This is a genomic window from Flagellimonas chongwuensis (genome assembly GCF_013376415.1).
Lineage (GTDB): Bacteria > Bacteroidota > Bacteroidia > Flavobacteriales > Flavobacteriaceae > Flagellimonas > Flagellimonas chongwuensis.
In genome coordinates this window covers 1,038,088-1,148,760 of the sequence record NZ_WYET01000004.1, presented here as the reverse complement: position 1 = coordinate 1,148,760, position 110,673 = coordinate 1,038,088, and the positions used below count along the sequence as shown (strand labels likewise).

General features: G+C 41.6%; 74 protein-coding genes and 1 other RNA gene (1 of these 75 only partly in view). 42 read left to right on the top strand and 33 right to left on the bottom strand.

Annotation, left to right across the window (positions count from 1 at the left end):
- Positions 1-430 precede the first annotated feature (430 nt).
- The 11 genes from GUA46_RS12185 to GUA46_RS12135 all read left to right on the top strand — a co-directional run bounded on the left by GUA46_RS12185 (position 431) and on the right by GUA46_RS12135 (position 19,633).
- Entirely contained in the window at positions 431-2,617 is a 2,187-nt protein-coding gene (locus tag GUA46_RS12185; protein ID WP_176620713.1) for a GH92 family glycosyl hydrolase, read from the top strand.
- Between the two features lie 125 nt (positions 2,618-2,742).
- Positions 2,743-5,145, top strand: a complete 2,403-nt coding sequence (locus GUA46_RS12180; RefSeq protein WP_176620712.1) for a PA14 domain-containing protein — start codon at positions 2,743-2,745, stop codon at positions 5,143-5,145.
- Between the two features lie 117 nt (positions 5,146-5,262).
- Entirely contained in the window at positions 5,263-5,991 is a 729-nt protein-coding gene (locus GUA46_RS12175) for a GntR family transcriptional regulator (RefSeq protein WP_108244894.1), read from the top strand.
- 276 nt (positions 5,992-6,267) lie between these two features.
- Positions 6,268-7,938 carry a class I mannose-6-phosphate isomerase gene (locus tag GUA46_RS12170; RefSeq protein ID WP_229418495.1) on the top strand — a complete coding sequence of 557 codons (1,671 nt, stop codon included), beginning with the start codon at positions 6,268-6,270 and terminating at the stop codon, positions 7,936-7,938.
- Between the two features lie 83 nt (positions 7,939-8,021).
- Positions 8,022-11,129, top strand: coding sequence for a SusC/RagA family TonB-linked outer membrane protein (locus GUA46_RS12165; RefSeq protein ID WP_176620711.1), 3,108 nt, complete (start codon positions 8,022-8,024; stop codon positions 11,127-11,129).
- Between the two features lie 11 nt (positions 11,130-11,140).
- Positions 11,141-12,712 carry a RagB/SusD family nutrient uptake outer membrane protein gene (locus GUA46_RS12160; protein WP_176620710.1) on the top strand — a complete coding sequence of 524 codons (1,572 nt, stop codon included), beginning with the start codon at positions 11,141-11,143 and terminating at the stop codon, positions 12,710-12,712.
- A complete protein-coding gene (locus GUA46_RS12155) occupies positions 12,712-13,947 on the top strand; it encodes a SusE domain-containing protein (protein WP_176620709.1) in 1,236 nt (411 codons plus the stop codon). The genes GUA46_RS12160 and GUA46_RS12155 overlap by 1 nt, the downstream gene beginning before the upstream one ends.
- Positions 13,948-13,956: 9 nt before the next feature.
- The gene (locus tag GUA46_RS12150; protein ID WP_176620708.1) at positions 13,957-15,168 is read left to right on the top strand and encodes a glycoside hydrolase family 76 protein; all 1,212 of its coding nucleotides are present in this window, start codon (positions 13,957-13,959) and stop codon (positions 15,166-15,168) included.
- 50 nt (positions 15,169-15,218) lie between these two features.
- On the top strand, positions 15,219-16,130 hold the full coding sequence (locus GUA46_RS12145) for an ROK family protein (RefSeq protein WP_108244900.1): 912 nt from the start codon (positions 15,219-15,221) through the stop codon (positions 16,128-16,130).
- Positions 16,130-17,281 (top strand): MFS transporter, encoded by a 1,152-nt coding sequence (locus GUA46_RS12140; protein WP_108244901.1) that lies wholly within the window; start codon positions 16,130-16,132, stop codon positions 17,279-17,281. The genes GUA46_RS12145 and GUA46_RS12140 overlap by 1 nt, the downstream gene beginning before the upstream one ends.
- Complete coding sequence (locus GUA46_RS12135) at positions 17,282-19,633, top strand: GH92 family glycosyl hydrolase (protein ID WP_176620707.1); 2,352 nt, start codon at positions 17,282-17,284, stop codon at positions 19,631-19,633.
- Positions 19,634-20,548: 915 nt separating this feature from the next.
- On the opposite strand, the gene GUA46_RS12130 is transcribed toward GUA46_RS12135, so the two are convergent.
- From GUA46_RS12130 to GUA46_RS12050, 17 genes are all read right to left on the bottom strand, one after another.
- Positions 20,549-21,712 carry an alpha-hydroxy acid oxidase gene (locus tag GUA46_RS12130; protein ID WP_176620706.1) on the bottom strand — a complete coding sequence of 388 codons (1,164 nt, stop codon included), beginning with the start codon at positions 21,710-21,712 and terminating at the stop codon, positions 20,549-20,551.
- Positions 21,713-21,717: 5 nt separating this feature from the next.
- Positions 21,718-22,056, bottom strand: coding sequence for an L-rhamnose mutarotase (locus GUA46_RS12125; RefSeq protein WP_176620705.1), 339 nt, complete (start codon positions 22,054-22,056; stop codon positions 21,718-21,720).
- Positions 22,044-23,360 (bottom strand): L-fucose:H+ symporter permease, encoded by a 1,317-nt coding sequence (gene fucP, locus GUA46_RS12120; protein WP_176620704.1) that lies wholly within the window; start codon positions 23,358-23,360, stop codon positions 22,044-22,046. The genes GUA46_RS12125 and fucP overlap by 13 nt, the downstream gene beginning before the upstream one ends.
- Positions 23,361-23,370: 10 nt before the next feature.
- Positions 23,371-24,150: an SDR family oxidoreductase gene (locus GUA46_RS12115; protein ID WP_176620703.1), complete on the bottom strand. Its 780-nt coding sequence runs from the start codon at positions 24,148-24,150 to the stop codon at positions 23,371-23,373.
- Positions 24,151-24,203: 53 nt separating this feature from the next.
- Positions 24,204-25,046: an amidohydrolase family protein gene (locus tag GUA46_RS12110; RefSeq protein WP_176620702.1), complete on the bottom strand. Its 843-nt coding sequence runs from the start codon at positions 25,044-25,046 to the stop codon at positions 24,204-24,206.
- Between the two features lie 62 nt (positions 25,047-25,108).
- Positions 25,109-27,772 (bottom strand): glycoside hydrolase family 3 N-terminal domain-containing protein, encoded by a 2,664-nt coding sequence (locus GUA46_RS12105; protein ID WP_176620701.1) that lies wholly within the window; start codon positions 27,770-27,772, stop codon positions 25,109-25,111.
- Between the two features lie 95 nt (positions 27,773-27,867).
- Entirely contained in the window at positions 27,868-28,725 is an 858-nt protein-coding gene (locus GUA46_RS12100; protein WP_176620700.1) for a fumarylacetoacetate hydrolase family protein, read from the bottom strand.
- Between the two features lie 9 nt (positions 28,726-28,734).
- Entirely contained in the window at positions 28,735-29,511 is a 777-nt protein-coding gene (locus tag GUA46_RS12095; protein ID WP_176620699.1) for an SDR family NAD(P)-dependent oxidoreductase, read from the bottom strand.
- A gap of 1 nt (position 29,512) precedes the next feature.
- Positions 29,513-30,841, bottom strand: a complete 1,329-nt coding sequence (locus GUA46_RS12090; RefSeq protein WP_176620698.1) for an L-fuconate dehydratase — start codon at positions 30,839-30,841, stop codon at positions 29,513-29,515.
- 17 nt (positions 30,842-30,858) lie between these two features.
- Positions 30,859-32,343, bottom strand: coding sequence for an alpha-L-fucosidase (locus GUA46_RS12085; protein ID WP_176620697.1), 1,485 nt, complete (start codon positions 32,341-32,343; stop codon positions 30,859-30,861).
- A gap of 12 nt (positions 32,344-32,355) precedes the next feature.
- Positions 32,356-34,677 (bottom strand): glycoside hydrolase family 20 protein, encoded by a 2,322-nt coding sequence (locus GUA46_RS12080; RefSeq protein ID WP_176620696.1) that lies wholly within the window; start codon positions 34,675-34,677, stop codon positions 32,356-32,358.
- A 19-nt stretch (positions 34,678-34,696) separates the two neighbouring features.
- Positions 34,697-37,936, bottom strand: coding sequence for a glycoside hydrolase family 2 TIM barrel-domain containing protein (locus tag GUA46_RS12075; protein WP_176620695.1), 3,240 nt, complete (start codon positions 37,934-37,936; stop codon positions 34,697-34,699).
- A 99-nt stretch (positions 37,937-38,035) separates the two neighbouring features.
- The gene (locus GUA46_RS12070) at positions 38,036-38,584 is read right to left on the bottom strand and encodes a discoidin domain-containing protein (RefSeq protein WP_176620694.1); all 549 of its coding nucleotides are present in this window, start codon (positions 38,582-38,584) and stop codon (positions 38,036-38,038) included.
- A complete protein-coding gene (locus GUA46_RS12065; protein WP_176620693.1) occupies positions 38,571-40,157 on the bottom strand; it encodes an alpha-L-fucosidase in 1,587 nt (528 codons plus the stop codon). The genes GUA46_RS12070 and GUA46_RS12065 overlap by 14 nt, the downstream gene beginning before the upstream one ends.
- Positions 40,158-40,195: 38 nt before the next feature.
- Complete coding sequence (locus GUA46_RS12060) at positions 40,196-43,480, bottom strand: VCBS repeat-containing protein (RefSeq protein ID WP_229418494.1); 3,285 nt, start codon at positions 43,478-43,480, stop codon at positions 40,196-40,198.
- Between the two features lie 135 nt (positions 43,481-43,615).
- Complete coding sequence (locus GUA46_RS12055) at positions 43,616-45,286, bottom strand: RagB/SusD family nutrient uptake outer membrane protein (RefSeq protein WP_176620691.1); 1,671 nt, start codon at positions 45,284-45,286, stop codon at positions 43,616-43,618.
- A gap of 9 nt (positions 45,287-45,295) precedes the next feature.
- Positions 45,296-48,349 carry a SusC/RagA family TonB-linked outer membrane protein gene (locus GUA46_RS12050; RefSeq protein WP_176620690.1) on the bottom strand — a complete coding sequence of 1,018 codons (3,054 nt, stop codon included), beginning with the start codon at positions 48,347-48,349 and terminating at the stop codon, positions 45,296-45,298.
- A gap of 481 nt (positions 48,350-48,830) precedes the next feature.
- Between GUA46_RS12050 and GUA46_RS12045 the strand changes: the two genes are divergently transcribed.
- Positions 48,831-49,673, top strand: coding sequence for an AraC family transcriptional regulator (locus GUA46_RS12045; RefSeq protein WP_176620689.1), 843 nt, complete (start codon positions 48,831-48,833; stop codon positions 49,671-49,673).
- Positions 49,674-49,958: 285 nt separating this feature from the next.
- Complete coding sequence (locus tag GUA46_RS16915) at positions 49,959-50,081, top strand: hypothetical protein (protein ID WP_262889435.1); 123 nt, start codon at positions 49,959-49,961, stop codon at positions 50,079-50,081.
- A 296-nt stretch (positions 50,082-50,377) separates the two neighbouring features.
- Here the strand turns inward: GUA46_RS16915 and GUA46_RS12040 are convergent, their stop codons facing one another.
- Positions 50,378-52,066, bottom strand: a complete 1,689-nt coding sequence (locus GUA46_RS12040; RefSeq protein ID WP_176620688.1) for a DUF6377 domain-containing protein — start codon at positions 52,064-52,066, stop codon at positions 50,378-50,380.
- A 315-nt stretch (positions 52,067-52,381) separates the two neighbouring features.
- On the opposite strand from GUA46_RS12040, the gene GUA46_RS12035 reads away from it, so the two are divergent.
- The 5 genes from GUA46_RS12035 to GUA46_RS12015 all read left to right on the top strand — a co-directional run bounded on the left by GUA46_RS12035 (position 52,382) and on the right by GUA46_RS12015 (position 61,691).
- Complete coding sequence (locus GUA46_RS12035; protein WP_176620687.1) at positions 52,382-55,393, top strand: SusC/RagA family TonB-linked outer membrane protein; 3,012 nt, start codon at positions 52,382-52,384, stop codon at positions 55,391-55,393.
- A gap of 6 nt (positions 55,394-55,399) precedes the next feature.
- A complete protein-coding gene (locus GUA46_RS12030) occupies positions 55,400-56,896 on the top strand; it encodes a RagB/SusD family nutrient uptake outer membrane protein (RefSeq protein ID WP_176620686.1) in 1,497 nt (498 codons plus the stop codon).
- 11 nt (positions 56,897-56,907) lie between these two features.
- Positions 56,908-57,999, top strand: a complete 1,092-nt coding sequence (locus GUA46_RS12025) for a SusE domain-containing protein (RefSeq protein WP_176620685.1) — start codon at positions 56,908-56,910, stop codon at positions 57,997-57,999.
- A gap of 134 nt (positions 58,000-58,133) precedes the next feature.
- Positions 58,134-59,513 carry an alpha-amylase family glycosyl hydrolase gene (locus GUA46_RS12020; RefSeq protein WP_176620684.1) on the top strand — a complete coding sequence of 460 codons (1,380 nt, stop codon included), beginning with the start codon at positions 58,134-58,136 and terminating at the stop codon, positions 59,511-59,513.
- Between the two features lie 60 nt (positions 59,514-59,573).
- Entirely contained in the window at positions 59,574-61,691 is a 2,118-nt protein-coding gene (locus GUA46_RS12015; protein ID WP_176620683.1) for a glycoside hydrolase family 97 protein, read from the top strand.
- A 487-nt stretch (positions 61,692-62,178) separates the two neighbouring features.
- Here GUA46_RS12015 and GUA46_RS12010 read toward each other — a convergent pair whose 3' ends face one another.
- The 4 genes from GUA46_RS12010 to GUA46_RS11995 form a co-directional block, all read right to left on the bottom strand.
- Positions 62,179-62,883 (bottom strand): LytR/AlgR family response regulator transcription factor, encoded by a 705-nt coding sequence (locus tag GUA46_RS12010; protein ID WP_176620682.1) that lies wholly within the window; start codon positions 62,881-62,883, stop codon positions 62,179-62,181.
- Positions 62,880-63,920 (bottom strand): sensor histidine kinase, encoded by a 1,041-nt coding sequence (locus tag GUA46_RS12005; protein ID WP_176620681.1) that lies wholly within the window; start codon positions 63,918-63,920, stop codon positions 62,880-62,882. Before GUA46_RS12005 ends, GUA46_RS12010 begins: the two co-directional genes overlap by 4 nt.
- 284 nt (positions 63,921-64,204) lie before the next feature.
- Entirely contained in the window at positions 64,205-64,792 is a 588-nt protein-coding gene (locus GUA46_RS12000; protein WP_176620680.1) for a hypothetical protein, read from the bottom strand.
- Positions 64,793-65,446: 654 nt separating this feature from the next.
- Entirely contained in the window at positions 65,447-66,031 is a 585-nt protein-coding gene (locus GUA46_RS11995) for an RNA polymerase sigma factor (protein WP_176620679.1), read from the bottom strand.
- Between the two features lie 130 nt (positions 66,032-66,161).
- On the opposite strand from GUA46_RS11995, the gene GUA46_RS11990 reads away from it, so the two are divergent.
- From GUA46_RS11990 to GUA46_RS11945, 10 genes are all read left to right on the top strand, one after another.
- Complete coding sequence (locus GUA46_RS11990; RefSeq protein ID WP_176620678.1) at positions 66,162-67,313, top strand: FecR family protein; 1,152 nt, start codon at positions 66,162-66,164, stop codon at positions 67,311-67,313.
- A gap of 201 nt (positions 67,314-67,514) precedes the next feature.
- On the top strand, positions 67,515-70,832 hold the full coding sequence (locus GUA46_RS11985) for a TonB-dependent receptor (RefSeq protein ID WP_176620677.1): 3,318 nt from the start codon (positions 67,515-67,517) through the stop codon (positions 70,830-70,832).
- A gap of 24 nt (positions 70,833-70,856) precedes the next feature.
- Complete coding sequence (locus GUA46_RS11980) at positions 70,857-72,392, top strand: RagB/SusD family nutrient uptake outer membrane protein (RefSeq protein ID WP_176620676.1); 1,536 nt, start codon at positions 70,857-70,859, stop codon at positions 72,390-72,392.
- A gap of 54 nt (positions 72,393-72,446) precedes the next feature.
- Positions 72,447-74,132: a GMC oxidoreductase gene (locus tag GUA46_RS11975; RefSeq protein WP_176620675.1), complete on the top strand. Its 1,686-nt coding sequence runs from the start codon at positions 72,447-72,449 to the stop codon at positions 74,130-74,132.
- Positions 74,133-74,168: 36 nt separating this feature from the next.
- The gene (locus GUA46_RS11970; protein ID WP_176620674.1) at positions 74,169-74,711 is read left to right on the top strand and encodes a gluconate 2-dehydrogenase subunit 3 family protein; all 543 of its coding nucleotides are present in this window, start codon (positions 74,169-74,171) and stop codon (positions 74,709-74,711) included.
- A gap of 16 nt (positions 74,712-74,727) precedes the next feature.
- Entirely contained in the window at positions 74,728-75,462 is a 735-nt protein-coding gene (locus GUA46_RS11965) for a ThuA domain-containing protein (RefSeq protein WP_176620673.1), read from the top strand.
- Positions 75,463-75,510: 48 nt separating this feature from the next.
- Positions 75,511-76,257, top strand: coding sequence for a ThuA domain-containing protein (locus GUA46_RS11960; RefSeq protein WP_176620672.1), 747 nt, complete (start codon positions 75,511-75,513; stop codon positions 76,255-76,257).
- Positions 76,258-76,310: 53 nt separating this feature from the next.
- Positions 76,311-77,459: a leucine-rich repeat domain-containing protein gene (locus tag GUA46_RS11955; RefSeq protein ID WP_176620671.1), complete on the top strand. Its 1,149-nt coding sequence runs from the start codon at positions 76,311-76,313 to the stop codon at positions 77,457-77,459.
- Positions 77,460-77,559: 100 nt separating this feature from the next.
- Positions 77,560-79,779, top strand: coding sequence for a carbohydrate binding family 9 domain-containing protein (locus GUA46_RS11950; RefSeq protein WP_176620670.1), 2,220 nt, complete (start codon positions 77,560-77,562; stop codon positions 79,777-79,779).
- Positions 79,780-79,948: 169 nt separating this feature from the next.
- On the top strand, positions 79,949-81,685 hold the full coding sequence (locus tag GUA46_RS11945) for a cellulase family glycosylhydrolase (RefSeq protein ID WP_176620669.1): 1,737 nt from the start codon (positions 79,949-79,951) through the stop codon (positions 81,683-81,685).
- A gap of 67 nt (positions 81,686-81,752) precedes the next feature.
- On the opposite strand, the gene GUA46_RS11940 is transcribed toward GUA46_RS11945, so the two are convergent.
- Positions 81,753-82,337 (bottom strand): Crp/Fnr family transcriptional regulator, encoded by a 585-nt coding sequence (locus GUA46_RS11940; protein ID WP_176620668.1) that lies wholly within the window; start codon positions 82,335-82,337, stop codon positions 81,753-81,755.
- 196 nt (positions 82,338-82,533) lie between these two features.
- Here GUA46_RS11940 and mgrA point away from each other — a divergent pair, with 196 nt between their 5' ends.
- The 6 genes from mgrA (at position 82,534) to GUA46_RS11910 (ending at position 94,558) form a co-directional block, all read left to right on the top strand.
- Entirely contained in the window at positions 82,534-83,541 is a 1,008-nt protein-coding gene (gene mgrA / locus GUA46_RS11935; RefSeq protein ID WP_176620667.1) for an L-glyceraldehyde 3-phosphate reductase, read from the top strand.
- Between the two features lie 263 nt (positions 83,542-83,804).
- The gene (locus GUA46_RS11930; protein ID WP_176620666.1) at positions 83,805-86,573 is read left to right on the top strand and encodes a hybrid sensor histidine kinase/response regulator transcription factor; all 2,769 of its coding nucleotides are present in this window, start codon (positions 83,805-83,807) and stop codon (positions 86,571-86,573) included.
- Between the two features lie 662 nt (positions 86,574-87,235).
- Entirely contained in the window at positions 87,236-90,400 is a 3,165-nt protein-coding gene (locus GUA46_RS11925) for a SusC/RagA family TonB-linked outer membrane protein (RefSeq protein WP_176620665.1), read from the top strand.
- Positions 90,401-90,410: 10 nt separating this feature from the next.
- On the top strand, positions 90,411-92,126 hold the full coding sequence (locus GUA46_RS11920; protein WP_176620664.1) for a RagB/SusD family nutrient uptake outer membrane protein: 1,716 nt from the start codon (positions 90,411-90,413) through the stop codon (positions 92,124-92,126).
- Positions 92,127-92,161: 35 nt separating this feature from the next.
- Positions 92,162-93,685, top strand: a complete 1,524-nt coding sequence (locus tag GUA46_RS11915; protein ID WP_176620663.1) for a TolB family protein — start codon at positions 92,162-92,164, stop codon at positions 93,683-93,685.
- A 78-nt stretch (positions 93,686-93,763) separates the two neighbouring features.
- A complete protein-coding gene (locus tag GUA46_RS11910) occupies positions 93,764-94,558 on the top strand; it encodes a ThuA domain-containing protein (RefSeq protein WP_176620662.1) in 795 nt (264 codons plus the stop codon).
- A gap of 377 nt (positions 94,559-94,935) precedes the next feature.
- Here GUA46_RS11910 and ssrA read toward each other — a convergent pair.
- Positions 94,936-95,335, bottom strand: a transfer-messenger RNA (tmRNA) gene (gene ssrA / locus GUA46_RS11905).
- A gap of 298 nt (positions 95,336-95,633) precedes the next feature.
- Between ssrA and GUA46_RS11900 the strand changes: the two genes are divergently transcribed.
- The 5 genes from GUA46_RS11900 to GUA46_RS11880 all read left to right on the top strand — a co-directional run bounded on the left by GUA46_RS11900 (position 95,634) and on the right by GUA46_RS11880 (position 99,100).
- Entirely contained in the window at positions 95,634-96,839 is a 1,206-nt protein-coding gene (locus tag GUA46_RS11900; protein ID WP_176620661.1) for an NAD(P)-dependent oxidoreductase, read from the top strand.
- A gap of 80 nt (positions 96,840-96,919) precedes the next feature.
- On the top strand, positions 96,920-97,189 hold the full coding sequence (locus GUA46_RS11895) for a hypothetical protein (RefSeq protein ID WP_108244928.1): 270 nt from the start codon (positions 96,920-96,922) through the stop codon (positions 97,187-97,189).
- A 110-nt stretch (positions 97,190-97,299) separates the two neighbouring features.
- Positions 97,300-97,755, top strand: a complete 456-nt coding sequence (locus GUA46_RS11890; protein WP_108244929.1) for a COG2426 family protein — start codon at positions 97,300-97,302, stop codon at positions 97,753-97,755.
- A 90-nt stretch (positions 97,756-97,845) separates the two neighbouring features.
- Positions 97,846-98,718 carry a DUF808 domain-containing protein gene (locus GUA46_RS11885; RefSeq protein WP_176620660.1) on the top strand — a complete coding sequence of 291 codons (873 nt, stop codon included), beginning with the start codon at positions 97,846-97,848 and terminating at the stop codon, positions 98,716-98,718.
- A 13-nt stretch (positions 98,719-98,731) separates the two neighbouring features.
- The gene (locus GUA46_RS11880; protein WP_176620659.1) at positions 98,732-99,100 is read left to right on the top strand and encodes a DUF1801 domain-containing protein; all 369 of its coding nucleotides are present in this window, start codon (positions 98,732-98,734) and stop codon (positions 99,098-99,100) included.
- A 2-nt stretch (positions 99,101-99,102) separates the two neighbouring features.
- On the opposite strand, the gene GUA46_RS11875 is transcribed toward GUA46_RS11880, so the two are convergent.
- The 6 genes from GUA46_RS11875 to kdsA all read right to left on the bottom strand — a co-directional run bounded on the left by GUA46_RS11875 (position 99,103) and on the right by kdsA (position 105,404).
- Complete coding sequence (locus GUA46_RS11875) at positions 99,103-100,665, bottom strand: PepSY-associated TM helix domain-containing protein (protein ID WP_176620658.1); 1,563 nt, start codon at positions 100,663-100,665, stop codon at positions 99,103-99,105.
- Between the two features lie 4 nt (positions 100,666-100,669).
- Positions 100,670-100,969 carry a hypothetical protein gene (locus tag GUA46_RS11870; RefSeq protein WP_176620657.1) on the bottom strand — a complete coding sequence of 100 codons (300 nt, stop codon included), beginning with the start codon at positions 100,967-100,969 and terminating at the stop codon, positions 100,670-100,672.
- Positions 100,970-100,972: 3 nt separating this feature from the next.
- The gene (locus tag GUA46_RS11865; protein ID WP_176620656.1) at positions 100,973-101,305 is read right to left on the bottom strand and encodes a hypothetical protein; all 333 of its coding nucleotides are present in this window, start codon (positions 101,303-101,305) and stop codon (positions 100,973-100,975) included.
- Between the two features lie 2 nt (positions 101,306-101,307).
- Positions 101,308-102,024 (bottom strand): DUF4198 domain-containing protein, encoded by a 717-nt coding sequence (locus GUA46_RS11860; RefSeq protein WP_176620655.1) that lies wholly within the window; start codon positions 102,022-102,024, stop codon positions 101,308-101,310.
- Positions 102,025-102,084: 60 nt separating this feature from the next.
- Positions 102,085-104,421 carry a TonB-dependent receptor gene (locus GUA46_RS11855; protein WP_176620654.1) on the bottom strand — a complete coding sequence of 779 codons (2,337 nt, stop codon included), beginning with the start codon at positions 104,419-104,421 and terminating at the stop codon, positions 102,085-102,087.
- A gap of 164 nt (positions 104,422-104,585) precedes the next feature.
- Positions 104,586-105,404, bottom strand: coding sequence for a 3-deoxy-8-phosphooctulonate synthase (gene kdsA, locus GUA46_RS11850; RefSeq protein WP_108244935.1), 819 nt, complete (start codon positions 105,402-105,404; stop codon positions 104,586-104,588).
- 73 nt (positions 105,405-105,477) lie between these two features.
- Here kdsA and GUA46_RS11845 point away from each other — a divergent pair, with 73 nt between their 5' ends.
- From GUA46_RS11845 to typA, 3 genes are all read left to right on the top strand, one after another.
- The gene (locus GUA46_RS11845) at positions 105,478-106,059 is read left to right on the top strand and encodes a hypothetical protein (RefSeq protein WP_176620653.1); all 582 of its coding nucleotides are present in this window, start codon (positions 105,478-105,480) and stop codon (positions 106,057-106,059) included.
- Between the two features lie 65 nt (positions 106,060-106,124).
- Entirely contained in the window at positions 106,125-106,682 is a 558-nt protein-coding gene (locus tag GUA46_RS11840) for a DUF3575 domain-containing protein (RefSeq protein ID WP_176620652.1), read from the top strand.
- Positions 106,683-106,779: 97 nt separating this feature from the next.
- Positions 106,780-108,579 (top strand): translational GTPase TypA, encoded by a 1,800-nt coding sequence (gene typA / locus GUA46_RS11835; RefSeq protein WP_176620651.1) that lies wholly within the window; start codon positions 106,780-106,782, stop codon positions 108,577-108,579.
- 115 nt (positions 108,580-108,694) lie between these two features.
- On the opposite strand, the gene ppgK is transcribed toward typA, so the two are convergent.
- The 3 genes from ppgK to GUA46_RS11820 form a co-directional block, all read right to left on the bottom strand.
- A complete protein-coding gene (gene ppgK, locus GUA46_RS11830; protein ID WP_108244939.1) occupies positions 108,695-109,453 on the bottom strand; it encodes a polyphosphate--glucose phosphotransferase in 759 nt (252 codons plus the stop codon).
- Between the two features lie 96 nt (positions 109,454-109,549).
- Positions 109,550-110,233: a cell division ATP-binding protein FtsE gene (locus tag GUA46_RS11825; RefSeq protein WP_108244940.1), complete on the bottom strand. Its 684-nt coding sequence runs from the start codon at positions 110,231-110,233 to the stop codon at positions 109,550-109,552.
- A 77-nt stretch (positions 110,234-110,310) separates the two neighbouring features.
- Positions 110,311-110,673, bottom strand: the end of a protein-coding gene (locus GUA46_RS11820) for a DUF3137 domain-containing protein (RefSeq protein ID WP_176620650.1). 765 nt of this gene lie beyond the right edge of the window; 363 of the gene's 1,128 nt are visible here — the last part of the coding sequence; its start codon lies beyond the right edge, outside the window — the gene reads right to left on this strand; it ends in the stop codon at positions 110,311-110,313.

Genomic DNA, 110,673 nt, shown 5'->3' with positions numbered 1-110,673 from the left:
GGGTGCCACAGGACGTCCTTGACCAGCACGGGGTGGCCTACGACGAGGAATGGCTGGCCAAGTGCGTGGACCAGAGCAAGCGGGGCGTCATCGCAGAATGGGACGAAGACGGTAATTTGATCACATGATTTATATAGAATAGCCGAACCTTCTTTATGGAAAATAGTACATAAAGTGGATTTGAGTTAGTTTAGTTAATTTGATGCAGGCTCCTTAAAGGGGCCTGTTTTTTAAGTATAGTCGAAGAAATTGGAACAAGCCTTTTGAGAGTTGTTGTTTTAGGCCAATTGTTTTTCCCGGGTTTGATAATTAGAATATCAAAATTTATTATTATGTTCGTACATAATAATAAAACATTCCCATATTTATTTAGAAGAAATAATTGCTGAACAGCCAACAAGCGGGTATTTCATCTCTTTTAACCAATACCATGAAAATTAAACAACCTTTACTGTTTCTATGTATATCCGTGATATTAAGTTCTTGTAAAACGGATAAAACCAAATCAGATAGTGAATCTGCACATCTTGATAGAACACCTTACGAATATGTTAATACATTTATAGGGACAGCGCCTCTGTTGGATGAGGAGATTATCGGATATACTCCTCCAAAGGATTGGAGGGTTTGGGCAGGTTTGACTTATCCAGGATCATCATTGCCAAACGCTATGGTACAGCTAAGCCCAATCACGGAATATGGTACAGGAGCAGGTTACGAGTATGAGGATACTGAAATTTTAGGATTTGCCCATACCAACAAGGGACACTGGAATTTATGTAATCTACCAGTTCTGCCTATTTCTTCCCGAGCAAAAGCTCCCTACAAAGGCACTTTTTCACATGATAATGAATCGGCTTCCCCCGATTTCTATCAGGTTTATTTACAGAATTATGATATCAATGTAAGATTGACTTCAACACTTAGGGCCGCCATTCATGAGTATCATTACGGGGAGGCTGATGGAAAAAGAATATTGTTTGATTTGGGAAAGGCCAATAACCATGTTTCCGATTGGGAGATTTCCAAAGTATCATCCAACGAAATCAGTGGTTTTCAGAAGGTGGGAAAGGATAAAATTCATTTTTTCGCCCGAATTGATTGTGATATTGATAGCATTGCATTGACCAACCTTGGAGAATCCAAAGGATATGCTATTGTGGATTTAAAGGAGAACAGTAAGGAAAAGGTGACCATGAAAATTGGATTGTCCTATGTTAATGTTGAGAATGCAAAGCTGAATTTGGATGCAGAAGTTGGCCCTAAATCTTTTGATGATGTGTTTGGAGCGGGTAAAAAAATATGGTCGGATTTTCTAAATCAAATTGAGGTTACAGGCGGATCCGAAAAGGAAAAGGAAATATTCTACACCTCACTTTATAAATCTTTTTTATGGCCAGCATTAAGAAGTGACAGCAATGGAGACTTTGTGGATGCTTCGGGTAATATTAAGAATAAGGATTTTCAGTATTACACCATACCTTCATTATGGGATACCTATAGAAATAAAGTAGTGTTGATGGAAATTTTGAGGCCGGAAGTAACATCGGATGTCATTGAATCGCTTATCGACAGGGGAAAGGTTACTGGATTTATCCCCACATTTTTCCACGGAGATCATGCAGCATCTTTCATAACGGGGTCTTATTTGCGTGGCATAAAAGATTTTGATGTGCAAAAAGCATATGAGCTTCTACTTAACAATGCATATAAAGAAGGGGGGACTCGTCCGTATATAACCGAGTATATGGAACTAGGATATATTTCAGACCCAAAAATAGAGGAACCGAACACGGAATCAAAAGGAAAAGCAGGGGTGTCCAAAACCTTGGAGTTTGCCTACGATGATTACTCACTTTCGCTATTGGCAGAAGAAATGGGGGATTCGGAACGGCAGGTAGATTTATTTGATAGATCTAACAACTATAAGAACGTATTCGACCAGAAAACCAATTTTATGCGGGGTAGATTGGCAAATGGAGATTGGATCACTCCCTTCAATCCAGAATACCCGTATTACGAGTATATGTACAGAGAGGCAAATGCCTGGCAGGTTTCCTTTTTTGTGCCCCACGATATGCATGGCCTTATTGACCAATACGGAAGCAGTAAAAAGTTTGAGGAGAAATTGGACTCCCTCTTTACCTATAAATGGAACCCCAACTATATTGCACGAAATGTTTCGGGGTTTATGGGGCAATATAGCCAAGGAAACCAACCAGGGCACGAGGCTCCGTTCTCTTATTATTTTATTGAAAAGCCAGAGAAATCCCAAGCGGTCATCGATAAATTATTGTCCGACTATTATGGAATTGGTAAAGAAGGTCTGGCACTTTCCGGTATGGATGATGCCGGGGAAATGTCTTCTTGGTATGTATTTAATGCATTGGGTCTATATCCGTTTTCTCCTACGGACCCCGAATATCTGGTTACTGTTCCCATTTTTGACACGGTAACCTGGCACTTGAAGGGCAATAAGATTTTGAAGCTCACAAGGGAAGGGGGGACGAGAGAACTCGAAGAGATACATGTCGATGGAACAAAAATAGATGGCTACTTTATTGATCATTCCATATTTGAAAGGGGAGGAGAGGTTTTAATTCGAACAAAGAATTAATAGCAAAGTTAATTGCCATGAAACAAATACCTTAGATAGAACAACCGAAACTCATTTAATAGATTATGAAATCATATCTTTTACAAACAGGACTGTTATTCCTTCTTTTGTTGACTAGCTGTAAAATGGAGGAAAGAAAAGTCGGGTCGGACAAGGGTTCCGAAGCCATTTTAAAAACTAGATGGACAGACCAAGTAGACCCAAATCATGTTTTGCCCGAGTATCCCCGACCTATTCAACAACGTAAGGAATGGATGAATCTGAATGGATTTTGGCAAGTTGATACTTCTCCAAAGCAAGACATTCCTTTTGGTACGGCACTTTCGGATACTATTTTAGTTCCATTCGCAGTGGAATCCTATCTCTCCGGAGTGCAAGAAAAAACGGATGACCTCCTCTATCGCAAAACATTTAAGGTACCGGAGGATTGGGATGATCAAGTCATATTGAATTTTGAGGGGGTCGATTATCACGCAACCATTTATGTCAACACACAAAAAATTGGAGAGCATAAGGGTGCCTTCGACCACTTTTCATTTAACATCACCAAGTATTTAACTAAAGGTGAGCAAGAATTGATGGTCAGGGTTCATGATGCTTCCAATGATGGATTACAACCCGTAGGAAAGCAGGTAAAGAAGCCTGAAGGGATTTTTTATACTTCCACGACCGGTATTTGGCAAACGGTATGGGTCGAACCAGTTTCGTCCAACCACATTCAATCCTTCAAAGTGGAATCGGATATCGATAAAGGTCAAATTGATTTTTTTGCTGAAGCCACAAAAGGAAATGGAACCATCAAGTTGGTCCTAAAAGATGGAGAACAATTGGTTGCCGAAACAGAAGGTTCTCCAGGAGAGCATATTATACTTCAGGTCCCAGAGCCGAAATTATGGAGCCCAGAGCAGCCTTTTCTGTATGATTTGGAAGTACAATTGGTCAATGATGATTCCATTACCGATGAGTTTTCCAGCTATGTGGCCATGCGTAAAATCAGTTTGGGAAAGGATAAAAACAATGATACCAAGATTCTATTGAACAACGAACCCTATTTTCAGGTCGGTGTGCTGGATCAAGGATACTGGCCGGATGGCTTGATGACCCCCCCTACAGAAGAAGCTTATATATGGGATATTGAAACCTTTAAAAAGATGGGCTTTAACTTGTTGCGCAAGCATGCGAAAACCGAAAGTCAACGATGGTATTACCTATGCGATAAATTGGGAATGCTGGTTTGGCAAGATATGCCGCAAGTTTACCCACACGAAGATTTTGAAGAAAGGCTTACCCCGAAAGACAAGCAGCAGTTTGAAAGTGAACTCAAAGCCATGGTGGATGACCTTTATAACTACCCGAGCATCGTGATGTGGGTCGTTTTCAATGAAGGGTGGGGACAGTACGACACAGAAAGGCTTACCCATTGGGTAGAAGATATGGATGAAACAAGATTGGTGAGCAATGCCAGCGGCTGGACAGATCATAACGTGGGGGATATTATTGACATGCACAGCTATCCCGGCCCTGATATTTACCCGGTGGAAGAAGAACGGGCGACCGTATTGGGAGAATTTGGTGGCCTTGGATTGGCGGTTCCAGAACATCTGTGGCAGTCGAACAATTGGGGCTACCGTGAAATGACAGATACCTTGGAATTTAAAAACTCTTACGCAGAGCTGTGGGACAATGTATGGCAAATGAAGCAGGACAAGGCCGCAAGCGCAGTGGTGTACACGCAGCTATCCGATGTGGAAGGAGAAGTAAATGGTCTGGTCACCTATGATCGCGAAGTCATAAAATTGCCAATGGATTTCCTTTATAATATTCATAACGATAATATGGTTTCCCCGGTAGTCATTTCTTCCGATCACTCTATGTTTTTGGATCATGAGAAAATCTCATTGGCAAATCGAAAAGGAGAGACCATATACTATACGCTAGACGGTTCAGATCCAACAGAAAGTTCAAATATATATACCAAACCAATACAGATTAATGCAACATCTTTGCTGAAGGCGAGGTCTATCAATGGTGATAAGAAGAGTAAAGTTACCCAGAAGCGGTTTGAAAAGGCTGACTCCTTGAATCCACCACAGTTTCAACTGGGTGAAGATTTTCAGAAGGGCTTGAAATATTCCTATTATCAAGGGCAATGGGATTATCTCCCAGATTTTAGTCAACTTGAATCATTGAAAACGGGTATTGCAGACGGCATTGATTTGAACAAAGCAACTCGGGAGAGCGATTTTGGCTTGACTTTCGATGGGTACGTTCGCCTTATGGAGGATGGTATTTATACCTTTCATTTGACGTCGGACGATGGTTCCATGCTATGGATCAATGATAAGAAGGTCATTGAACATGATGGGCACCACGCCATGGATACCAAAACGATAGATCTACCGCTTCAAAAAGGATATCATAAACTAAAGCTCCATTATTTCCAAGCTAAGGGTGGATTAGGATTAGATGTAAAAATCATAGGACCGGATGGCAAGGATTTGTCAAACGACAACTATGTACATAACTAATAGAGTATTCCCAAGTTTTTTTTAAATGTTATGCATATAAATGAAAAACGTTGATATAGTGTTATTTTTGATTGTATGTGCAAACATTAAAAAGCCGTATTATAATATAGATGCCAAATGAAATTTGAAATAGACCACAAAAGTCCAGTTCCCTTGCACGCCCAAGTTGAGCAATTGCTCCGTGAATTAATAGCGCAGGAGGAATACCAAAAAGGAAAGACACTTCCCAGTGAAGTTGAATTGAGCAAACGATTGGCAATCTCTAGGTCTACGGTGAGGCAAGCGGTCAAAAAGCTTGTATTTGAGGGACTGTTGGTCAGAAAGAAAAAGGCAGGTACTCGAGTTGCACCACAGCCTGTAAGTTCGCGTTCCAATAATTGGTTGAGCTTTTCGCAGGAAATGAAAGTAAGGGGGATTCCGATAAGGAATTTTGAGCTGCATTTAACTTGGGTAAAGCCCCCTTCCAATGTTGTTGATTTTTTTAATATTCCCGAAGATAGAAAAGTTCTTAAGATGGAACGGGTAAGAGGAAAGCCAGATGAGCCTTTTGTTTATTTTGTATCCTACTTTCATCCCCGAATCGGGCTAACAGGGGAGGAGGATTTTAAAATGCCCCTGTATGAAATGCTTGAACAAGAGCATTCAACAATAGCATCACTATCTAAAGAAGAAATCAGCGCAACAGCATCCAATGAGTTGGTATCCCAAAAACTTGAGATTGAAATAGGAACTCCTGTGTTGTTCAGAAAACGATTTGTTTTTGATCAAGGAGAACGACCCATTGAGTTCAATTTTGGCTACTATAAATCCGATAGTTTTATTTATTCGGTTGAAAGTAGTCGATAGGGAATTGTTAAATTCCTAATATTGTCCTCGATAATCAAACACTTTCCAAATTACAAAAGCAACTTTTTATCAAAACATCATGATTTAAATAAAATAAATTATTATGTTTGTACATAAGTACATTATAATTTATTTATTGATTTAATGATTCAGAACCAAGAAAAAAGCAAAAGCACATTGGGAATAAAGCGTAAGACCGACCAATATATATTACCCCCTACTCAAGTTTCAAGCCTGCATCAAGAGGGCCACTATGATATTTACCCGCGGCATCAGATGGAAAGCGGAAAAATTTTCGAAGGTTATGAAGGGCTTGCAGATTTTATCATCAAACACAAAACAGTTTGCCTTGATGGATTTTCAGGAGTGGCATGGGAGATTGTGGTACATAAAATATGTGATGCCGTTAAAAGCAAGGGTTTTACAGTCAATGCCATCGCAATTAAGGCATGTTTAAAGGATGAAAATAAAATTGCATCCATGGTCGATCCCTTTTTAGGGGAAGAGGAATCGGTATGGGGGAGAAAATGTGATTTTTACCTTTTGGATTATTTTGATAGGGAAAAGCTCAAGACTGTCAAGCCCAATAATCAAAGTGTAATCAATATAGTTTACGGGAGCGGTGCCAGTTTAGTAGATTGGGATTGCCCGTTGGTTTATTTTGATTTGCCCAAAAATGAATTGCAGTACCGAATGAGGGCTGGTTCAGTAACCAATTTGGGTATATCCACTTCCAATGTGGATTTTAAAATGTACAAACATTACTACTTTATTGATTGGGTAGTTTTGAACCAAGAAAAAGAGAGATTGGCCTCCAAAATAGATGTCATTGTAGATGCACAGTTCCAAGATACAATTACATGGTCGCACATGAACGATATCAAGGAAGCCCTTAAAGTGATGGCCGCTTCTGTATTCAGGGTAAGGCCTTGGTTTGAACCAGGAGCATGGGGAGGTGAATGGATAAAGGGGCACATACCTGGTTTGAACAAAGATGTCGTCAATTATGCTTGGGCATTCTCTTTGATCGTTCCCGAAAATGGACTGCTTTTTGAAAGTGATGGCAACCTTCTCGAGATTTCTTTTGATTTTCTGATGAACCAAGAATCCAAAAATGTGTTGGGCAAGCATCAAGCAACCTTTGGAACCGAGTTTCCCATTCGCTTCAATTTTTTGGATACCTATGAAGGAGGGAATCTATCCATCCAATGTCACCCCAGCCTTACTTACATTCAGGAAGAATTTGGGGAGAATATAACACAGGATGAATGCTATTATATTTTGGATTGCAAGGAAGACGCCTGTGTTTACCTCGGTTTTCAAGAAAATATTGATCCTCAAAAATTCAAAGAGGACCTTGAGCGCAGTCAAGAGGAAAATATTGAATTGGACATTGTGGACTACGTGCAAAAGCATCCTTCCAAAAAGCATGAGCTTTACCTTATTCCTAATGGTACCGTACACAGTGCGGGATCGGGGAATATGGTATTGGAAATCAGCGCCACCCCATATATTTTCACCTTCAAAATGTACGATTGGTTACGATTGGATCTCAATGGAAAACCACGTCCAATCAATATCGAGCACGCCTTTAAGAACTTGAATTTTGATAGAAAAGGAGAAAATGTCACCAATGAACTTTTCTCTAAAACCTATGTGGCCGAAGAGACCTCGGATCATGCCATTACCAATTACCCAACCCATCCCGATCATTTCTATGACGTCAGAAGACTTGAATTCGATGTGTTTATTGAAAGAAGTACCGAAAACTCATGTCAGGTAATGATGTTGGTCGAAGGTGACCGGATTCAATTGGAAACTGAAAATGGTCATGTGGAAACACTTGCTTATGCCGAAACTTTTGTTGTTCCAGCTGCTGCTAAAAGCTTCAAGTTGAAAAATTTGGGTCAAGGTAGGGCCAAAGTCATAAACGCATTTCTAAAATAAATACCATGAAAAACAAACGAAAACGCACTGAGTAGTACAACTAAACGCACACAGAAAACTAAAAATTAGCTTAAAACAAACGTATGAAATCAATAACTAACTTTTTAAGGAATGGATGCCATTTTTGGAGGTTCTTTTCGGGAATTCCTTCAAATGAGCTGACAGTTGCACCAGCAACGGTGGACAGCAAGAGAGGCTTTGTTGTAAAAAGATCTTATGCTACCGTAATTTTGCTGGCGCTTTTCACCTATGGTGGATTCGCACAGGAAATTAACGTTAGTGGTAAGGTAACAGATGAACTGGGACCCATATTTGGGGCCAATGTCCTTGTTATGGGAACCACCAACGGAACCAGTACCGGTATGGAAGGGCAATTTTCCCTTACTGCAAACAAAGGGGATGTCCTACTTGTATCATATATTGGATATAAACCGCAAGAAATCATGGTTGAAGGCGATACGCCGCTGACCATAATGCTTGAATCGGATACCTCGAATTTGGACGAGGTTGTAGTGGTTGGGTATGGTACGGAAAAAAGGGCAGATCTTACTGGGGCCATTAGTACCATTGACGAGCAGGCCATTCAGGGAAAGCCTGTGAGCAATTCCTATCAGGCGTTACAAGGAGAGTCGCCAGGATTGATTATTCAAAATACAACATCTAGACCGGGCTCTGTGCCGCAGATAAACATTAGGGGTGTAAGTACCATTAATGGAAACACTCCCTTAATTGTAGTTGATGGTGTAATTGGTTCTCTAAATAATGTGAACCCCAACAATATTGAGAGTATAAGTGTTCTTAAAGACGCTGCCTCATCCGCAATTTATGGTTCCCGTGCGGCCAACGGTGTGATATTGGTGACTACTAAAAAAGGGAAGTCGGGAAAGCCTGTATTTCAATACCAAGGATCTTATGGAGTGCAAACACCTACCAATTTTCCTGAATTTGCCTCTTCCTGGGAATACGCCACATTACGTAACGAGGCTTTGGTAAACTCTGGTTTTCAACCTGCGTTTACACCGGAACAGATTTTGGATTACAAAGAAAATGGTCCCAATGTATACTGGAACCGTGAAATTTACAAGGATATGGCACTGCAAAGTAGCCACAACCTGTCCATGAGCGGTGCAGAAAATGGTCTTAACTATTTGGTGTCGCTCGGCTATGTGGATCAAGAAAGCATGTTCAAAGGTCCTGATTACGGCTATCAACGATATAACGCCAGAATAAATTTGGAAAAACAGGTCAATGATAAATTAAAGTTGGGCGGACGTATGTCATTTGCTAGAAATGATATCAAGGACAATGCATATTTTGAAGAGTGGATCATAGAGCCCACTATGCGTATACCTCCCATTTATGACATTGTGGACGAAAATGGTGATTACACGCTTGTAAGCGGAAGTAACAGCAATCCTTTGGCGCAACTTGAGGTAGGGGGAACCACCAAATATCAAAACGATGAGTTTTTGGGGAATTTTAGTATTGAATATGAACCCGTTGAAAACCTGATTCTTAAAGGGGTGCTGGGAGGTAATCTAACCAGCAATAAAACGCATCAGTTTAGAAAGGCAATAGACTTTGCATACCCAGGAGGGGGAAACAATGAAAATTCAGTAACCGATAATTATAATAGGTCCCTGTATTTAAATCCTTTCTTGACGGCTAGTTACAGCAAGGATTTTAATGAAAAGCATAGCTTCAACATGATGCTGGGAGCTTCGTCCGAAAGTTTCAAAAGTGAGTTTTTTGGTGTTACGGGAATCGATATTCCTGGAAATGAGTTTGGAGTAATCAGCAATGCCAGTGATATCCAGAGTGCCAATGGTTCTGGAAATGAATGGTCTATCCAATCCTTCTTTGGTAAAATTGGATATTCCTACGATAGTCGATATCAAATCAATGGTAATATTAGATACGATGGGTCGTCCAGATTTTCATCGAAGAACCGTTGGGGTGTCTTCCCTTCGATTTCTGCCGGATGGACCATAAGCAATGAAACTTTTATGGAATCCGTTGATTTTGTCTCTTTTGCCAAAGTAAGGGCTTCATGGGGGCAGTTGGGCAATCAGGATATCAACGATCTATATGGCTATCAAAGTTTGGTTAACATCAATAGTAATGTTTACAGTTTTGGTGGCGTGCCTGTTTCCGGATCTTATTACTCCGTAAGCAACAGTAATAGGACATGGGAGACATCAACCATGAAAAACTTGGGTATAGACCTATCCTTGTTCAATAGAAGCTTTGATGTAACCGTTGAGTTGTTTGATAATCTCACCGAGGATATATTGCTCCAATTGCCAGTTCCGGGGACTTATGGTCTAGGACAACCTTTCCAAAATGCCGGATCGGTACGAAACAGAGGTTGGGAATTGAGTTTGGGTTATAGGTTCCAAACAGGTGAAGTTGACCATTCATTGAATATTAATGTTGCTGATAACAAGAATGAGGTTGAAGACCTCAGAGGTCGCGAGTTTATAAATGGTTTTGATGTCAATACCATTTTACGGGAAGGATATTCCATCAATTCTTACTACGCGTTGAAGAGCGATGGTTTTTTTAACACAGATGAAGAAATCGCCAATAGCGCTACTCCAATTTTTGTAAATGATGTAGATCCCGGGGATATCAAATATGTTGACCGCAATGGAGATGGACAAATCGATTATGACAACGACCGTTTTATCCTTGGCAACGAATTTCCTCGATATACCTACGGCGCAACGTATGCCGCCAATTGGAACGGGTTTGATTTTTCAATCTTTGTTCAAGGTGTGGGACAGCGAAAACAATGGTTGCGGGGAGAGGTAATTGAGGCGTTCCATAACAGTAACGAAGGACCGGTGTTCAATCGTCATCTTGATCGTTGGACCCCACAAAACATGGATGCTTCATATCCAAGGCTTACAGTCGGTGCAGAATCGGTGAACAACGCGGCAAAATCTGATTTCTACATTTTTGATGCCCATTACCTTCGAATCAAGAACATTCAATTGGGGTATACCATACCCGATCTAGCAGTTGAGAAAATGGGACTGAGCAAAATCAGATTGTACCTCACCGGCTTGAACATAGCCACATTCAGTCCGTTGAACGCTATTGGCGTAGACCCAGAGAACACAGGGGCAAGTGGAAGGGTATACCCCGTGTCCAGAATCTTCTCTTTGGGACTTGACATTAATTTCTAAAAAAAAACATCATGAAAAAAATATTTTTATTTCTAAGTGTCATATGGATATTTTCCGCATGCTCTTCAGATTTGGATCTCTCCCCAATGGATTCGCAGAGCGAATTGAATTATTGGGATACCGAGGAGGATGCGCAAATATTCCTGAACTCGATTTATGCTGATTTGATGTCAGCACAAGACTACCTATACTTTAATGCACTTTCAGATGACGCCTACACCAAGGCCATGGAAGAGTACCGTAATATTGCAAGCGGAAGTTACGGCACCGCCAATGGCGTAGTGGCAGGTGTGTGGTCCGGGAGATATGAAGCTATACGTAGAACCAATATATTTCTCAACAACATTAATGAGGTTGAGGAAATCACCGAAGACCAACGAACGGCTGTTACCGCTCAAGCGAGATTTGTTAGAGCTTGGCACTACTTCAACCTAATAGAACTGTATGGCGATGTCCCTCTAATTACGGATGAAATTAGTATAGAAGAGTCGCTTACCCTTGAAAGGGACGATAGCGGGGCCATTTTGGCATTTATTTACGATGAGCTTTCTTCGGCGATAAATGGGCTTCCGAGCAGCTATCCTGCCGATCAAAGTGGTAGAATAACCAAAGATGCGGCAATAGCATTCAAATCCAGGGTTCATCTGTACAATGGAGAGTATGAAATGGCAGCAACATTGGCCGAAGGGCTGTTGGGTGATTATTCGTTGTTTCCCAGCTATGCTGATCTTTTTAAAACAGAAAATGAATCAGCCAACGAAATTTTATTGAGCCTTCAGTACATCCCTACATTTAGGGAACACAACAATCAATATTCATTGATACCGCCTAGTTTGGGAGGGTATGCCAATTTCTCCCCTTTGCAAGAACTAGTGGATGCCTATCCAACCATCAATGGATACAGTATTGATGAACCAGAAGCAAATTATGATGAGAACAGTCCATATCAAAATCGTGACCCAAGATTATCCGCGACAATTATCCATGATGAATACACCATGAAAGATTTTGAAGGCAATGATATAGTAATAGGTACTTCCCCAGGCGATGAACCAGATGGATTGAACTATTCATCCAACAGTACGCCTACAGGGTATTATGTGCACAAGTTCTATGATCCCATGGCCCGGAACCAAGTAAATTCAGGTCTTAATCTAATTTTAATCCGCTATGCGGAAGTACTCCTGAATTTAGCTGAAGCAAAAATAGAGTTGGGAACATTCAGTCAGGCCGATTGGGATGCTACCATCGGAGCCATAAGAGCAAGGGCCGGACTTCAAGGGGATGCGCTTGTGTTTCCCGGAAATGACCAAAACCTGTTAAGGGGAATTGTACGGAACGAAAGAAGAATAGAACTAGCTTTTGAAGCAGGACATCGATTTTTCGATATCAGAAGATGGGAAATTGCCGAAGAAGTGCTCAACGGTTGGGCCCATGGTGTTAAAACAGACGACAGTATAGTGGACGATGGATACATTAGAGTGGATGAGAGAAGCTTTGATCCCGCAAAACATTATTTATGGCCCATTCCTCTTAGTGAGCGAGATATAAATGATAATCTAACCCAAAACCCTAATTGGTAATGAAAACAATACTAAAGTCACTTTTGACATTGATGGTTTTATCCATGACATTGATTTCATGTGATAATGACGATTACACTTTAGATCCTGAAATTGCACTAACGGGTTCCTTGGAAAGCCCAAGCAATAGCGAGACTATTGAGATAGACCTTGAGAATGGTGACAATATCATCTTTTCTTGGACCCCGGCACAGGCCAATGATGGTGGTACCATATTATACACCATAAAGTTCGATAGACCTGGTGGGGATTTTAGCGACCCAATATATACTTCACCTTCCGACAACGGTGGTGGGGCAACCACCTTTACCATGAGCACGTCGCGTTTGAACATCATTGCGGCCGAAGCCGGCATTCAACAATTGGAAACAGGTGATGTGGCATGGACGGTGGAAGCCTCGAGTAGCTATTTCAGGGAAAATTTCACCGAGCCTTCTACACTTAGTTTGACTCGACCTGAAGGACTGGCGATATTTCCGGAATACATGTACGTATACGGTTCAGCTACCGAAGCATCCGATATTCCAAGTGCAGTGGCATTCAAGCAGATTTCCAATCAATTGCCCAATGATAATTTTCAACCTGGTGTTTTTGAATCGGTTACCCACCTTTCCCCAGGCGAATTTTATATCGTTAATGGAAACAATGCTTCGGCGGAAGACCTGACCCATTATTATATCAATTCGGAAGGAAAGATCCGATCAGGGGATGATCCTACTACTTTTGATATGGAAGAGGGTGTGTACAGAGTGCGTATGGATTTGGCTAAGGCCACTATTTCCTTTGTCGAAATTTCTAACATTCAATTGTATATTTTGGCCAATCAAGCGGTTAAGGCAGACCTTGAATACGTCGGAAATCATACTTTTGAAGCTACCAACGCCTATTTTGAATTCTTAACGCCAGAATCCCCCGATGCACCGGATTGGTTAGGTTGGGAGGAAGAACGCTACCGATATCAATTTCAACTGGGAGATGGACAGGTTTCCTATCTGGGAAGTATGCACAACGAAGCAATGAACGGCTCTTTGGTTCCCGGGCTTGAAGGATACAATGGACGACCCAACGGAGGCGAACCGGAATATTACAATAATGTGTATTTCTTGGGACCAGAGGCCGCCTATTGGCAAGGAGCTTGGAAATTTCCAGATGCCTTGAACGGTGCAAATTTTACCGTCAGGGTAGTGTTTGATCCCAAGGCTGAAAATTATTACCAAGAATTAATACAAGAATAATTACAGAATATGATAAGTTCAAAAATTACATTTTTTTGTTCCCTGTTGTTTTTATGGGGGGTCGGTTGTAGCAGCGACCCCTCAATCGAGGATCAGTTGGAAGAAGGAAACGAAGAAACGGAGAACCCGGTTCCTGAAGAAGAGGAATCCTTGAGCCATAAAGAAAAGGCCAAGGCCGTTTATGATATGATTCAATCCCTTTATAAGAAAGAAAATCTATATAAAGAAAATTTCCCGTCACAATCAGGAGATCCTGCTTATAGCTACTTATGGCCCTATGTAGGAATGCTCACGGCTGGTAATGTACTTTATGAACTAGGGTACGACAGGTCTATTTTGGACAAGGAGTTTTCCGGTCTTGAGGCATATTATGATGACAGAAATGTTCTACCCACTTACCAAGCAGCTCCAGTGACCGAGGGACAGACCGATCATTATTATGATGATAGTGCCATTGTGGCCATGGAGCTCATCAAAGCTTACGAGCTTACAGGGGATGCCTTTTATTTGAACAGGGCCAAGACCGTTACAGAATTTATCATGTCCGGTGAAGATTCACGAATGGGAGGAGGATTGTACTGGTTTGAGGCGGAATCCACCAATTGTACAGGAGGGGCCAATTGTATGAAAGCGGCCAATACCAGTGCATATGCAGCTTATGTGACCAGCAAAATGTACCAATTGACCAATGAGTCACAGTACAGAACTTTTGCGGAACGGGTGTACGAGTGGAACTATAATACCTTAAGAGATCCCAGCGATAATCTATATTGGAACGATATCAATATAGCAACAGAGCAAATAAATACTACAAAGTGGACTTACAATGCAGCCTTGATGATTATGGCGGGGGTAAACCTCTATGAAATATCCGATGACCAAGAATACTTGAACGAGGCCATTGCCACGGCACGGTCTGCCTATTCCAAGTTTACGAGCATTGTCAATGGGCAAATATTTTACCAAACCCACGATTCTTGGTTCAATGTAGAGCTATTGTCCGCTTTTGTACAATTATCGGAATATGATTCAAAGACGGATGAATACATAGACGTTTTTATTAAAAACATGGATTATGCGTGGGATAATGCAAGAAATGCCGAGGAACAGTTTTTTGAAGACTGGTCAGGTAATAGTGAAGGCCGTTACTATTGGCTACTTCATCAAGCAGCTTTGATAGAAGCTTACGGGGTCGTGGCCTTATATGAAAATGAATCATAAATAGATGTTGAACGGAAAAACTGTTTTTCCAATAATTGAATAAAAAGTAGATGTTCAGTATAGGAGTTGACATAGGAGGAAGCCATATTTCATCTTGTGCGTATAGCCATGAGAACAAAACCTTATGCAGGGAAACCTTTTCTTATAAGAAGATAAACTCCCAAGGTTCAAAAGAAGAAATATTGACCGGATGGGTAGATGCACTGCAGGCCACCATTAAAGGTCTGGGCAAACCAATAAGCGGCATAGGAGTGGCCATGCCCGGTCCGTTTGATTATTATAATGGAATTAGCAAAATCACCGATGTTGAAAAACTTCAATCCCTATACGATGTCAATCTCCGTTTGGAATTGGCCGATAGGCTTAAGGTTCAGCCCTCCCAGATTAGATTTATAAATGATGCAACCGCGTTCTCCGTTGCCGAGGCGTTGATAGGTAAAGCATCAAAATTTAGAAAAGCAATAGCGATAACATTGGGAACGGGATTGGGATCCAGTTTTCTGTTAAACGGCAAGCCCATCATAAAGGATAAACAAGTTCCTGAAGGAGGTTTCCTTTATAACCAATATTACCGAAACGTGTTTGCCGATGATCTTTTCTCCACAAGGGGAATTATCAATGCTTTTGAAGAAGAGACGGGTAAGAGGCTAAAAAATGTAAAGGAACTTTGCGAATTGGTGGGTGTAGATGCCAATGCCCGTAAAGTCTTTAACGATTTTGGAACCAGACTTGCTGATTTTATCAACCCTTATATTGAGGAATTTGAAGCCGATGTTTTAGTTTTTGGAGGTAACATTTCCAAAGCGTTCGAATTCTTTGGCCCTGCGTTAAAAGAAGCGCTGAAGGGTGTCGATGAGATTTATGTGTCGGAATTTGGGGAGGAAGCGGCGATCATGGGAAGCGCCCTTTTGTTGGATGAAGATTATTATGCAGGCATAGCAGAAACCTTAAAATTGATGTAATGGATACAAAAAAGATGAATTTTAAGGTTGTACTTCCTGTACTGTTGTGCTACATCGTTATGGGGTTTGTGGATATTGTGGGGGTATCCACAGGTTTTGCACGACGTGATTTTAACCTATCACCGGAAATGGCACAGCTCATACCTTCCATGGTGTTTGTATGGTTTTTTTTCCTGTCAATACCCATTAGTGTGCTGCAGCATAATATAGGCAAGCGTAAAGTGTTGCTCTTTGGTATACTTTTTACCACTGTTGGCATGTTCTTGCCATTCATATACTATTCCTATGGAATTTTACTGGTGTGCTTTGTATTACTGGGCATAGGGAACACCATCATTCAGGTTTCCTCAAATCCGCTGTTGCAAGATGTAGTGGCCAAGGACCGTTTTTCCAGTTTCATGAGCCTATCCCAATTCATAAAGGCCATTAGTTCACTTGTTGGCCCATTGATCGTGACCTTTGCCGTATCTCGGTATGGCGATTGGAAACTCGTGTTCTTGGTATATGGCATTACTTCTTCGATTGCTGGGCTTTGGTTAATGCTGACTCCTATTGAAGAATCATCGTCGGAAGAGAGGGCCACCTTTGGTTCGGCACTCAAACTATTGAAGAATCCATTTATTGCTGCCATGGTGCTGGCCATTTTCTTGATTGTTGGGCTTGATGTAGGTATGAACACCAATATTCAAAATCTGCTTACATCCCAATTTGGGATAAGCTTGGAACAGGCATCCATAGGTATAAGTATTTATTTTACGGCATTGATGATAACCCGGTTTTTAGGCGCACTCCTATTGTCCAAAATTAATAATCTTAAGTTTCTGTACTGGTCGTCCTTGTTGACCATTGTGTTACTTGTGGCCCTTGTCTTTTCAACATCGAGCCTGATGGCCCAAGTGGTTATTTTTCTGATTGGTCTGACCTCTGGAAATCTTTTTCCATTGATTTTTTCACTTACGGTAAACAAGATGCCCGAACGTGCCAACGAAATCTCTGGATTGATGATCATGGCAGTTGTAGGAGGGGCGGTTATACCACCGATCATGGGATTGATCAATAAATCCTTCGGAGTTCAATTGAGTTTTGTAGTGCTTGTGCTATCGGCACTATATGTTTTTGTTACATATTATATTATTAAAAAAAGAGGTTAAATGATTTATAGATTTTTAATTGCCTGTGCCATTTTGCTGGTTTCCTGCGAAACTTCCAAAAAAGCTGAAAAAGTAAAGGATATTGCAGAAAGTTCCCCGATAAACTATGTGGACCCGAACATTGGAACCGCCCACAGCCGCTGGTTTTTCTATACACCTGCTTCCATGCCCTTTGGTATGGCAAAATTGGGGCCATCAACGAATGGAAGTCTGGGAAATGAGCAAGGTTGGGAAGCTACGGGCTATGATTCAAGGGACAACACCATTGAAGGATTTGCAAACCTGCACGAGTTTCAAATTGGAGGATTTTTGTTCACTGCCATTACAGGGGATCTAAAAACAACCCCGGGAGATATGGAAAATCCCAAAACAGGCTATCGTTCCAGTTTTGATAGGAAAGATGAAATTGCCCGCCCCGGTTATTACAAAGTAAAGCTTAAAGATTACGATGTAACGGCCGAGCTTACGGCAACAAAACGCGTAGGTTTTCATAAATACACGTTTCCAAAATCTGATAGTGCCTATGTTATTTTGGACATCGGTAACGAGTTGGGTGAAAGTGGCGATGTAAAAGATGCCGAAGTAACTTATAATCCCGAAGATCAAACATTCATGGGATGGGTAATCACGTACCCCAAATATGTGCAAAAGTATCAGCAAGGTGCTGAGGTAAAAATGTTTGTTGCAGGAGAGATAAGCAAAAAGGCAGAAGAGGCAGGAACATTTATTCACGATAAACAATTCAAGGATGTGCTTCATCAAAAAAGTGAAGGTGCTGGAATCTATCTTCGATTTAAAACGGAAGAGGATGAAGCTATTGAAGTCAAGGCAGGGTTCTCCTATACTTCAGCAGAGAATGCATTGGAAAACCTCAATGCAGAAGCTGAGAATTTAACATTTGATGAAGCGCTATCAACAGCAACACAAACTTGGGAAAACGAACTCTCAAAAATCAAGGTCACTGACACTTCAACAGTAAACAAGACGAAATTTTACACAGGTTTGTTCCATGCACTGTTAGGTAGAGGACTGGCAAATGATGTAAACGGACAGTTTCCAGAAAATGATGGAAGCATAGGTCAAATTCCATTGGATGCCGACGGAGACCCAGAATTCAATTTCTATAATACCGATGCAATTTGGGGAGCATTTTGGAACCTCACACAATTATGGACACTGGCATGGCCTGAATACTATAACGATTTGGTACAGACACATCTTGCTGTGTATAAAAATTCCGGATGGATGGGAGATGGCTTGGCCAATTCCCGTTTTGTGTCCGGTGTTGGCACCAACTTTGTGAGTTTGATGATTGCATCCGCTTATCAGGCAGGTATTCGGGATTACGATGTGGAACTGGCTTTTAAGGCCGCTTATGAAAACGAGGTCCGTTACAAAGATAGAATCGAAGGGGCCGGTAAAACGGATTTAAAAGGGTTTGTAGAAAATGGGTATATCAGTTATATCCCGGGCATGGAAACCACACCTGAAGGTTCTGGCTTTTCCGTGTCACATACCTTAGAGTATTGTTTCAGTTCCTATGCGGTGGCACAGTTTGCCAAAGCTTTGGGGAAGCAAAAGGAGTATGAGGAATTGATGGAACTTTCCGAGAACTGGAGAAATCTTTATGATGAACAAACCGATTTCATTAGGCCAAAGGATGACTCAGGTAATTTTCTGGATGATTTTGATCCTTTTGCCCCTTGGATTGGCTACCAAGAAGGAAATGCATGGCAGTACACCTTCTATGTACCGCATCAACCAAAGCAGCTTGTAGAGAAGATGGGAGAGGAGAAGTTTGTAAAAAGACTGGATTCCATTTTTACGGTGTCTGAGAAAACGAAGTTTGGTGGTGAACAGATTGATGCCTTTGCCGGATTGAACTATTTGTACAATCAAGGGAACCAGCCCAATCTGCATATTGCATACCTCTTTAATTTTACGAACAAACCTTGGCTAACCCAAAAATGGATAAGGGAGATTTGTGATGGTTTTTATGGTGTGGAGCCCATTCATGGATATGGGTATGGTCAGGATGAAGATCAAGGACAATTGGGGGCTTGGTACAATATGGCTGCCATTGGCTTGTTTGATGTAAAAGGATTGGTGGATATAGACCCGAGTTTTCAATTGACAAGTCCAATCTTTGATAAAATAGAAATCCAATCAGGTTGGGGAAGTACCATAACAATTGAATCGAAGGACAATCACTCTAAAAATCACTACATACAATCCCTTAAAGTGAATGGTTCGGAGAGCCGTACCAATCAGATACCGCTCGATGTACTAAAAAATGGGGCGAAATTGGAGTATCAATTAGGGCCTGAGCCCAATAAGGAATGGTTCAATTAAAATTTAGTTCAATTAATTTGATTTAGTAGTTTAGTTAGTGCAGGCTCCTTATGGGAGCCTGCTTTTTTGGTCAAGTACATAAATATTCGGGGTGGAATCGGGAACTCTCCTTAAACCATTATCCCTTGACCAAATCATAAAAAAACCATATTGAAGTGACTCAACAAATCAATGGCAGGATAAAGTCATATCAATACGTCAATAGCTACCTTAAACTCGGATATTATCCCTTCTAAAAGGAAGAGTTCGACCTTTACGAAATATGCCTTGGGGAAGTAGTGAACATGGTTCTGGAAATTGAATTGCCATTGTTGCGAAACGTGGATATCGCCTATGTGACCAAAGTAAATTAAGTGCTAACATTTATGTAGGCCACCAAGAATTTAAAGTTGTGGACCAATTCGGAACCTATATCATACAGCCCAAAATGATATTTTTCCCGAATTGCCGAAGAATGAGGACCTGACCATGAGAATGGCAAAGACGGTAGCCTGTCCTATTTTATAAAGCGTTTTGATAGATATGGTAAAGGAAAAAAATATGCCACGGAAGATTTTGCTCAATTGACAGGAAATACCAGGGATACCAAGTATCGTTTCAGTATGGAGAAATTGGTGCCCGTTACCGAAGAATATTTTTCATTTTGTAGCCTTACCCCTTTTAGGACATCGCTAAATTCATAAAAGTATCCTTAATGTCGTTTGTTTCGGGGGAAGAATTCTTCCCCCGAAACGGTTCTTGTATTCCCTGGGCGGCATTTCCCCGATGGATGAATGGGTATGCTTTGTATTGTAATCCTCTATCCATTATCGTGTAGATCTTGATTTCAGGCAATCATAGATTTCGTATTGCGACCTGACTTTTTTGCCATTCTCTCCAGTCTTGACATATTTGCATAAAAGTTTTAGAGCTGCTTTATATTTTGGATAGGTAATCTGGCATTTGATCAACATCTGGACACCCAATCTGTTCCATCACTTGTTTTAGTTGTATTTTTAGAAGGGAAATGGTGTGGTCTCCCCCTGAATTTCCCAAGGCAGCGGTTCCGTACATGAATGGACGACCCATAAAAGTAAAATGGGCCCCACTGGCCAAAACCCTTGCAATGTCAGGTCCAGAACGAATCCCACTGTCCATCATAATGGTAGTTTGATCACCATATTTGGCCACGATACTTTGTAAAGAACTGATTGTGGACCCACCAGCATCCAATTGTCTGCCTCCATGATTGGAAACAATAATACCATCAAGCCCCAATGAGATTGCTTTTTCAGCATCAGAAACTGTGACCACTCCCTTTAAAACCAATTTTCCTTTCCACATATCCCTTATGGCCGCTATTTTGTCCATGTCCATTCGTTTGCTGAATGTCTGGTCCATAAAATACCCCAGTTGTTTTAGGTTCAATCCTTTTGGCATATAAGGTTTCAATACTTCAAAATTAGGCTGACCGTGCCGTAGGGTTTCCATGGCCCATCTCGGCTTGCCCAAAATTTGGAGCATGTTGGAAAAACTCATTTTGGGAGGCATGGACAACCCATTTTTTATTTCTTTTGGCCGAAACCCAAAAACGGGTGTATCACAAAGAAGCACCAATACGGGGCAACCTGCCGCTTCGGCACGATTGATCAAATCGTTACGGACACTATTTTCGGTAGGATGGTAGAGCTGAAACCAAGCATTACCTTCGGTAATTTCGCTGACACGTTCGATGCTGGCCGTGGTCACGGTACTCAAAATAAAGGGGATGTTGTGTTTATGGGCAGCTTTGGCCAATATTTCAGGTGAACCTGGCCACATGAGTCCCTGTAGCCCAATGGGTGCAATTCCAAAAGGAGCGTTGTAGACTTTGCCAAAGAGTTCGGTGGTCATATCCGCTCCGGTATACTTGTCCAAATAATGAGGCTGTAATTCCACTTCACTTATGTCCGAAATGTTTTTTTGTAAACAAACCTCTGCATTGCATCCTCCATCCAGATAGTCAAAAGCAAATCTAGGTATACGTTTACGGGCTTTTTTCCTCAAATCTTTGATTGAGGGATATTTTGGATTGAATACAATCTGTTCTTGATTTCTCATACTTTTTATAAATCAAAGATTTTATCCATTACCACCCATTTATCACCAGGTTTCGCAACGGGAATGGCTCTTTGGTATTCCCCCATGAGGGCCTCCCATTCCTGAACCTTTGGATTTTTGCTATCCGCTTCTTTTTTCCTTTGGAACGAGAAGGAATCATCAACTTCCATTATCATGAACAATCGGTTGCCCGCTCGATAGATCTCCATATGGTGAATACCGGATGATTTTATGCTTTCAATAACTTCGGGCCATACATTTTTATGGTAAGCCTCATAGGTGGCGATGCTCTCCTTATCGTCCACTAAATCCAGTGCCAAACCATATCTTTTTAAATCTCCCATTTTTTTATCCTTTCATTTTTTTTAAAAGTTTTAAACCCAAATGAGGTTATATATGCGAAGCAACATAAGGGTAAAATGAACGAAAAATTGACCTCGGGAACCCCCATCACTTTGATATCGGTCACCCCACTTCCGCCAAGGTCTATGATCATTCCCTGCAACTTGGGCATCAAGGCTCCTCCGACAATGGCCATGACCAGCCCCGCCGCTCCCAATTTGGATTCTTCCTCTGTCAGATTATCAAGGGAAATTCCATATATGGTCGGGAACATGACCGACATGAAAAGTGAAATGCAAACAAGGGAATACAACCCGATCTGTCCTTGCACGAAAATTGTTCCAATGGTCGCAACCCCTGCACATATGGCAAAACACATCAACAATTTGCCAGGGCTGAAAAAACGTAGCATATATGTGCCTATGGCCCTTCCAACTAAAAAGAAAACAAAGGCCAAGAATTGATAATTGGCAGCTGAATCACTGGAAATTCCTTGGGCTTCAGCATATTGATATATGTAGGTCCAGCACATGATCTGTGCCCCTACATACAATACTTGTGCGATTACCCCTGAAACATAACTTGGTCTTTTGAGAAGTGTCTTGCCAATGTCTTTGATAGGGGGTACATCACCATCTCCTTTGGCCTGGGGCATCTTACTGATGGAAATTAGCACAAAGACCAAGAGAATCACAAGGCCCAAAATAACATAGGGGTCCCTAATGACGATTAAATCAGATGTACGAATCATTACTTTTTTGGCCATCTCCAAGGACCCGTAGTCCATGATGTCATCCGATTCCAATTTTTTCAGTATGAATTGTTGGGCCACCAATAACCCCAAAAGAGATCCAATGGGATTGAATACTTGGGCAAGGTTAAGGCGTTGCGTGGCTGTTTCTTTATTGCCCATGGCCAAGATATAGGGGTTGGCGGTAGTTTCCAGAAAGGCCAATCCAAAAGTTAGGACGTATAGACTCAAACAAAAGAACCAAAACTTTTCAGTGATGGCTGCGGGATAGAACATAAGTGCTCCAAGGGCATAGAGAGCCAGTCCGATCAAGACCCCGATTTTATAGGAATACTTTCTTACAAAGTGTGCCGCCGGGAGGGCCATGCAAAAATAACCTCCATAAAATGCCATTTGTACCCATGCCGCTTGGGAATTGGAAAGTTCAAGAACCTTTTTGAAAGCTTGGACCATAGGGTCGGTAACGGCATTTGCGAACCCCCAGAGCGCAAAGAGGGAAGTAATCAAGATAAATGGGACAAGAACCTCTCTTGAAACTGTTTTTGGCTTTTTCATTGTTATGATTTTAGAGGGCACGATCTAAATGGGTATAGCCGCCGTCTACGAAAATGAGCTGCCCGGTCGTGTGGCTGGATTTTTTTGATAGTAGAAATGCAACTGTATTTGCTATTTCCTCGACGGTTGTCATCCTGTTTTCCAGAGGAATGTTTTTGATGATCCCCTTGAATTTTTCCTCTGAATTTTCAAAGGAGCTTATCCACCGTTTATATTGCGGGGTCAAAGCCTCCGCTACGATTACAGCATTGACCCGGATGGAATAGGGAAGTAGTTCCAGTGCCCATTCCCTGGTCAGTGAATTTCTGGCTCCATTGGCGGCACAATAACCAGAGGTATTCCCTTGTCCTGTAAAGGAAGTTTTGGAGCCAATGTTTACAATGCTTCCTTTGTTCTTTTTCAGATGGGGCAGAGCATAATGGGCCATAACGTAATAATGTCCGACATTGCGCTCCAGAGAGCGAAGGAAATCTTTATAATTGCCATGCTCCAGTCCGACACCGTCATTGACTCCCGCATTGTTGACCAGGCCATCGATTCGTCCATAGTGGGCAATGGTCTTATCGATGGCTTTTTTGCATTGTTCGGAATCAGTCAGTTCTACAATGGCATGAAATGCCATGCCCCCTTTTTCTTTGATTTCTTCAACGGTGGAAAGCACATCTTTTTCATTTCTTCCAATAATGACCGGAATAGCACCTTCTTCCGCCAAGGCACAGGAGATTCCTTTTCCAATGCCTTTGTCACCCCCGGTGACCAATATTACTTTATCCTTTAATACTAAATCCATACGCCGTTAATGTGATATTCTGTTTTTAATTTGATTGATCGTCCATCCATACTTTATAAGGTAAGGTTATAAAATTTTATGGCATTCAATCCCATAACCTTTTTGCGAACAGTGCTCGGCAAATGCACCAGATAGTTTTCCACAATATCCACAACTTCATAATACTGGGCAGAGAGAAGGCACACCGGCCAATCCGAACCAAACAGGATTTTATCAGGCCCAAAGGACCCAAAAACCTGGTCGAGATAGGGAACAAAGTCGTTTTTTTGCCATGTGCCCCATTTTGTCTCCGTTACCATGCCCGAAACTTTACAATGAACATTTTTATGTTTTCCAAGTTCTGAGATGTAACTGGCCCATACAGGATCAACTTTTCCATCGATTACAGGTTTTGCCATATGGTCCAATACAAATGCCTGTTCCGGAAAAGTTTTGACAAGTTCCAGGGCAGCGGGCAATTGTTCTTGGTAAATCAAAATATCATAGGCAAGATTGTATTTTCCCAACAAGGAAATCCCATTTTTAAAATTGGGGCGGAGCATGAAATTTTTATCTGGCTCATCTTGAACTATGTGCCTGAGCCCTTTAAGAGCCTCATATTTTGAATATTTCTCGAGTTTAATATCAATATCTTCAGCACAAAGGTCCAACCAGCCCACAACTCCCTTTATAAACTGGTTTTCTTTCGCAAGGTTCAACAAAAATAAAGTCTCCGTTTCGGATTGATCCGCTTGAACGGCGACACAGCCATCAATATTGTTTTTTTGAAGCAAAGGGTGCAGATCGGCAGGCATAAAATCATTTTTAATGATTTCCATGGAGGAATCCATCCACTCATGTATGTTTGGATGATATTTCCAAAAGTGTTGATGACTGTCGATTTTTAGTTCACTCATATAGTTCAATAGTAAAGTACGGACGGCAAATCAACATATTGTTGTTGCTCTGGAAATACCTATCACGGCATTACCGTAAACCTTGTTTTTATCAAATCGGTACTGTTTCCTCCGATCATTACCTCAAACTCACCTGGCTCAACTACATTTTCCATGTTCTTGTTCCATAAGGAGAGCTCTTCAGGAGTCAGGATAAAGGTAATTTCTTTGGTTTCTCCTTTCTTGATAAAGATTCTTTTAAAGCCTTTTAATGTTTTTTCAGGAGTGGTCACGCTACTGTAAACATCATTGATGTAAAGTTGTACCACCTCTTCCCCATCATGGTCTCCATTGTTCTTTACAGATACCGTAACTATGGCATTTTCATCCTTCTGTATTTCGGGAGTGGCCACTTTTATATCGGAATATTCAAAGGTGGTATAGCTCAAACCATGTCCAAATGTGTATAATGGATTTTCACTTTCACTGACATATCTATGGATTGCTGAAGGCTTTTGATTGTAATAGATGGGTAATTGTCCCACAGACTTTGGAAAGGTAACGGGCAATCTACCACTGGGGTTATAGTCCCCGAAAAGCATTTGAGCTACGGCCTTTCCACCGAGTTCTCCGGGAAACCATGCCTCAACTACTGCCGGGACATTGTCCTGGATCCAGTTGATGGAAAGTGGGCGTCCATTGAGCAATACACAGACAACCGGTTTTCCTGTTTGTTGGATGGCCTGGATGAATTCGTTTTGTAAACCATGAAGGTCCAAGGTGGCAACGTCCCTGTTTTCTTCTACCAATTCCTTGGATTCTCCCAGAACAACAATGGCCACATCGGACTTGCTGACCAAATCAATTGCAGGTTGGAAATCGACCTTTTGCATGTTCCATCTCAAATGTGCCCTGGCTCCCCAGCCTCCTTCCCACATTTCTATACGGACTTTGTATTTTCTGCCGGCCTCTATTTTCTTTGGTGTTGTAACAATGTTGGTGCTTCCCTTTCTCCAATTGTCAATAACCAATTGGTCATCCAGCCACATCCGTATACCATCATCTGAGCTTAAACCCAGCCAGCCGTCAAAGGCTTTATCGCTTTTGATGTAACCCGTCCAGCGAATGGAAAAATTGTCATCGTTTACCCCTACACCGGGAGACCATGGCCAATCAAATCCCAATTCCTTGTCGATTCTTGTCAAATTCGGTTCACCTCGTAAATTCCTGTTGTTGAAATATTCTCCTTTCAGTCCGTTCTCCGATCCATCGGGCACAAACAGATATTCCGAAGGGATGATTTGACCTTTTACAATCAGGGGAACACCTTCTTCATAGTGTACGTTGGTATGTGTACCTACTGCTTGTTTGATGCCTTCTAGAACAGTTGTGCCCACTTTGTTCTTCACAGAATAGCCCCCTAATCTGGATTCGTCAGCATTGGGTCCTATTACTGCGATTGATTTGATACCCTTGTTCAATGGCAGTAGTTTGCCTTGGTTTTTGAGCAATACTATGGACTTCAGAGCGGCTTCTAAGGCTATTTTTTGGTTCGCTTCGGAATGAAACCGCTCCTTGATCAATTTTTCACTTGTGTAGGGGTCTTCAAAGAGGCCAAGCATAAATTTAAGTCGTAGCACACCTCCGGCAGCTCTGTCGATATCTTTCATGCTCAATTGACCTTCCTTTATCAATTCTATCAAAGTGTCCTGCCAATACTCATTGCTAAAATCATAAAATTGCATGTCCACTCCTGCCGATACTGCCTGTCGGATACTTTCCTTCGGTGAGTCGGAAACGTTATGGGTGGTCTGTAGGTATTTGATGGCTCCAAGGTCGGAAACCACAATGCCCTTAAAGCCATATTCATTTCTCAAAACCTCCGTCAGTAACCAATGGTTTGAAGCACAAGGAATGCCATCAAGTTCGGAATAGGCACACATAGTTCCCAAAGCTCCCCCTTTCTGAAAAGCTTTCTGAAAGGAGGGCAAAAAGCTTTCCCGGGCTGCACGCTCACCAACTAGGGTGGGAGAGGAGTTTCCCCCTGCCTGGGGTATGCCATGTACGGCAAAATGCTTGGGTTCTGCAATAATAGAACGATTTGAGGCAAGACTCTCCCCTTGAAGACCTTGGACCATTGCTGTCCCCAGCTCGCCGGCTAAATAAACATCTTCGCCAAAGGTTTCGGCAATCCTTCCCCAACGGGGTTCTAGACCAATATCCAAATTTGGACCCAAGCCAAAATGGACACCGTGTGCCCTTGCTTCAGTACCGATCACTTCACCAACTTTCTTTAAGAGCTCGGTGTCCCATGTTGCGCCCAGTCCAATGTTCATGGGAAATGCGGTGCTCCCTTCTGCCATGTAGCCGTGCAGCATCTCTTCCATGATAAGAGCGGGTATTCCCCATCTGTTACTATCGATTACAAATCGCTGAAGTTCGTTGATGGTATTAGCCGATTCAGGATAAAGGTCATGGATGGCACCAACGCCAAGATTCCCGATTTTATTCTTTGCCTTCTCCAAGGAAAAATCTTGACCCTCCACGAAAAACTCACCTTTGTACATGTCCATTTGCCGGATTTTTTCTTCCAGGCTCATTTTGGACAGGAGGTCGTTCACACGTTCTTCGACGGGAAGTTTTGGGTTTCGATAATCATTTTCCGTTTGTCCGAATATGTTTTGACAAAAAATGCACGTCATCAAACAAAATCCGATGATTGTTTTTCTTTGGATATTCTTATCCATGATTAACTTGATTAGTAGTTTATGATTGTTAATATGAAGGTTGTCGAAAACCAAGTCGTTTTTGACAATTCCACGTATTGAAATGTTAGTGCTACTTATTTGCTGTATGCCACACAGGTTTGTTTTGAATATCCCAAACCTTCAATGCCGAGTTCCATGGTATCTCCTGGTTTCAGATAGCGTGGGGGGTCAAAGCCAAGACCAACCCCAAAAGGCGTTCCCGTGGAAATTACGTCCCCAGGTAAAAGGGTCATGTACTGGCTAATGTAGGAAACCACTTCTTGGACATTGAAAATAAAATCAGATGTTGATGAATGTTGTAAACGCTCACCGTTGACATCCAACCACAATTCCAGATTGTTCGGGTCCTGTATTTCATCCGTGGTGGCAATGAACGGGCCAAGGGGTGCGAATGTATCACAGCCCTTACCTTTGCACCATTGTCCTTCCTTTTCAATTTGAAAAGCCCTTTCGCTGATGTCATTGTGCAGGACATAGCCTGCGATATGATCTAATGCTTCGGATTTTTCCAAATAAGAGGCCTTTTTGCCGATTACTATGGCCAGTTCCACTTCCCAATCGGTCTTTGTGGAATTTTTAGGAATGATGACCTCGTCATAGGGCCCACATATGGCAGTGGTGGACTTAAAGAAAAGTACAGGTTCCTTTGGAATGGCCATACCAGCTTCTTCCGCATGTTTTGAATAATTCAATCCTACGCATACTAGTTTTGAAGGCCTTGCCAAAGGAGGCCCCAAACGGATTTCCTTGTCAATGACAGGACAGTCCGATTGATGTTCCCTTAGCCAGGTACTTAGCCTTTCCGTTCCGTTGTTCCCGAAAAAGTCCTCATTGTAATCCATTCCAAATGTAGATACATCAAGTCTTGTCCCATCTGTCAATTCTATGCCCGGTTTTTCCTGACCGGTTTTTCCAAATCGTATTAATTTCATTTTCTCTTTTTAACCTTTTAATTTGATGAACCCACCATCGATGGGGTAATCCGTTCCGGTAATGAATTTAGCCTCATCTGAACAAAGGAACAGTGCCAAATCAGCTATTTCTTGGGGATTGGCCATACGCCCGATGGGTTGGGTCTTGGAAAGTTTTTCAAACATTTCCGCCTCGTTGCCCGGATAGTTTTTTTTGATAAATCCATCCACGAAGGGCGTGTGTACTCTTCCTGGGGAAATACAATTGCTGCGGATGCCATACTCGACATAATCACGGGCAATGGAATAGGTCATGGTCAAGACGGCACCTTTGGTCATCGAATAGGCAAAGCGATCGCTAATGCCCACTGATGACGCAACAGAGGCAAGGTTCAATATAACACCGTGACCCTTTTCCTTCATGTAAGGAATAATGGCCTTGCTGCAATTGTATACCCCTTTGATATTGATATTGTACAATCGGTCCAAATCCTGCTCAGAAACAGCCTCTATGTTTCCCACATGGGCAATACCCGCATTGTTAACCAGAATATCCAGAGAACCATTTTCCCCAATTTGGGCAATGATGTCATTTACCTTTTCTTGATTTGAAACATCACATGTATGCGCAACGGCATGCTTTCCCAGCTTGTTGATTTCAGCCACTGTTTCCAAGGAGGATGCATGGTCAAAGTCAAGAATATGGACCTTTGCGTCTTGTGAGGCAAAAGTCAGGGAAATTGCTTTCCCAATACCGCTGCCTCCTCCAGTTACTATGGCTGTTTTTCCTTTTAAACTAAATTTCATGCTATTTGTTTGCTTCCAGTTCTTCTCGTTTATTCCATTTTTCACCGTTGGGGAAACCATAATTCTCCAAGGACGAAGATTTCATGGTAATGCTAAAGCCCGGCGCTTGTGGAGGCATATAGGCACCGTTTTTAATGACGACCGGTTCATGGAAGTGTTCGTGCAAGTGATCCACGTATTCTATGACCCTGTTTTCCATACTTCCGCTTATGGCAATAAAATCGATCATGGAAAGGTGTTGTACATATTCGCACAGACCCACACCGCCAGCATGCGGACAAACGGGAATGTTGAATTTTGCAGCCATCAATAAAATGGCAAGAATCTCATTCACACCGCCGACCCTACAACTGTCTATCTGACATACCTCAAAAGCTTTGGCCTGAAAAAGCTGTTTGAAGATAACCCGATTTTGACAATGCTCGCCAGTGGCAACTTTTATGGGAGCTATGGCCTTTGCAATCGTGGCGTGTCCCAAAACATCATCAGGGCTTGTAGGTTCTTCTATCCACCAAGGATTGTATTTTTTGAGAAGCGACATGTTTTCTATGGCTTCATCCACATCCCACTTTTGGTTGGCATCCATCATTAACTTGAAGTCTTCACCTATTTCTTCCCTGATGATTGCCGCGCGACGCATATCATCTTCAATATTGGTGCCGACCTTCATTTTCATATATTTGAAACCTTCTGTTTTTGCTTCACGGCACAGTCGCCTCATTTTATCATCGGAATATCCCAACCAACCTACCGAAGTGGTGTAGGCCGGGTAACCGTTTGTCAGCAAATGCTCGATTCTTTCTGCCTTTCCTTCTGCACTTTTTTGCAAGATGCACAGTGCTTCTTCCGGTGTTATTGCATCGGTGATATAGGTAAAATCGATACAGCTGACAAGTTCTTCGGGCGACATGTCGGAAAGCAGTTTCCAGAGTGGTTTTTTCTCTTTCTTTGCATAGAGATCCCAAACAGCATTTACCAAGGCACCTGTTGCCAAATGTATTACCCCTTTCTCGGGGCCTAACCATCGCAGCTGGCTGTCACCGGTTATCATTCTCCAAAAGCCCGCCATGTCTTCAGTGAAGGAATCCAGACTTTTTCCAATGAGCAAGGGAGCCAATGCATTTAAGGCGTTGACACAGATTTCGTTGCCTCGGCCAATGGTAAACGTAAGGCCATGACCTTCCAAGCCATCGGGATGGTTGGTTTTTAATATAACATAAGCCGCGGAATAATCCGGGTCTGGATTCATCGCATCCGACCCGTCCAATGAAGCACTGGTAGGGAATCGTACATCTTTGGTCTCGACTGCGGTTATTAGTAATTTTTCCATTAAGTATGTAAATATATTTAGTGGTTTATCTCCTCTATTTTAAATGTCCATGCCTCTTTGCAAGGTAGATTATTTCGTAATTTTTCGGGAATTGTAATTTTAAAACCTTTGTTCATTTTTTTCCATCTCAACGCTTCATCCGAACCTAACATTGTAATCTTGGTACCGGCTTTAGGATCAATGGATGTTATCTGTAGCTCGGCCGGCACTTTATTTTCATCATCCTTCGCCATATAGAATAGAAAAATATTGCCTTCTTTATTTTGGGTCATACAGATATTATCTTCTTTGAACGGGGCAATGGGCCGGGTGTTATAAATTCCAGACTCATTTACCTTCATCCAATCACCATAAGCTTTCAACAGATCATATGCCCCCTGTTGCCATTCGCCATCAGGTCCCGGGGCTATGTTTAACAAGAGGTTGCCTCCTTTGGCCACAATATCTATGAGCATATGGATGCCCTCCCTCCCTGTCATGTACTCTGCATTTGGGGTATGGGACCAACCTCCACCCGAAATGATACAGGATTCCCAGGGATAGGGTAAAGTCTTCTCTGGCACCCTGTTTTCAGGAGTAAGGTAGTTTTGGTTCTTGCCATGGACCGCGCGATCCACGACAATGAGACCCGGTTGTTTTTGGCGTGCCTTGACCACCAATTCGTCCATATTGATGTCTTGATTTACAATCCTATGTTTGATGAACCCATTGTTTGCCTTGTTTTCCAAGAATTTTTCAGCATAATTTTCATCGATATTTTGTTGATCTCTTTTACGAACCCAGCCACCATCCAACCATAGAATATCCACATCTCCATAATCGGTCAACAGTTCAAGGATTTGGTTATGGGTGAAATCCACATACTTTTGCCACTTTTCAGGGTATAGGGCAGGGTCGTAATTCACATTTCTATCGAATGGGGGAAAATTGGGGTCCCAATAATTATCATGGTTCCAATCGGGTTTGGAAAAATAGGCGCCGACCCAAAAATCATTCTTCCTGAAAGCATCAAAAACTTCTTTGGTAATGTTCGCCCTCGGATGGGTACTAAAGGGACATGCCGCATCGGTAACCTTATAATCGGTGTATTTGCTATCGAACATTGAAAATCCATCATGGTGTTTGGTGGTGAAAACCATATATTTCATTCCAGCGTATTCAGCTGCCTTTGCCCAATTTTCAGGATTGAATTTTATGGGGTTGAACGTGTTCTTTAGCGCTTCATAATCTTTTACATATTGAAAATAGTTTTGAGGGTCGCTTCCCTTGTTACGTTCGCACCAGCCGTAGTCTTCTGGACATAGCGACCAAGATTCCACGATGCCCCATTGGCTATACGCGCCCCAGTGCATCAGCAATCCAAACTTTTTATCCTGCCAATGCCCAAGGTTCTGTAAAACCAATGTATCCGTTTCGGGTACATACCTCTCATCCTCATAAATGGCCTGCCCGGATAAAATGGCCGAACAGAGAAATATGAATATCAATGCTAATTTTTGCATGGGTCTGTATTGTTAGTTTACTAAAATTTCATCCACGAACAACCAGGAACTCCCACCTATGGGGCTTTTTTTTAAGTTCGTGGCGATTACCCTTATGTATTGAGCGGTGGTTGTATCAAAATTGATGTTGATGTCCATTGATTCAGCATTTGGATTTACCCTGAACGCTCTATCATATTTGCCCACTTCGTTGAAATTTTTTCCATCGGTTGACACGGCCACGGATACCGAGGTGGGGTAGTGGATACCGGCCCCCTGATTTTCCAAGGTTCCCAATATGACTTCATGGATTTGCTGCGGTTCTTCAAGATTGATGACCACTTCCATATCATGGGGTATCCAAGCTTGCCATTGGCCATCATGGAAATTTCTCGATCCCCTTATAGCATTTACCAATGAAAGAGGGCCGTCTCCCGTGTAATTTTTATTGTATGGTTTTTTGAAATCCAACTTTTTGGCAAAGGCCTTGTGAAATTTAATGGTATCGGTAAAGATTCTTCCGACAGGTTCTCCGTTCTTGAAAAGTGAAGCTTTGACAACCGTTGTTTCTGAAATTTTTATAGGTGCGGTGTATTGTTCGCTCTCTTCGTCCAATTCATCATTTCCCAGCACATAACGGATGTCGGGGTCTGGAAATTCATTGGCCAGCAATAGCGATATTTCATTTTTATCCATATCAACCGTGGCCGTTGAGGTTATCAAATAAGCACTTTTGGAATAGTTGATGCCCATGCTGTCATAGCGTTCAAACTGTTTTTCTAGCCGTCTTGTGAAATCTTTCCAGTCTCTGGACTCCTTTTTGCTCCACAGTACTTCGGACATTGCTGACAAACGGGGGTACAGCATATATTCCGATGCTTCGGGAGTCGTAATGTATTCGGACCAAAGATTTGCCTGACCGCCCAATATATGTTCGGCCTCTTCCGGTTTTAAATCGTCAACCATGGGTTCAAACTGGTAGACTTTGCTCAACGGAAGATAGGCATTGAAGGCCAAAGGCTCCAAATCCTGTGGGCCTTGGTAGAAATTAAAATAGCAATAGGATTCAGGGGTCATTATAACATCATGGCCTTCTTGGGCCGCTTTCAGGCCTCCTTCGGTGCCCCTCCAACTCATGACCGTTGCCTCAGGGGCCAGGCCACCTTCCAAAATCTCATCCCAACCGATCAATTTTTTGCCCTTGGAGTTGATATATTTTTCAATTCTCTTTACGAAGTAACTCTGCAGTTCATCCACATCCTTCAGTCCTTCCTCTTTGATTCTTTTTTGGCAGTGGGGACATTTTTTCCAATTTGTCTTTGTTGCCTCATCCCCTCCGATATGGATATAGGAAGATGGGAAGATTTCCATCACTTCGTCCAATACATCTTCCAAAAAAGTGAATGTGGTTTCCTTTCCGGCACAGTAAATATCCGTTATGGGCCATAGGCCACCTGAAGGTACCGCGATGTCTTGATCAAAACAGGCCAATTCCGGATAGGAAGCAATGGCCGAACTGACATGGGCAGGCATTTCTATTTCAGGGATTATCTCAATATTCCTGTTCTGGGCATAGGCCACTATTTCCTTGAGTTCATCTTGTGTTAAATACCCTCCGTAAGTGCCCTTTGCACTGGGGTCATTGATTTTTCTACCGTTCCACGGGGCATCCTCTTGGTCTACCCGCCAAGCACCAACTTCAGTAAGTTTGGGATACTTCTTGATTTCGATTCGCCATCCTTGGTCATCCACCAAATGCAGGTGCAATACATTGAACTTGTGCATGGCCAAGCGGTCGATGGTCTTTTTTATGTAATCCTTTCCAAAAAAATGTCTTGAGAGATCGAGCATGACACCCCTGTGTTGAAATCTTGGCCCGTCCTTTATGTGAACGGACGGGATAACCCATTGCGAGGCTGCATTGTTATCTTCAATTGTCGGGGGCAAAAGCTGGAATATGGTTTCAATGGCATATAAAAATCCGCCGTTGTCCTTGGCGTAGATGTTTATTCCTTTCTTTTCCACTACAAGTTCATAGGCCTCATCATTTACTTTTTCATCATAAACAAAATGGATGTAATTGGAAGAGGGCATCTCTCCGACAATCTCCATTTGGTAGCCTACAATTTGCCGAAAGCGGTCAGCCAATATTTCTGAAACTGCTTTTTGGTTCTCATTGATCACTACCAATTTAGTGTCGTTATTAAATTCAAATTGGCCGTCGCCCAATTGGACATCGTTTGGTTTTGGTATGATGGAGATGTCATTCTCCGTGAACACTTTTTGTGAGGTTTCCTTGCATAGCATCAGTGTTGAAGCTACTGCCAATAGGCCTATTTTATATATGATTTTCATTTATTTATCTATCAAATATTTATTCCTGATTAAGGATTATTTGCGAAATAGAGATGTTCTTGTCCTTTCTTGCAAACCCCTTTAACTTTAGTTTTCCGTCATTGCTGTCCTCCCGCATTACATGGAATTTTACCCATTTACTATCGTGGGGCTTTGGTGATATACTATTTTTCCTGCCTTCGAATTCCAGGACAACAGGGTCACTTTCATTTCCCATATTTTCCAAAAGGACATACAAAGTTCCTAAAAACCCATCTGGACAATCAATGTTGACCTCTATTTTATTTCCTTGCCAAACTGAAACACCTTGATTGGCAACGAGTCTGTCCAAGCGTACCGAATAGTCTGTGTTTTTGTCCTTGATCTCAATCTTATCCACATCTTTTGACCAAACATTTTGCTCCGTGTTGGGTTTGGCCAAATCCGCGGCCTTCACCCTTAATAGCGTGTTGGTTTTCTGGTCCTCTTCCGGGGCATTGGAGAAATTTTCAATTAAAAAAGCAGGGGAAACGGCTTCTTGAGGATTGAAATTATCCGAAGACATATAGGATAAAAGGCTTTGCTTTAATTGTTTGGCCACCACGTTTTCCCCATTGAGGTCAAACCCGCAAACCAATAACTTTCCTTGGCCTACCTTAAATTCAAATATCAACCCCTCCTTGTTGTTCCTATGAAAATCATCCACCAATTGTACAATGGGTTTGTATGCAGATGGCATGCTGTTCAATACAAAGCCCTTGGCTTTTTTGTCAAATGGTTCCCATTGCCAATCACTGTGGAAGGAAGTCGGAAATTGAGCAAGTGCCGGATGCTTGTCGTCAATGAGCATTCCCAGACTTGTTTTTCCCTGGCCGGGAAAATAGGTATAGGACCAGTAAAGTGGATAAAAGTTAAAGGGAACACTGTTCTTTTGGGTGCCCAAATCATGGGCCATCAATAAAACCTTGGTCCCTTTGTTGAGCAATTCCAGCGTGTTGGTGTCCATTTCGTCCACTATCACCACATCTTCGTTATTGAGCAGTGGTAATTTTGAAGGAAATACCCAAATGCTCCAATGGTTTACATATGGTGTGTCTTTAATGGCCACTTCAATGTTCAGTTCTTGGGCTTTTTGGATGCTGCCCAATTCCAGTTCCATGGTACCGACATCTTGCAAATCTGCGATTGCGACCTCTTCCAAGTCCCATTCTTTTTGGAGCAATACCTTCCCTTCTTTTGTTGTGATCTTACCCGTTGCAATGGCATCTTTTATAGAATGGTTTCCGTAGTGGGAAAGCTGGACGTTCGCCCGAAACAGTTCCCCACTTTCCCAAACGAACTTCTCCATGCGCAACAATGGCACGGCTTCACTATGGTGCTCTTTGAATTCTTTTGGGGTGGTAATGCCCTTGTTGTCCCAAAAAACATCCAACCACCCGACCAAAGCCTCTCCCTGGCCTTGATAGTCCTGCATGCTCAATAACTGTATCCCTGCACAGCTCTTGGTCCTCAGGAAAGATTCTATTTCGTATTTGTACATGATCTGGTTCAATGCACCGGAAGCTTTGTGGAACTTTTCATCTTGGTCGACAATGCCGTTTTTCTGTGCCACTTCCTTGAACTCTTGCAGGTTTCTTGCCTTCAGCACTCCCGTATATTTATCTATTTCGCTCCATTTGGGATAAACGGGCCATTGTCCTATTTCATGGGCCAAAGTGGGAATGTCCATTTGGGAATAGGCCTTTTCAAAATCCCAATTCGTGTGGGCACCGTTCAATCCTCTGGTCCAACCTACGTTCTGTACAAGATGGGTGACCACAAAATCATCTTGGTCCGTTATCTGACGGGCCGTGGACCCTGAATACAACCTTCTATCATCTTTCTTCTTTAGATCACCGATCCAGGTTTTTATCTGGTCGAAGTTAGAACTTCCCAATTCGTTGCCTATGCAAAACATGATAAATGATGGGTGGTTTCCATAATATTCCACCACTCGGTTCATCTCGGCTTGTACCCATTCATCACGTTCAGAATTGTACCCCAATCCTTTGGGGTGTCCTTTGGTCTCCATTTCAGGTCTTCCCTTTGCCACCATGTCCTCATTCATCCAAGAATCTATCCATACCGAAGCCTCAGCCTGAATATATATCCCGATTCTGTCCGCTGCTTTAAAAGCTGCTTCAGGGGGGCACCACGAATGGAATCGTACATGATTGAGGCCATAATCCTTATAGGTTTTGAAGATATTCTCCCAATCCTCCAATTTTGTGGATGGATAGCCTGTCAAGGGGAAGTGCACGTTATCGAGATTCCCTCTCAGAAATATGGGTTTTCCATTGATGAGAACATGGGTGCCATCATGATCAACTTCCCTGAACCCAAATTCCGTTTCTTTTGTATCAAAGGAACTCTTGGAGCTTAAGGATGCTTTCAATCTATAGACATTGGGGTCGAACTCACTCCACTTTTTTAGTTTGCCTTTGAGGTCTAGTATGATTTCTTGATGGTGTTTTCCTTGCAACAATTCGGCACGAACCATCTTTTTCAACAGTACTTGATGTGATCCGATATCTTCAATTGCTATTTGGATCTTTGTCTTTTCTGATAGTTCCGCCTCTACATCCAAAACTATTTTTAATTGGTCGTCATCAATATTCGGTATGGTCTTCAAGGCTTTTATGTGGCTTGGATCTTTGGATTGTAATTTGATAGCACCTACCAAGCCGTTCCAAATGGTCTGGGTGGATTCACTATAGGCATGGCCTTTGTCTCCAATATTGAAGATCATGTCGTTGTTTACCCTTACTTCCAGTTCATGTGGGCCAATGGATAATTTTCCCAAATTGTGGATATGGGGTGTGCCCAAGGCGTTTTGCGTGCTTAAGGGTGTTCCGTCAATGTAAACCTGGGACTGCCATAAGACCCTTTCTAAAAAAAGGAGGATTTTTTTGTTTTTCCATTCCTTTGGAATATCAATATGTTTCTTATAACTGGCTGTTCCAATAAATTTATGGGTAGGGGTCAAAACCCCTTTGGAGGCACCTGTTGTTTCAATGCCAAAACCATGTTCTGCCAAAGTGCCCGGCAAATCGATTTTCCCGTGCTTGTTTTTGATATCCTCCAAGCTGCCCTCATCGCCAGAATAATGCTCCAAGCTCACGGACCATTCCCCAGACAAATTGATACTGTTTTCCTCTTGGGCAATGCCCAAATGGAATAGACCCAAACAAAAAATAATAAATATGATTACGCGGATATATTTTTTCTTTTCCCTTCTCACTTTTCCCTTTTAAGAAGAATCACCTTGGGATGGTCGGCCAAGGCGATTCCTCAAACTAAACTAAAACTAACTCAACTTGTACCTTCATTGGCCATAACGCTACTGTGCAATGCTTACTCCCAACTCTGCAATTACGGCCTCTTTGTTCTGTACTGTTTCAACCGCTTTAAACCTTATATATCTCACTTGGTTGACGCTGTCAAACTGTACTACTTGTTCCACGGGATTATTGTAGATATTGGAAAATTCACCTTGGGAAATCAGGGACCAATCCGTGTTGTCAGTACTACCATAAAATTCATATGATAGTACCATACCTGCTTTGTCTTCCGTTCCAGACGGTAACATTGAGAATGAATTGATGGAAAGGACTTCCCCAAAATCTATGGTAATGGTCTGATTATCCACCCCAGTTGATGTCCAATATGTATTTGCTTTCTCGTCAATGACCTGTTTTGCTGAAGCATTTTCAGGTATTTCGCCATTGGTGGGGATAGACCATTTATTTTTGGAATGGCCAAAATGAGTGGTTGCTGTTTCACTTGCTTTTTCCCCATCAAAAGTTTTTGCCTTGATGGTGCCCCCGGCAATAAAATCAAAATTACCCTGAAATAGGGGGGATTCTTTTGTGGGTTCAGTGCCATCCAATGTTAAATGAATGGTTCCATTGCTTAAAATATCGACCTTTCCCTGGTTGTTCCGGATTATTTTGGGCGGGGATAACCGAATGGGCTCCTTGTGCACGGATATGGTAGATATCAATGGAGATGCAGGGGGCATCGGTTATCCTTAATCGTATTTTACTGGTCGTCTGGATGGAGCCACGCCATAACCTTCTATTTCCTATAGATTCAGCTTTGGCAAACTCCGTCCACTGGTTATTGTCCCATTTATCAAGGACCCATCCCCATATGCGCTGTCCCAAAGGGATGTACTCTTGGATATTGACCACATTGAACGAGACTTCTTCAGGAAACTCCACAATGATATTTGCCGTATGGGTATCATCATCGGTTGCCCAATACGTCATATTGTTGTTGTCCAAAACCTTATCCGCCGCATAGGTTTCTTCATTACCGCGTACATTGCTTGCCTTTGCTATTGCACCTTCCGCCAAATCCACGGAAAATGTTTTATCCAAAATTGACCGGAAACCGGTAAGCGAGGCAACATCTTCATCCGGTATGATGCCCACTTTGTTGGGAGGGAGGTTCAAGATAAAGTTGGTGCCATGGCCGATACTGTTATAATGGATATCCACCAATTGTTCTGGTGTTTTTACCTTATCGTTCTCGGCCTCGTGATAGAACCAGCCCGGTCTTATGGAAGTGTTTGTTTCTGCGGGCATCCAGTGTTTTCCTTCTCTGGTACCATTTAAGGATTCCCAATACTTTATTAGACCTGGAGCGGGGGTTTGACCTTCTTCTAGAGGTTCTGGCGTAAACCTGTGCCAGCATGGATCTCCCGAAAACCCTTTTTCGGTACCTACCCATCGCACATCAGGGCCTACATCAGAAAAAATGACTGCATTTGGTTGCAGCTCCCTTACTAAAGCCCATGTATTTTCCCAGTCGTAGTACGTTTGCCGATCTATTTCCCGTTTTTCATTGGCTCCCCCGTAATAACCGGTCCCACCATTTGCTCCATCGAACCATACTTCGAATATGTCTCCGTAATTAGTCAGGAGCTCGGTCAATTGGGCCCTGAAGATATCTATGTATTCAGGTGTTCCATAGGCTGCATTATTGCGGTCCCAAGGGGATAGGTACATGCCCACTTTTAGTCCATGTTTGCGGCAGGCATCCACAAATTCCCTTACCAAATCACCTTTGCCATCCTTATAGGGCGATTTACTGATGTTGTGATCCGTGGTCTTGGTGGGCCAAAGACAAAAACCATCATGGTGTTTTGTGGTAAGCACAAGACCCTTCATGCCCGCATTTTTACAGGCAAGTACAATTTGCTCTGCATCAAAGCCGCTGGGATTGAAAAGTTCAGGGGATTCATCCCCAAAACCCCATTCCTTATCAGTAAAGGTATTTATGGTAAAATGGATGAATGCATAGAATTCCGTATTGTGCCATTCGACCTGACGGTCACTCGGGACTATTCCAAACGGCTCAGGAGGAGGTGTCTTTTGGTCAGCACACCCTAGTGCACATGCAAGTAAAATGTATACCCCTGTCTTATAGTATAGATTACTGATTTTAGCGAATTTCATTTTTGATATTTATTCTTTTGTAGGTTATTGCCCAGTGTTCAATATTTAAACACTTCGGCTTTGTCATTGTTTCTGGAGAGTAAAAGGCGTTTTTCGCCATTTTTGAATCTCGCTGTTGAAAGATCTCGTACATCACCGTCCAACCAAAGGTTTTCCCCATCATTTGAAATTTGCAATTCGCCATCTTTCCAAGTCAGCAACATTCCTTTTGAAGCGTCCAACTTACCCATACTGGCTCTAAAGGGGAAGAAGTTTCCTGCGAGCAATATTTCCTTCTTTCCGTCTCCATTGAAATCATCCTCCACAAATGCATTGATTATGGATTGTTGGGCCAAACTTGGAAAAGAGTGAAATGAAAAACCTTGATTCCCATTATTCAAAAGGTACCCCGAACGCAGTTCATTGATCGTTAGTACGGAGGTGGAGCTTACATTGGCCGCTTTTAAAATATCCTCAATCGTTGCTTTGGCGTACTTGTCGTATGAGGTGTATACTTTCTTAAGACTGTTCACTTGTGCCAAAAGTTCGTCTCTACTTGGTATTGGATAGCTTTTTCCATCGATGTAATAGGTCAATAGGGGATCCAGGTTGCCATCCTTGTCCATATCTTGTACATAGTATATCATAGGCTCTTCGGTGGAGGCTTTCAATTGTGTATTGTTGCCCAGGTTCCCTGCCAAAATATCCAGATCACCATCCGAATCGATGTCAACGGTCGCCACGGAACTCCACCAACCGGAGGTGTTCTCCACTTGTAATTTTTCAAAAACACCTTCATGGTTCTTGAAAATACTTATGGGCATCCATTCGCCCACCAATATCAAATCTTGCCAGCCATCATTGTCCAAGTCGTCCCAAGTGACATCGGTCACCATACCAATATGGAGCATATCCTTTTGTTCGACTCGTGTGAATTTTACTTTACCTTCCTTTGAATCATTCCGCAGCAGGATGCTTTCCGGTGTGAAAGGGTAGTGCTGTGCATCCAGTCTGCCTCCCAAGAACAAATCCATATCACCGTCATTGTCATAATCCGCTGCCTTGGCCACGCCACCACTGAAAGAAGTATTGGGGAGAGCTTGGCTTGCGTCGATGAATTGACCCCCACCTTGGTTTATATAGAGGTGGTCTTGGTAGAATAAACTTCCCGCCAACTGTTCATTGCCACCATTGACGCTATAAATGTCAAGGAGCCCATCGTTGTTCGCATCAAAGAACAAAGGGGCAACTTCTTCCTTTTCACTTGGTTTGGGGGCAAGCCAAGGTTGGATTTTGCTGTCTTCGATAAAGGTGCCATCATCATTCCCTAAAAATAGCTTGCCTGCTTGTCCGACCGCTCCACCAAAATAAACATCATCATTTTCATCCCCATTGATATCGCCGACGGCCATTCGACCACCAAGGCGGGACATTTGATAGGGCATAAGCCTATCATAATAAAAATCAACATAGTTGTTTTCCTGATGCTGGTAATCCAATCCCGAACTGTCCGTAAGCTTTTGGAACATGGACTTCTTTACCATCGGGGAAGTGAACTTGCCAGGTTTTGCAAGAGATTGGTCAACAATGGATTCGGAATTGGCGACAACATCCGTCAATTCATTTTTGTTTCCATACGGCCAGAACACTTCAATCTTGTCCGCTTTTTCATTCTTGCCTATACCTATGGTAAGAGCGGGTTCCACATAGGACTGATAGCCGCGCCCATAGAATGCTTCCTGATAGATTTTTTTTCCGTTCGGCAGGGTGACAATTACTTTGGCCCCGATTCCAAATGTGTTTTTTGTATTGCCCTTGAGCTTTATCTTGATGAAATTGTTGTCCGATAAATGCTGTCCATTGTTTCTGTAAAGTTTCAAGGGTGCGTTCAGGTCGCTGACCAATAGGTCCAAATCCCCATCATTGTCAAAATCTGCATATACTGCAGCATTGGAGACACTTTTTTCATCCAGCCCCCAGGCTTTGGAAACCTTTTTGAACCTCTTTCCGTTTTCATTTTGAAAGGCATAGTTAGGGATTTTGGTGGATGGTATCTTGTTCAATAAAGGTATCAGTGCCACTTCCCTATTTTCTGACTTGGCTTTGGAAATAGTGGTGTTGGCGGTGTAATTGACAAAGTCAAGATTGCTGTAGTCCCTTAAATACCCATTGGTTATGAACAGGTCTTTATACCCATCGTTATCATAATCGGCCAATAGGGGAGCCCAGCTCCAATCCGTATTGGATACACCGAAATTTTGCCCGACCTCACTGAATTTCAATGAACTGTCAGGGGAAATTCCTTTGTTCAATTGGAGCATGTTTCGCATGTGCTGGGAATGATAACCACTATCAACGGCCATACTGTATTTGTCATACTCATCGGGTCCCTTCAGTACTTTTTGGCGATAGTTGTCCTCGGGAAGCATGTCTGCCACAAAGAGATCGGGAAATCCGTCGTTGTTGACATCGGCAATATCCGAGCCCATGCTATATTTTGAAATGTGCCCGAAAGCGGTATGTGAGACATCAGTAAAAGTACCGTCTTGATTGTTCAAATAGCAATAGTCCTGCTCATCATAATCGTTGGTCACATAAATGTCCGGCCATCCATCCAGATTCAAATCGCTTATGGCGGCACTCAGCCCAAAATTAAGCCCACCGCCATGTATACCTGAAGTTTCTGAAACTTCCGTGAATTTGTTGTTTTCATTTTTGAACAACTTGTTCCCAAAATAGGGATGTCTTTTTTGCCTTAAGGTTTTGACGTTATAAAATGTGGAGTAGAACTTATTGGCATGGTTGACCAGAAACATGTCAAGATCCCCATCGAGGTCATAATCAAAAAAATAAGCTTGGGTGGAAAAAGTTCCAATGGCTCCAAGACCATACTCATCGGTTTTATCGACAAATTTTGGGATACCATTCTCGGTTTTTCCCGTATATATGAAAAGTTGGTTTGCCCGTGGGGGATAATCAATGATCACAGGTTTTTCAAAACCCTCTTGGGTTGCATTTCCAGAATAACATACGTAAATATCCATCCAACCGTCTCCATTGACATCGGCTATGGTGACCCCTGTTTTCCAACCTTTTTTTTCCTGTAGCCCGGAGCGGGAGGTTACCTCTTTGAAGTTTAGGTCTCCTTCGTTCAAAAATAGTTTGTTGGGCACCTCATTGCCCGATACATAAACATCCGTGAGCCCGTCATTGTTCAAGTCGGCAGCCGCTATTCCTGCACCGTTGTAGATATATTCATAGGTCATTACATTGTTCTGCTCGTCTTCCACAAGCTTGTTTTCGAATACGAGGCCTGAGGTTGTGGGCGATACCTTTGTGAACAACGTCTCTTTTTTACAGCTTATCGTCAATAAGACTATAAAAAATACCAGATAATATGTAGGAGAGGGTTTGAACATATACCAATTTAATCACAATGGGGCCCATGGGCCCCATTTGTATTCTCAACATTAGTTACTTTAATACCCAGGGTTTTGATCTAGAGAGTTATTGCTTCGTTGAATCTCACTGAAAGGTATCGGAAGCATATACATCTTATCATCCCAAAAAATATTGGAATCAGCTGTTAGGTCATAATCATATTCAAATGTGGCATCACCTGTCTTCAGGACATCAACTCCCATCTTAGGGGAGCCCATGGTCTCCGGACCGATCATCCAGCGTCTGATATCAAAAAAACGATGGTCCTCAAGTACAAATTCGACCCTACGTTCATTACGATAATCCTCCAATAAGGCTTGACCCGATGTTGAAATATCCGGCATGCCTGCCCGATTTCTAATTGCATTGATGGCATTTCGAGCCTCCGATTCATTATTAAGCTCGATTTGGGCCTCGGCATAGTTCAGATAGGCTTCGGTCTTACGGTAAAATATGTATGGTCCAGTGTTTCCGGCATCCCAAGCTAAATTGTCATTGGCCCACTTTTTAAATGTATAGCCGGTTCTAGAGGCATTGTGTGGACTGGCAGGAGACACTCGAGAGTCGATTCCGGCCAATTCTGAGTTGGAAGGGTCGTCCTTGTCAACATAGGGGTCATAGGTGGCATCCTGAAACGGTGCGGTATTGTACACGATGGTTTCATAGAATCTCGGGTCTCTGTCCACATAAGGGTCTTGGGGATCATACGTTGCGGATTCCGATGGCAGTTCCCCCGAAACAAGTTCAAAGCTATCTACCAGGTCCTGTGTGGGCGTGGTATTGGACCAACCTGATTTTCCATTGGGAAAAAGCCATGTATTTACGCCCCAGCCTTGATCGTTCTTTGGTGTGTATTGACGTCTAAAGATGACTTCTTCGTCTGTATTTCCCAAGAACATGGATTCCCAATTTCCAAAATCAGCTAATGTCACAGAGGTAAGGTCCATTACTGCTTTATTCGCATCCCGTGCAACTTCCCATTTTTCTTGATCACCATTTGCATTGTATAGTGGGCTCGCCGCATAGAGCAACAATCTTCCCTTCAAGGCCATGGCAGCTTCCATGGATGCCTTGCCTGCGGGCAATTCGCTTTTAGAAGGGAGCAGGGAAATTGCCAAATCAATATCGTTCAGGATAAAATCCACTGTTTCATCTATGGTTCCCCTTGTTACTTCATAGGATTCTTGTCCCAGCTCAAAGGTTTCGGATATAAGCGGGACGCCACCATAATACTTGAACAGTTCAAAATAATTATAGGCGCGTAAAAACCTCATTTCTCCCTCCATTATGTCCAATTCCTCCGCGGGTATGGAAGAGCCTTCAATTTTTTCAAAAAAGAGGTTCGCGTTACGGATATAGGAATAACAATGTGACCAAAGACCAAAGGTGATCTCCTCTCCATTTTCCCTATCGACTTCACCTCGCGTATACCTTCTTATCTGGCCTTCTGCACTTCCGTGCTGATTGTAGGCGTTGTCTGTCAAACCATCGGTGAATGTGTTCTCATCCCTAAGAGGGGTTCTTAATGCCCTGTAACTGCCGTTCACATAGTTTTGAAGTAACGCGGCATCCTCGAAGACATCAAGTTCACTATAGCCGTTCAAAGGTTTTACATCAAGGATATCTTCAGAACATCCTGTTAGTAGGAAAATCAATATAAGGGGTGCCAATCCCTTCAATTTGAATAAATAATATGTTCTTCTTTTCATTTTGTTTTTTTAAAAATTTAAACTGATTCCGAAATTGATACTCTTGGTAAAGGGGTATTCCCAGCCTTCTATGTTCAGTGACGCAGGGTCGCTAAGACCATCTTTTTTAAGCTTGTCCCAAGTAATCAAGTTAAAAGCACTTATTGAAAATCGCAAATTGGATAGGCCCATGGTCGATATTATATCGGTTGGCAGACTGTAAGCAAGCTCTATAGACTGTAACCTGAGGAAGGATACATCCCTAAGCCATAGGGTGCTAAGTTCTTGTGTGTTGTTGCCCCTGTTGAATGCGGGGAGTGTGCCATCCGGGTTGAAGACCGGGTCAAAAGCATTCTCCAAGAAATAGCGGTATCCGTTGTTGCCATTGGAAAAGGAATAGCGTAAATATTGTTTGGCCTTGGCCTGACCTGCGAAGGCGGCATTCAATTCAATTCCTTTATAATCACCTCCTATTTGGAAGCCATACTGCACTTGGGGCACCACACCAAAACCACCATTGGGTATGGTGTTGGAATCGATACGGATCCTATCGTCACTGTTGATGATCCCATCATTGTTCACATCCCTGTAGTAAGGGTCGCCTATTCTAGGGTTGTCACTCAAGGAAGGGTATGTTTCCAAATCGGCCTCGGTTCTATAAAACCCTAAATAGTCATAGGCCAATGTGGAGCCAACCACATGTCCTTCGGCCTTTTGGTATTCCTCTGGGTAAATACCTTCTTCATCTATGAAGAGTACATTGCTCTTGGCATAATTATAGTTGGCACCTACATAGAAGTTAAAATCATTGAAGCTCTTATTGTACCTTGCCTGAAGCTCAAATCCTTTGTTCTCAACCTCCCTTATGTTTTCATCGGGTAGATCTAAACCGGTATAGTTGGGTACCGAAACGTTACGGGGACCCAGTATGTCCGCCCTCAGTTGTTTGAATACATCGGCACTGAAGGTCAATGAGTTATTGAACATGCCCAAATCCAGACCAACGTTGGTGGTTTCCAATGTTTCCCAAGTAATATTTGGGTTTGCAACTACACTTGGGCCAATGATGTTTACGTCCTGCCCCCCAAAAACATAGCCTTCCCTGTTTCCGGAAAATACTTGGAAAAGGTTCAGGTATTGAAATGGATCGACCCGATCATTACCAAGCTCTCCATAAGATCCACGAAGCTTGAGTTCGTTGATGAATTTAATGTTATCGGCAAAAAAGCCTTCTTGAGATATTCGCCAAGCAGCTTCTACGCCCGGGAAGAAACCGAAACGATTTCCCTCAGGGAAAATGGAGGAACCATCATACCTGAAAACGAATTTTACAAGATATTTTGAAGCGTAATCATAGGAAACCCTACCAAAATAGTTTTGTCTGGTCAATTCTGTTGCATATCCTGTATTGGATTGCAATGAAGCATCACCACTACCTGCAAATAACTGATCTATTTGAGAGGTCTCAAACCCATTTCTCTGAGCTTGGGTGACATCACTGGTAGTTTTGTTTTGCTCATAGGCCATAAACACTCCTATGGTGTGTTCATCAAATGTTCTGTTGTAATCTATATTGGCATTGTATGTCAAGGAAAGCCCGTCGTTATCCGTGACTCTTAGATAATTGTTGTTGAAAGATGGACCGCCCTGAACCGCCTCAACCGTACCATCACTATTGGCATCCTCATAAAAGGTAAAAGGTTGGAAAAAATGTCTTTCTTGGGTAGTGGAGTAGTCCGCGGCCATCCATCCGCCGATGGTCAACCCTTGGATAAAGGGAACATGGTAATCAAGATTTATCAAACTATTGAATATGTATCCATTGTTCCTGAGATAACCAGGGCCTTGGGCAATCGCCAATGGGTTTTGGGCCTCCCTACCTCTGGCGGGCAGTCCTTGGATGGTAGCTGGTATGTCGGGTGCTGCCCTTACCGTATTCCCATATAGTGTGGCGTCTTGGTATTGGAGGAAGTCCCTTCTTTCGTTCCTGCCAGCCAAGTCCAGCCTAAGATTTAAGTTTTTGGCAACTTCGGTATCCAAGTTGGCCCTGACATTATATTGTTTGAAACCTGTATCGTCATTGCCCTTGAAAAGCCCATCTTGCTGTGCCATACCAAGAGATGCGAAATATTTTGTTTTTTCAGCACCACCGCGAACACTTAAACTATGTCTTTGCTGATCCGAAAAGGATTTGTATACTTCATTTACCCAATTTGTTGAAGGAGTAGAACCATTTGCAAAGGCCTGTATCTGTTCTGCTGAATATACCTCGGGTTGTCCCTGTTGGGAAGCGAGGGTGTTCACGCTTCTGGCATACAGTTCAGCATCTGCCAACTCAATCTCCCTTGTTGGGCTGACAAAGGCCCTATTATAGGAGTAGCTAATGGTAGGTTTGCCCTCTTTACCTCTTTTTGTGGTCACCAAAATGACACCATTCGCCGCTTGTGCACCATAAATTGCTGCCGATGCATCCTTTAATACGGAAATACTCTCAATATCATTAGGGTCTATCCTTGAGAACCCACCTCTATTGGCAACACCATCTATTACTATCAATGGATCATTGTTACCAGTGGTTCCCACCCCCCTTATGAGCAATCGGGCGTTATCCCTTCCCGGCTCGGCGTTCACTTGGTTTACTGTAAGTCCGGCTACACGTCCAGCCAAGGCATTGTCGGCAGTGAGGACGGGGGTTTCGACTACTGCGTCGCCTTGAACAGTTTCAATGGCTCCCGTTACTTTTCTCCTTTCCTGTGTACCGTATCCCACAACCACGACCTCATCGAGCAAAGCTGTGTCTTCCTCCAAAGTTACATCAATGGTCTCCTGATTTCCCACAGTCATCTCTTGTGTTGTAAACCCAACATAGGAAAACACTAAAATGTCAGAATCATTTTCAATATTGATTGAAAAGTTTCCGTCAAAATCAGTTTGTGTACCATTGGTGGTTCCCTTCACGATAACAGATGCACCAGGAAGTGGTTGACCATTGGAATCTTTTACCGAACCGGTAACACTGAGCTGGGCTAGTGCAAATGCCGAAAAGAAAAGAAAAATTGTGAATGCCAGTAATAATTTTTTCATCTGTTTTTGGTGTTTATAATCGAATTAAAACTTTTATAACTATTTCTTAACACCAAATTTATTGTTAAATAAAGCCGAGCAAATGAACTATGTTTGCAAGAGGTTGTACGATATTTGCATCTTCTTTGTTGTTGATGTAATATTTTTCCTAAATATGATTATTAATCAAATTTTTGGATGAAGTTTTTAGTTTTCTATAATTATTTGGTTGAATTATCTATTACATTGTTAATATTTGAAATTGGCCAAGTAATCAAGTCGCTCAGATTTCTATTCTTAAAGGAGAAATGGCTAATGTGTCATAGAGCAGATGACATGCATATTTTTGTTTTATAGGATTGGGTACTTTAGCCTGCAATCGATGTTGCTGGGAATGGACTTCTTCCATACAATTAATACTTGAGAGTGATGTTTAAATAGAGTACAACAATATCATGGTGATTATAAGAACAGATTGTTAATAACAAGTTAGAACTATATAATGAAACTTCATTTTCTACATAAATCAGCTGTATCCCAAATACAATATTCCGCAACTGAAGGCAAAGAGTTTCTAAAACTGTGGCACTATCATCCTGAATTGGAACTAGTATATATTGTACAAGGACAAGGAACATTATATGTAGGGGATTTTATTGGACATTTTGAGCAGGACAATATTTTTTTGTTAGGATCGAACCTTCCCCATATGTTCGATAGTGATACTGAACATGACACAACTTCCAAGTCAATAGTCTTGCACTTCAATCCTATATATTTGGACAAATTGGGGACGAACCATCAGTTCGATTTTCTTAAATATATAATTGACATATGTGAAAGGGGAATAATGATAGACAAGTTAAAAAGTAAATTACTCCTGCCCTTATTTCAAGAACTTGCTGATATGCATGATATGGAATCTAATCTACAAGCGCTACGGATTCTTTTTAGGCTTTCTCAGAATAAAAACTTTTCAAAGCTGGGAAGTGCGAATTGGACAGAAAATTTCATAGTTCATGACAATCGTTTAAATAAGGTTCTAGAATATATAATGATGCATTTTAAAGAAGTGATCGATTTGGAGACAGTTGCTGATATGGTAGGCATGAACAAATCCTCATTTTGTAGATACTTTAAGCAAAAGACAAACAAAACCTTTGTCGATTACATAAATAATGTGCGGATAAATTATGCCTGTAGACTTCTAAGGGATAAAAGCAAAAAAAATTCAATATCCTTGGCATGCTTTGAGTCTGGGTTTAACAGTCTTTCCTATTTTGATAGGATTTTTAAAAAACATTTGGGATGTTCGCCATCTGAATATATAGGAAGGGGGCTTTAGTTTTTTATCATTATTTTACATCTATTGGATGGTCTTTGTCGACCTCCTTAACCCTATGTTGTACAAATCATCCCCGGCATCTTTGAATTCAATGTTTGGTAAACAATGTTGAGGTGATAAAAACCACTGATGGAATAGTCCTAGATTTTTACCCACGTTGGTACCAACTTGGGAAGTTTTTCCAAAAACCTTTTTTTGTTTTGGCAGTTACAGTCAAATCAATGGAAGGGCCATCAAATTGCATGAATCCAATACGAGGGCTCTTTTTTTTAAAACTCAAAAACTATGGAAGCGACTACTATTACCAAAAAGGGCCTCAGGGAGTTTAAAATGGAACTGCTGGAGGATATCAATTACATTTCGCATCTGAACGGGTCTTTGGACAGTTTGCCAAGGACGGTCGCTTGAATCCAAGTCATGTCAGGTCTTTATATGACCCCGTTATATTTTTGGAGCAGCTTTTATTTTCGCCCCTAATTTTATACCCGATAGGGCAGAGGTGATGCAAATCTCCAAAATAGGTTGTACGGCAACCTGTCATCGTTACATCAAAGAGCCGAGCCATTACTGCATTGTGTGTCAGTCATCCCATAATCCCTATAAGGATAGGAAAAATCAAGATATTCAATTTTGTGCCAAGTGCTTAACAAAACCAAACTTTTTTCCAAGCGAACCTCTATATGGGGGCATCATGGAATCAACACCTAAGATATATGGGATTCACCATCGATATGTGTATTGATATCATCTGTGCCACCTTCTTTCTTATCCCCTGCCAAGTTTTTGCTGTCAAGCCTTTTTATGTCCATAACCTTACTTTCAAAGACATTTCGAAACCTTGATTTGCTTTTTAATCGGGTCTTATAGGAATAAACAGTATTTATCGACACATCCAAAAACTCGGCGACTTGTGCATTATCCTGGATACCTAACCGATATAGGGCATAAATTCGTAGCTCAGTACTGAGCAGATCCCCTTTTTTTACAAAGACTTTTTCGTTTTCAGGAAATAACCGATTAATACTTTCAATAAACGAGGGAAACAACTGCAGGAATACTTCGTCAAATTGATGAAAAAGTTCATTTCTTTCTTTTTTGGCACTGTACCGTTGCATTACATCAAGAATCTCTTCTGTTTTTTTTGTCCTAACTTTTAAAATAGTGTTTTTTTGAAGGGCCACCATTTTATTGATCAATTGTGAGGTCGCTTTCAAAAAATACGTGATGTAGTCCTGTTTTATAGCATCAGACTCCATTAGGCTTAAATTCATTTGTTGGAGCCTTTCGTTGTTCTTGGAAATTGCTTTTCTAACCTCCTTTTTATCTTTGAGCTGCTTAAAAATGATGGCAAGCGAGACGAGAATGACAATGGAAAGGAGGGTCAGTAGAACCACGGTGTTTTTGAGACTTTTGTTTTTTTGCTCAAGTTTGTACAATTGGGCACTCTCTATAATGGGCAGGATGGCCGATATTTGGTTTCTTCTATGCCTTGCATTATAAAGCTCCGCATCCTTAAAGGCAATCCTTACATATTGGTTTGCTTTGTTCAGTTCTCCGTTGTCATACAACTGGATGGCCAGATTTCTCAAAGCGGTATTTTCTTGGATGGAGTGCTCTATGTCCGAAATAGCTGCCATGGCAAGATAATCAAGGGCTTTATGCGGCCTATTCAATTGACTGTAAACAAAACTAAGGCTGGAAGTGGCTACACCATACATATCTGGTGAAAGTTCGCGATCCAATAACTCCAGATAAATACGCCTTGCCCTATCCCAATTTTGTTGTTTTAATTCTTTGAGTCCTTCGGCCTTTAAAAAATTATCACTGTTCTCCGGTGCATTTTCAAGTGCTTTATTAAGGAGGGCTATACCTTTTCGAATATAATTTATTCTAAACCTTTCATCATCATTGTAATCGGTCAGATCAAAATAGACCCGTGCCATATTGTAATAAAAGTCATATTTATTGGTAGGGTCAAGATGTTTTGTATTGATACTGTTCAGTGTGTCAAGAGCCTCTGTAAATAAGCCCGCCGATATTAGGATAAAGCCCTCGTCTATCTTTGTTTCCGCTATTAAGGAGCTATCCTTTATTTTTTGAGCAAGTCCCTTTGCCTTTTCCAAGTAATAATAGGCAGAATCATACCTAAATGCTCTATATCCTTCGTATAAATGGATGTAGGCCCTGTGAATATCCTTTGTACTGGAGCTTAACTCTTTTTTGAGCGCAATTTGTTTTAGACTGTCAAGTTGGGCGTGCTTCTGTTTTGCATATTTGGTACGTAGTTCAATAGCCTTGTCCAATGCTGAGATAATACTGTCATGGCTTGTATTTTGGGCATTTACAACTGTATACAATATACATGCTAACCATAAAACAATGTTGGATTTCATTTCGTTATGATTTTCTAATCACTAAAATTGGTTACAATTGATTATTACTTTCCTAAAAAGAAAGGTTTAAAATACAATATTCCTCAATAGTACAGTATGTATTTTTTAAAATAAAACCTTGATTTATTTGTTTTCATGTTTGTTTTAAATGATTGATAATTAATAATTTAAAATTATAATGCAGATGTATTTATATTGATTTTTGATTGATTTTTTTTAATGATTCAAGTCCATCGATAGCTTTGACAGTTGCATATAATATGGAATCTCATCTGGCTTTACGATGAGAGGTCAGTTTAAACTAAAGCAAACTAAATGGACAAAAAATTATTAGGAAAATGGGTTGGATCCTATGTTATGGAACCAACCTGGTATTTAGTGGTGTTCTTTACCCTAATGTTATGTTTTTCAGGTCATGCATCAAGTAAGGATCTTAGGGCCTGGCAAAATTCACAAATTCAAATCAGTGGAAATGTTGTAGATGGTCAAGGCATTCCAATGGCTTTCATCAATGTCTTGGAAGAAGGAACCCAAAATGGCGTTACAACGGATATGGACGGTAATTATTCGATTACGGTATCTTCACCTGAAGCTGTTTTGGTTTATTCCAGCATTGGTTTTACCACGCAATCCATTCCAGTGGGAAACCAACGGACAATCAATGTGATCATGCAAGAATCTGTTTCCAATCTGGATGAAGTCGTGGTCATAGGTTATGGTACATCCTCCAAGAGGGATGTTTCCGGAGCTGTGGCTACCATATCCAATGAAGATTTTAATAGCGGGGCCATTACCAATCCGCTGCAACAGATCTCGGGCAAGGCTCCGGGTGTTATTATTAACCAACAAGGGAGTGAGCCGGGATCCACACCGAGTATCAGAATTCGTGGAATCGGTTCTTTGATCGGTGGTAACGACCCCTTGGTTGTGGTAGATGGAGTTCAGGGAAATATGGGCCTTTTAGATCAGATCCCGCCCAACGAAATCAAATCCATTGACATTTTAAAGGATGCATCTGCCACGGCAGTATATGGTTCCCGAGGTGCTCCGGGTGTCATTATAGTGACCACCAAGAACAACAAGAATGGGCAGTCTACTTTCGAGTACACATCGACTGTTGCGATTGACGTACTGTCCAATAAACTGGATGTGCTGGATGCCCAACAATGGTGGGAACAGGCGCAATTATATGGTGTTCCAGCTTCGGCCAATCACGGTTCTAGTACGGACTGGTACGATGTCTTGACCAAATCTGGATTTACACAAAACCACACCATTTCATTTGGAGCCGGTACCGATACTTTCAATTATAGGGCATCGGTAAGTGCTATTTTACAAGAAGGTGTTGTCATCAATTCACAAAATGATAAATACATCGCCAGACTTTCTGCCAATCAAAAGGCATTGAACGATCATTTGAACCTTACGATGAATATTAACACGGGCGTCATAGAGACATCGAACAGTATTCAAAGTATCGGAAGCGTTGGGTTTACATCCAACTTGGTGACCAACTCTTATTTTAAGAGACCCACGGATCCAGTTTTTGATACGGATGGCTCATACTATACGGATCCGAACGTTTTTGAATATCTAAACCCATATGCGGTGGCACAAACAACGGTGGATGAACGGGAGAACAACAATTTGTTCGTGAGCTTGGATGCCGACTTGGATGTGTACAAAGGAATCACTTTGGGATGGTTCGGGAGTTGGAGAAAAACCAATAACACGGTAGGGTTCTATCTTCCGGTAGCCTCAACAGATGCCAATGCAGTAAATCAAAATGGCTTTGCCAATATCAATAATAGCAATGAGGACGAAAAACTGACCAACGTTAGTTTATCCTATAAAAACACCTTTGGTAATCATAAAATAGATGCGTTGGCCTTGTACGAGTGGCAGCAGCAGATGTATCAAGGTAATTTTGCTCAAGCTCGCGGTTTTTTCAATGATGAGACCACATACAATGCATTACAGGGCGGTGACCTGTCCGATGTGCGGTCAGGTGACATCTCATCCTATAAAAATGACCGTAGTCTGATCTCTTTTTTGGGAAGGATAAATTATACCTTATTGGATAAATATCTGATTACCATGAGCTATCGTAGGGATGGTTCCTCGGTTTTTGGTGATGAGAACAAATGGGGGAATTTCCCGGCAGTCTCATTGGCCTGGAGGATTGATGAAGAAGGCTTTATGAAGGACGGTTTTTTTGATCAATTAAAGCTGCGTGGGGGATATGGAATCACAGGGAACCAGCAAGGCCTGTTCCCGCAACAGTCCCTATCATTGGTTAGTCCGAGCGGTGTAACCTATTTTGGGGGTGCGGAGATAAGCAACTTCCAAATTTCCCAAAATTCCAATGGTGACCTGAAATGGGAACGCAAAAAACAGGCCAATGTTGGGTTAGATTTCAGTTTGATCGATTACCGCTTAACGGGGTCTATCGATGCCTTTACCGCAACTACAGACGACCTGTTGTTCAATTATACCGTTCCACAACCACCGTTCCCTTACAATACCATAGCCGCCAATGTGGGAAGTATACGAAACCGCGGTTTGGAAGTTGCCCTTAGCTATGATTTTATCAGGAACGATGACATGCAGCTGACCCTTGGCGGTAACCTTTCCTTGCTGGACAATAAGGTGCTCAATCTAAGTGGCGCCATCGAGGGAGTGGAATTGAATACCAATTATATTCCATGGGGGACCAATTCGTTCCTGATCGAGGGAGAGGCCATAGGTACGTATTCCATCCTCCAGCATTCAGGAATTAATGAAGTAGGGGCCGAAACCGTTCAGGATATCAATGGCGATGGCGTTATTGATCAAGGGACACGAAGCCCTGATAGGGTATTGGAAGGCTCTGCCCTACCTACGTATAATTTTGCCATCAATCCAACCTTCAGGTATAAAAACTTCGATTTTTCCATGTTGTGGAGAGGATCAGGAGGCAATAAGATATACAATGGTCTCAAGCAGAACCTAAGTCGAATGGAAAGTTTGGGTAACTCCAATGTCTTGGAAAGCGCTGTTGATTTAGGCCTGTACACCTCACAATATGGTTCGGACCTATGGTTGGAGGACGGTGATTTTGTACGATTGGAGAATGTGACCGCCAGCTATACTATAAATACCGATAAGCTTGATTATATCAAATCGTTGAGAATATCGCTTACAGCAAACAATTTGTTGTTGTTTACGGATTACTCGGGTGTGGACCCCGAACTTAATTTTAATGGAGCCAATGGGTTCGGGGGAGATTTCGGAATCTATCCAAGAACTTCGAGCGCAGCTTTGGGACTACAAGTAAAATTTAAATAAGAAAAAATGAAACCAAGATATACTACACTTTTAGGATTAATTATTACACTTTTCCTTTTTTCTTGTACGGATGATGTAGAGGAAAATGTTTACGATAAATATCAAGCCGATGAATTCTATTCCACTCCTGAAGGGGCGGATGTAGCCTTGGCCGCTGTTTATGCCAATGTAGTCGGTAATTGGGGAGGCCTTGGTTATGCAGGTGCCGACAATGGTTGGTACGATTTAAACTGTATGACGGCGGATGAGCAGGTGATACCTCATAGGAATACAGGCGATTGGCAATTGGATTTTGCCAGATTGTATAAACACGAATGGCTGCCATCCGACCTGATTGTCAACAACACATGGAATTGGCTCTATCGGGCCATTTTTAGTGCCAACCTTGCCGTTGAACAATTGGAAAATGCCGAAGCGGCCCAGACCAAGATTTCAGAAGCCAAGGTGTTGCGTGCCTTTTTCTATTACCTGTTAATGGACGATTATGGAAATGTACCCTTCTACACCGAAAACAATATTACAGTTGAGGAACTTCCACAGGCAAGTAGACAAGAAGTCTATGACTTTGTAGTCGCGGAACTAGAGGCCAATGTGCCCAATCTATCCGATACCAAGGGAGGGGAATATTACGGAAGGTTCAATACATGGGCGGGATACGCGCTATTGGCAAAAATATATTTGAATGCAGGAGTCTACACGGGAACCCCACAATGGCAAAAATGTTTGGATGCCATTGAATCAATGGAAGCGGGAGGATTTTCACTGCATCCCGGAGCAGCAAACGAATCCAGTCCCAATGGTTATCAATATTATGAGCTGTTTGGAGACCAACTTCCAGAAGATGAAACTATTCTGGCCATGTTTGCGACCGCTAATATAGTATCCAGAAATATCTATACCATAAGAAGCCTTAGTGGCCCACATGCCATGGAACTATTCGGCGTAAGCGGATGGAACGGGGCCATTGTTCCCGAAGATTTTTACAATGGTTATGACAATGCCGATATCAGAAAAGCACAGTTCTTGGTGGGCGAACAACCTGGAGGCGTAACGTATGTGCCCGAAGTGGGTTCGTTGGACAATCCAGGGGCCGATCCTTTTGCAGGGGTAAGGAACATCAAGTTTTATCCGGCTACACCTTTGGATGGAGGGGGAGCATCCAACGACTTTCCGATTTTCAGATATGCGGATTTTATGTTGATGAAGGCCGAATGCCTTGTTAGGCTCAATGATGCCCCTGCGGCCAAACCTTTGGTGGATGCTATAAAACAACGTGCCGGATTGGATGCGTTATCAAACAATCCTACTTTGGAGGATATCTATCGAGAAAGAGGTTTTGAGCTGAACTGGGAAGGTCATCGAAGACAGGATATGATACGCTTTGGAACATTCTTGGAGCCTAATGATTTCAGGGGACAATCGGATGAGTATCGAAAACTGTTTCCGATACCGACATCAGCTATGGATGCCAACCCTAATCTGCAACAAAATCCAGGATATTAAAATTTAGCATTATGAAAATTATCTATAACAATATATGGTTCGCATTCTTGGCATTGATTGGTCTAGGCTTAACCAGTTGTGAAAATGAAGATGACGCTTCGATGTATGTAAACGATGAACTCACCACATTGAAGAAAGTAAATTTTGAAGGAACACCACAAGTATCCCCAAGGGATATCGTTTTGACACAGGAAATGCAGGACGAACCGGCCATAAATGTTTCTTGGAACAAGGTGGTTTACCCTATTGCGGAAGCTCCGGTGGAATACACTTTGCAATTTGATGTGCCCTCTGACACCTTGGGGGAAACAGCATGGCAGAATGCTACCAATATCATTGCAGGAAGCGATGTGCTTGGAAAACAATTGAATGTAAAGACTTTGAATACTATGGCCAAAAGTTTTGGTATTCAAGCGGACACCAAAGGAACCTTGGTTTACCGGGTGCAGGCCTATATGGATAGAGCTATTTTTTCCAAAGCAGGGGCGTTTAAAGTAACGCCGTACAGCGAAACGGTGAGCAGTGCGGTAGTTTATGTTCCCGGGACCTATCAAGGTTGGGACCCGACAACAGCTGCTACCTTGCCCGAGACCAGCCAATCCGGAGTTTTTGAGGGTGTCATAACTTTTGATGACCCCGCGGCATTGGACTTTAAGTTTACCACAGGCCCTAACTGGGACGAAAATTATGGAGGTGATGGTAATGGGAACTTGGTCCAAGATGGAGACAATGCATTTGTTCCTTCCATCGGTTCCTATAAAATTAGGATCAATTTGAATAACCTGACTTGGATGGCCGAACCCTATTCCTTCGGAATAATTGGAACAGCTACCCCTGGAGGATGGGATAGCGATACTGATATGACCTATAATTACCAAGAAGGCCTATGGGAATTTACGGGCGATTTGGTAGCAGGTGCACTTAAGTTTCGATTGAACGATGAGTGGACAGTGAATTATGGTTCGCAGAACAACACCGATTTTGTTGCCTATCTGGACGATCCTGGAGCCCATAATGTCGAAGCTGCGGGAACCTATCGCGTTACCTTTATGATAGACAACGAAGATGCAAGTGTGGCCTATTACACGCTGGAAGCACAATAACTTTAAAATAATGGGAATGTGTCTTTCAATGGCCGTTCCTCTGACAATTATTTTGATTTTCAAATAGAATCTAAAAAAAACAGTAGCAAAAGGGGTGTGGAAACATTCACATCCCTTTCAAAAAAACATATAAAATGAGACATTTAATTTATCTAGTTCTAACCTTGTTCGTTTCTGTGGGCATGGGTGCTTGCGATCAATCCGATGATGGCGTTCAACCGCCGATTAATTCTGACTATACCCAATATGGTACCCTATTTCGCAATGTGCCGGCACCACAGGATATCGTAATTTATCAGGTTAATTTAAGGGCATTCAGTGAGGAAGGAACCCTAGCGGCCGTAACCCAACGCTTGGCCGATATTAAGGCATTGGGGGCCAATGTCATTTACTTGATGCCCATTTATCCCAACGGAATCGAGAATTCAGCAGGAGGCTTGGGGTCCCCATATGCCGTTAGGGACTACAAATCGGTAAGCCCGGAATATGGGGGTTTGGAAGACTTAAAAGCTTTGGTTGATGGAGCCCACAGCCTTGACATGGCGGTCATTCTTGACTGGGTGGCCAATCATACGGCATGGGACAATGCTTGGATAAGCGAGCATCCAGAATATTACGAAACCGATGAAGAGGGAAACATTATATCACCGCCGGACACGGGCTGGTTGGATGTGGCCCAGCTTGATTACAGCAATCAAGACCTTCAGGATGCCATGATCGATGCCATGGCCTATTGGGTTTACAATGCAAACATAGATGGTTTCCGGTGCGATGCCGCAGACTTTGTGCCCGAAGGTTTTTGGACCAAAGCGGTTTCAACAATAGATCAGATCAAAGACCAAGAAATGCTGATGTTGGCAGAAGGGGGAGAGCAAAGACATTTCAATTCTGGTTTTGACTTTATTTTTGGATTCCATTTTTTCGAAACATTGAAGGCTGTTAACAACGGAGAGCCAGCTACTGAACTTCAATCTACACATGCGGCCGAATATCAAAATGTGTACGATCAGGATAAACGTGTTGTACGTTATACTAGCAACCACGATGTAAATTTGAGCGACGGAACGCCAATTGACCTTTTTGGAGGTGTTGAGGGCTCTATGGCCTCTTTTGTTGTTGCAGCTTGCATGAAATCCGTCCCTATGATTTATAACGGACAGGAGATTGGTTATGACCAACGTTTACAATTTTTCACCAAAACCCCTATTGATTGGACACAGGCCAACAATGAACTTTTAGAGGAATATAAACAGATTATCGAGTTCAGAAAAAATAGTCCTGCCATACAACATGGTACCTATTCAGGGTACAGTAGCGACAATGTCGTGGCCTTTACCATGGAAGCTGCCAATGAATCTGTTTTAGTACTATCGAATGTAAGGAACGAGGAAGTATCCTATTTGATGCCCCCAAAACTTAAAGGTGAATGGGAAAATGCTTTGAATGGTTCGTCGATGAATCTAGAAACGAGTGTGAGTCTATCACCTTATTCTTATCTGATTTTAAAAAAATAGGGGGACAGGAAGAAGGCCTACTTTGAAAAACAACCTAAATCCAATTACGATAAAATAATTATGGTAAAAACACCGAAAAACTATTTATGTATCCTTGGGATGATGCTCTTTATGGGACTAATGTCAGCGCAAGAATTAAAATCGCCCAATGGTGCGCTTCAATTGAAAGTTACATTGACCTCTGAGGGCATGGTTCAATACACTCTGGATCTCGACAATAAAGAGGTTATAAAGCCGAGTACTTTGGGCTTGCAATTAAAGAATGCTCCGTCCATGCTCAAAGGCTTCCAGATTGAGGAATCCCATATCAAAGAGGTGGATGAGCATTGGAACCCTGTTTGGGGAAAGCAGAAAACGGTAAGGAACCATTACAATGAACTGGAGTTGAGATTGGTACAGCCGGAGCACGATAACCGGTATATCCGCTTGCGCTTTAGGTTATTTAATGATGGTCTGGCATTTCGATACGAGTTTCCAAAGCAAAAAACACTCAACTATTTTATTATAGAAGAGGAAGAAACCGAATTCGCATTGACAGGGGACCATAAAATATTCTGGATTCCTGGGGACTATGACACACATGAATACCCGTACACCACCTCCAAAATATCGGAGATACCATCAAAAATGAAAGATGCCACGGTATACATTAGCGCTCAGGCCCCGATAGAGCAATTAGCGGTTCAGACCCCTTCCATGATGAAGACCGAAGATGGTCTTTACATCAATATCCATGAGGCTGCCTTACAGAACTATGCCGCCATGGAATTGAACGTGGATGCGGACAATCTTGTGATGAGTTCACATTTGGTGCCGGACGCCTTAGGCAATAAAGGATATATGCAGACCAATACACATTCCCCATGGCGCACCATTATTGTAAGTGATGATGCACGGGACATATTGGCCTCCAATATGATCATTAACCTGAATGAGCCAACTGATTACGAAGATACTTCGTGGATAAAACCTATGAAATACATCGGTGTTTGGTGGGAGTATTTTGTAGAAGGAAAAAGTACCTGGGCCTATGGTACAGAGACCAATGTGAAGCTAGATCAAGATTTTGGCAAATTGACCCCCAACGGTCGCCATGGTGCCACAACACAGCATGTCAAAGATTATGTTGATTTTGCCGCTGCCAATGGTTTTGATGCCGTACTGGTGGAAGGTTGGAACATTGGCTGGGAAGATTGGATAGGAAACTGGAAGGAGAATGTTTTTGATTTTACCACGCCCTATCCCGATTTTGATGTGGAAGCCGTGAATAAGTATGCTCATGATAAAGGGGTTAGAATCATGATGCATCATGAGACCTCGGCTTCGGCGACCAATTACGAAAGACGATTGGATCGTGCATTCCAGTTTATGAAAGATTATGGGTATAATTCGGTGAAAACTGGGTATGTTGGTCAGATCATCCCCCGTGGCGAGCATCACGATGGTCAGTGGATGGTGAACCATTTTACCCATGTGGCTAAGCGTGCCGCCGATTATGGAATCATGATTAACAGTCATGAAGCTGTTAGGCCAACCGGGCTGCACCGTACCTATCCCAATTGGCTGGCCCAGGAATCTGCAAGGGGGACAGAATTTGAAGCCATGGGCGGACTTGCACCGGAACATGCCAGCATTTTGGCCTTTACAAGACTTATCGGAGGGCCTATGGATTACACTCCTGGGATTTTTCAAACCGACCTTTCATATTACGGGAACAATAAGCAACGGGTAAATACCACTTTGGTAAAACAATTGGCGTACTATGTGACCATGTACAGCCCTTTGCAAATGGCGGCCGATCTGCCTGAAAATTACAAACGTTTTCCAGATGCGTTCCGGTTCATCAAAGATGTAGCCGTGGATTGGGACAATAGTTGGTATCTGGAAGCAGAGCCGGGAGATTACGTGACCATAGCCCGTAAGACAAAAGGCAAGGAACAATGGTTTGTAGGAAGTATGACCGATGAAAATTCCAGAACCTCAAAAATTGATTTTGGTTTTCTTCCCGAAGGCGAGAAATATATAGCAACTGTTTATGCTGATGCCAAAGATGCTGATTGGAAGGAGAATCCACAGGCTTATACTATAAAAGAAATTACCATAACCTCAAAAAGTAAGTTGAAGCAATATATAGCTCCTGGAGGAGGTTTAGCAATTAGCATCACGAAGAAACCATAAGATTCTGAAGGTAATAAAGACCAGTTTTGTTTTTATTTGATAGTAGTGCATCAATAGAAGCGCGGTTTTCACCGCGCTTTTTGTTTTTATATATAACCGGGAGAGGTCTGAAAGATTGGACATTTTGCAGGGGGTTGAAGGGCCTTACAGTAATCTTTTGGTTATCACCAAAGATGGAGTGATCTACAGTTTTATAGTATCCTGTTCAGAGAAACTGTCCCAGCGCAATTACTTCGTATCACATGGGAAAAGTATTGATTTTGAGATAGAAAGTTTGGATGTCTTTAAGGTAAACGGAGGTAAAAAAAGGGACGCTTATCAGGAGACGGTTTTAGAGCATTTGCTTTATCACCTTTGTCCCAAGGTTGTCAAAACGGACAAGAACCATCGATATGGTTTCTATAAGCTTATTTCGGGACACTTACGTAGGTTTTCACCTTTTGGCAGCTCTAATTGTACGTGTCTCTTTCTTGAAAATTTTGAAGTTTTATGAGTTGAAGAGTTTTTCCACTTTTTCACGGAATGTTTCCCCAATGGCTAGTTCCCTGTCACCTAAAAAAACACTATTTTTTCGGATTGCGGTGATTTCATCTATGGCCACGATATAGGATTTGTGTATACGAAGGAACAAATGGGGGGGCAGTTCAAATTCCAATTCTTTGAAACTGGTACGTACCACTAGGGGGTGTTCCGCATTTTTGAGATGGAACTTGATATAATCCCCATATCCCTTCATCCATATGATATCGGAAAACTTGATTTTGACTTGGCTGTAGTCCGCTTGTACAAAAAAATGATCTTTTGTTGTCAAGGGTGCGTTTTCTTGGACCTTTTTTAATTGGATGAGTTCCTGTGCACGATGGCATGCTCTGATAAACCGGTCCAAGGCTACCGGTTTTACGAGATAATCGACAATGTCCAGATCGTAACTTTCCACGGCATATTGTTGATAAGCGGTAACAAAGATGACCAAGGGTCTGTTGTGCAAACTGGAGATCAATTGAAGCCCGGTCAGCCCTGGCATCTGGATATCTATGAATAGAAGGTCTATTTTTTCATTTTGTAATACCTCGATAGCATCGAAAGCATTGGAGCAGGACGCTACCAAGTGCAAAAAGGGTATCTTGCCAATATTGTCTTGCAATAGGGCCAGGGCCAGGGGTTCATCGTCTATTGCCAAACATTTTATCATGGTTCCAGGTATAGGTCCAGTGTTACGGTGTACCATCCATTCGATTTATCGACTTTCAAAATTTGCTTGTTCCCGTACAGGAGTTCCAATCTCCTTTTTACATTGACAAGGCCGATACCGCTGACATTGTCCTTTGCCGAATCGTTATCGATATATTTGTTCCTGACCATAAAGCTAAGGCAGTTGTTCGCTGTTTGTAATTTAATCTCTATCACAGGGTTATCCATCATGCCCGAACCGTGCTTAAAGGCATTTTCTACAAAGGGGATCAAGAGCATCGGTTCAATGACATGCCAATCCTCCTTCAAGACCATTTCCGTATGAAGTTCCAATCGATCTCCAAATCTGGTTTGTTGTAGTAGTATATAGCTTTTTAAATAATCGACCTCGCTCTTCAACAACACTTTTTCCCCGTCCGTCTCATAGAGAATATACTGCAATATGGAGGACAACCTCAAAATGGTCGGTTCCAACATATCGCTTTTTAAGCGCACCATGGCCGCCATACTATTGAGTACATTGAGCAGGAAATGAGGGCTGATCTGAGATCGTAGAAAAGCGAGCTCCGTCTTGAGGGTCTCCTGTTCCCTTTCCTTTGCTATACGTTCCATTTGGAGGCGATCGGACACCGTTTTAAAGGCAATGCTCAACAACAGGAAAAAGAGGAAGGGGAACCCGTTGAAAAAAAGGGCACTTATCAATGAATATGGGGGTGTGTCATCAACAAAGGTGTAAATCCAACGGTTGAACGCAATGGCGCTAACAAGCAAAAGTATGTTGTAAGAGCTAAAGTAGAGGTATTTTTTTTTGAAAAGAAAGCGTGGGATCAGAATGATGGAGTTCAAGTAAAAGACCAGTGCCCAAAAAAATGTCATCGATGCGTTGAAAAATAAAATTTTTTTGGTCAATTCTGAAACACCCGCCTCGCCTTTCATCTGCAGCACGACTAGAAAGGGCAAAAAGAAAAAGATGATCCAAACCAGAAAGTGGATGGCCACTTTCCAATATTTTTTAAGTATAGTGTGCTCAAATCGCATGAAACTTGGTATTGGTGCTCAAATATTGGGAACAATACCCTGAAAATACAAAATACCCGATCAATGAAAGCAATCGGTCGATAGGGCACATGCTGTAATAGTGTTTGTTCTGCCCAAGGGTATCTTTGATAAGGGTTGTACAAAAGGTATTTCTTGGCATAAGGGACGTTTTTGTGCTATCGGACATTGCTAGGTTGCGATGGTTTTAAAGTTGCCGGTACCTAAAAAAGGCCTTCCTATTATTGAAAGGCCTTTAATAACAAGTAATTCAAAGGGTACGATGGTTACCGAACGGAAATGGTCTTACGGTATTCGTTTGTACCATCCTCGACAATCACCGTATAATCTCCAGGATATGCACTTTGGAAATTATAGATTCTGCCCACCGCCAATTCTCCTCGGACTACCTGACTATCTATGACTTTATTTTCACTGTTGCATATTTTTACTTTGATGGATGACTTGTCTTTGTTTAGGAGACTCAAATACACTTTTTGGCCGGATACTCTTAAGTTGGGGGATGTCGTATTGGTTCTTCTGGAAATTTGATGGATACCATTGGCATCCAATTCAAGGGTGAATGTCACCGCACCGTCAGAATTGTTGGCTTTGAAATAATAGGTTCCCGCCTTCAGATGTTTTAGGATATATTTCTTTTGATGTTTGCCTTTTACGATTTCATCGCGATGGATTGTCTCTTCCTTTGCGTCCAACAAGCGGATTTGGGTAGCACTATCCGAAGCGGTAGATTCAACCAGCAGAGAGCTTGAATCCGTACTGATAGTTAAATCGATAGATGGTTCCTTGGTCAAACCTGTTGCACTTATCATTAGGATACATACTGCGATGAGATTTCTTTGTACTGATTTCATGAAGTTTTGTTTTTTAATGATGAATGATTCTAGAACAAACCTATGAACTAAAGTTTTGATATTGTGGGCCTTGCGATGAAATGGGAATAGTCTGCGATGAATTCTGAATTATGATCGGCAAGTCTTTTATGCTTATGGGTCAAAAAAATGATTCCTTTAAATTAGGGACAAGTTCCAGATGACAAAAGTGTGGGAGAAAAAGCAGTCTGATGCTGTTTTTCAAGATGTAACGAATTTTTGCGGTTCATTCAGTTCGAACGCCGACCCCTTGAAGATTCTTAGAGGTCAATTTTTTATTAAAAAACGGTATGGTTCGCCTACCAGCAAGATTTTGATATAAGGATTTGATTGGGGTCGAGATTATCGGAAGCGGATAGCTTTAACGATGGCCTTTTAAATGTGCTGTGGGGAACACCGTTCCTTGAGGGTCAATATGTTTTCAATTCCTAAAGAAATGTTAAAGAAACGGAACTTTATAGGGGTTAAAACTTTGAGGTCGGTATTATAGACATAAGACAGATAGTAGTTTTTTAAAACTTACTTTTTGTTCGGTAAAGTGCATGATACTAAAAACATAGATGCATTTTAAGTTTAGTTATTGGGGAGGCCATTCATTTGCCTCCCTTATTTTTTTAGAAACTTTGTGCCCATGATTTATGATAAAAGTGGTTTCCCAAATACCAGTATAAAGATGGATTCAAATTGTTCTCCAAGCTTTACACGAAGAATTTGGAAAGCCTTTGTAATTTGGGCCTCCACAGTTTTAACCGAAATCCCTAGATGTAGTGAAATTTCATTATTGGTCAACCCTTCTTTTTTGCTCAGATAGAAAACTTCTTTACATTTTGGAGGAAGTTTTTCTATTTCATTGTAAACTATCTTAATCATTTTAATAATGGAACTTTCGTCCGTTTCCTCAATGATCTGATCTAGTGTTTCAATGTATTTGTATTGGAGCACCATTTGGGATTTGTCTTTTTGGTACTGGGTGATGAACTCATTATGCACCGATTTGAAAAGGAAGTTTTTAATTTCATATTCGCTGCTCAACTTTTTTCGGAACTTCCATGTGTTCAAGAATACATTTTGAACGATATCCTTGGCCAAGGGAGGGTTTTTTACCAAAGTCAAAGCATATGCATACATCCTGTCCCCATAAGTATCCACAAGATATTCATAAGCTTTTTCCTTACCGTTGTTTAAATCTTTTACCAGTAGTTTGTTGTGGTTATATTTCATGATATCAGAGTATTCTGAAACTAAAAGTAAAAATTTTGAGAATATTAAAAAAAAATACATAAAAAATTAGGGTATTGTAATTTTGCTTGGTAATAACATATAACGAGCAATTAAAAAGCAAACGAAGAACATGAAATCCCTTCTTGTAAAATTTTTGTGCGATTCGGCAAATAGTCAGGATCTGGACAAATTGAACGATTGGGTTCAAGATGAAAGATATGCTCGTACCTTTAAGGAATATGTGAAAACACATTTTGCAATTACAATTTCAATGAACAAGACCGACAAGGAGGAAATAAAGAAAAAACTTTTGAAGGAAATTAGGAAGGAGAAGAATTATGCCTTCCGTAGAACTACGACAACCTTTCTTCGCTATGCTGCAATAGTGATCTTTATTTTGGGAATGGGCTATGTTTTTAAGGATGAATTTTATAAAAGGAAAGAAATTCCACAGCAAAGCATTGTTCCCCGAACCGATCAAATAACCTTAAAATTGGGCAATGGCGAGGTGAAAGTGCTCAATACAGACGATGATGCGAACATACAGACTTCCAACGGAAAATGGTTGGGGACAAAAAAAGGAAATACATTGGAGTACGGAAAAGAGACTGCTGATGGGGAATTGGTCTACAATACCTTAAAAGTGCCCAATGCCAAAAGGTTCAATATAGTACTTTCTGACGGCACAAAGGTTCATCTAAACTCAGGGAGCTCACTACGGTACCCTGTCAATTTTTCGCACAATGGCAAAAGAGAGGTTTTTTTGGAAGGTGAAGCTTTCTTGGAAGTTGCCCACGATAAGGAACATCCTTTTGTGGTGAGGGCAAACGATCTTAATGTTGAGGTATTGGGTACCCGGTTCAATCTTTCCAATTATGGTGAAAAGAGCAGTACCGAAGTGGTTTTGGTTGATGGACTGGTAAGTCTTGAAACGGCCAGTGAATCTCCAAAAAGTAGTAAAATGATTTTGGAACCCGGTTTTATGGGCTCTTTTGATCAAACCACAAAAGATATCTCCAAGGAAAAGGTAAATACTGCATTATATACATCGTGGATAGATGGGAACATTGTCATACGGGACGAGTCTTTTGGGGATATCCTTATAAAATTGGAACGGTTCTATAATGTGACCATTATAAACAACAATGAAAAATTGACCAAGGAAAGGTTCAATGCCACTATAGAAACAGAAAAAGAATCAATAGAGCAAGTCTTGAATTATTTCAAGCAGGTTTATCAGATTGACTATGAAATAGTCGAAAACAAAGTAGTAATTAACTAATAAAACTAAACATTCCTATGAACTTCACACTCTCACCCTTTTACTGACGTCACGTCAAAAAAAAAACGGGAAATGTGACACCATTTCCCGAAAAGTCAGTGACCCATTACAAAAATTAATCACTAAAACTCAACCAAAGTTATGAAAAGCTTATGGAAGTCTGGGCATGATTCGCCTTGGACACTAAATTTACACCTCAAAATGAAGGTATCGCTCATTGTATTGTTTACGATTACCTTATCGCTACAAGCCAAAAATTCATATTCACAAGTGACCAAGATCACCTTGGACATGCCATCGGCCACTGTAGCCCAAGTCATCGATGAGATAGAATCGACGACAGAATTCACGTTTATTTTTAAAACTACATCCGTTAACCTTGATCAAAAAGTATCCTTAAAATTCCGAAAAGCAAACATTCAGGAAGTGCTGAACAAATTGTTTCGTGATATGGATACCCAATATGAAGTGCTGGACAGGAAAATAATCCTTACCAAAAGTCCGCCCTTACGTAATAGTAGTGGAAAAGTAGATGCACAAAAACCCGTTCAATTCCAAGTGTCCGGTACGGTTTTGGATTCCCAAAATATACCGTTGGGAGGAGCCAATATTGTTGAAAAGGGAACCTCCAATGGAACACAAACCGATTTTGATGGAAATTTTACCTTGAACATAGCAGATGGGAACGGAACGTTGGTAGTCTCATACATTGGGTTTGCATCCAAAGAGGTTCCCGTGAACGGTCAATCAAGTATTTCGATAATCCTACAAGAAAGTGCAGCAGGACTGGATGAGGTTGTTGTTGTAGGATATGGTTCCATGAGCCGTAAAAATTTGACCAGTGCCATTTCATCCGTAAAGGCCGAGACCTTTGAGGAACGACCAATTTTTGATGTTTCTCAGGCCATTCAAGGCAATGCAGCTGGAGTTAACGTGGTTCAGCCTTCGGGTAAGCCCGGGGCCACCATGGAAGTTAAAATCCGTGGAACAAACTCAATCAATTCTGGTACAGGGCCCTTATATGTTGTCGATGGAATCCAAACCTACGATATATCCGGAATCAATCCAGCGGATATTGTGGACATGAACATTCTTAAAGATGCTACTTCCACGGCCATATATGGTGTAAACGGTAGTGCAGGGGTCGTGGTGATAACCACCAAACGGGCAACGGCCGAAACAGAAGGTCAGTTGAACTTCAATTCCTACGTAGGAGTATCCAATGTGGTGAAGACCATAGATGTCCTTAATCTAGAACAGTACAGAGAGCTTGTAGGAGAAATCCGCCCATCTTACCTCGATGTGGTGAATTCCCCAAAATATGAAGGCATCAGTACGGATTGGACAGATGAAGTCTTTAGGACAGGGGTAGACCAGAACTACAACCTTTCCTATACCAAGGGATTTGAAAAATTCAGACTTTTGGCATCCTTGGGCTATCAGTCTATAGATGGCATCATGGCCTCTTCAAAATTCAACAGACTTTCCGGAAGAATCAATGCAGACGTGGATATATCCAAAGGGATAAAATTGCACACCACCTTGAATTATATTAGATCCTATCTGAACAATACCTCGGACAATGTTAGTTCTGCACGGGGAGGTGTTTTGCTCAGTACATTTACCACGCCACCATTTTTACCTGTATTTGCAGATGACCTTAGGGTAAGAAATGAAAATCAAGATGGGGAACGTGACGGTCAATTTGCCCTTAACCCTTTCCAGTCCTCCTGGGAAAACCCCTTGGCATTTGCCTCGGCACAGGATGAAACTTGGGTGAACAGGTACATGAGCAGCGTTGGACTGGACATTACATTGGCCGAAGGCTTGGTGTGGAAACCTAGTTTTACTTATGATGATACACAATCTACCCGAGATCAATTCACGGATAGGTACAGGTCCGCCTATGGAAGGCTAGCTGCCACAGCAGGCCCACCTACCAATGCCAATGCGCCATTATCCAACCCAAACTCTACTACTTTGGATACCAGGGTGCCGGCACTTCGATCAGAGATTACACAAAGCAACTACAATATAGAGAACACCTTAAGCTATGAATTGACCTCTGGAGGCAGCCAGTTCAACTTTTTGGTAGGTAACTCCATCCAAGAGTTCAAGTATAAGCGACATGGATATGCAGGAAACGGATTTCCGATAGAATTAAGGGAGTTCAATTATAACCTAGCAGAGACCAAGGCAGAATCTGTGCACGAAAATATTGTAAGGTATGCCTCAGTTTTCGGAAGAGTGAACTATACACTTAAGGACAAATATATTTTCTCTGGGGTTTTTCGTGCTTCAGGTGCCTCGCAATTGGCATTGAATAATAAATGGGCCTTTTCGCCCGGTGTTTCGGCAGCATGGATTCTTTCCGAAGAGTCCTTTTTGCAGGATAGTGAAACCATTAGCGAACTTAAGTTAAGGGGAGGATGGGGTAGAACCGGTAACGTTTCCGGCATACCACCATATTCTTCCTATGCCATCTCAAGACCGGACAGGATTATTCCAGAGCCCATCACATATTCGTTGAGCCAGTTCGAAAACTCCGACCTCACTTGGGAAACCACCGATGATTCCAACTTGGCACTTGATTTGAGTCTATTCAATTACAGGGTCAGTCTAACCGTTGATGCCTATTACAGAAAAACGAAAGACCTATTGCTCAACATTTCGTTTCCCTTCAATGCATCCGTACCCTACTTGGTCAATGCTGGTGATTTGACCAACAAAGGTTTGGAATTTACTTTGGATACTTGGAACATACAGACAGAGGATGTAAACTGGAATTCTTCCTTGAATGTTTCCATAAACCGAAACAATGTGGACGACATTCGTTATGTAAAGGCATTTACCCTAGGATTTTTTGAAAGGACCACCGAGTACGCTGCAAGGCTTACACCGGGACAGCCTATAGGTTCTTTCTTTGGGTATAAAGTAGATCAGGTAGATCCCGCCACTGGAAAATTGCTTTTCCAAGATGTCAATAATGATGGAAAAGTTGATGCGGGAGACCGTACATTCATAGGCAATCCCCATCCGGACTTTACTTTCGGGTTTACCAACAACTTTACCTATAAAAATTTCTATTTGGATATGTTGATCTCTGGGTCTGTAGGCAACGATGTAATGAATGCGACACGTTTGGACTTGGAATCCATGGTGGATTTTAGGAACCAATCCACAAATGTGCTCAGAAGATGGCAAAACCCAGGGGACATTACAGATGTTCCAAGAGTCAACGATTTGGAATCGGTGGTGGTATCCGACCGGATTGTGGAAGATGGATCTTTTGTAAGGTTAAAGTCCCTTACGTTGGGCTATAAGTTCAACAATGTACTCTCAATGGACAGTTTCAATGTGTATTTAACAGGGCAAAACCTGTTGACCATCACGGACTATTCCGGTTTTGACCCGGAAGTAAATGCCTATAGTGGAAGGAGCAACCCCACCTATGGAATAGACTATGGAACCTATCCACAGGTCAGGACCTTCATTTTGGGAATAAAAGCGCGTCTGTAGTTCTAAAATTTTAAAGTATACATCATGAAAAACAATAAAAGATATTACATAAAAACTTTACTTATCGTTGCCCTTACAGCGATATCGTGTGAAGATTATTTGGATACCGAACCCATAACCGAGAACGTACAGGAAGCCATTGTTCCCATTGAGGATGCTGCCGACGCAGAGGCCAAAGTAGGCTCCATTTACGCCTCGTTGGGAATAGACCGTGTTGTGTTCGACCCCATAACAAATGCAGATGGGCAAACCGATGTAGCCTATGCAGGAGGGGATAACCCGAACAATTTTCAACAGGACGAATACCGTACATTAACCACCAATGCCAACGTTCTTAGGGATTGGGATTATTACTACAACATTATTTTTCAATGTAATTTATTGATCAATAATGTGGATGATGTAGCGGATTTGTCCGACCAACGTAAACGTGAGATCAAAGGAACTGCATATTTGTTCCGCGCATATTTTTATTTTATGATGACCAAGTTGTGGGGAGAAGTTCCTATTGTTACCACTTCGGTCACCTCGATCAATTCGGAAAATTTTGAAGAGATCTACGCCGACCTTTTTCCTGCAAAATCATCTTATGATGATATTTACAACTTAATGGTCAGTGATTTGGACTATGCTAAGGAAAACCTACCTGTTTGTTCCGATCAGAACAGTCTTAGGGCAAATCAAGGAGGAGCTTATGCCATGTTGGCCAAAATATATGCGACCTGGCCAGGCGGACAAGATTGGGACAAGGTGATAGAGAACTGTGATCTTGCCGCGCAAGGCAGGGCCTTGGTGGACACCTACGATTTTCTGTGGGATGGAGAACATGAAGCCAATTCTGAAGGCATTTGGGTCATTGACGGATACAACCAACCCCTTGGAGGACCGCGAATTTCAGTGAACATCTTTTTTGGCACCCAATACAAAAAGTTCGACACACCATCTCATGCATTGTATGAGGCCTATGTAAATGAGAACGATGACATTCGACGAGAAACTACCATTGTGTTCTCGGACGAAGTTCCTGAAAAGTATCCCAATGAAGGAGATTATGCAGGTATTTTCGAATCTGTTCCCGTGGTTCCATGGTCAGATCCCTATTGGTCATCGGATCATTTTCCATTTCCCAACAAGTTCAGGATTGTAACCAGAGATCAAAACCTTTATTGGTTCCGACTTTCCGACATTCTTTTGTTGAAATCGGAAGCCTTGGTCAGAAAAGGACAGTTGGGCCCTGCGGAAACCTATATCAATATGGTTCGAAACAGGGTAGAGTTACCGGATGTTACCTTCAACGATGAGAACGATGCCATTGAAAAGCTATTGCACGAGCGCTATTTGGAACTGGCCTATGAAGGCCACAGGTGGTACGACCTCAAGCGAATGGTGAGCAGCTCCGAGATGATCAGTATTCTGCAAAGCGAGCAATATAGGGATTCAAATGGGGAGTTGGTGCCCTTGCCCTATGTTGGAAATTTGGCAGAGTACAAATTGTTGATGCCCATACCGCAGGTAACCTTGGACGTAAATCCAAATTTAGAGCAAAATCCCGGGTATTGATTGCCCGGGACAATCACACAAAATGAATAAACGTAAACCAACAAATTAGGATTCATGGTACAAGCAAATGATTATGATGCCATTGTAGTAGGTTCCGGTATTACCGGAGGGTGGGCCGCAAAGGAACTCTGCGAAAATGGTCTAAAAGTATTGATGCTGGAACGTGGACGCGATGTTCCACATATTGAAGGCTATACAAATGCCACCAAACAACCTTTTGAGTTTGAGCATAGGGGCATGTTGACCCGGGAAATGGTCGAAGAAGGAAAAACAAATGCAGTACGGGAGTTTTTCGTCAATAGAAAGGACTATCCCTATATAGAGAAAAAACCCTATCGATGGAACAGAGGGTACCAAGTGGGTGGACGCTCCTTGGTCTGGGGGCGACAATGCTACCGTTGGGGCGACCTTGACTTTGAACAGAACGCCAAGCACGGTATCGCCATTGACTGGCCCATCCGCTATAAGGATTTGGAACCTTGGTACAGTAAAGTGGAAAAATTCATAGGGGTCAGTGGCTCCAAAGAAGGACTTGACCACCTACCGGATGGGGAATTTTTGCCACCAATGGAACTGAGCTGTTTGGAGAAGGAGATGCAGAAAAGGTTCAAAAAGATCTATGGGGACAATCGACATTTCTTCATTGGTCGTACGGCAAACGTATCCATACCGCATAAGGGCCGTAACTGTTACTACAGGAACAAATGTGTGTTGGGCTGTCCCTTTGGCGGATATTTCAGTACACAATCCTCCACTTTGCCAGCGGCGATGAACACAGGAAATCTCACGTTGCGTCCATTTTCAATAGTGAAGGAAGTACTATACGATAAGGACAGTAAAAAGGCGACCGGCGTCGAAATCATTGATGCAGAGACCAAGGAAACTATCCAATACACTTCAAAGGTTGTGTTCTTATGTGCATCCAATGTAAACTCAGCTTATATATTGATGAATTCTGCCAAAGATATTTGGCCCGAAGGTTTGGGAAGTAGCAGTGGCGAACTCGGCCATAATTTTATGGATCATCATGGAATTGGAGCTTGGGGCGTGTTCGAGGGCATGGAGGACAAATACTTTTATGGAAGGCGTCCCAATGGAATATTCATCCCAAGGTTTAGAAATGTGGGCAACGACAAACAGGACTTTATCGGGGGCTATGACTTCCAAGGAAATGCCCGAAGGGATGGTGCCGGGGGTGTTGGTAAAAACTATGTGGGCAAGTACATAGTGGACGACATTCCGTTGACGGAACTAAAGGCAACATTGACCAAACCTGGACAATGGGGCTTTGAATACACAGGATTTGGGGAAACGCTTCCTTATCATGAAAATAAAATCTCCATCAGCGATACCGAAAAGGATCAATGGGGCATGCCACTTGTCGAAATTGATGCAGAAGCCAAGGAAAACGAAATCAAAATGGATAAGGATATGGCAAAAACCTCTGTGGAGATGTTGGAATCCTTGGGCTTTAAGGATGTTAAGCAAAAAGAAGGAAGAAAAGTCGGGGATAGACGAATTGGTGCCACACACGAAATGGGCCTTGCCCGTATGGGAAAAGACCCCAAGACCTCGGTGCTCAATAAGCACAATCAGGTATGGGATGCCAAGAATGTATTTGTCACAGATGGGGCCTGTATGGTTTCCTCAGCGTGTCAAAATCCTTCATTAACGTATATGGCCCTAACGGCCAGAGCGGTCAATTTTGCGGTGGGGGAACTCAAACGTCGTAATCTATAGATAAACAAGAAATAAGGATTCTAAAAATCATACAAAATGAATAGAAGAAAAGCCCTATTACAGACATCGCTTATCGTAGGATCCACAATTTTGGTCCCATCTTGGCTTACTTCCTGTAAAAATACCAGCAAAGGAGGTGTGGCCTATCAAGGCGATATGGCCGAGATGTTAGGAGAGTTCTCGGACACACTTCTGCCCACTACTGAAGATTCGCCCGGGGCCAAGGCAGCGGGGAATGGTCCGGTAATGCAAACTATTATAAATGATTGCTACACACCAGAGACTGCAGAAGCCGTAGCCATGCTGTTGGGGGATATCGATCAAGAGAGCCAGAACAAGTTCAATACTCCTTTTGTGGAACTTGACCCAGCCCAAAGAGTGGAGATTCTTACCCCTTGGGATACCCAGAAAGATGAATTGTACGTGAATCTTAAGGAGTTGAGTGTATATGTGTATTTCACATCCAAAATAGGCATGCAGGAAGCACTTCGATATACCGAAGTGCCAGGCAAATTTGATGGATGTGCAGATTATAAGGAAGGGGACAAGGCTTGGGCCTGGTGTTTTTTCTCATACTAAAATGATCAAAATTGATATGAACGTTTTGAAGCCAATAGTTGTTTTGTCGGTTTTGTTGATGATGGGGACATCTTGCATTGTTGCCCAACAAATACCGATTGATAGTATATTCTTGTTCACAAAAACGACCCCCAACAATATTCATCGACCTGCCATAGAAGCAGGAATCAAGGCAGTGAAGAAAATTGGGGAGCAGAACAAGTTGTATGTTGAGGTTTCGGACAATCCTGAAGATTTTAATCGACTAAATCTAAGCAGATATGGGGCCGTGGTAATGATAAGTGCCGGGCCCCGTGTCCTAGATTCCATCCAAAAGGACGCTTTTAAGGAATATATCCGTTCTGGAGGAGGGTTTGTGGGCGTACACAGCATTGCCGATCGCAATTGGCCCTGGTATATGTCGTTGATAGGCGGTACAGAGGCCAACCATCCGGAGCCCCAAGAAGGATTGGTCACAAACGTATCAAAGGGCAATCTGCTCTTTGAAGCTGAAAATGGTCCATGGATCATTAAGGATGAGTTCTATAATTTCAGGGATATACATAACGATATCAATGTAGTTCTCCATATTGATGAAGCCTCGTATTCGGGTGGCGAGGTAGCTAAAAACCACCCTGTTTGTTGGTACCGTGAGTATGATGGTGGCCGGTCTTTTTATTTGGCACTTGGCCACTTTTCATACCATTATACCAATAGGACATACCTTAATTATTTGGAAAACGGCATTTTGTATGCCATTGGGAAAAACTGAACACAAAAGGCATTTTTAGAAAAGTGCCGGACTTTTAAAAAATAGTGCATGAGCAAACAAAGACCTTTACTCGTTTTATTTTTATTGGCCATCATCTTTCCATTGATGACGTGGGGCCAAAAAGCGGATCGTATTCTCATTTTTACCAAGACCCGTGGATATGCGCACGCTTCAATTCCGGCAGGTGTTGAGGCCATGCAAGAAATAGCGGCGAAGAGGAACATCCAAGTGGATACGACCTCGAATGTGGAATGGTTCACTTCGGAAAAATTAAAACCCTATGCAGCATTGGTTTTTATAAGTACCAATGGCTCCGTCCTAAATGAGGAACAACGGGAAGCCTTTAAGGAATATATCCATTCCGGAGGTGGTTTTATGGGCGTTCATGGTGCATCGGCGGGTGCCCGTACTTGGCCTTGGTACCAAGAGATGGTTGGAGGTGCCTTTAGCAGCCACCCAGAGCCAAAAGAAGGTGTTCTTTTACGGGGAAATTTGCTGCATCCCATAAATCGCGACTTTCCCGAACACATGGTCTGGAAGGATGAATGGTACAACTTCAGCCAAGTTGAAGAAGGTCTCACCATATTGCTCTGGGCCGATGAGGCCAGTTATATAGGTGGGGAATATGGAAAAAATCACCCCATAGCCTGGATCAGGGATTTTGAGGGCGGCAGGTCGTTCTACACCGCTCTGGGTCATTTTTCGTACCATTTTACCGATGCCATTTTTAGGAAGCATCTGGAGGCCGGCCTATTGTACGCCATGGGAAAGGATGCTGAAACGGCATCTTTTTGAAAAAAATCAAGATAAATCATTCAATGAAACGCACTAACATAAAAACCAAACCAATGTCCAACAATACTCATCTTCATATCCTTTTTTCAGGAATACTGCTCTTTGTGTTGAGCATCAATACAGTGACCGCACAATCAAAATATGTGAAAATTCCCGATGCAAAATTTGTTTCTTATCTGAAGGAAAAAATTCCAACGGCTTTTAAAGGCGACCGTATGGACATCAATAGCGAGGAAGTGAAAACCCTTTCCCGAATTAATGTGATCAATAAGAAAATTACAGATTTTACAGGGATAGAATATTTTGTAGCCCTTGAAGAGTTCAACTGTACCTATAACCTTGCCGAAACCTTGGACCTGTCCAAAAATAAAAAGCTCAAGTCCTTTGTGTGCTGGGAGAACCGGCTTACTTCATTGGATGTATCAGGAAACCCGGAATTGATGATATTGAATTGTGGGGACAACCAAATTTCCTCATTGAATATCAGTAAAAATCAAAAACTCAAGGAACTGTATTGCGAATACAATGATTTGAAGGATTTGGATATCAGCAATAATCCAGATTTGGAGGTGATGTATTGTGCAGCGAACCAATTAATTTCTTTGGACTTATCCCAAAATCCTAAATTGGAACGATTGATAGTTGCGGAGAACCCACTGGAACAAGTTTCCAAAACTTCGATATTGGCAGAAATACCGGATGCAAATTTCAGAAAAGTGCTCAAGGAAATGATACCTAATGCCTTTGTTGGGGACTTTTTGAACACCAAACATAACGATGTTCTTTTTCTACAGGGATTGAACGTGTCCAATGCCAATATAAAATCCTTGCAAGGGATAGCCTATTTTAAAGGACTTGCCCATTTGGATTGTAGTGGGAACAACCTAACATCTTTGGATATTTCCCAAAACAGTAAGGTCACCGCGTTCAAATTTGATGGAAATCCTTTGGAAACCCTTGATATGCGAGGAGTTCGGTTTATTGATGATATTACCGACCTTGCTACGATGACATCGCTCAAAGAGCTGAAAGTACACAGAAATACACGGGATTTGCAGGGCATTATGCAACTTAAAAACCAAAGGGGAGCTGCTATAAAAATTTCTGTTTATGGCGCCCGTCCAGAATCTCACAGCTATATTTTGATCAATTCAAACGATCAGCCAAATCCATCGGACAACAAATACCGAAATAATAGCTGATCAAGGCCCATATTTTTCAATTTTCGTAGGGGTATAAAGGTTTTCCCCAGTATTTATAGTATTCGAACACTTTTCAAACACAAGATAATCCATTGTTTATATGAACAAGGTCAACATCTGGTTTACACTATTCCTATTGCCAATTTTGGGCGTAAATGCTCAAAATACTATTTCGGAAGATCCCCAAAAAAAGTACCAACTTCGAATTAAAAAAGCCGTTTCCCATATTGAGGTCGATGGCAATTTGGACGAAGAAAGTTGGCAACAGGCCTCTGTGGCCAGCAATTTTTGGTTAAAGTTTCCAAGGGATTCCGAGAAAGCCAGTAAAGAAACGGAGGTGCGAATGACCTACGATGACAGGTTCCTCTATATTTCTGCCGTCTGTAGGGATACCAGTTATTACGTGGTCCAGACTTTAAAACGAGACAGTCGTTTTTTTGAGGGCGACGCATTTGGTGTGGTTATAGATCCCGTGAACAGGCGTTCCAATGGATTCCTATTTGGGGTAAGTCCCATGAATGTACAGTCCGAAGACCTGATCAGTCCTACGGCCCTGTCCGACCTTAGTTTTAGTTGGGACAACAAATGGTATTCTGCCGTACAGCAGCACGAGGATAAGTGGGTGGTTGAAATGGCCATACCTTTTAAAACGTTGAGGTTTGAGGCCGAGAACACAACCTGGGGCATCAATTTTTTCAGAAATGATCTAAAACGTAACGAAGTATATTCATGGACCAATATTCCCGTAAATTTTGAAGGCTATGACATAGGATATACCGGTGCTTTGTATTGGGATGCCCCACCGAACAAGACAGGGACGAATATTTCATTGATTCCTTATGTGAGCGGTTCATCTTATCATGATTCGGAAGATGTTGAAGCAGAGGATGAGTACGAGATTGATGGTGGTTTTGATGCCAAAGTTGCCCTTACGTCCTCTTTGAATTTGGATTTAACGGTAAATCCCGATTTTTCACAAATAGATGTGGATGTGCAACAGACCAACCTTACCAGATTCAACCTCCAGTTTCCGGAACGGCGACCATTTTTTCTTGAAAACAATGATTTATTCACCAATTTTGGAAGCCCACCGGCTCGGCCTATTTTTACCAGAGCCATAGGATTGGACAGCAATGCACAGCCCATACCCATTTCGTATGGGGCCCGGATAAGTGGGAATTTGGGCAAGAGTTTCCGTTTGGGGTTATTGAATCTTCAGACCCAGCACAATGATGAGGGCATTGCGCAGAACTATAGCATTTTTGCCTTTAATCAAAGTGTTTTTGATCGTTCCGTGATCAAGGGCTATGTAACCAACAGGCAGGCTGTGGTAAAAAATGAGGGCTTTGATGATGAAAACTATGGCCGCAATGCAGGCTTGGAACTCAACTACAAAAACCTTTCGGGAACTTTGAATCCATGGGTAGGTCTTCATTTGTCCAAAAATCCAACAGAAGGGGTCAATACATTCAGGAATGCTGGACTACTGTACAATAATCGTAATTGGGATATTTTTCTGGATTACTTCGGAATAGATACGGATTATACGGCGGATATCGGTTTTTTAGAGCGTATTCAGAACTACGATGCGGCGAATGATACCATTATACGGCTGGGGTACGAGCACCTTTTCAGTAGGGTACGTTACATTATAAGGCCCAAACAGTCCAAAAAGGTAAATGCCCATCAATTTACCGTCCATTATAGAGGGGATTGGAACCCCGATTGGACCTTTAATGAAGGGAATTTTTTAGTGGGATACGCCACCATGTTTGAAAATACCGGGCAATTTACCTTGGAAATGGAGAGGAACCGAGTGCAACTTTTATATGCCACACTGTTCACCTCTGGACCGCCCCTGCCTCCAGATCTGTATACCCATACCTTGGCTAGGGTAGGGTATACCTCAGATGCCCGTAAGTCATTGGCCTTTGAGACCCAAGTACAGATAGGAGGTTTTTACAACGGAAACTTGAACCGCTATTTGGCAGGATTGACCTATAGGGCACAACCTTGGGGCAATTTTAGTGTGACTTTTGAGCAAAATGACCTTAGGCTCCCAGAACCTTTTGTGAGCGAGAATTTTCTTTTGGTGAACCAACGAACGGAAATCAACTTTTCCAATAAATTGTTCTGGACCACTTTTTTGCAGTATAACACCCAGCAGGACAATTTTAATGTAAATAGTAGGTTGCAATGGCGTTATGCTCCAATGTCGGATTTCTTTATTGGTTATTCGGACAATTATTTCAGCAGTCCCTTTTTAAAGCACAAGAACAGAGGAATAATTTTTAAGCTCAATTATTGGTTGACATTATAAAAATGAATGGGCTATCCTGGTACGTTTTTGAGATTAGAAATTTGGCAGAGGGTAATTTGCGAATCCATAAAAATAAGTTGCTACTGGTATTTCATTGAAACGGTATTTATGGGTAAGATGAACAAGATCAATTCTGATTATATTTGGATGTAACAAAATAGGCAACATCATGAAAAAAATAGTTTTGGTAATATCAATATTGTTTGGCATATATGCCCATGGACAGGGGTTTTTACATACTGACGGACAGCGAATTGTTGATGGAAATGGTAAGAATGTGTTACTTAAAGGATTGGGACTTGGAGGATGGATGGTTCAAGAAGGATATATGTTGCAAACTGCTGATTTTGCTGGCCCCCAACATATTATTAAGCAAAAAATATCGGAGCTAGTAGGCGAGGAGGGTATGGAAAAGTTTTATGATGCCTATTTGGCCAGCGGAATAACAAAGCGCGATATAGACTCCTTGAAGTCTTGGGGATTCAATTCGGTGAGGCTGCCCATGCACTATAATCTGTATACACCTCCTATCGAGGCAGAGAAAGACGATGAAATTACATGGTTGGAGAAAGGGTTCGAAATGACCGATAACCTCCTGAAGTGGTGCGAGGACAATGAGATGTACCTTATACTTGACCTTCATGCCGCTCCTGGGGGGCAGGGCCATGACGCGAATATTTCCGACTATGATGCAACAAAGCCATCACTTTGGGAGAGTGAGGCCAATCAACAAAAAATGATAGCTTTTTGGGAAAAGATAGCGGAGAGATATAAAGATGAACCATGGATAGGGGGATATGATATAATCAATGAGCCTAACTGGAATTTCGAAGGAGAAAACCCTAATGGTTGTGATGAAGAGCACAATGCTCCCCTACGAAAATTGATGGTGGATGTTACCACGGCTATCCGAAAAATCGATAAAAATCACATCGTGGTTATAGAGGGAAATTGTTGGGGAAACAATTACAACGGTATTTTTCCATTGTGGGACGATAATACGGTCATCAGCTTTCATAAGTACTGGAACTATAATACAACAGCTTCTATTGAGCAAGTTTTGGGGTATAGAGAAAAGTATAATGCCCCTATTTGGCTAGGGGAGAGTGGAGAGAATTCCAATGTTTGGTTCAGAGATGCATTGGCACTAATGGAGTCCCATAATATTGGATGGGCATTCTGGCCAATGAAAAAAGTGAATAATATAGCAGGGGTGACAAATGTTACCAAAAATGATGGTTTTGCAACGCTATTGGAATATTGGAAGAATGGGGGCGAAAAACCATCAAGAAAGTTTGCCATCGATGCCTTGATGAAACTTGCCGACAACTATAAAATGGAAAATGTCACGGTTAAACCTGGGGTTGTGGATGCTATGTTCCGGCAGGTAGGGACATTTGAAACAAAAGCATATAAAGAACATGGTATACCAGGGAAAATATATGCTACAGAATATGACATGGGCACCAATAATTATGCTTACAAGGATAGGGACTATGTCAATTATTGGGTGAGTACCGGAGAACGGGTACAATGGAACAAAGGTCGTAAAATGAGAAATGATGGGGTTGATATTCAAGTTTCCACGGACAACATCACCAATGGTTATGAAGTATTCGATATAAATGAAGGGGAATGGTTACAATTTACAGTGGATGTGGCCCAGACGGGTACATATGTTATGGATGTCAGGTATTCAAGTGAAGCGGCCGATGGGAAATTTTACCTTAGCGTGGACGGAAACCGGCTTTCAGAAAGCCTCACACTTCCCATTACAGGTGGGAATACCCAATATAGGACCTATACTTCCAAAGGCTATATATTGGAAGAAGGTATACATCACATCAAAATTATCTTCGAAACAGGTGGGTTCAACTTAAATTATATGGAGTTTAAAAAGCAATGATCTTTAAAATGAAGAAGGTCAGATGTCGATAAAATAGAATTGGACCTGATTTAAAATTTAAGATTATTCAACTGCAGGAATTACCTACCCTTTTCCTCAATTTACTTAAGAATTCTTTTGAAATGCCCAAATATGATGCGATGTGATACTGGGGCACCCGCTGAACAACGGTTGGATATTGATTTAAAAACATTTGAAATCGATCCATGGCATTACCGGATAAATGGAGTAGCATTCTATTTTTGAGTACGTGCACATGTCGCTGCATCATAATACGAAACATTCGTTCCAATTGGGGAACGGAATCAAGAAGATCTTGTTTGGCTTCCAGAGAGAGCATCAATAATTCTGTTTCCTCCAATGTCTCAATACTTACTTTGCTGGGCTTGGAATTCTCAAAACTATTGATTTCGCTTATCCACCAATCCTCAATGGCAAATTCAACTGTGTGCTCGTTTCCTTTCTTGTCTACAAAATACTCTCTGGCACAGCCACTTATTATGTAGGCCTCAAAGTTGCATACTTTGCCAGACTCCAGTATAAGAGTGTTCTTTGGGACTTTGGCATACTCAAAAAAATCCAGTGCACGATTTAATTCCTGCTCGGATAATTGGACGAACCGCTCCAAATAACGTTTTAATTCATTTTTCATCGACCGCCATTTATTGTCCTAGTTCAATTGAAAGTTTTTGGGAATCTAATAATTTTGAATTGGTTCGCCAAAAGCAATATGACGAAATGGTTTTACTTATTTTGAAGTAAGACGAAATCGAGCAATATCATTTTTAGCGAGTGCTTTTACCAAGCATGTCATAAAACGAACAACTATAATTTTTAAATTGATAAGTATGTCATATCAACCAAGTCAAGAAAGATATAATAGAATGAAGTATAAACGCTGTGGACGAAGTGGCCTGTTATTGCCGGCATTTTCATTGGGCTTGTGGCATAATTTTGGAAAAGAAGATGATTATGTCAATGCCCAGACCATTATACGGAAAGCATTTGATGCAGGGATTACACATTTCGATCTGGCAAACAATTATGGCCCACCACCAGGTTCGGCAGAAATCACTTTTGGAAAAATATTTAAATCTGACTTATCCCAATATCGGGATGAAATCATTGTAAGTACAAAAGCAGGATGGAAAATGTGGGATGGTCCTTATGGGGATTTTGGTTCTAAAAAATACTTAGTGGCAAGTTTGGACCAAAGTCTAAAACGCATGGGATTGGATTATGTGGATATTTTTTATCATCATCGACCAGATCCATCAACGCCTTTGGAAGAAACGATGGGAGCATTGGATTTAATAGTCAGGGAGGGAAAGGCACTTTACGTCGGTATATCGAGCTATAGTGCAGAAGAGACAAAGGCTGCTGCTAAATTGTTGAAGGAGATGGGAACGCCTTGTTTGATCCATCAACCCCGTTATTCCATGTTTGATCGTTGGATTGAAGACGGACTATTGGATGTGTTGGAGGAAGAAGGAATTGGATGTATTGTATTTTCTCCCTTGGAACAGGGGTTGTTGACAGATAAGTACCTTAATGGGGTTCCACAATCATCAAGAGCGGCATCTGGACGTGGGAACGGGGCATTGGAAGCAAGTCAAATAACGAAAGATAAGCTTGAAGTAGTAGAAAAGCTTAATAACATTGCCAAAGGAAGGGGGCAGACCTTGGCACAGATGGCACTTTCTTGGGCCTGTCGTGATTCAAGGGTATCATCCGTGCTATTAGGTGTTAGTAGACCCGAACAATTGGATAATTCACTTGAAGCTTTACAAAAATTGGATTTTAGCAATGATGAATTGCAAAGAATTGAAAGTACCTTATTGAATGAAAAGGTCTAATTCGTTTTGTCGATTTTTTTAGGTCATTCTTGAATTTTTCAATTGCAAATCTTGTTTTTTTGGCGTTGTAAGTGGTTGGTTATTATGCATGCCAAATATGGCGCGATTTTAGGGGCATAGGCTTGATGTATGTTTGTTGAAGAGGACAATTGGTTTTGGGTTAATGCTAGTTAAAAGTCCCTTTAACGATGTTAAATTGAATTGTTTTTATGAGGTGAAATCACCTATTCCGGTTTTTGGCCAATACATAATCTATATACGTTTTGAAATTTAATTTGCTAAACATTATTTGCCTATTTACCATGGGTGCTTGCTTTTTCTCTTGTGAAAAGTCTGGTCAAGAGAAATACTCCATAGGTTTTTCACAATGTACCAGCATAAGCGATTGGAGAAAGAGTATGAATTATTCTATGCGGATTCAGGCTTCGGTATACTCAAATGTGGATTTGGAATTGTTGGACAGTGAGGATAGCGCAACTAAACAAATTGAGGATATAGAATATATGATCGAGGAGGACATGGATGTCATCATAGTTTCTCCATTAGAGCCTAACGCCCTTATACCTGTAATCAAGAAAGCCATGTCAGCTGGGATTCACGTAATCTTATTGGATCGCAAAATCAATTCACCTGATTATACAGCCTATGTTGGAGCAGATAATATTGAAGTAGGAAGAAATGCGGCCGAATATATTTTGTCAAAAGGGAATGATAGCATAAGCATAGTGGAATTAAAAGGAGGTGATAGTTCCACACCTGCACTTGAACGCAGTCTAGGGTTCCATCAAATAATAGATAAGAAAAAAAATGTCCACCTGTTAAAGAGCATCAAAGACCTTAACGAAGAATTCCTGATTAATTCGTTTAAAAATACTTTGGATTCCTTGGAGCAAACCCCTATCGATTATGTTTACTGCTTCAATGATGAAATGGCCTACGCCGCTTGGAAGATAATAAAGGAAAAGGGAAGGGAGAAGAGTATAAAAATCATTGGGGTGGATGGGTTGAACGGCCCGGGTGGCGGAATAGAAATGGTGGAAGAAGGTATTTTGGAAGCCACGATATTGTATCCTACGGGAGGTGCTGAAGTGATTAAGCTGGCTTTGAGCCTATTGAACAATGAGCAAGTGCCAAAAAATGTCGTACTTAAAACCACGGTCATAGATAAGTTCAATGCAGGTATCATGCAGGCACAGCTCGACCGAATACATCAGCAACAGAATGAAATAGAGCAACAGGTCGCCAATATTTCCCGTCAAGAGGAATTGAACAGGTCCCAACGCAACATTATCTACATATCCACTGGTTTTACCTTTGTGGTTTTAATGCTATTATGCTATGGCATATACTCTATTGTGGTGATAAAGAAAAAGAACAGGCAGTTGAACCTTACCAATAATAAGGTGTTGATCCAAAGAAACCAGATTCAAAAAATAGCCAATCAGTTAAAGAAGAGCCATCAAGAAAAGATTCAATTTTTCACGGGGGTTTCACATGAATTGAAAACACCGGTCACATTGATTTTAAGCGCGGTGGAATCAATGGTGGAAACCTCTATTAAAACAAAGGGATATTTAGAGAAAGAAATCGGGTTGATTCAAAAGAACTCAAAAAGATTGCTGCTGCTTATCAATCAGTTATTGGATTTCCGCAAGCAAGAAGAGGGGAAATTCACTGTGCGGGCAACAGAAATTAATCTTTTGGAATTCACCGCTACCATTATGAAGACCTTTCAAGGAGAGGCGGTTCGTCGCAATATCGATTTTAGATTTCGGAGTTTGGAGAAAAATGTGCTGTTGTACTGCGATGTCAATATGTTGGAAAAAGTATATTATAACCTGCTTTCCAACGCCTTCAAATTTACACCGGACAATGGTTCTATAGAAATTTCCATTACCACGAACAAAAAGGAAGAATGTATAACGATAAACTTTAAGGACACGGGCATTGGCATACCCCTTGAAGAAATGAACGGAGTCTTTAAACCGTTTTTTAAAGGCTCCAACAACAAGAAAAATAGTTCGGGCATAGGACTGTACCTTACCAAAGAGTTTATTGGGTTGCACAAAGGTACAATTGAGGTGCATAGTAAGAACGGAACAACTTTTAGTATACGCCTACCAAAAGGAAAGGCACATTTTACCGCGCAACAGTTGAGCAATCAAACTGGGCATCAGTTTCTTTTGGAAGAAGAGTTCCCAACTATCAAAAATGAAATGACCGATGGTAACGATATTGGTAGAAATGACGGTAATGAGGAAGTTTACACGGTTATGCTCATTGAAGACAATGCAGAACTCTCTGAGTTTATCGGCCGAAAACTTGGAAAACAATTCAACATATTGGTTTCTGACGGTTTGGAGGCAACCGATATGGTTTTCCAAGTCATACCGGACATCATTATCTGTGATGTGAACCTAAACGGTGACAGTAATGGATTTGAACTGAGCGAATTGTTCAAAAAAGATTTGAGGACCTCCCATATCCCCATTATTATTTTGACGGCAAATAATGATCGGGAATCACATTTACAGGGGCTTGGCATTGCAGATATGTATATTACCAAACCATTTAGTTATGCCATTCTTATGCAATCCATTCAATCTTTGCTAAAAAACAGGGAACTCCTTCGATATTATTATACCCAAAACCTTTACACATCCCTCGAAGCAGGAACATCGGGTCACCAAGAAAGAAAATTTTTGGTCCAGATCAATAAGATTATTGAGGACAATATAGATAACGAAGACTTTAATATTGAAGATCTCGCTATACACCTTAACATATCAAGATCACAACTTTATCGTAAGGTAAAAGCTTTGCTGGGTGTAAGTATAAGTGAGTATGTAAGTGATTATCGTTTGGAGAGAGCAAAGATTATGCTCTTAAAAACAACTTTGAATATAGGGGAGATAGCTTACAAAAATGGATTTTCCTCTCCGAACTATTTCTCTACTTCGTTCCGAAATAAATATGGAATGTCTCCCAACTCTTATAGGGCATCCATAACTATTCAGACAGATATGGACTAAGGTTTCAATCCAGGTTCCGGGTTGACCTTTCTTCTTTTTATTTTTTGAAGCATTGTGCCAATTTCCTGTACAAAACAACGTATACCTAAAGTTTTAATTAACATCATCCTTATGGTTGTTCAACCCCTTATCTCTGCGAGTGAAAGGAAAGTACTAAAGCGTGCCATTACCATTTAAAAACGGAAAATTAGACCTGTTGGTCTTTCACCCCATTCAATGTCTTTTCATCAATTAGAATGATTTGATAAACTTTTTTTAACCCAAAATTTATACTTCTAACGAAAACTACTGTTGATAAAAAACAAACCTCCTTTTTGATCAAAGCAAAATGCTACATCAGTATAAAAGAATGCTTCATTATCGAAACCTTGATGATAACCTTAAGTTTTGATGGATAAATAAGTTACTGTTAAACAAGGCATTAAAGGCTTTCTGAGAAAAAGCAACTTGAATGTAGATATTTGAGCAATTCTCAAAATAGGATCACTTTTATTGGTGATAAATTAGTTTCGATGCAATCAAATCATTGATCATGCAATATTGGCTCGTAGGTGGAGCGACTTTGGAGGTGCCTTTTAAAGTTTGCTACATCCTTATCGAGTTCTTTTGTTGAATGATGTGATTTTGATTTTTTGAAAACTAACTAAATAAACGTTGAAATTATGAGAATTTTGTTCTTGACATTATTATGGTGTTGTATACCAATAAGTCATGTGTGGAGCCAGCAGCATGAAGTACAAGGTACGGTTACAGCAGCAGAAGATGGAATGCCATTGCCAGGGGCTTCTATTTTGGTAAAAGGTTCGACCAACGGAACCATGACCGACTTTGATGGTAATTATGTACTGGCAGATGTTCCCCAAGGATCTGTCTTGGTTTTTAGTTACGTCGGGTTTTTGTCCCAAGAAGTAACAGTTAATGACCAGTCTACATTGAACATAGCCTTAAAAGCAGATGCACAGCAACTTGATGAGGTTGTAATCACTGGATATGTAGCAGAAAAGAAGGCAGATTTAACAGGAGCGGTAAGTATAGTGGACATTGCACCTATAAAAGAGACCAGTATGAGCTCGGGTAGCCCCATACAGGCCATGCAGGGTAGGGTGGCAGGTCTTTTTGTGCAAAAATCAGGGGACCCCACTGGAAGCAGCAACCAAATACTCATCAGAGGGGTGAATACATTGGGAAACAATGCTCCCTTATATGTAATAGATGGTGTGCCAACGGTGCGACAGGAAGTTTTTTCTAGCATAAACCCAAGTACAATTGCTTCCATCCAAGTGTTAAAGGATGCTTCGGCTTCCTCCCTATATGGTTCAAGAGCATCGAATGGTGTTATTATCATTACCACAAAAAATGTATCAAAAGGAGAAAAAGTCAATGTTTCCTTTAGTAGTAACCTATCGGTGCTGTCAGAAAAAAAACAGCGCTACGATATGTTGAATGCCAAGGAAAGAGGAAGAGTATTGTGGCAAGCTTCTGTAAACGATGGTTCCGATCCCAATACTGGGTACGGGGAAATCTACAATTTTGACTGGAACGGTGATTTTAACAACCCAGTGCTGAACAATGTATCCGTACAACCATATGTGGGTGGTGATTCCAATGTGCCTTCGGGAGATACCGATTGGCAGGATACCCTTTATGAAACCGGTTTTGTATTGAACAATGATTTAACGGTATCCGGCGGTGATGATAAAGCATTTGCATTACTCAACCTAGGGTATTTGGACAATACAGGCATCTTAAAATATTCAGGATACGAACGTTATTCTGCAAAAATAAACGCAAGCCTTAATCTATTTAACGATCACCTAAAAATAGGGACAAACACTCAGTTTTATAAGTCGAATGAAACTTTGGCCTCCAGGGATGTAGGTAATGCGCCGACACCCGGATTGGGAATCAATATGGCACCTACCATTCCGGTGTACACATCCACTGGTGATTATGGAGGGCCATTGGGGTCCGGGTATTCCGATAGAAACAATCCTTTGTACATGCAATACATCAATAGATGGGACAACACAGCTAGGACAACAATTTTTGGAAATGTGTACGCCGAACTAAAGATCTTAGAAAATCTGACATTTAGGACAAGTATTGGACTGGATCATTACAGAACCGATCTTAAAGATATCGAGCCAAGGGTGAGCAACGGTTTTATTACCAGGACCCTTAACAGTTTGGAAATTTCTCAAGCGGATTTCTCCAGCTTGGTGCTCACGAACACGTTGCAATACAATTTCACATTGAATGAAGACCATAGATTCAATGTTTTATTGGGTACTGAATCAATTAAAAATAAATTACATTCCGTAACGGCAACGGCCCAAAATTTTGCCGTTGAAGATGAATCCTACTATGTTTTATCTGCCGCAACGGGTCAAAGGACCAATCAAGGTAGCATTACAGAAGATGCTTTGCTTTCCCAATTCGGAAAGATCAATTACACCTTCTCGGATAAATACTTGGCCTCCGTTACCTTGCGTAGAGATGGTTCGTCCAAATTCGGAACAGATAACAGGTATGCCATTTTCCCTGCATTTACAGTAGGTTGGCGAATGAAGAACGAAAACTTTTTAAAGGACAAGGATTGGTTGAATACCCTAAAACTAAGAGCGGGCTATGGTGTAGTTGGTAACCAGTTTATAGGAGATTACGCCAGGTTTGGTCTATACGAGCCCCGTTATGGCCCCGTAGAATATAATTATGCCCAAGATTCCTTTAGTGAATGGTACAATGTAGGAACCGCTTATGACATCAATGGGAACAATAGTGGTAACCTACCCGCTGGATTTATTTCCATACAGAGCGAAAATCCGAGCTTGAAATGGGAAGAGACCAAAGAAATAAATGTAGGTGTTGATTTTGGGTTCTTTAATCGTTCCATTGTAGGTTCCTTTGACTATTTTACAAGAAACACGGATGGTATTCTAATCCGACCACCAATTGCTTCCGCTGTTGGTGAAGGTCGTGAGCGTTGGCTAAATGGAGCTTCTACCAAAACCAACGGATGGGAACTGATTTTATCCTATAACCATAATTTTGAAAATGATTTCAAATTTGGAGTGACCACGAATTTCGGGGCTTTTAGGGACAAGATCACCAGCCTTCCGGAAGAAGCAAGAACAGCCTATCCCGGAACTGCACAAAACTCGATCATAGGCCATTCACAATTTTCAATTTTTGGATATAAAACAGAAGGATTGTTCCAAAGTCAGGAAGAAGTTAATGAGCACCCAACAGGCGGGGTTCAGGTAGGCAATGCACGACCTGGAGGAATCAAAATTGTGGATGTGAACGGTGATGGTGTTATAAATTCCAACGATAGGGATTGGCTGGGAACCACTTTGCCAAAATTGGAATACGGTATCACTATAGATGCCCATTACAAAAATTTTGATGCCAGTATTTTTGGTTCGGGGGTAATGGGACGTATAGGTGTAGATCCCTATATCATGTACAACAATTTTGTGCCGGGTAGGGAAAATGCAGCAACGGGCACACTTAATGGCTGGACACCCACCAACACGAATACAAATATCCCTTCATTGAGTTTGGTAAATAACTTTACGGAAAACTCCGATTATATCTACCGAAACAATTCTTATTTCAAAATAAGAAATATCCAGTTGGGCTATTCCTTGCCGCAAGACCTTATAGAAAAATGGGGAGGTATGACAGGTCTAAGGATCTACCTTCAGGCAGAAAACCTTTTTTGGTTCACCCCAAAAGGTTACATAGGTGCCGATCCAGAGCGAGTGGACATCAATGCCATTCCAGTGCCAAGTATAATGTCGATTGGATTTAATGTCAATTTTTAAATTAAGAAAGATGAAAAAAATTAAACTTATAATAACATGTGCCATAGCCTTGGCAATAAGCTCTTGCAATGATGGCTTTTTGGATGTAGAACCATCCGGACTATTGTCATCGGATAATGTAGCAACCGAGGAAAATGCAGAAGGACTGGTAATAGCAGCCTATGCAGGAATCGGCAACGATGATATTGGAGGACCGATAACCAATCCGTGGGTATACGGAAGTGTTCGAGCCGATGATGCCTACAAAGGTGGTGGTGGCCGTACGGATTTGGCCGAAATAGACCGGTACGAACAATATAACCTTACCATTCCAGATGCAGGTTCATTGCTTATGTTGCCAAATACATGGGAAAATTATTATAAAGCGATATCAAGGATCAATTTTGCCTTGAGGGTGATCAATGAGATACCTGAAAGCTCGTATCCGAACAAAACAGTCAGGATGGCCGAACTTCGTTTTTTAAGGGGACATTGCCATTTTATCTTGAAGATAATGTTCAAGCATATCCCTTACATTTCAGATAACCTTACGGATGATCAAATCTTGCAGACCACAAACGATATGCCCCAAGAAGAGTTGTGGAACAAAATTGCAGATGACTTTTTGTTTGCATACGATAACCTTCCCCAACAACAAGATCAGGTAGGTAGGGCGAATAAAAGTGCAGCAGCCGGTTATTTAGCCAAATTAAGGTTGTACCAAGCCTACGAGCAAGACGAAAACAACCAAGTAGTAGGTATTGATCAAGAGCGTTTGGAAGAAGTTATCCACTATGCCGATGAGGTCCAAGGAAGTTTGGAACCAGACTTTGCCAATAATTTCCTTCCAGATTATGAAAACGGGCAAGAGTCCGTATGGGCCGTACAATTTTCGCTGAACGATGGAACAGAGGTCGGTCGGGGTAGTTATGCTACTGCGGTGAACTCTCCAACGGGATCATCTTTTTATGGTTGCTGTGGTTTCCATCAAGCAAGCCAAAATATGGTGAACGCCTTTAAAACAGATGAAAACGGACTTCCTCTTTTGGATACTTTCAATGACAGCGATCTCACAGACCCGGATGCCTATGGAAGTATAGATCCCCGAATGGACCATACAGTTGGATTTCCCGGAAGACCCTTCAAGTATATGAACACCATTAGCGAGCCCGGGGATATGATCTATAAAACAAGTTGGGCCAGAGATCCGGGAGTTTATGGTTTCTATGGAAATATGAAGGAACAACAATCCCCCGATTGCTCATGCTTTATAAAGCAAGGTCCATTTATAGCGACCTCGGTAAACTACGTTTTTATAAGATATGCGGATATATTGCTTTTCAAGGCAGAGGCTTTGATTCAATTGGATAGATGGGATGAAGCGCTTCCGATCATAAACCAAGTTAGGAACCGGGCCGCTCAAAGTACCTCCAGACCATTGTCCGCTGGTGCATCCGATGTGTACAACATTCAACCCTATGCATCTTTTCCATCCAAGGAATTTGCATGGAAGGCCCTAAAGTTTGAAAGACGCCTTGAGTTTGCCATGGAAGGATGGCGTTTCTTCGACCTAGTGCGTTGGGGAGAAGCAGAAGCTACTTTGAACGACTATTTGGATGTTGAAAAGCAAAAGCACGATTACCTATCCAATGCATATTTTACAGCAGGAAGGGATGAGTATTATCCAATTCCACAAAAGGAAATCGATTTTACCAAAGGAATATACACTCAGAATACTGGATATTAATAACTCATAAAACAGAAATAAATTTAAATAGATAGATGGAAAAAAATAAAATTTTTGCCCTTTGCTGCATTTTGCTAATGCAGTTGAGTTTTGCCCAAAGCAATCCAATAGGCATTTTTGAAAACAATGTTGATATAGGAAACCCCAAATTGGCAGGTTCCGCAACCTATGATGAAAATTCCCAAACGTACACCATAAAAGGTGCAGGATATAACATCTGGGGACAAAGGGACGAGCACCATTACCTGTACAACATGATAAAAGGGGATTTTATAGCCACCGCAAACTTTAAGTTTGAAGGGCATAATGAAGTCCATAGAAAAATAGGTTGGATGGCACGTTCCTCCAAAGAGGATAATTCCGTTATGGTAGGGGGCTTTCTGCACGGGGACGGCCTTACTGCCGGACAGTGGAGAGAAAGAAAAGGAGTAGCCATGGAAAACCCATACGACGACGTTTGGGCGCCAAAGCGCTACTATGAGATTATACAACTCGAGCGAAAAGGGAACACCTTTATTGTTAGGGCTGCCCATCCAGGAGAACCATTGCAGGTAATCAGCACAAAAACAATAGATTTTATGCCCGAAGAAGCATTGGTGGGAATAGTAATAGGATCTCATGATGAAGATGTAGTGGAAACCGCTCAAGTCTGGAATGCTAGAATAGACCAGCCTGTACAGGAAGATTATAATCCAAACAGCGAAGGATGGATCGGTTGCCGCTTGGAGACCATGAATGTGTTTGATGGAAAACGCAAGGTAATCTATGATAAAGAAAGTCGCTTTGAAGCCCCCAATTGGATGCCCAAAGGAGATGAACTGTTGTTCAACATGGACGGATCTTTATATACAATCCCTGTTGAAGGAGGTAATCCGAACAAATTGAATACTGGTTCCGCAGACCAATTGAACAATGATCATTGCATTTCCTTTAACGGAAAACTATTGGGAATAAGCCATAATGATGGGAACGGCTCAAATGTTTTTTACTTGCCTTTGGAGGGCGGAGAACCTAAGGCCGTTACCACAACATCTCCATCTTATCTGCACGGTTGGGCGCCAAACAATAGGGATGTAGTATATGTGGCCCAACGAAATGGGGTAAATATTTATGACATTTACAAAAAATCGATTCGAGGTGGAAAAGAAATAAAGCTCACCAATAATGGAAAGTTGGAACATGTTGACGGTTGTGAGTATTCCCCTGATGGAAAATATATCTATTACAACGGATCTACGAATGGTGGTACTATGCAATTGTGGCGTATGAAGCCTGATGGCTCCAACAAAGAACAATTGACATTTGACCAGTACAACAATTGGTTCCCACACATTTCGCCCGATGGCAAGTGGATTGCATTTATTTCTTTTGAACCAACAATAGAACTGAACTCGCACCCATCTTATAAAAGGGTTATGTTGCGCTTAATGCCCACTTCCGGAGGAGCACCAAAAGTAATTGCCTATTTATATGGGGGACAAGGAACCCTGAATGTTAATTCATGGTCGCCCGATAGCAAGCACATTTCATTTGTAAGCAATTCAAAAAAGTTTGAATAGGCCAAAACGTGTATAAAATGGTTTTATATGGTGTAGGGGATACCGTTCCCTTACACCATTCACCTATAAAATTAAGTTATGAAAATATGTAGATGGGTTCTTTTTGCCCTAATGTTGAGTACAGGTTTGTTGAGAGGCCAACAGTTTAAAGCATTATTGATTACCGAAACCGACGGATTCAACCATGAATCCATAATGGATGGAACACGAGCCATAAAAAAGTTGGGTGAAAAGCATTTTTTTGATGTGGAAATACAGCAAGAGGCCAATCCCATCACTTTAGATCGATTGAAAAAATTTGATGTGGTCATTTTTTTAAATACCACCGGGGATATATTCAATGCAGAAGAGCAGGAAGCCTTTGAAAAGTATATTGGGTCTGGAAAAGGTTATGTTGGTATCCATGCGGCTGCCGATACCGAATACGACTGGGATTGGTATACAAAATTGGTTGGAAGAATGTTCCATATCCATCCAACAAAGCAAACGGCACTATTAAAAATAAAGGAACATAAATTTCCCGGTTTAGAGCATTTTCCAGATACATTGTTGTGGACAGATGAATGGTATGAATTTGGCCCCGATAAAATAAACGGCCTTCTCACCTTGATCACTGTGGATGAAGCAAGTTATGATGCGGAAGTTGTCTGGAAAAACCGGGATATGGGCAGCAACGGAAATATGGTTGACAGAGTGGGCCATGGTATGGGAGAGGTACATCCCATTTCTTGGTATCATGAATATGAAGGGGGCAGGGCCTTTTATACAGCTTTGGGACACATAGGGCTCAATTTTAAAAATCAATGGTTTTTAGACCATTTATATGGAGGAATATTTTATGCAGCCAAAGCAAATCCATATTATCTAAAGTGATTATCAAAATAGGAGTGTGATTGGAGAAAATTATCCAATACACTTGAAGATTAAGTTTAGTTTTTTCAATTCAAAAAGAGCGTGACACTGATGGCCACGCTCTTTTATTTATTTTTTATTGCCCTTTTGAAAAGCTCATCAAAGAGTTCTAAATATTCTGTGCTTTTCACCTTTGACCAAAAACAAATCTTGTTGTATCTAATGAAGTAAGAGGTTTGTTCTTATGTTAAAAGAACTGCAAAGGAATTTGACATATTTTGGGTATCGATTTGGTGCCTTTTAAATTGAATTTATTTGAGTTTAAATGAAACTAAATAAAATAAAAAAACCTGTAAATCAGTAATTTACAGGTTTGTTGTTGTGTTTTGATGGTGTTTTAGTGGAGCCGGAGGGATTCGAACCCTCGTCCAAACAAGCAATAACCATGCTTTCTACATGCTTAGTATCTGCTTAGTTTTCGATGGATGCCTGACCAGATACGGCCTAACATACACTTATCTTCTTTAGGTTTTAGAGGTGTCGCCAAAGCGAACGGACACCCTTGTGTTGACTTTTTTGGTGCTCCTAAACGAATCGCCGTCAACAAGGGCTATTCAGGAACATCTCGCTTCCCTACCTTGTAGGGACGAGGCAAATCTTACTATAATTCAGATTATGCGGCAAGAGCGTAATTATTTTCGCCAATTAAAAGTGTGAAATATGAGATTAACGAGCTATATCCCAGCGCTCGGCATGCTTACATCGCCATTGGTCTTGCTGTCAAAACCGGTCGGCCCCATAATGTGTTAGGTAAGCTTTGCTTACCGTAAACGAATTATGCCCTGAGCGGAGTCGAAGGGCCTAAACATTTACTCACTTTTTTATCAAAGAACTTGTCTGCACTGAGAGCAGTCGAAGTGTGGGCGTTCCCAAAACATTGCTTCGCAACATTTCGGTCGGGCTATCGGCCGTACACGGTACTTGCCTCTATCCCTAACGCGGTCGGCAAAGGTAACGCATATCCATCAAACAATAAAAAGTTTGCTTACCCTGCCTTTTCCCCTTATTTTGGTCAACAATTATACCAAAATACCATATGAAGTTCGGAATCATCAGGGAACGTAAAAATCCGCCAGACCGCAGGGTAGTGCTATCTCCAGAAGAATGTCAAAATGTCTTGTCCAAATTTCCACAAGCCGAAATTTTGGTCGAATCATCCCCGATACGGGTATTTGCCGATCAAGAGTATGCCGATAAGAACTTGCAAGTGGTAAACGATATGGAGATTTGCGACGTACTTCTCGGCGTCAAAGAGGTTCCCATCGATGCATTGATTCCCCACAAAAAATATTTCTTTTTTTCCCATACCATAAAAAAACAGCCCTATAATCGAGAACTGCTCCGAGCTATCTTGGACAAAAACATAGAACTATACGATCATGAGGTGATTACCAATGCCAAAGGAGCTAGATTGGTAGCTTTTGGTCGTTACGCTGGTATTGTGGGAGCCTACAACGGGTTTAGGGCATATGGGTTAAAGTACAATTTGTATCAGTTGCCCAAAGCGGAGTCTCTTCTAGACCAGCAGGATCTGATTAACGAACTTAAAAAAATACAACTGCCCAACATCAAAATATTGCTTACCGGCAAAGGTAGAGTGGGCAATGGGGCCAAAGAAATGTTGGACGGTATGGGCTTAAAAAAAGTAAGTGTCTCCGAATACCTGAGCAATTCTTTTGAAGAGCCTGTATATTGTCAAATAGATGCTTCCGAATACAATAAGCGTAAGGATGGAGTGCGTGGCAATAAAGCTGATTTTTTTAAGAACCCCAAAGCCTACAAGTCTGACTTTTTCCGGTTTGCCAAAGTAACCGACTTCTATATTGCGGGACATTTTTATGGGGACGGAGCCCCTTATCTCTACACCCGAGAAGATGCCAAACAACCGGAATTCAAAATAAAGGTAGTGGCCGATATCAGTTGCGATATCGATGGCCCGGTAGCTTCTACTATTCGTCCGTCTACCATTGCAGACCCTATCTATGGATATGACTCGGATTCCGAAAAAGAAACCGATTTTATGTTGGAAAATGCCATTGCCGTAATGGCCGTGGATAACCTACCCTGTGAATTGCCCAGGGATGCAAGTGTTGGTTTTGGCGAAGCATTCTCTAAGTACGTTATCCCCTCGTTTTTTAATAATGACAAGGATGGAGTTCTAGAAAGGGCCCGTATGACCCAAAATGGGAAGCTGACCGAACGCTATGCGTACCTGCAAGATTACGTGGACGGTAAAGAATAACCCTTCGTCTAAAAACAATAGTTATAAGTTGACTGTGGACCGTTTTTTAGTATATTGTATGTCCTAATTTCCATAAGCCAGTGAAATTCAATTGGGTATTTTCTGGAGATGACAATCCAGCAATGCAACGCACCTGTATCGATATGGAATACAGCCTTAGACCTAGGATTATGCGATTCCTATTGTCTCGGCTGGATGTCGATACCGACTTTTCTAGCTTTCATTTCAATGTGGATGTGGATAATAAAAGGGTTTCTATATCGGATAGAACTCCAAAGGAATATACTAATCAAATTCTTTCCGGTTTTGATCAGGCTATAAATGGCTCATCTTTTTCTTCCGTGGCTTAAAGTTATTTTAGCTTAGGCTACATAAATCACAATTAATAAATTTTTAAGGGTTAACCAAGACGCAAAATGTAAATTCCTGTTTATTTTTGTCGGCTTAAAATCTCAGTACGTTGCACAAAGATTTGATTATAGCGGCACTTTGGAGTATATCGCCTTTTGGTGAGGCCAAGGTCGGTATTCCCTATGGAATGTACCAAGGGGTAAATGAGTACATTGTATTCATTGTCTGCTTTTTGGCAAACGTAATGGTGTTTCCCTTAATGATGTTCTTTTTGGAATATATCAACCGTCATTTGATCAAATGGCGTTTCTATAAAAAGTCCGCTGTCTTCGTAGGTCAAAGAGCCAAAAAGGGTTCGGGAAACAAAATACAACGTTTCGGATTCTTGGGGATTGTGTTGTTTGTAATGATTCCCCTGCCAGGCACAGGGGTTTATGCCGGTAGCATAGCAGCATACCTATTCAAAATGAAAAAGCGAGAAGCTTTTGCAGCAAATACAATCGGAATCTTTTTCTCTTCTGTGATTATTTGGGCGGCCACTTTAATGTCTATGGAAGGCATTTAAGACAATAGTTTTTTTCGATTTTGACCATTGGTAAGGTTGGAATTATTTATTTTGTTCCCAAACTTAAATCACTAACCTTAAACAAAGCTTATGGCATCAGGTTTTTTTGCCGTTTTGGATGATATTTCCGCACTTATGGATGATGTGGCAACAATGAGCAAGGTTGCCACAAAAAAAACAGCAGGTATTTTGGGCGATGACTTGGCGGTGAATGCCGAAAAGGCGACAGGATTTTTATCCAGCCGGGAAATTCCCGTACTATGGGCCATTACCAAAGGTTCTTTTTTGAACAAATTGATCATTCTGCCCATAGCATTTTTGTTGAGTGCCTATCTGCCCGTTGCTATTACCATTATCTTGATTTTAGGAGGGGTATATCTGGCCTATGAAGGGGCCGAAAAGGTGTACGAGTACATTTTTCATAGAGGAGAGGAAGCCCATGACCCCGATCCCACCGAAATTCCCGAAGAAGATTTGCCGGAACTGGAGAAACAAAAAATAAAACAGGCCATCATAACCGATTTTATCCTTTCCATTGAAATTGTGATCATCGCTTTGAGCACTGTGGTAAACGAACCGTTAACTATTCAGATTGCTACCGTATCAGTAGTGGCATTGTTGGCCACTGTTGGGGTATATGGTATTGTTGCTTTAATCGTTCGCATGGACGATTACGGTTACAAGCTCATTAACCTGAACGAACAAACGAATAGCTTCTCCGATAAAGTGGGCATGGTATTGGTGAATGCGCTTCCGAAAATAATTAAGGGTCTGTCCATTGTAGGTACATTGGCTCTATTGTTGGTTTCAGGGGGTATTTTTACCCATAACATTGATTTTTTTCACCATTTGTTCCCAAGCCTCCCCAGTATGCTAAAGGATTTTATTTTTGGGCTGGTCATCGGATTTGTTGCGCTTCTTTTGTTGAAGTTGGTCAATAAGCTATTCAAACGCAAATCCTAAGCAAGTCATTTTTATGAATCCAGCCGAAGAGTATATCATCAATCAGACAGAACCTTACAGAAGCATTTTATTGCACATAAAAGCTGTAATCGAGTCTATTGTTCCTAATGTTGACATGAAATACAAATGGAACATTCCTTGCTTTTATGCAGGCAAACAGCCCATCTGCTATTTAAATGTGTCCCAAAAAAAGAAGTATGTGGATATTGCCTTTTGGAATTCGGCCCACCTCACATTGCATTTGGATAAAATGGTCAATGAAAACCGAAAGGTGGTCAAATCGCTTCGCTATTTTTCGTTGGAAGAAATCGACCAAGAGGTGTTGGTGGAAGTTTTACAGGAATGTTATTCGCTTAAACATAAAGGATTTTACAAAAAGTAGGTTTAGGAAGGTGCGAGTTCTTTCTTAGAGGTGTTCAGTTTAAAGAAAGCTATCCAAAGCGATACAATTCCCAATATCAACCAGAGCAAATCCACCAAAAGAATGTGCTGGTATCCATTTTGATAGGCTACCCAAATCCAATTGCCTGATGCAATCCCGTTTGCAATCGGAACCAACAATCCCAAAATACCACCAGAGATCAATGTCCATTTATTGGTAAAGGCAATATTCTTTTTAAGGATAAAGAAAACAGATGCAGCTAACCAAACAAGAAAATAGGTTTGGTACAAAAAGGTGCGGTTGACTTCTGTTGCAAACTTTACAAGAATAAACTCCAAGGCCGTAACAGGAAGTAGGGTAAGGCAGATGGCCATATACCAATTGGCTACTTGCGCATTGAATTTTCTACGTTTTTCCGGGATATTCTTTTTATCACGAGCTACAAGCCAGATCATAATCCCGGATAGGATAACAAAACAGGAGACCAGTCCAAGAATAAAGGATATTAAACGAAGCCCGATGCCCGCATAATCACCAAAGTGAAGACGGAACATCATATTTTTAACTCCATCCAAATATGAATTGTTCTTTGCAGGAACCTTTTCGTCCACGATGGAACCATCGGCCATATTGTAGATTCGGTATCCAAGACCATTTAATTTAGTTTCGTAACCAAGGTATCCACTGATGGCAGCATGCATGTTTTTGTCCCCGTAATTAAAGATGTGGGTTTCGGTCATTCTAAAACTGGGCCACTCCTCCTTCATTTGGTCCACAAGTTGATCAAGATGGATTTCTTTGTTCAGTTTCTCGTTCTGAAATTCATATACGGGATGATTGTACTCTAAATCTTCGAATAGTTTGTTTTGGTCCCCATCGTACATACCCATCACCACAGGAAGAATCAAAACGCCTTTGAGCAAAAAGAAGGCTCCGGTAACGGCATACACAAATTGAAATGGGAAACCGATTACCCCTAAAGCAGTATGGGCATCCGTCCAAATAGTTTTGATCTTGGCCCAAGGTCTGAAGGTGTAAAAGTTGGACACAATCTTGTTCCAATGCACCAAGATTCCCGTGATAATGGCAAATAAGAAGAAGAAGGCCACCAATCCCGATAAATATCTGCCATAGGGATATGGGATTTGGTCCAAAAAGTGAAGACGGTACAAAAACTCGCCCAAATGGTAATTGCCCTCGTAGCTTCCTTTGGTATTGTCCACCGTATCCAAATAAAAAAAGACGCGGGCTTTGTCTTTTTCAGCAGCAAGAGAGTCTTGAGAGGCCCCAATGCTTACGGAAATATTCCTTTCATTATAATAGTGGCGCAGCTCCACATCACGCCCATAAAGGTTGTGTTCTTTGGAGAGTTCGTCAAGATATTGGTCCACGCTTCCGGATATTGCATCTTCCTGGGTCACGGAATGTCCGCGTTGCCAATTGGTAATTTCATCCCTGAAGAAGGAGAACGAACCTGTAAAGAAGATAACGTAAAGTGCAACGCTGATTACGATACCGCTTACGGTATGTGTGTGGAACAATATATTATAGATGCGGTTTCCCATGGTTTTAAACAAGTGGATTGGTTTGGTTTCCAAAATAAAAGATCACAAAGAACACAAGGCTTGCCAGAAGATAGATACTCCAAATTTTCCAGCCATTTTTGCCCAAAAAAGCAACAACCATTAAAATGGCCCATAGAATAAAGGCTGAAAACGTACTGGTGATGATTACGGTAACGTGATCAAACCAAGCGGCCAGAGCCATATGGAACATCACCGAAACGATTAAACCTCCCAAAATGGCAGCGGATATCTTGGCAAAACGTTGCGAGGTCGACGGAGTCAGGTATTTTTTGTTGGCGGGCATAGTTTAAAACAAAAGAACTTCAAAAATAAATGAACAGGTAAAGGTCAATATTAAAAAAGTATAGTTCAGCAATCGCAAAGGGGCCAATAGTATAACTAAACTGGCAATCGTCATTAAAATGATAAAAAAGGTGAAGGTTCCTGAACCTATGCCCCAATAAAAGCAACTCAGCCCCAATGATAAAATCATTAAGGCCAAGCCAATGTATTTGGATGCTTTTTCGTGTTCTCCGATCGACTTTTCAAAGCCCAGATTCCCGACGGCCGACATTTTTTTTGATGTACTGTACAGCAGGTAAAAGGAAATCAAGGTTAGAAGGGAAATTCCCGTGAACATGGTTATTGTTTTATACAGTAGGTGGCACAATGCCAGATAAACTCATACTTTTCGCCATTGTAGGTGCCTGGAATCTCTTCTTTGGTCGTGGTCTCTACAATGTATTTTGTGTTCCAAGGCAAAGTAAAGGAAACTTCACCATTATCATCGGTATACAATGTTTTGGACCATAGGTCGGAGACATAGACCTTAAGTTCGTTTTTGGCTATGGGGTCACCCTTGTACAAAACTTGGAGTTTGATTTCCTTCCCGTCATTTTCCAATTGTTTTACCACGATTCCATCTGGATTTTCCGCTTTGGTATCGCCATCGGTTCCCACTTTTACTTTTGCGGTAGAATGATAATGTGTCTTAAAAATCCCGAAATCGTATTGAGTATAATCAATCACATCGATTTCATTGTTGTTTAAAGCAATGGTATACACGCCCTTCTGGGATGGAGTAAAACTCGACAAGTAATGGTCTTCTTTAGCTTTTGTGCTCAATTGGGTCTTTGTGCCATCGGGAGCTATTACCCAAAGGGTAAATTTGGAAACAGCAGGAAAGGCTTCGCCTTCTACTTTTTCAATAACTCCATAAGTGTACTCACCATAGTGTACACGTACTTCCTGTGCTTTACCAAGTTTTCCAGTTCCATTGGTCTCTATCCACAAGTAGTGGGCCTGGGCGGTAAGGGTCCCAAAGAGACAAGTTAAAAAAAGAATGAATTTTGTTTTCATGATTGTGTTTGTTTAAAGCCCCATGCGCGAGTACATGGAGCTTATTTAAATTGTCTGATGTTAAAAACTATAAGCAACGGTAAGTCTTCCATTGATTCCCGGTTCCGATTGCCAATATAGATAAGAACCATAGTTGGCACCGGAATATAGATATTCGTCCAAAATATTGTTGATGTTCAGTTGAACCCTGAAGTTGCTGTTTCTCCATGATAGGGCACCATCCATTCTAAAATAATCCGGAAGGTCGGACTGGTTATCAGCGGCCCATGCCCAAGTAGATCGGTCTACTTGGTATTGATAGCCTAGGGAAACACCGAATCCGTTCAATGATGATGTCTGGGCGAAGTTATAATTTAACCATCCATTGGTTACATGCTTGGCGTGACCGGCCACTCTGGTACCTACAATGTCCGGGTTGGGATCTTCGGTTACCTCTACTTTGGTATTGGCATAGTTCAAGATTACATTTAGCTCTGGGGTAATTTCACCTTGAAGGTCGAATTCTATACCCTTTGATTGTACTTCGCCCAAATACATGGAGAAGTTTGGATTGGATGGGTCTGTGGTCAAAATATTCTCCTTCGTTATTTGGTATACCCCTAAAGAAGTTCTTAACCGTCCATCAAAAAAGCTCTTTTTAATACCACCTTCTATATCGTTGGCATCCACTGGGTCGTTCAAAGGTTCCATATCAACACTCATTCCTGCTTGTGGCAAAAAAGATTGGTCATAGAGTCCATAAACGGTCAAATCGGGCAAAATATCAACGCTCAAACCAACACGTGGTGTAAATACGTCATCGTTTTCCGTTTTTCCTTGAGTGTACAAGTTTGTGTACCGTCCGGCCAAGGTCAATCGAATTTTATCATCCAAGAAACCAATCTCATCTTGCAGGTAGTATCCTCTTAAAGTATTTGCACTATATGGAGCACCTCCGTTTCTATATTGAACATTTACAGAACGGTCGAATTCTGGAATAGTGACGCCATATTGGGGATTGTAAATATTAAAGGGTGTTGCAGTATCTACAGGAAGTGTAACCGAAAAGTCGGCCCAATAGGATTTATCACTGAAATCAAAACCTCCCAATATTTTATGTGAAACAGCACCGGTATTGAAAGCACCATTAATATATAACTGAGCATATTTACCTACAGATAGTGCATCCCACTGGGATATTGTTCTAACAACATCTCCGGTATCGCTATCAAGTCCAGCTATCCAGGCAGAATTTCCAATTTGATCATATCTTAAATATACCATTTGACCTTCAACACTCCAATTATCAGAAAATTCATGTTTGGCATTCAAAAAGAAAGTAACTTCCTGAATATCGGTTTTTGGGTAATTGGTGTCAACAAAGTTGAAATCACGGGGCAGGCTTGCATATCCATCTTCCACAGGTGCAAAAATATAGGCAGACCCCAAGAAGGATTCGGCATCCTGTAAGTTCATTTCTGCAGTTACGGAGGTTTTATCGCTAAACTTATAGGTTAGGGCAGGAGCAATGCCAAACCTATCGGTTTGCTCATTTCCTCTATGGCTATCCGTAGTTTGGTACATGGCGTTGAAGCGATAGAGCAACTTTCCATTTTCGGAGGCTTTGCCACCCACATCGACTGTACCACGATAAAAGTCAAAGCTTCCAGCGGTAAAAGAGGCATTGGCAACAAATTCTTCCGTAGGTTTTTTGGTGACTACGTTGTAAAAACCACCGGGCTCACCTGCGGACATCATAAATCCGGCCGGACCTTTTACAAACTCAATGCGTTCCACCGTGTTCATGTCTTCGGCCAATGGTCCCCAGCTGTCCTGAACGTTTACTCCGTTCCTAAAAGCAGGTAAACGGAAACCACGCATGTTGATCCGGGCAAATTGTCCCCAATGTTCCAACATGGTAACACCACTCACATTTCGGGTAAGTCCGTCCATTATGGTGGTTACTTGCTGATCTTTTAAGAGCTGGTCGCTGATGACCTGTACATTTTGTGGAAGTTTTACCAGTTCCGTTTTTAACCTCAACGAGGTTGAAGGTTCTCTTTCGAGATATTTGTTCTGATGGCCCTCTACGATTACTTCGTTGAGTTGCTCCTGTTTTTCCACCATTTTAACTGTCGAAACCTGAGTGGTTTGTCCAGCATTGATCGTGATGGTCTTAGTTTGCATTCCATAACCTACCATAGAAAAGGTGAGTGTGTAGGAGCCGGGAGCAAGGTTTTCAATTTTGTAAGAACCAGAATTATCGGATGTGGCTCCCAAACTGGTGTTGGATAGCATAATGTTTACATCTGATAGTGCGTTGTTTCTTTGATCTGTCACTTTTCCTTCCAAACTTCCTGTTTGAGCTTGCGAAAAAGAAAAGACAGCTAGGCTGAGGATGAGTAATATATTCTTCATTAGTTATTTGTAATTGGTCTAAATAAATTTCGATTGCAAATGTATGTTCCAACATTTAATCAGACAAAAAATATTTAGACTAATTATAAATAAATCTAAAATTTAAATGTAATTATCTTTAAATCAGCACATTGGTTTTGTTAAAATTGTAGTTTGAGGAGATTTTATAATGAATTGATGGTTTTTCTAATCGCAGTCAAATCCGTCAAAAGTTTTTCCAATAAACTTAAATCCAGCATATTGGCGCCATCACTTTTGGCATTTGCAGGATCAAAATGAGTTTCCATAAAAAGTCCATCTACACCAGCTGCGATTCCTGCTCGGGACATTGTTCCTATCAATGCGGGTCTACCTCCTGTAACCCCAGAAGATTGATTGGGCTGTTGAAGCGAGTGGGTCACATCCAAAACCACAGGTGCATACTGTTTCATCGTCGGGATTCCCCTGAAATCTACAATCATGTCCTGATAACCGAACATGGTTCCACGATCGGTGATAATGGCCTGCTCATTTCCGGTTTCCGTTACCTTGGTAACCGCATGCTTCATACTTTCAGGACTCATAAACTGCCCTTTCTTCAAGTTGACGACCTTGCCTGTTTCTGCCGCTGCTACGACCAAATCGGTTTGCCTGACCAAGAACGCAGGAATTTGGAGAACATCTACATATTCGGCGGCCATGGTTGCGTCAGAGATTTCATGAATGTCGGTTACGGTCGGAACACCAAAAGTCTCCGAAACTTTTCGAAGGATTTTTAAAGCTTTTTCATCACCAATTCCCGTAAAAGAATCAATTCTGCTACGGTTAGCTTTTTTAAAACTCCCCTTAAAAATGTAGGGAATGTTAAGCTTGTCCGTAATGGCAACCGCCTTTTCTGCAATTCGCATGGCCATATCCTCGCCTTCAATGGCGCAAGGGCCAGCCAATAGGAAAAAATTATCGCTGTCCGTGTGTTTTATCTGTGGAATTTTGGTGATGTCCATTTCTTAAAGTTTGCACAAATATAATATTAAACCATGGTATCCTTTTTAGATTTATCGATACAAACCATCAACCATGAAAAATAAATATGTTCTTATTTTACTTTGTTTAGTATCAACTTTTGTAGAAGCCCAATGGCAAGAGCGGGGCGGAACATTTGATTTGGCCCATTTGGAACGGCATCAATTTAAATTGAACTTATTGAGCCCCGGATTTACGTATGAACTTGGAATTTTTAAAAACCAAAGCGTTTCCACAAATTTGGGTTTGGCCACCGCTACTTATGAAGAGGGCTATGTGTTCGGTTTGGCAATGAACAACCGTTACCGCTATTACCATAATTTTGATAGGAGGGAAAGGCTGGAAAAAAATACCTCTGGTAACTCGGGGAACTATATCGCCGCCGCCCAAGCCATCTTCTTTTCACAACTTCGAGTTGCGACCGATGTGGAAGGCCCTAGCGATTTTAACTTAGGATTTTACGGAATGGTCTACGGTATCCAACGTACCTATGAAAAAGGATTCAATTTTAATGCGGAGGTAGGGGCTGGATATTATCGGGGAGATGGTGTGCCCAATGGATATGGGCCATTGATTAGTATTACGTTTGGGTGGGTTGCCACCAAACGGAAGAAAAAAGACCCGTATCTAGATTAAATAAGGGCCTTGCCATATACTATTTTGCCCAAGTTAAGGTTATACTACTACCAAATTAACCTACAATGCGTCGCTTACTTCTTTTGGCATTCCTGTCCACAGGATTTTTTGTACATGCTCAATACGGCACCAATTGCGAAGTCCGTCAGTTTAAGCTCAATGCCATCAATCCAGGAATTGAGTATGAAATGGCTCTGGGAGTAAATAGTACCTTGGACATTCGAGTGGCGTATCAGGCCGCTTTGGAACCTGCTAGTTCCCGACCGTTGGAAGATTTTGATTTTTTCCCTGCCATTACCGTTCAGAACAGATATTATCACAACTTGAACAGTCGGGAAAGGCGAAGAAGGTCCATTTATGGGAATTCCGGAAATTATATTGCACCTTCAGTTGCCGTTTTTTCTCCGGGAGACCGTGTAGTTGAGGGTAGATTGGTAGATGGCATTCACGGTTATGGCGGTCTGGTGTATGGCATCCAGCGCAGTTTTGATTCAGGTTTCAGCTTCTCTGTTGATGTCGGTGCAGGCTACTATGTGGGGCCGTTCAAAGGGACCATTCAACCCGTGGTGAACCTAAGCATTGGATGGATTATTAGCGAAAAGCGCTGGTGTGTTGGTCTTTAGATTTGGAACTTCCACAAAATCAATAAGATAAAAATAACATTTAGGTGTGCCAACAAGTGAAAAATAGCAGTATCTTTGCGGGCTTAAAATTTAGGTTATGTCCAAAATCAAAAACATTGCAATCATTGCACACGTAGACCACGGTAAGACTACCTTGGTTGATAAAATTATGTACCACTGCCAGTTGTTCCGGGAAAACGAGAACAAGGGCGACCTGATATTGGATAACAACGACCTGGAGAGGGAACGTGGGATTACCATCGTTTCCAAAAACGTTTCCGTTGTTTACAAAGACACAAAAATTAATATTATAGATACCCCTGGTCACGCCGATTTTGGTGGAGAAGTTGAGCGTGTACTTAACATGGCCGATGGAGTTTTGTTATTGGTGGACGCTTTTGAGGGGCCAATGCCACAGACTCGTTTCGTACTTCAAAAGGCCATCGACCTTGGTTTGAAGCCTTGCGTGGTCATCAACAAAGTTGATAAGGAAAACTGTACTCCAGAAGAAGTGCATGAAAAAGTTTTCGATTTGATGTTTGAATTGGGTGCAGAAGAATGGCAGCTCGATTTCCCGACCGTTTACGGTTCTGCAAAGAACAACTGGATGGGCAAGGACTGGAAAGTACAGACCGAAAACATTGAGCCATTATTGGATATGGTCATCGAACATGTTCCAGAGTTCAAGCCTCAAGAAGGGACCACTCAAATGTTGATTACTTCCTTGGATTACTCTTCATTCACCGGGCGAATTGCCATCGGAAGATTACAACGTGGTAAACTTCGTGAAGGGCAGCAAGTTTCTTTGGTGAAAAGAGATGGTGCTATCGTAAAAACTAGGATCAAGGAACTTTACACTTTTGAAGGTTTGGGCCGATTAAGAGTGGAAGAAGTGGTTGCTGGGGATATTTGTGCCATTGTTGGTATGGAAGGATTCGAGATCGGTGATACCGTTGCCGATATCGAAAATCCAGAAAAATTGAAGACCATCGCTATTGATGAGCCTACAATGAGTATGCTTTTCACTATTAACGATAGTCCCTTCTTTGGTAAGGATGGAAAGTTTGTGACTTCCCGTCACATCAAGGAGCGTTTGGAAAAGGAATTGGAAAAAAACTTGGCACTTCGCGTACAACAAACCGATAGTGCGGATAAGTTCTTGGTATTCGGACGTGGTGTATTGCACCTTTCCGTATTGATTGAGACCATGCGTAGGGAAGGTTACGAGCTTCAAATTGGGCAGCCACAGGTAATTATCAAGGAGATTGATGGTGTAAAATGTGAGCCAGTGGAGCACTTGACCATCGACCTGCCGGAAGAAGTTTCAGGAAAAGCTGTTGAAATGGTGTCCATCCGTAAGGGGGAGATGACCAGTATGGAAGCAAGAGGTTCACGTATGGTTTGCGAATTTGTTATTCCATCCCGTGGAATCATTGGTCTTAGAAACCAATTGTTGACAGCAACTGCCGGTGAAGCTATTATGGCGCACAGATTTTTTGAATATCAACCGTTGAAAGGGGATATCGCCCAGCGATTGAACGGTTCCTTGGTTTCTATGGAAAACGGAACTGCAATTCCTTATTCCATTGATAAGCTTCAGGAAAGAGGTAAGTTCTTTATTGACCCGGGAGAGGATATTTACGAAGGTCAAGTTATCGGTGAAAACTCTCGTCAGGATGATATGACGGTGAACGTAACCAAGACCAAAAAGCTATCAAACGTTCGTTCTTCTGGAGCTGATGACAAGGCAAAGATTGTTCCTGCCATCAAATTCTCGTTGGAAGAAGCCTTGGAATACATTCAAAAGGATGAATATGTAGAGGTGACTCCAAACCACTTAAGACTTAGGAAAATATACCTAAAAGAGGTAGATAGAAAAAGAAACAAGGTAGTTTAAGATAATTCAATTTGACATTTGAATAAAGCGGATGGAGTTTTATACTTCATTCGTTTTTCTTTTTAGAACAATAAGGGCGAAGTATAGATTCCTTTTAGTCTTGTTTCAAAAAAGATTAATGCAAATGTCCGTGGTGTTGCTCTCGCAAACACGCTACGGCTGCTCCAATAATTCCAGCATGGTTCATCAGCTCGGCCTTTACCACTTCTGTCTCGATATTTATGCGATGGCTAAATTGTTCCCAATCTTTTGATGTACCACCGCCCACTATGATGAGGTCTGGGCAAACAATAAGTTCTACGAATCCCAAAAATTTATTGAACCTTTTACCCCATTTTTTAAAACTGAGCTTTTCGCGTTCCTTTGCCGAAGCTGCGGCCCATTTTTCAATCTTCTTGTACTTTTTATAAGGAATCTGGCCCAATTCGAAATTAGGGATAAGCACTCCGTTGTAGAAAGCACCACTGCCCAATCCTGTGCCAATGGTAATCATTATCACCAATCCGTCTTTTCCCTTGCCTATACCATAGTTCATTGAGGCATAACCAGCCGCATCCGCATCGTTGAGTACCGTGAACTCATGACCCGTATATTCGGTGAACAACTCATCGATATTGACACCCACCCAGCTGGGGTGCAAATTCCCAGGGGATTTACAGACACCGTTTTTAACAATGGAAGGAAAACCACAACCCACCGGGCCTTTGTAGTTAAAGTGTTCAACTATTTCGGCCACGACCTTGGCCATATCGTCGGGTTTTTTGGAAGCTGGTGTTTCAATCCGATAACGTTCCGTTAGCATTTCACCTGTTTCGGCATTTACAAGAGCACCTTTGATGCCCGACCCGCCAATATCAATACCAAGAATCTCCATAAAAAGGAATCAATGTTAGTTTGAACAAAGTAACAAAAACTTTTGCTGATCCAGTAATTTAGGTGGAAATCAATCAGCTAGAATAGAATTTTGGCGTTATATCGCTTTTTGAATCACTTCAAATACTTTGCTGCCATCACACTTTAGCGTTTTGTGGGGATATTTTAGGATCAACGCATAATCATGGGTCGCCATAATAATGGTACGCCCGTTCTGGTTGATGTCCTGTAGCACTTTCATCACCTCCACACTGGTTTGCGGGTCAAGGTTGCCCGTAGGCTCGTCCGCCAAAATCAGTTCTGGGTCATTAAGCAGGGCTCTGGCAATGGCAATACGCTGTTGCTCACCTCCAGATAACTCGTGGGGAAATTTAAAGCCTTTGGTTTTCATGCCAACTTTGTCCAACACCTCTTCGATTTTGTCATCCATTTTCTTAGGGTCCGTCCAACCGGTCGCCTTGAGTACAAACCTAAGGTTGTTATTGACATTTCTGTCCGGCAACAATTTAAAGTCCTGAAAAACGATGCCCAACTTTCTTCGCAGAAATGGAATATCTTTTTCTTTCAAGGTCTTTAGGTCAAAATCCACTACCTGTCCTTCACCTTGTTTTAGGGGAAGGTCGGCGTACAGGGTTTTCATAAAACTACTTTTTCCGCTACCTGTTTTGCCGATTACGTAGACGAATTCTCCTTTTTTGACCTCAAGATCAATATCATTGAGAACCATGTTCTCATTCTGGAATACGGCGACGTCTTGTAATTTTACTATGGTTTCGGACATAATTTTATTTAAACAGCTTACACAAAAGTATTTGAAAATATGCTAAGCGACATCAAAATAAAAGGTTAATCCCTAATTTATTTTGAAACTTCCGGAGATTCGGTTTTCCAAATTCTGGTGTTCAGGTTTAAATCTTCCACAATTGCGATCGCAGCATAAATATCATCATGTATCTTTTCAAAAACATTGGAAGTCAATAAGTTTTTTTTCTTGTCGAAACATAAAAAACCATGTGGATGCTGTATGCCCAAGTACAATTTGTTCTTATTGAAAGACAACATGATGGGTTTGTCAATTTTTCTTTTTAATCGGGTGATTCTTTCCATTAGAGAAGTGGATAGGATATACCGTGCCTCGACCTGATCGGTACTGTATACCATAAAATCATTTTCAAACTCAGTATCTTCGAGATGTACCAATTGGCCTCTAGTCATATTCAT

What these genes read in the sequence shown, in the direction of transcription:
- ppgK (WP_108244939.1), bottom strand. Translation starts at nt 109,453, where the DNA reads ATGGAGATTCTTGGTATTGATATTGGCGGGTCGGGCATCAAAGGTGCT.
- GUA46_RS11845 (WP_176620653.1), top strand. Translation starts at nt 105,478, where the DNA reads ATGAAAAATAAATATGTTCTTATTTTACTTTGTTTAGTATCAACTTTT.
- GUA46_RS12185 (WP_176620713.1), top strand. Translation starts at nt 431, where the DNA reads ATGAAAATTAAACAACCTTTACTGTTTCTATGTATATCCGTGATATTA.
- GUA46_RS11870 (WP_176620657.1), bottom strand. Translation starts at nt 100,969, where the DNA reads ATGCCCGCCAACAAAAAATACCTGACTCCGTCGACCTCGCAACGTTTT.
- GUA46_RS12040 (WP_176620688.1), bottom strand. Translation starts at nt 52,066, where the DNA reads ATGAAATCCAACATTGTTTTATGGTTAGCATGTATATTGTATACAGTT.
- GUA46_RS11980 (WP_176620676.1), top strand. Translation starts at nt 70,857, where the DNA reads ATGAAAAACAATAAAAGATATTACATAAAAACTTTACTTATCGTTGCC.
- GUA46_RS12110 (WP_176620702.1), bottom strand. Translation starts at nt 25,046, where the DNA reads ATGAGTGAACTAAAAATCGACAGTCATCAACACTTTTGGAAATATCAT.
- GUA46_RS11855 (WP_176620654.1), bottom strand. Translation starts at nt 104,421, where the DNA reads ATGAAGAATATATTACTCATCCTCAGCCTAGCTGTCTTTTCTTTTTCG.
- GUA46_RS12100 (WP_176620700.1), bottom strand. Translation starts at nt 28,725, where the DNA reads ATGAAATTAATACGATTTGGAAAAACCGGTCAGGAAAAACCGGGCATA.
- GUA46_RS12140 (WP_108244901.1), top strand. Translation starts at nt 16,130, where the DNA reads ATGGATACAAAAAAGATGAATTTTAAGGTTGTACTTCCTGTACTGTTG.
- GUA46_RS11885 (WP_176620660.1), top strand. Translation starts at nt 97,846, where the DNA reads ATGGCATCAGGTTTTTTTGCCGTTTTGGATGATATTTCCGCACTTATG.
- typA (WP_176620651.1), top strand. Translation starts at nt 106,780, where the DNA reads ATGTCCAAAATCAAAAACATTGCAATCATTGCACACGTAGACCACGGT.
- GUA46_RS12065 (WP_176620693.1), bottom strand. Translation starts at nt 40,157, where the DNA reads ATGAAATTCGCTAAAATCAGTAATCTATACTATAAGACAGGGGTATAC.
- GUA46_RS12145 (WP_108244900.1), top strand. Translation starts at nt 15,219, where the DNA reads ATGTTCAGTATAGGAGTTGACATAGGAGGAAGCCATATTTCATCTTGT.
- GUA46_RS12045 (WP_176620689.1), top strand. Translation starts at nt 48,831, where the DNA reads ATGAAACTTCATTTTCTACATAAATCAGCTGTATCCCAAATACAATAT.
- GUA46_RS12020 (WP_176620684.1), top strand. Translation starts at nt 58,134, where the DNA reads ATGAGACATTTAATTTATCTAGTTCTAACCTTGTTCGTTTCTGTGGGC.
- GUA46_RS11955 (WP_176620671.1), top strand. Translation starts at nt 76,311, where the DNA reads ATGTCCAACAATACTCATCTTCATATCCTTTTTTCAGGAATACTGCTC.
- GUA46_RS12095 (WP_176620699.1), bottom strand. Translation starts at nt 29,511, where the DNA reads ATGAAATTTAGTTTAAAAGGAAAAACAGCCATAGTAACTGGAGGAGGC.
- GUA46_RS11945 (WP_176620669.1), top strand. Translation starts at nt 79,949, where the DNA reads ATGAAAAAAATAGTTTTGGTAATATCAATATTGTTTGGCATATATGCC.
- GUA46_RS16915 (WP_262889435.1), top strand. Translation starts at nt 49,959, where the DNA reads ATGGAAGCGACTACTATTACCAAAAAGGGCCTCAGGGAGTTTAAAATG.
- GUA46_RS11985 (WP_176620677.1), top strand. Translation starts at nt 67,515, where the DNA reads ATGAAGGTATCGCTCATTGTATTGTTTACGATTACCTTATCGCTACAA.
- GUA46_RS11910 (WP_176620662.1), top strand. Translation starts at nt 93,764, where the DNA reads ATGAAAATATGTAGATGGGTTCTTTTTGCCCTAATGTTGAGTACAGGT.
- GUA46_RS12035 (WP_176620687.1), top strand. Translation starts at nt 52,382, where the DNA reads ATGGACAAAAAATTATTAGGAAAATGGGTTGGATCCTATGTTATGGAA.
- GUA46_RS11965 (WP_176620673.1), top strand. Translation starts at nt 74,728, where the DNA reads ATGAACGTTTTGAAGCCAATAGTTGTTTTGTCGGTTTTGTTGATGATG.
- GUA46_RS11960 (WP_176620672.1), top strand. Translation starts at nt 75,511, where the DNA reads ATGAGCAAACAAAGACCTTTACTCGTTTTATTTTTATTGGCCATCATC.
- GUA46_RS12135 (WP_176620707.1), top strand. Translation starts at nt 17,282, where the DNA reads ATGATTTATAGATTTTTAATTGCCTGTGCCATTTTGCTGGTTTCCTGC.
- GUA46_RS12155 (WP_176620709.1), top strand. Translation starts at nt 12,712, where the DNA reads ATGAAAACAATACTAAAGTCACTTTTGACATTGATGGTTTTATCCATG.
- GUA46_RS12025 (WP_176620685.1), top strand. Translation starts at nt 56,908, where the DNA reads ATGAAAATTATCTATAACAATATATGGTTCGCATTCTTGGCATTGATT.
- GUA46_RS12180 (WP_176620712.1), top strand. Translation starts at nt 2,743, where the DNA reads ATGGAGGAAAGAAAAGTCGGGTCGGACAAGGGTTCCGAAGCCATTTTA.
- GUA46_RS12005 (WP_176620681.1), bottom strand. Translation starts at nt 63,920, where the DNA reads ATGCGATTTGAGCACACTATACTTAAAAAATATTGGAAAGTGGCCATC.
- GUA46_RS11860 (WP_176620655.1), bottom strand. Translation starts at nt 102,024, where the DNA reads ATGAAAACAAAATTCATTCTTTTTTTAACTTGTCTCTTTGGGACCCTT.
- GUA46_RS12150 (WP_176620708.1), top strand. Translation starts at nt 13,957, where the DNA reads ATGATAAGTTCAAAAATTACATTTTTTTGTTCCCTGTTGTTTTTATGG.
- GUA46_RS11920 (WP_176620664.1), top strand. Translation starts at nt 90,411, where the DNA reads ATGAAAAAAATTAAACTTATAATAACATGTGCCATAGCCTTGGCAATA.
- GUA46_RS12085 (WP_176620697.1), bottom strand. Translation starts at nt 32,343, where the DNA reads ATGCAAAAATTAGCATTGATATTCATATTTCTCTGTTCGGCCATTTTA.
- GUA46_RS12030 (WP_176620686.1), top strand. Translation starts at nt 55,400, where the DNA reads ATGAAACCAAGATATACTACACTTTTAGGATTAATTATTACACTTTTC.
- GUA46_RS12015 (WP_176620683.1), top strand. Translation starts at nt 59,574, where the DNA reads ATGGTAAAAACACCGAAAAACTATTTATGTATCCTTGGGATGATGCTC.
- GUA46_RS11990 (WP_176620678.1), top strand. Translation starts at nt 66,162, where the DNA reads ATGAAATCCCTTCTTGTAAAATTTTTGTGCGATTCGGCAAATAGTCAG.
- GUA46_RS11975 (WP_176620675.1), top strand. Translation starts at nt 72,447, where the DNA reads ATGGTACAAGCAAATGATTATGATGCCATTGTAGTAGGTTCCGGTATT.
- GUA46_RS12165 (WP_176620711.1), top strand. Translation starts at nt 8,022, where the DNA reads ATGAAATCAATAACTAACTTTTTAAGGAATGGATGCCATTTTTGGAGG.
- GUA46_RS12130 (WP_176620706.1), bottom strand. Translation starts at nt 21,712, where the DNA reads ATGAGAAATCAAGAACAGATTGTATTCAATCCAAAATATCCCTCAATC.
- GUA46_RS12080 (WP_176620696.1), bottom strand. Translation starts at nt 34,677, where the DNA reads ATGAAAATCATATATAAAATAGGCCTATTGGCAGTAGCTTCAACACTG.
- mgrA (WP_176620667.1), top strand. Translation starts at nt 82,534, where the DNA reads ATGTCATATCAACCAAGTCAAGAAAGATATAATAGAATGAAGTATAAA.
- GUA46_RS12175 (WP_108244894.1), top strand. Translation starts at nt 5,263, where the DNA reads ATGAAATTTGAAATAGACCACAAAAGTCCAGTTCCCTTGCACGCCCAA.
- GUA46_RS11880 (WP_176620659.1), top strand. Translation starts at nt 98,732, where the DNA reads ATGAATCCAGCCGAAGAGTATATCATCAATCAGACAGAACCTTACAGA.
- GUA46_RS12105 (WP_176620701.1), bottom strand. Translation starts at nt 27,772, where the DNA reads ATGGATAAGAATATCCAAAGAAAAACAATCATCGGATTTTGTTTGATG.
- kdsA (WP_108244935.1), bottom strand. Translation starts at nt 105,404, where the DNA reads ATGGACATCACCAAAATTCCACAGATAAAACACACGGACAGCGATAAT.
- GUA46_RS12090 (WP_176620698.1), bottom strand. Translation starts at nt 30,841, where the DNA reads ATGGAAAAATTACTAATAACCGCAGTCGAGACCAAAGATGTACGATTC.
- GUA46_RS11875 (WP_176620658.1), bottom strand. Translation starts at nt 100,665, where the DNA reads ATGGGAAACCGCATCTATAATATATTGTTCCACACACATACCGTAAGC.
- GUA46_RS11840 (WP_176620652.1), top strand. Translation starts at nt 106,125, where the DNA reads ATGCGTCGCTTACTTCTTTTGGCATTCCTGTCCACAGGATTTTTTGTA.
- GUA46_RS11950 (WP_176620670.1), top strand. Translation starts at nt 77,560, where the DNA reads ATGAACAAGGTCAACATCTGGTTTACACTATTCCTATTGCCAATTTTG.
- GUA46_RS11915 (WP_176620663.1), top strand. Translation starts at nt 92,162, where the DNA reads ATGGAAAAAAATAAAATTTTTGCCCTTTGCTGCATTTTGCTAATGCAG.
- GUA46_RS11865 (WP_176620656.1), bottom strand. Translation starts at nt 101,305, where the DNA reads ATGTTCACGGGAATTTCCCTTCTAACCTTGATTTCCTTTTACCTGCTG.
- GUA46_RS12170 (WP_229418495.1), top strand. Translation starts at nt 6,268, where the DNA reads ATGGAAAGCGGAAAAATTTTCGAAGGTTATGAAGGGCTTGCAGATTTT.
- GUA46_RS12050 (WP_176620690.1), bottom strand. Translation starts at nt 48,349, where the DNA reads ATGAAAAAATTATTACTGGCATTCACAATTTTTCTTTTCTTTTCGGCA.
- GUA46_RS12055 (WP_176620691.1), bottom strand. Translation starts at nt 45,286, where the DNA reads ATGAAAAGAAGAACATATTATTTATTCAAATTGAAGGGATTGGCACCC.
- GUA46_RS12125 (WP_176620705.1), bottom strand. Translation starts at nt 22,056, where the DNA reads ATGGGAGATTTAAAAAGATATGGTTTGGCACTGGATTTAGTGGACGAT.
- GUA46_RS11825 (WP_108244940.1), bottom strand. Translation starts at nt 110,233, where the DNA reads ATGTCCGAAACCATAGTAAAATTACAAGACGTCGCCGTATTCCAGAAT.
- GUA46_RS12010 (WP_176620682.1), bottom strand. Translation starts at nt 62,883, where the DNA reads ATGATAAAATGTTTGGCAATAGACGATGAACCCCTGGCCCTGGCCCTA.
- GUA46_RS11925 (WP_176620665.1), top strand. Translation starts at nt 87,236, where the DNA reads ATGAGAATTTTGTTCTTGACATTATTATGGTGTTGTATACCAATAAGT.
- GUA46_RS12000 (WP_176620680.1), bottom strand. Translation starts at nt 64,792, where the DNA reads ATGAAATCAGTACAAAGAAATCTCATCGCAGTATGTATCCTAATGATA.
- fucP (WP_176620704.1), bottom strand. Translation starts at nt 23,360, where the DNA reads ATGAAAAAGCCAAAAACAGTTTCAAGAGAGGTTCTTGTCCCATTTATC.
- GUA46_RS11970 (WP_176620674.1), top strand. Translation starts at nt 74,169, where the DNA reads ATGAATAGAAGAAAAGCCCTATTACAGACATCGCTTATCGTAGGATCC.
- GUA46_RS11995 (WP_176620679.1), bottom strand. Translation starts at nt 66,031, where the DNA reads ATGAAATATAACCACAACAAACTACTGGTAAAAGATTTAAACAACGGT.
- GUA46_RS11900 (WP_176620661.1), top strand. Translation starts at nt 95,634, where the DNA reads ATGAAGTTCGGAATCATCAGGGAACGTAAAAATCCGCCAGACCGCAGG.
- GUA46_RS11940 (WP_176620668.1), bottom strand. Translation starts at nt 82,337, where the DNA reads ATGAAAAATGAATTAAAACGTTATTTGGAGCGGTTCGTCCAATTATCC.
- GUA46_RS12160 (WP_176620710.1), top strand. Translation starts at nt 11,141, where the DNA reads ATGAAAAAAATATTTTTATTTCTAAGTGTCATATGGATATTTTCCGCA.
- GUA46_RS12115 (WP_176620703.1), bottom strand. Translation starts at nt 24,150, where the DNA reads ATGGATTTAGTATTAAAGGATAAAGTAATATTGGTCACCGGGGGTGAC.